Genomic DNA, 98,655 nt, shown 5'->3' with positions numbered 1-98,655 from the left:
CTGGTCGCCGCCGCGCTGCTGCGGTGGGGCGAGGCGACCATGGTGGTGTTGACGCTGTCGTATGCGGTCTTCGCGATCGGCTACAGCCTGTCCCGCTTGTTCGGCGGTCGTGGTGGCATCGACCTCGAGCAGTTGTGGCGCGAGGTGCTCAATGCGGTCCTTGGGCTGTGCTGATGGGGTTCGTAGCGGCGTGGGCTGCCCGGCGCGACGGCTGTGTCATGCGGCGTGTCGCACCCTCACCCCAACCTCTCTCCCGGGGAGAGCGGCGAGCGCTTCCCTTCTCCCTGCGGGAGAAGGTGCACCGAAGGGGCGGATGAGGGTACGGGCGAAGCCTCGAAAATGCTTGCTACTGCCAGGCGTTCCATGGCGGCCGTACCCTCACCCCAACCCCTCTCCCGGGGGGAGAGGGGCTCATGGAGGCGTCTGGCTGGAGCCTCTTTCGGCTTACTCGTCCAGCCGCAGCGTCAGGCACTTGGCCGCGCCGCCGGCCTTGAGGAATTCGTCCAGCGGGGTCTGCACCACGCGGTAGCCGATCGCGGCCAGTGCGGCGCACAGTTCGGACGAGGCGCGGTTGAGCAGCAGGGTGTCGTCCAGGTCCACCGCGTTGCAGGCGAAGGCGAGGGCGTCGGCCTCGCCAACGGCGATGCGTCGCGAGGCCGGGATGTGCTGGGCGATCGCCTGCTGCGCGGCGGCGTCGAACGCGGCCGGGTAGTACAGCAGGTAGCCGTCGCGCAGCGGGCAGAAGCAGGTGTCCAGGTGGTAGAAGCGCGCGTCGACCAGGCGCAACGGCACCACCTCGATGTCCAGCAGGTCGGTCAGCTCGTGCGCGGCGGCCAGGTCGCTGCGGTGGCCGTGGCCCATCCACAGCCGGCGTGCGCCGCGGTCCAGCAGCGCATCGCCGGCGCCTTCGAAATACACCTGCTCGGGCAGTTCGCAGATGCGCAGGCCGGCCTGGCGGCACCAGGCGGCGAACAAGGCTTCCTCGCCACGGCGTTCGGCGTGGCGGAAGCGGCTGGGCACGAAACGGTCGCCGAGCACCAGGCCGGCGTTGGCGCTGAACACCATGTCCGGCAGGCCCGGCGCGGCAGCGATGCAGTCGACGCGGGCGCCTGCCGCCTCGGCCGCGGACACCAGCGCGTTCCATTGCGCCTGCGCGCGCTCGCGGCTGGCGGCGTGGACGTTGCCTTCCATCCACGGATTGATCACGTAGTCCACCGCGAAGTGCTGCGGCGCGCACATCAGCAGGCGATGGCGGTAGCGGGCGCCGGCGCGGGACTGCGGTTCGGGGGAGGCGAGGGCCAGGTCGGTCTCGTCGACCAGGCCGACAGCAAGGGCGTTCTCGATCATGCGCGCGCTCCACGTCTGGGATGCGCGCCACGCTAGCGGCGGCGTGTTGCGGGGACATGTCGGTGGACTGGTGGCGTACGCCAGCGGGATGATCAGCCATTCGGCTGCTGAAAAGCCGGGGATTCGGGATTGGGGATTCGTGCAAGCAGAGCCGCGCGCGCTGGGTTTGCCTGGTGTTGGCATGCGTGGTCATGCGTCCAGCGGTGAGCATTCGGGAGTTTTGAAATGCTACGCATCCTTGCCGACGACGCGATCCTGCCTCCGAATCCCCAATCCCCAATCCCCAATCCCGGCGCGAAGCGCCCTTACGGCAGCGCCGGCTGCAGTCCCACGCCCAACCGGTTCCACGCGTTGATCACGGCCACGGCCATGGTCAGCGCACTGATCCCGGCCGGATCGAACTGCGCCGCCAATGCGTCGTAGGCGGCCTGCGGCGGCGCGCCGGCAGGCAGCGTGGTCAGCGCTTCGGCCCAGTCCAGCGCGGCGCGCTCGCGGGCGTCGAAGAAGCGGCTGTCGCGCCAGGCGGCGAGGGTGTCGAGCTTGCGCGGTTCGGTGCCCGCCCTGCGCAGGGCGGTGGCATGCATGTCGATGCAGTAGGCGCAGCCGTTGAGCTGGGAGACGCGCAGGAACACCAGTTCGGTGAGGGCACTGCCGAGCGTGCCGTCGTGGACCTGCTGGCTGGCGCTGAGCAGGGCGCGGAATGCGTCGGGTTCGTGGCGGGTGTAGTCGATGCGATGGAAGTGCATGGTGGGTCGCGCATGGCGGCCAGCATGGCCGCCTTCCCCTCCAGGACGCGGCTGTGCGTCGCGGCGTGACAGCGCCGGCGCAGGTCAGTCACGACTGGCTGCAGGTCGCGCCGTCGGCGCCGGCAACTTGTCCGGGTTCATCAGCGTCAGCACTTCGGCGATGCGTTCGCCGTCGATCACCAGCAGCGTCGCCGACTGCAGCCGCGGCCCCAGGAAGCGCAGGATCGCCTGTTCGCCGTTGACCGTGCCGATCCGCGCCTGCAGGCCCAGGCCGCGCCGCGCCACGGCCCAGTACAGCCGGCCGATGCGCTCGGCGCCGTGCAGGGGGCGCAGGCTGGCGGTGACCTTGCCACCGCCGTCGGAGCGCAACTGCGCGTCGGCGTGCAGCAAGGCGACGATGGCGGCGCGGTCGCCGCGCTGCGAGGCGTGCAGGAAGCGCTCCAGCAGCTGGCGGTGGCGTTCGGGCGTGACCGCGAAGCGGGCCTGGCCCTGGCCGAGCCGTTCGCGCGCCCGGTGCACCAGTTGCCGGCAGCCGGCCTCGCTGCGCTCCAGGGTGCGGCCGATCTGCGCGTAGTCGTAGTCGAACGCTTCCTTCAACAGGAACGCCGCGCGCTCGTGCGGATTCAGCCGCTCCAGCAACGCCAGGAAGGCCAGCGACACCTGCTCGGCGCGGTCGTGGCGCTCGGCCGGGTCGGCGTCGTCGGCGATCTCCAGCGGCTCGGGCAGCCACGGGCCGACGTAGTGGACGCGGGCGCTGCGCGCCGCACGCAGGCGGTCCAGGCCGAGCCGGGTGGTGGCGGTCACCAGCCAGGCCTCGGGGTCGCGGATCGTGCCGCGGTCGCTGGCCTGCCAGCGCAGCCAGGCGTCCTGCACGGTGTCCTCGGCGTCGGCGCGGCTGCCGAGCAGGCGGTAGGCCAGGCCGAACAGCCGGGCGCGGTGGGATTCGAAGGTCGGATCGTGGGTCATGACGACCAGGACGGAACAGGGCGTGCCGGCGTGACAGCGGGCGGGGCCGCCACTTTGCCCTAAAATGGGCGGGTTTCCCCCCGCCAGCCGCAGAGCCAGCCGTGACCTCGATCAAGCAGGAAGACCTCATCCAGTCCGTCGCCGACGCGCTGCAGTACATCAGCTACTACCACCCGGTCGACTACATCAAGAATCTGTCCGCGGCCTACGAGCGCGAGCAGTCGCCGGCGGCCAAGGACGCCATCGCACAGATCCTGATCAATTCGCGCATGTGCGCCGAGGGCCACCGGCCGATCTGCCAGGACACCGGCATCGTCACCGTGTTCCTCGAGATCGGCATGAACGTGCGCTGGGACGACGCCACCATGGGCGTGGAAGACATGGTCAACGAGGGCGTGCGCCGCGCCTACAACCATCCGGACAACAAGCTGCGCGCCTCGGTGCTGGCCGACCCGGCCGGCAAGCGCCAGAACACCAAGGACAACACCCCGGCGGTGGTCAACGTGAAGGTCGTCCCCGGCGACACCGTCGACGTCATCGTCGCGGCCAAGGGCGGCGGCTCGGAGGCCAAGAGCAAGTTCGCCATGCTCAATCCCTCCGACTCCATCGTCGACTGGGTGCTCAAGACCGTGCCGACCATGGGCGCCGGTTGGTGCCCGCCGGGCATGCTCGGCATCGGCATCGGCGGCACCGCCGAGAAGGCGATGCTGCTGGCCAAGGAAGCGCTGATGGAGCCGATCGACATCGTCGACCTGCAGGCCCGCGGCGCGTCCAATCGTGCCGAGGAACTGCGCCTGGAGCTGTACGAGAAGGTCAACGCGCTGGGCATCGGCGCGCAGGGCCTGGGCGGCCTGACCACGGTGCTGGACATCAAGGTCAAGGACTACCCGACCCACGCCGCCAACCTGCCGGTGGCGCTGATCCCCAATTGCGCGGCGACCCGCCATGCGCACTTCACCCTGGACGGCAGCGGCGCGGTGATGCTGGATCCGCCATCGCTGGAAGACTGGCCCACGCTGACCTACAACCCGACCAATGCGCGCCGGGTGAACCTGGACACCATCACCCGCGAGGAAGTGGCCAGTTTCAAGCCGGGCGAGACGATTCTTCTCAACGGCAAGCTGCTCACCGGCCGCGACGCCGCGCACAAGCGCATGATCGACATGCTCAACCGCGGCGAGACGCTGCCGGTGGACTTCACCAACCGCTTCATCTACTACGTCGGCCCGGTCGATCCGGTGCGCGACGAAGTGGTCGGCCCGGCCGGCCCCACCACCGCCACGCGCATGGACAAGTTCACCCGGCAGATGCTGGAGCAGACCGGCCTGCTGGGCATGGTCGGCAAGTCCGAGCGCGGCGATGCGGCGATCGCCGCGATCCGCGACAACAAGGCGGTGTACCTGATGGCGGTCGGCGGCTCGGCCTACCTGGTGTCCAAGGCGATCAAGGCCAGCAAGGTGCTGGCGTTCGAAGATCTGGGCATGGAGGCGATCTACGAGTTCGAGGTCAAGGACATGCCGGTGACCGTGGCGGTCGATGCCAGCGGTGAGTCGGTGCACAAGACCGGCCCGCGCGAGTGGCAGGCGCGCATCGGCAAGATCCCGGTGGTGGTCGAGGCCTGATCGGCCGCAGCGCGAACGCCGGCTTGAGTGCCGGCGTTCTGCACCGCGCTGGCGGTGCGCCGGCGCCGCGGCAATAATCGGGGCTGGTTCCGCCTCCGGGGAAAGCGTCGTGTCCATCGTGCTTTACGGTTCGCCCAGTACCGCCTCGTTCGTCGTGCACTGGTTGCTGATCGAACTGCAGGTCGATTTCGAACTGCGCATGCTCGATTTCGAGCGCCAGGAGCAGAAGAGCCCCGAGTACCTGGCGCTCAACCCGCAGGGGCGGGTACCGACGCTGGTGCTGGACGGGCAGGTGCTGACCGAATCGGTCGCCATCGCCATGCACCTGGCCGACCTCTATCCGCACGCCGGCCTGGCGCCGCCGCCCGGCACCCATGAACGCGCGGCCTATTACCGCTGGATGCTGTTCGGCGCCTACACTCTGATGCCGGCCTACCGCGACTGGTTCTATTCCGACGAACCGGCCGGTGCCGACAATGCCGAGCGCGTGCGCGCCAGTGCCCGCGCGTTCCTGGAAAAGGCCTGGGACGAGGTGGCGACCCACCTGGAGCAGGGCGGCCCGTATCTGCTGGGAGAGCACTGCAGCGCAGCCGACTTCGTGCTGGTCATGCTGATGCGCTGGTCGCGCAACATGCCGCGGCCCACCGACAGCTGGCCGGCGCTGAAGGCGCTGGCCGACAGGATGAAGGCGCGCCCGGCGTTCCACGAAACCTATCGGCGGGAAGGCATTGCCGATTGGGCGTGAGGTATGGCGCGGAAGCGTGGTTCCGGAAGCAACGGCGGCTACGTCGTGGGGCGTCGGCTGTCGGGGCGCGGCAGCTTCCCCGGACAACGAAGATAGGTTCGTTGAGACTTCGCTCGTCCGTTTTTTCTGCTCTTCGACATGAGAGCCGAATCAGCAAAGCGCTGATTCACAAGCACGTGCGCTGACCGCTCACGTGATTCACCGCGCGCAAGAGGCGTCGCGCGTCGTCGAGCAGCACGCGGCGCCCCCTCCTGCGTCACGTTGTCGCACCCGCGACTGCGGCCGACCCGCTGCCGACGCGGCCGCCTAGAATGATGCGGTGTCCGTCCTCCGTGCTCCCGCCCGACTGCGCCGCCTGATGCGCTGGCCCGCCTTGCTGGCCGCGCTGTTGCTGGTGGTCGCGCCGGTGGCCAGCCGGCTGCTCGAGGCGGCGACGCTGCCGGTGCCGTTGTGCACCGCGGCTGGATTGCAGCAGGCCGACGCGGACCTGCCGCCGCAGCACGGCGCCGTCCATGCCGGCCACGAAGACGCGTCGGGCATGCAGCGCGACCATGGCCCGGCGCATGCCGCCTGCGATTACTGCCTGCTCGCCGCACGGCTGCTGCCGTGGCTGGCGATCGTCCTGCTGCTGGCCACGGCCTTGCCGGCGCCGAGGGCCGCGACGCCGCTGCGTCATCGCGTCCATGCCGCCGTGCGCTGGCGTGCGCACGGCGCACGCGGGCCGCCACTGAATCTCCAGAGCGCTCTCCTGTTTCCGGTGCGCTAGGCGCGCCGGCGCCGTTCTTTTCTGGAGTTCACCTCATGCCTCAGTTCCTGCCGTCGCCCACGCGGGCGGCGTTGTCGTGCTGCATTCTTGTCAGTCTGTTTCCCGCTTCCGGCCATGCCGAGGCGCCCGATGCCACCACCCTCGACCGGATGCTGGTGACCGCCACCGCGCCGGTCGCGCCGCTGACCTGGACGGTCGATCCGAAGCTGCCGCGGCAGCCGGTGCCGGCCAGCGACGGCGCCGACTATCTGAAGACCGTGCCGGGCTTCGCCGCGATCCGCAACGGCGGCACCAACGGCGATCCGGTGCTGCGCGGCATGTTCGGCTCGCGGCTCAACGTGCTCAGCAACGACGGCACCCTGGTCGGCGCGTGCCCGGCGCGGATGGACAACGCCTTGTCCTACATCGCGCCGGAGACTTTCGACCGGCTCACCATCGTCAAGGGCCCGCAGACCGTGCGCTGGGGGCCGGGTGCCTCCGCCGGCACCGTGCGCTTCGAACGCGACACGCCGCACTACGCGGCGCCGACGCTGGAGGGCGAGGCCAGCGCGCTGGTCGGGTCCTGGAACCGCAACGACCAGAACCTGGACCTGCGCGGCGGCAACCGCAGCGGCTACGCCCGCGTGGACGCCAACCGCTCCGAGTCCGGCGACTACCGCGATGGCGACGGCGCAGTGGTGCCGTCGCGCTGGCGCAAGTGGAATGCCGACGCCGCGGTCGGCTGGACGCCGGACCCGGACACCGTGCTGGAACTCTCCGCCGGCAGCGGCGACGGCCTGGCCCGCTACGCCGGGCGCAGCATGGACGGCACCCAGTTCCGTCGCACCAGCTACGCCGCGCGCTTCGAGCGCACCGACCTGCCCGGCGCCTGGGAAGCGCTGCGCGCCAACGCCTACGTCAACGACGCCGACCACGTCATGGACAACTACACGTTGCGCCGGCCCAACCCGCAGTCGGCGATGCCGATGCCGATGGCCGCCAACGTGGACCGGCGCACCAGCGGCGGGCGCGTGGAATCGGAGTGGCGCTGGGAGCAGGTCGTGGTCCAGGCCGGCGTCGACACGCAGCAAAGCCGCCACCGCGACCGCAGCGCCAGCGGCGAGGGCGCATACCGGACCGTGCCGTGGCGCACCGACGCGCGGTTCGACAATCTTGGCGCCTTCGCCGAGGCGACCTTCGGCGCCGGCACGGCGCAGCGCTGGATTGCCGGCTTGCGCCTGGACCGCGCGCAGGTCGAGGACACCCGGCGCAGCATCGGCATGATGGGTATGCCCAATCCCACTGTCGGACAGACGCGCAGAGAAGACCTGGGCAGCGGTTTCCTGCGCGTGGAGCGCAACCTCTCGGCCGACACCGTCTGGTATGCCGGCCTCGGCCGCAGCGCACGCATGCCGGACTACTGGGAGCTGTTCTCTGCCGACATGGGCCCGATGGGCGCGGCCAACGCCTTCGCCGGGCTGCGCCCGGAACGCACCACCCAGCTCGATCTCGGCCTGCAGTACCGCGGCGCGACCGTGCAGGGTTGGGTCTCCGCCTACGCCGGGCGGGTGCAGGACTTCATCCTCTTCACCTATGCCGACGGCGGCATGATGGGCACCACCACCCGCGTCGACAATGTCGATGCGCGCATCGCCGGCGCCGAGGCGGGAATGGATTGGCAGCCGTTGCACGGCCTGACCCTCCGCGGCACGCTGGCCTACGCCTGGGGCGAGAACCGCAGCGACGGCACGCCCTTGCCGCAGATGCCGCCGCTGGAATCGCGGCTGCGACTGGAGTGGGAAGGGCAGCGCTGGTCGGCCGGGGCGCTGCTGCGCGCGGTGGCGCGGCAGGGGCGGGTGGCGTTGGACCAAGGCAACGTGGTCGGCCGCGACCTCGGCCGCAGCGCCGGTTTCGCCACGCTGGGGGTGAGCGGCGGCTACCGGGTCAGTGAGGGGCTGCGGCTGAGCGCCGGCATCGACAACGTGTTCGACCGCCGCTACAGCGAACATCTCAACCTGGCCGGTAGCGCCGATTTCGGCTTCCCGGCCGACCCGGTGCGTATCGCCGAACCGGGCCGCAATCTCTGGTTGAAGGGCAACTACCGGTTCTGAGCGATCGGTGCACGCGACGCCCAGGCGGGCGTCGCGTGCGCCGCTCAGCCGTGGCCGATCAGAACCATTCCAGCAGCGAGATGCCGACGCCGACGTAGGTGGCGCGGTGGTTGTAGTCGATCATGCTCTCGCCATAGCCGTCGAACACCTGCACATGGCCGCGCAGCAGGTTGCTGATCGGGAAGCCCCAGTCCAGCTGCACCGCGCCGTGCGAGCGGTCGCCGCCGCGCAGCGAATGCCGTGCCATCAGCGCCACCTCGTGGCCGTTGCGGTTGTAGATCAGGGTCGCGTCGCCGCGGCCCATGTAGTCCTCGATGTCCGGATTGTTGTCCTGCTTGCGGCTCTCCGGGATGCGGTACCAGGGGCGCAGCACCAGCGCCCAGTTGTCGCGGTCCAGGCCGATGTTGAGCATCGCCCGGTTCCAGCTGCGCGACAGCGGATCGCTGCGGCCGTTGGACTGGTGGGTCAGCTGGATGCCGGTCATCCGTCCCTTCCAGCCGAACAGGCTGTAGTTGTTGCGGAACACCAGCATCAGTTCCGGCTCGTAGTTGGTCTCGCGGAACGGCCGCGACTGCTCCGCGTTGTAGACCTGCCAGCGCGAGCTCTGGGTATAGGCGCCCCACAGGTCGCCGTTGTCGCCGAAGATGTTCTCCACGATCTTGGTCTTGAAGCTCAGCTGGAACTTCGCCTCCACGCTGTCCAGCGGCTCGGCGGTGGTCACCGTGTTGACCGGGTTCGGCGAGGACGGCAGCTCGTTCTTCTTGCTGGTCCAGAACGCCGGCAGCAGGTACACCGGCTTGTAGGCGCGCAGCTGGAAGGTGCCCAGCTTGGAGTCCTTGGCCAGTTCCCAGCGGCTGTCCAGCAGCGAGCCCTTGCCGGCATTGGCGATGGTGCTGTCGTAGCGGTCCTGCTTGAAGATCGCGGCGGCGCGCTGGCGGGTGCGCTCGGCGACGCCGGCGTCTTCCGGCACGCTGGCGTCCAGCTGTTGCTTCTGGCGTTCGCTGGCAGCCTTTGCCGCGGCATCGGCGGCCTGCGGATCGGCGGTGCGGCGCGACAACGCCTGGTCGTAGCAGGCCAGGCGGGCGGCGTCGCTGGAAATCGCCACGCAGGCTTCCGGCGAGGCGGGGGTGGGCAGGACTTCCTGCGCGTGCGCAAGCGGCACGGCCGCGATCGACAGCAGCAACAGGGGACGGACCTGACGATGGGACATGCGGTTCTCGCTGCAACGGGCGGCGCGGGCGGGTGGTGCGCTGCCGGGGTGAATGGCCGGCAGGGAAAATACAGGAAGTGACGACAACAGGGTCATCACACGTTCATGCTGCCGCCGCGACGCTGGCCTCAGGCGTGCTGCGTCAGAGCAGCCAGGCCACCGCGAACACCGCGAGCATCGCCAGCGCCAGGCCGAGCTTGGCGGCGGTGCCCAGGACGATGCCCAGCCAGGTGCCGACGCCGACGCGGGTCGCCTGACGCAGTTCGCGGCCGTGCCAGTACTCCCCGACCAGGGCGCCGACGAAGGGGCCGACGAACAGCCCGATCGGCATGAAGAACATGCCGGCGATCCCGCCCAGCACCGATCCCCACAGCGCCTTGCGGCTAGCGCCGACGCGTTGCGCACCGAACGCGGTGGCCAGCAGGTCGACCAGCAGCGACAGCGCGGTGAGCACGCCCAGCACGGTCAGCGTCGGCCAGCCGAGCCGCTGGAAGCCGTCGGCCCAGGCCGCCAGCAGCATTCCGGCGAACATCAGCGGCGTGCCGGGCAGGGCCGGCAGCAGCACCCCTGCCAGCCCGACCAGCACCAGGAGACCGGCACAGATGTAATAGATGAACGCAGGGTCCACGTGGCTCACCGCGGGGGAGGTTTGGGGGTTGACAGATGGGGTCTTTTTGCTGATTGCATTTTCATTTTGACCGGGGTAAGTTGCAGCCGCTGCGTTTGCAAAGGTCACCGTGAATCGTGGCCTGATGCGGTAGATCCACCGATCCGCTACATCGTTATACCTCGCTTCCTCCTTGCAACCAGCCGCCGCACCCCACGGCGTACCCACCCCTGAGACGTGTTCCAAGGAGTAAGTCGATCATGAACGGCACTGGCAATCGCGAAAACGGCACCGTGAAGTGGTTCAACGATGCCAAGGGTTTCGGTTTCATCAGCCGCGAGAACGGCGAGGACGTGTTCGTGCACTTCCGGGCGATTCAGACCCAGGGCTTCAAGAGCCTGAAGGAAGGCCAGAAGGTCAGCTTCACCGTGGTGCAGGGCCAGAAGGGCCTGCAGGCCGACGCGGTGCAGCCGCTCTGAGGCGTTGTCGCGCGCCGCGTCGCGCGCAGCAAAAAGGCCCGCACTGCGGGCCTTTTTGCGTTTCGGGGCAGGTCGCCGAGGCCGATCAGCGCGGCACGACGCGACCGTTGACCACGCGCACGTAGGTGTTCTCGCGCACACCGGCCAGGTCGCGCTGGTTGACCACGATCACCCGGCCGTCGTCCATCTGCACATGCACGTCGTAGGTGTCGCTGGTGACGTTCTTCTGGATCTGGTTGCCGGCGAGTGCGCCAGCCGCCGCGCCGGCCACCGCCGACACGTTCTGGTTGCCCTTGCTGCCGCCGGTATGGTCGGAAATCTCGTGGCCGGCGACCGCGCCGACGATGCCGCCCAGGATCGCGCCCGTGGCCGACGGCGCGGTGCGGCCGGACGGTACGGTGTCGATGCGGGTGACGATGCCGCAGTCGGCGCAGCGGGTCTGGGTGTAACCGCCGCGCGCCGGCTGGCTGTAGCCGCCGCCGTAACCGCCGCCATAGCCCGGGGACGTGGCGCAGCCTGCCAGCGCCAGGGTCGCCACGGCAGCGGTGGCCATCAGTTGAATCTTCATGGGTGCTCTCCTCGACAGTGATGGAGCGCGGCGGCAGCGCCGCGTTCGCACGCATCCTGTCCACCCCTGCGTGAATGCAACGCCAACCCTGGCAGGTGCCGTTCAGCCACGCGCCGGCTTGCGTCAGCGGCAATTCATCGACACGCGTCTTGGCACATGTGCGCTGAAGCCACGCTGCCAGCGCAGCGAGGCCTGCGTCGGTCCGTCAGCGAACCCCCTGCAGCAAGCTCGGCAGCGCTCTCGCCGAACGCTCAGCGGAAATCGCGGTGGCAGGCGTCGCAGCGTTCGTCGATCTGCTGGCGCGCCTGCGCCAGCGCGGCGCAGTCCGCCGGCGGCTGTGCCAGCGCCGCGTCCACACCGGCGCGCAGGGCATCGGCGTGCTCGCGGAAGCGGCTGTCGTCGGCCAGGTCGGGAAACGCCGTGCCCAGCTCGTCGCCGAGCAGGCGCAGCGTGCGCAGCCGCGCCTGCGGACCCGCGCCGCTGCATTGCCGGTGCGCGGCGTCGCGTTCGAGCAGCGCCAGTTGCTTGCCCATCACCTGCATCAGGCTGCGCGGGAACGGATCCTGCCGCGCCTGCACCGCGCGCAGCGCCATCACCGTCAGCACCAGGCCGAGCAACAGGCCGGCCAGCAGCACGAACAGATAGCGTGAGGTTGAGGCGGGCGGGGATGAGGGCGGCTTGGCCATGGCAGGCATGCGCAGCGGGATGGAGTGCCGATGGTACGCCTGCGGCGACGCGTCGCGCGCGGGCCGCCAAGCCACGCCGCGAATCCCCAGTCCCCAATCCCGGCTCCCCAGGCAATCCCCTAAAATGCGCGGATGAACGAACAATGGCGCGAGCGCTTCGCCGGCATCGACCGGCTCTACGGGCAAGGCACGATCGCGCGGCTGGCGCAGTGCCGGGTGGCGGTGGTTGGCATGGGCGGGGTCGGCTCGTGGGTGGTCGAGGCGCTGGCGCGCTCGGCCGTCGGGCATCTGACCCTGATCGACGCCGACGACATCTGCGTGTCCAACACTAACCGGCAACTGCCGGCACTGGCCGGTCAGTACGGGCGCAACAAGGCGGTGGCGATGGCCGAGCGCTGCGTGGCGATCAATCCGCAGATCGAGGCGGTGGCGGTCGAGGCCTTCCTCACCCCGACCAACATCGCCGACTTGCTCGATGCCGGCTTCGACCTGGTGATCGATGCCTGCGACAGCTTTCGGGTCAAGGTCGAGACCATCGCCTGGTGCCGGCGGCGCAAGCTGCCGCTGCTGACCGTGGGCTCGGCTGGCGGGCGCACCGATCCGACCCTGGTGCGGATCCGCGACGTGTCGCGCACCGAGCACGACGCCATGCTGGCGCTGATCCGCAAGAAGCTGCGCAGCGAGTTCAATTTCCCCAAGAACCCGCAGCGCTATTTCGGCGTGCCGGCGGTGTACTCGCTGGAGAACGTGCGCTATCCGCAGGCCGATGGCAGCGTCTGCGGACTGAGGCCGGTGCTGGGGCCGGATGCGGCCTTGAATCTGGACTGCGGTGCCGGGCTGGGCGCGGCCACCCACATCACCGGTGCGTTCGCCTTCGCCGCGGTCGGCAAGGCGCTGGAGATGCTGTTGAAGCGCGCGGTGGCGCGCGAGGCGGCGGCCGCCTAGCGCGCGCTGGACGGCGGCGGCGCGTCCGGGGCGCGCGTGGCCGCGCCGCTCATCAGGTTGCGCTCGGTGCCGGCCTGCAGGAAGGCCAGCCGTTCCAGGTCGTGCGCGGGCTGCGGCCGGCCGAACAGGAAGCCCTGGAAGTGCCGGCAACCCATGGCCGAGAGCATCTCGCACTGCTGCGCATCTTCGATGCCTTCGGCCAGCGCGACCATGCCCATCACCTCCGAGATCTCCACGATCTTGGCCAGTAGGCGCCTCGAGGACTCGTCGGCCTTGGCGTCGTTGACGAACTGCCGGTCGATCTTGAGCTTGGTGACCGGCAGCGTCCTGAGCATGGCCAGCGACGAGAAGCCGGTGCCGAAATCGTCCAGCGCCCAGCCGATGCCGAACGCCTTGAGTTCGTGCATCTTGGCGCGCACCCCGGCGGTGTCCACGTACAGCGCCGATTCGGTCAGTTCGAATTCCAGCGACGCCGGCGCCACGCCCTCGCTGGTGATCACCTGCTTCACCGACGCCACGAAGTTGGGATCGAGCAACTGCACCGGGCTGACGTTCACCGCGACCACCAGCGCACGCAGATCCTGCTCGTGCGACCAGCGCCGCAGCGTGCTGCAGGCCTGACGCAGCACTTCCAGTCCCACGTCCCGGATCAGCTGGCTCTCTTCGGCCAGCGGGATGAATTTGTCCGGGGTCAGCAGCTTGCCGCTGGGATGGCGCCAGCGCACCAGCGCCTCGGCGCCGAGCATGCTGCCGTTCGCGCTCACCTGCGGCTGGTACAGCACCTCGATCTCGCCGTTGCCGACTGCGCGCGCCAGTTCCCGCTCCAGCGAAATGCGCGCGTTCACGTCGTTGCGGTAGATGTGCAGGATCGCCGCGAGCAGGCCGGCCGCGCAGGCCATGTTGGAGATCGCGCCGAGCCGGCGCATCCCCAGCGGTGGCGAGGACGCCGGCGCCAGCCAGTCCAGTTCGCCCGAACCGAACGCGACGAAGGCGCCCAGGCACGCCAGCGGGAACACCAGCGCGCGGTAGCGGCGGCTGCGGTCGAACACGAACAGCGCGCCGGCCGCCAGCGGCAAGAAGAAGGTGTGCACCGAGCGCGGCACCGTGCCGATCGGCGCATCGATGAACGAGATCACCAGCACCACCACGAACACGCCATGCGCCACCAGCGACAACGAGGCCTCGTCGCAATGGCGGCGGCGGCACAGCGCGAGCAGGCCGACCGCCGTGAGCCCGACGAAGGCGAGCGCCAGTTCCGGCCGGCCGTAGTACAGGTAGCACACGGTCCACAAGGCGCCGAGCGTGGTGCACGAGACCCCGGCCAGGGTCAGGGTGCTGCGCATCTTGCGGCTGCGATTGCTGTCGCGGAATTTCAGGGAGACCCAGCTTTCGCCGTTGGAGACGTGTTTCTCCGAACTCGCGGCGTTTTTCATCGTCGTGGCGCTCGCATGCGCGATGGCTCCGCTCGCGCCGGGGCGGCCGCGGAGGAGGCGATCGCACGCGTGCGCCGCGCGCTGTGGAGAAGCGGGTAGGGGATACGGCTTGCCGGTTGTTTCACGCCAGGATGATCCGATCTGCCAGAACGCGTGCCATCGAGCCGGCCGCCGAGCCTTTTGCTGAGAGCGAACGGGTTCACACTCCGGTGCCTGGCGGACAAAAGATCCGCTCGCCGTTCAGCGCGGTGCACAGTAGCAGAAGCCAGCAGGCGGAAACCCTGTCGAAAGACCGTGATCCGGTAGCCCAGTTCACAGTTTCGTACGAAAGATGCGCGGCAAGCGACGTTCGCGCGGATCGCTGCAGCGTGGAGCTGCGCGTTGGCCAGCGTGCCTGTGTGCCGAGCGGCGCTTGCGTAGGGCGCCGCCACGCCGGCGAGCGGTGTGCGCTGTGTCTGCGGGAAAGCCCTGCGTCAGCCCGGCGCGGCTGTGTCGGGAAGCACGTCGGGCAGGCCGAACAAGCGCTGCGCGTTGGCCGTGGTCTGCGCGGCGATGGAGGCGGCAGGTGCGTCGCGCAGCGCGGCAATGGTGTCCAGTACCGTGCGCAGCCGCGCCGGTTCGTTGCGCTGGCCGCGGATTGCGGCATCGGGCTGGTCCGGCGCATCGGTTTCCAGCAGCAGCTGTTGCAACGGCACCGTGGCGGCGAGCCGGCGCAGGCGCTGCGCCCGTGCGTAGGTGACCGGCCCGCCCAGGCCGATCAGGAAATCCAGCGACTGCAACTGTGCCGCCTGCTCGGCGCTGCCGGCGAAACTGTGCACCACGCCACGCAGGCGCCCGACCTTGCGGATCGCCAGGATCACCGCGTCCACCGCGCGCCGCGCATGCACGATCACCGGCAGGTCGAACTCGCGTGCCAGTTGCAGCTGGCCGGCGAAATAGCGCTGCTGCTCGGCTTCGTCCAAGCCTTCGACGAAGAAGTCCAGGCCGCATTCGCCGATCGCGCAGGGACGCTCGCGTTCGATCCACTCGCCGAGCAAGGGCAGGTGCTCGGGCCGGTGCTGTTTCAGGAACAGCGGATGCAGGCCATACGCCGGATACAGGCCGGGCGCGGCCGCGCAGACCGCACGCAGCTTCGCCCAGGACGCCGCGGTCACCGCCGGCACCACCTGCGCCTGCACGCCCGCCGCCTGCGCGCGCGCGATCACCGCGTCGCGGTCCGGATCGAACTCCTCCGCGTCCAGGTGGCAGTGGCTGTCGATCAACGGCATCGGCGCTCAGCGGCGCACGCGCTGCGCGGTCGAGTTCAGCGGCGCGGTGGCCGGCGCCGGGGTGCGGGTCTTCCAGTTGGCCAGCAGCAGGGTGCCCAGGCCGAACACGATCTCGTCGATGAAGGGCACCGGATCGGGCAGCAGCACGCTCAGCACGAACAGCCCGGCGGTGATCTTGAACAGCGTCGGGTAGCGCAATTTGCCCGCCCAGCGCAGCAGCGGATAGATGATCGGGTTGGGCATGTCAGGTGCTCCGGGGCAGCGGTGGAAACGCTAACACCTTTGATATGGCGACGTTCCGGGGGCGTTACCAGTTGCGTGTACGCCGCGTTACTGAATAGGGAGCGGATCGGTTCAGCTTCGGCATGGTAATCACAGCACCGTAGACAACGCGGTCAGCCCGCAGGAGAGCACACATGAAAAGCACTACGACAACCGTTCTGGTCGCGGCTGGCGCCTTGCTGGTCGGCGGCGTCGCCACCGCGGCCTTCATGAACAATCGCGACAAACCCGTGGACGTCGCCAGCGGCGACGTGCGCCCGGCCCTGGACAATACCCGCGGCGACAGCGCGATGGACAACAGCGTCGGCGGCAAGCTCGAGTACGCCGACGTGGTCCGGGTCGACCCGATCACCCAGAAGCAGCAGCGCTACGCCGAGGTGATCGGCACCGAGCCGCTGCGCCAGACCTCCACCACCACCACGCCACGCCAGGTGTGCAACGACGTGGTGGTGCAGGAGCGCCTGCCCGAGCGCGACGGCAATGTCGGCGGCACCGTGGTCGGCGCGGTGGTCGGCGGCCTGCTCGGCAACCAGATCGGCCATGGCAACGGCCGCAAGGCCGCGACCGCGGCCGGTGCGGTGGCCGGTGGCTTCATCGGCAACCGCATCGACCAGAACCATGTCGGCGGCCGCGTGGTCGACCGTACCGAGCGCCAGTGCCACACCGAGAACAGCACCGCGCAGTCCTCGACCATCACCGGCTACAACGTGACCTACCGCAACGACGACGGCACCACCGGCACCATGCGCATGGACAGCAAGCCGGGCAGCCGCATCGCCATGGGTACGCAGGACGTGGTCAAGGGCTATGACGTGACCTACCGCTACGACGGCCAGGAAAAGACCGTGCGCATGGACGACCGCCCGAACAGCGACCGCCTGCCGGTGCTGGACGGCCGCCTGGTCACCCAGACCGCCTCGGCCGGCGACGTCGCCGTTAGCCAGCGCTGAGTCGCAGCGCGGTTGCACCTCCGAAGGCCGGCGCGTGCGCCGGCCTTCGTCTATCTCCGGGCGGCGGCGCGGGCGGGGCCGATACAATGCGGTTTTCGCCGTGGACACCGCCATGCCCCTGCCTTGCGACGACCTGTTCAACGTAGCCGCGCTGCTCAGCGAGGAGGAGCGCGCGATCCAGCAGGCGGTGGCGCGCTTCGTCGATGCCAAGGTGTTGCCGGTGATCGGCGACGCCTTCGACCAGGCGCGGTTCCCGCGCGAACTGGTGCCGAAACTGGCGCAACTGGGGCTGCTCGGCGCCAGCCTGCCGGCCGGGCAAGGCGGTGGCGGCCTCAACGCGGTCTGCTACGGCCTGATCTGCCAGGAACTGGAGCGCGGCGACAGCGGCCTGCGCAGTTTTGTCAGTGTGCAGTCCTCGCTGTGCATGTACCCGGTCCACGCCTACGGCAGCGACGCGCAACGCCAGCGCTGGCTGCCGGCGATGGCCGCCGGCACGGCGATCGGCTGCTTCGGCCTGACCGAGTCCCAGGGCGGCTCCGACCCGGCGGCGATGCAGACCCGTGCGGTGCGCGACGGCGACGGTTGGCGCCTGAGCGGCAGCAAGATGTGGATCACCAACGGCAGCATCGCCGACGTGGCGATCGTGTGGGCGCAGACCGACGACGGCATCCAGGGTTTCCTGGTCGAGGCCGGCACCCCGGGCTTCGGCACCCAGGACATCGCGCACAAGATGAGCCTGCGCGCCTCGGTGACCTCGGCGCTGTTCTTCGACGACGTGCGCCTGCCCGACAGCCAGCGCCTGCCCGGCGTGCGCGGCTTGAAGGGGCCGCTGGGCTGCCTGACACAGGCCCGCTACGGCATCAGCTGGGGCGCGATCGGCGCGGCCATCGCCTGCCTGCGCGAGGCGCTGGCCTATGCCGGCGAGCGCATGCTGTTCGGGCGGCCGCTGGCGGCGACGCAGAGCGCGCAGATCAAGCTGGCCGACATGGCACGGCGCATCGCCAGCGCGCAGTTGCTGGCGCTGCAACTGGGCCGGCTCAAGGACGCCGGCACGCTGCAGCCGGCGCAGGTGTCGCTGGCCAAGTGGAACAACGTGCGCATGGCCCTGGACATCGCCCGCGAATGCCGCGACCTGCTCGGCGGCGCCGGCATCACCACCGACTACGGTGCGATCCGGCATGCGCTGAATCTGGAGTCGGTGATCACCTACGAGGGCACCGAGACCGTGCACCAACTGGTGGTTGGCCGCGAACTGACCGGCATCAATGCGTTTTGAAGCCATCGCCCGCGGCCGGCTGCGGGCCTGTTCAAAGGAGAACCGACGATGAGCGTCTTCGATGTGCGCGTGGAAACCGAGCGCCTGGTGCTGCGCCCGCCCACTGCCGAGGATTTCGCGGCGTTCTGCGCCTTTTCCGCCGACGCCGAGACCATGCATCACCTTGGCGGCGTGCAGGCGCCATCGGTGGTCTGGCGCAGCCTGACCTCGCTGGTCGGCAGCTGGCAGCTGCAGGGATTTGCGATGTTCTCGGTGATCGAGAAGCGCAGCGGGCAGTGGATCGGCCGTGTCGGCCCCTGGCAGCCGCACGGCTGGCCGGGTCCGGAGGTCGGCTGGGGCATCGCCCGCGCGTTCTGGGGCCAGGGCTATGCGCCGGAGGCGGCCGCGGCGTCGATCGACTGGGCGTTCGCGCAATTGGGCTGGACCGAGGTGATCCACACCATCGTGCCGGACAACGCCAACTCCAAGGCGGTGGCGGCCAAGCTGGGCTCGCGCTACCTGCGCCAGGACCGCCTGCCCGAGCCGCTGCAGGCGTTCGAGGTGGAGGTGTGGGCCCAGTCGCGCGCGCAGTGGCAGGCGCGGGGCTGAGCCACGACGACGGCAGCATTCGACACAGGAGCAGCACATGGCATCCGAACGTTTTCCCCTGACCGTGTACGGCATGGCGCTGTCCGGCAATTGCTACAAGGTGCGGCTGTTGCTGGACCAGCTCGGCTGCGGCTACCGCTGGGTCGAGGTCGACAGCGCCAACGGCCAGACCCGCACCCCGGCGTTCCTGGCCAAGAATCCCAACGGCAAGGTGCCGCTGCTGGAACGCGAAGATGGGCGCGTGCTGGCCGAATCCAACGCCATCCTGTGCTGGCTGGCCGAGGGCACCGGGTATCTGCCCGCCGATCCCTGGCAGCGCGCGCAGGCGTTGAGCTGGCTGTTCTTCGAGCAGTACAGCCACGAACCCTATGTGGCAGTTGCGCGCTTCGTCTGCGGCTGGACGCCGCCCGACTCGCCGCGGCGCGCCGAACTCCCACGCCTGCGCGAGGGCGCGACGCGGGCGCTGGCGGTGATGGAGCAGCACCTGCAGGCGCAGGCCTGGTTCACCGGCCCGGCCTACGGCATCGCCGATATCGCATTGTTCGCCTATACGCATTGCGCCGGCGATGCCGGCATCGCGCTGACCCAGTATCCGGCGCTGTGCGACTGGCTGCAGCGGGTGCGCGCGACGCCGGGTTTCGTGGCGCTGCCGCCGCTGCCGGAGGACGTGCAGGCACGTTTGGCGCAGACCGGGACGTCAACGGCGTTCACCTGACTGCCGCGCGCCGGCGGCTAGCCTGCAGGTCCATTCGGTCAGGAGTAACGCCATGAGCCAGTACCGCATCGCCGTGTTCGTCGGCAGCCTGCGCAAGGAATCGTTCAACCGGCGCCTGGCGCACGCGCTGGAGCGACTTGCGGGCGACCGCGCCAGTTTCGAGTACGTCGAGATCGGCGACCTGCCGCTGTACAACCAGGACCACGACCACGACTATCCGGCGCAGGGCCGGCGCCTGAAGACGCAGGTCAGCGGCGCCGACGCGGTGCTGTTCGTCACCCCCGAATACAACCGTTCCATCCCCGGCGTGCTCAAGAACGCCATCGACCTGGGCTCGCGGCCGTACGGCGAGAGCGCCTTCGCCGGCAAGCCGGCCGCGGTGTGCGGGACCTCGCCGGGGGCGATCGGCACCGCCATGGCGCAGCAGCACCTGCGCAACGTGCTGGCCTACCTGGACATGCCGGTGCTGGGACAGCCGGAGATCTTTCTGCAGTTCAAGGAGGGGCTGATCGCCGAGGACGGCGCGATCGACGACGAGCGCACGCGCAAGTTCCTCGCCGGCTTCGTCGACAAGTTCATCGCCTGGATCGACGAACTGCAGGCCTGAAGCGCTACCGCGGCGCGTGCCGTGGTGCGCGGATGGGGCAGGGCGGGCCTTGTGCGACGCGGTCTCGGTGAGGTTCTCAACCACTTGTCCCCAGACTTGTCCCCAGCCTCTGGCGAGGCGGGACGACGCAGGTGCCGCCGCTCAGGCAGGCGCCCTGTGTTGAGCGTCGCCCTAGCCCCGGCCGGGCGCGGCGACTAAAATCGGCGCCCGGGCCGCGGTGAGGCCGCGCCCGGCGCCCGCGCCCCACAGAGAAGACCCAGCCTATGTCCGCCCGTCCTGGCTACCGCGGCGATCGCAAAAGCGAGCGCAGCGAACGCAGCGAGCCGCGTCTCGACCAGTTGCGCGTGCCGCCGCACTCGATCGAGGCCGAACAGGCCGTGCTCGGCGGCCTGATGCTGGCGCCGGACGCCTACGACCGGGTCAACGACCAGCTCACCGAGAACGACTTCTACCGGCGCGATCACCAGTTGATCTACCGCGCGATCCGCGAGCTGGCCGAAAAGGGGCGCCCGTTCGACGCGGTGACCCTGGGCGAGTGGTTCGAATCGCAGGGCAAGCTGGAGATGGTCGGCGACGGCGCCTACTTGATCGAACTGGCCAGCACCACGCCCTCGGCCGCCAACATCGTCGCCTACGCCGAGATCGTCCGCGACAAGGCGGTGCTGCGGCAGTTGATCGAGGTCGGCACCACCATCGTCAACGACGGCTTCCAGCCGGAAGGGCGCGAGAGTTCGGAACTGCTGGCGTCGGCGGAAAAGGCGGTGTTCCAGATCGCCGAGGCCGGTGCGCGCGGGCGCAGCGACTTCGTGGCGATGCCCGGCGCGTTGAAGGACGCGTTCGAGGAACTGCGCAACCGCTTCGAGAACGGCGGCAACATCACCGGCCTGCCGACCGGCTACAACGACTTCGACGCGATGACCGCCGGCCTGCAGCCGACCGACCTGATCATCCTCGCCGCGCGTCCGGCGATGGGCAAGACCACCTTCGCGCTGAACATCGCCGAGTACGCGGCGATCAAGTCGAAGAAGGCGGTGGCCGTGTTCTCGATGGAAATGTCCGCCTCGCAGCTGGCGATGCGCCTGATCTCCTCCAACGGCCGCATCAACGCGCAGCGCCTGCGCACCGGCCAGCTCGAGGACGAGGACTGGGCGCGGGTCACCGGTGCGATCAAGATGCTCAAGGAGACCAAGATCTTCATCGACGACACGCCGGGCGTGTCGCCGGAAGTGCTGCGCTCCAAGGCGCGCCGGCTCAAGCGCGAGCACGACCTGGGCCTGATCGTGATCGACTACCTGCAGCTGATGTCGGTGCCCGGCAACAGCGAGAACCGCGCCACCGAGATCTCGGAGATCTCGCGCTCGCTCAAGGGCCTGGCCAAGGAACTCGGCGTGCCGGTGATCGCGCTGTCGCAGCTCAACCGCTCGCTGGAAACCCGTACCGACAAGCGCCCGGTGATGGCCGACCTGCGCGAATCGGGCGCGATCGAGCAGGACGCGGACATGATCGTGTTCATCTACCGCGACGACTACTACAACAAGGAAAATTCGCCGGACAAGGGCCTGGCCGAAATCATCATCGGCAAGCACCGCGGCGGCCCGACCGGGTCGTGCAAGCTCAAGTTCTTCGGCGAATACACCCGTTTCGACAATCTCGCCCACGATTCGGTGGGCGCGTTCGAGTAAGCCTGCGCGCTACACGCACATCATCTGGCGAGTGCGGCGCCCGGTACGTTCCGGGCGCCGGCTTGAGAGCGCGACGCAGCGATCAGTAGGGAATCTCGATCTCGGCGTTGCTGGTGGCGTCGTAGGTGTTGGCGCCGTACTCGGCGTGGTGGGTGCAGACCACGGTGATCTTGCGATAGATGCCGTAGACGAAGTTCGACTTGAAGTGCACGTCGACCAGCGCGCCGTTGCCTTCCTCGTCGTAGTCGGTGGTGTAGCCGTTGCCGATCTGGTCGTAGGCGTTGCAGCGCACGTTGATGTAGTTGGCGTCGACGCGGTCGTTGTTGGCGTTGGCGAAGCGCGAGTACGCGCGGATCTTCAGGCGCTTGCCGCCGGCCGGACGTCCGTCGGACTCGTAACCCTGGTTCTGGATCACGCCCTGCAGCGTGTAGACCGGCGTGCTGCCGCCGCCGCCACCGCCGCCGCCGCACTCGATACCGTTGTCGAGGCTGACCTCGTTCTGTAGCTGGATGGGTTCGGCGGTGCAGGCCATCGCCAGCGGGGCGGCGAGGCTCAGTGCGAGGGTGAGGGCGACTTTTGCGATGCGCTTGTCCATGGATCTTGCTCTCCTGAGAGTCTTGCGGATGTCTGCGATGGGCATGACCGTGCTGCGCCGTTGGCTGCCCGCAGCGCGTCGCGGCCCTGTCGATGCAGGTCCGGGCGCGGGCGGTTCGGGGCGCACGCAGCCGCGCTCGCCGGCCGTGGTGGTCGTGAGGTCGCAGAAGCGATGGCGGATGTTCCCCGTGCGCGCGAGACGGCCGTGGCCGTGTCGCGCGCGGTGCAGCGAAAGCACGGATGACGTCCTTCCCCGGAACGTCATCCATCAGCAGCGGTCGCGGCGCCGTTTCGACCTGACGGCGCCCGCCACGGCGTTATAGCAGGGCGGACGAGGCGCGCGTGCGCGGCGCGCGGCGATGTCTACGAAATCCGGCCAGCGCGACACTTGCTGCGCCAGGATCGGCGGTGTCGAAGCATGTGCGACTCGCGCCGCATGCTCACCTGGCCGCTGCACCCGATCCGTATCATGGCGCGTCCTTCGCTGCGTCCCTTCGCATGAGCTACGCCATCGTCTGGTTCCGGCGCGACCTGCGCCTGCACGATCAACCTGCCTTGCAGGCCGCTTTGGATGCCGGGCATACGCCGGTGCCGGTGTATCTGCACAGCCCGGAAGACGAGGGCGCATGGGCCGCCGGCGCGGCTTCGCGTAGTTGGCTGCAGCGATCGCTGGCCGCGCTGGACGCGCAACTGCGTGCGCGCGGTTCGCGCCTGTTCCTGCGCCAGGGCCCGGCCGAGACCGCCCTGCGCCAGGTGATCGCCGACTGCGGCGCGGTTGCGGTGTACTGGAACCGCCGCTACGAGCCGGCCACGCAACCGCGCGATGCGCGGCTCAAGCGCGAACTGCGCGAGCAGGGCCTGGAGGTGCGCAGCCACAACAGCGCGCTGCTGTTCGAACCCTGGCAACTGGCGACGCAGCAGGGCGGCCCGTACAAGGTGTTCACCCCGTTCTGGCGCAGCGCCTTGAGCCATTGGCAGGTGCCCGCGTTGCAGGCCGCGCCGAAGACGCTGCCAGCGCCGCCCAGGGATCTGGACAGCCTGCCGCTGCAACGACTCGGCCTGGCGCCGGCGCTGGACTGGGATCGCGGCTTCTGGGAGGTCTGGCAGCCGGGCGAGGCGGGCGCACACGAGGCGCTGGACGTGTTCGTCGACGGCGCGCTGCGCGACTATCTCGATGGCCGCGACCGCCCGGACCAGGTCGGCACCTCGCGGCTGTCGCCGCACCTGCATTTCGGCGAGATCGCGCCATGGCGCATCGTCGCGACGCTGGAACGGCAGCGCCGCGCCGCCACCGCCGCGGCGATCGACGGCTACATCCGCCAGCTCGGCTGGCGCGATTTCGCCCATCACCTGCTGCACCATTTCCCCGACACGCCCGAGCGCAACCTCAACCCGCGGTTCGAGCGCTTCCGCTGGGCCACGCCCGATCCCGCGCAGTTGCATGCCTGGCAGCGCGGCCGCACTGGGGTGCCGATCGTCGATGCCGGCCTGCGCGAGCTGTGGCACACCGGCTGGATGCACAACCGCGTGCGCATGATCGTCGCCAGCTACCTGTGCAAGCATCTGCGCGTGCATTGGTCCGAAGGCGCGCGCTGGTTCTGGGACACCCTGGTCGATGCCGACCTGGCCAACAACACACTGGGCTGGCAGTGGGTGGCCGGCACCGGCGCCGATGCCGCGCCGTATTTCCGCGTGTTCAACCCGGTGACGCAGGCGCAGAAGTTCGATCCGAAGGGCGAGTACATCGCGCGTTGGGTGCCGGAACTGGCGGCGCTGCCGGTGGCCGACCGCTTTGCGCCCTGGCAGGCGCCGCAGCGGCTGGCGCACGCCGCCCCGCAGTATCCGCGGCAGCCGATCGTGGACCTGGCCGCAGGCCGCGATGCGGCGCTGGCCGCCTATCGCGAGACCGCCGCCGGCTGAGCACTGCGCCGTGTTGCGCGGCGCAGCACGGTCGCAGGCGCGATTGACGCCCTTCGCGGGGCCATGATTCACTCCGGGCTCGGACAGGAGCCCGCATGGCCACCAGCTCAGCTCGCCGCAAGCCGCAGCGCGAACCGATGTCGCGCGTGGACACCGCCTGGTTGCGGATGGACCGGCCGACCAATCCGATGATGATCACCGGCGTGCTGATGTTCGACGAGCCGCTGACCCTGCCCGCGCTCAAGCAACTGGTGCGCAAGCGCTTCCTGGCCTTCCCGCGGTTCCTGCAGAAGCCGGTGGAGACCGCCACCGGCGCCTACTGGCAGCGCGACGACGATTTCGATCTGGACTGGCACGTGCGCCTATCGGCCTTGCCCGGGCGCGGGCAGAAGAAGGCGCTGGAGCGCTTCGCCGGGCAGATGGCCTCCACGCCCTTGGACAAGACCAAGCCTCTGTGGCAGTTCCACCTGATCGAACGCTACGAAGGCGGCTCGGCGCTGGTGGCGCGCATCCACCACAGCTATGCCGACGGCATCGCGCTGGTGCAGGTGCTGCTGTCGCTGACCGATACCCAGCGCACCCCGGAGCCGTCGGCGCAGCTCGGGCGCGCCTGGCTCAAGGACGACGGCAAGGAGGTGGTGCGCCGGGTCGGCGCGGTGGACCGCTACCTCAAGCTCGGCGGGCGCATGCTCGACAAGGGCCGGGCGATGGCGCAGGACCCGAACCTGCCGCAGATGCTGGCGCGCGAAGGCGGGCTGATCGGCCGCGAACTGGTCAATGCGCTGCTGCTGGCCGACGATCCGCCGACGCTGCTGCGCGGCCGCCTCGGCGTCAGCAAGCGCGTGGCCTGGGCCGAGCCGCTGGACCTGGACGAGGTCAAGGCGGTGGGCCGCGCCTGCGACTGCACGGTCAACGACGTGCTGATGGCGACCATGGCCGGCGCCTTGCGCGACTACATGCTCGAACGCGGCGAACGCCTGGACGGGGTGACCCTGCGCGCCACCGTGCCGGTCAACCTGCGCCCGCTGGAGCACGCGCGCAAGCTCGGCAACCACTTCGGCCTGGTGTTCCTGGACCTGCCGGTGGGCGAGGCCAACCCGGTGCGGCGCCTGCAGTGCGTGGCCGAGTCGATGCAGCAGCTCAAGCAGTCGCGGCAGGCGATGGTGGTGTTCGGCCTGCTGGCGGCGGTGGGCATGGCGCCGGCGGCGCTGCAGTCGGCGGCGCTGGACCTGTTCAGCCGCAAGGCCACCACCGTGGCGACCAACGTGCCGGGTCCGCAGCAGCCGCTGTACCTGGCCGGCAGCCGCGTGCGCGAGATGATGTTTTGGGTGCCGCAGACCGGCTCCATCGGCGTCGGCGTGTCGATCATGAGCTACAACCACCGCGTGCATTTCGGCCTGATCGGCGATGCGCGGCTGATTCCCGATCCGGACGCGGTGATGCGCCGGGTCGGCGCCGAATTCGAAAAGCTGCTGTACCTGGCGCTGATGGGCGATTGGGAGCAGCCGCTGCGCGCGGCCGACGCCGAAGACCTGCTGCCGTCTTCCTGAACCGGGCGCATCGCGCGCTGGGCTGCGTTCATCCGCGCCTCGCGTGGCCGTGTTTATGCTGCGGCCACGTCAAACCAGGTTCGGAGAGAACATGATGAAAACGACCACCCTTCGCGGCGTGTCCGTGGCCCTGGCCAGTGCGCTGGTGCTGTCCGCCTGCGCCACCGGCGGCTCCTACGTGCAGCGCGATCAGTACGGCAATCCCACCGAGCAGCAGAACCGCACCGGCCGCGGCGCGCTGATCGGCACCGCGGTCGGCGTCGCCGCCGGCCTGCTCAGCGGCAGCAGCGCCACCGAGCGCCGCCAGCACGCGATGATCGGCGCCGGCATCGGCGCGCTCAGCGGCGCGGCGATCGGCAACTACCAGGATCGGCAGGAGCGCGCGCTGCGCGAGCGCACCGCCAACACCGGCATCGACGTGCGCCGCGACGGCGACAACATCACCCTCAACCTGCCCGACGGCATCACCTTCGACTTCAACCAGTCCACGCTCAAGCCGCAGTTCTATTCGGCGCTCAACGGCGTGGCCCAGACCCTGGGCGAATACAACCAGACCATGATCGAGGTGGTCGGGCACACCGACAGCATCGGCAGCGATGCGGTCAACCAGCGCCTGTCCGAACAGCGCGCGTCCTCGGTGGCCGCCTACCTGACCGCGCAGGGCGTGCAGCCCGAGCGCATCCAGACCCTGGGCGCGGGCAAGAAGTACCCGATCGCCGACAACAGCACCGAGGCCGGTCGTGCGCAGAACCGCCGCGTGGAGATCCGCGTGGTGCCGCTGCGCGCCTCGGCCGGCTGACCGATCCGCCGACCGCAACGACGAACGGGCCGCACTGCGGCCCGTTCGCGTTTCTGCGCTGCTGCTGGGACGCGTTGTGCGCGGCGCGGCTCAGACCAGCGCCGCGTCCTCTTCGTCCTCGGCTTCCGTCTCCAGCGCCGCGTCCGCCGGCACCGGCGCGGCGGCCACGCGCGGCAAGCTGGCCAGCGACTGCGTGTTCATCGCCACGCCGCTGCACAGGGTGAACTCGGCGCCGTCCTCGGCCTGCTGTGTGGCCAGCTTGGCCGGGCACTGCGCCATCATGTAGCTGACGTCGAAGTTGAGCTTGTCGACCAGGAAGTCGACGAAGGCGCGCACCTTCGGCGAGAGCATGCGCCCACCCGGGAACACCGCGTTGAAATCCAGGTCCGGCCCGACCCAGCCGCCGAGCACGCGCCGCGCCTTGCCGGCCTCGATCAGCGGCTTGATCGTCGCATCGCTGGCCAACACCAGGCCTTCGCCGCAGACCAGGCCGCCGATCAGCGCCGCCGAATCGTTGGCCAGCAGGATCGGCTGGACCAGGAATTCGCCGCTCTGCTTGCCGTTGCGCAGCGGCCAGCACAGCCGGGTGCCGCCGCCGCGGCCGTTGCTCAGCGCCAGCGTGCGGTGGTGCTGCAGGTCGTCCGGATGCAGCGGTTCGCCATGCCGCTCGATGTAGTAGGGACTGGCGAAGACCTGGGTGCGGAAGGTGGCGAGCTTGCGCGCGACCATGGTCGAATCCGGCAGCGTGCCCATGTGCAGGGCCACGTCCACGCCTTCGGCGATCGGGTCGACCTTGTCGCTGGTCATGATCATCTCCAGGCGCACTTCCGGGTGCTGGCGGTGGAATTCGCCCAGGATCGGCGCCACCCACGAGATGCCGGCCGAATAGGGCACGCTGAAGCGCAGCCAGCCGCGCGGGCCGGCCTGCAGCTGGCCCACCGCGCTCTCGGCTTCCTCCAGTTCGCGGGCGATGCGCTGGCAATGCTCGTGGTAGACCGCGCCGGCCTCGGTCAGCCCGAGCCGGCGCGTGGTCCGGTGCAGCAGGCGCGCGCCCAGCCGCGCCTCCAGGTCCTGCACCTTGCGGCTGACGGTGGTCTTGGGCAGGCCGAGGGCATTGGCCGCGGCGATGAAGCTGCCTTGCTCGACCACCTTGACGAAGATCAGGGTGTCGTTCAGATCGTGGCTCATGGCGGTTCCTTGAGGTGGAGACGATTGGACCGATAGCGGGACGATTATTCCCCTTAATTCGGACTAATCAAGTGCGGCTTTGGCGCCTAATTTGTCCGCATTCGCCATCACCGACGGTCTTTGCCCATGTCGATGCGCACGCTGTTCCAGTTTTTCGCCTGCCCCGATCGCCAGCCGCGGCGCCGTTCCGCGCCGGTGGCGACGGCGCAATCCCTTTACCCGAGGGCGTTTCGCGAGTTCACGCCGCCGCCGCGGCGGCAGGGCGGCAGCAGCCTGCGCCTGGGCGCGTCCGGCACCGACCGGCTTGGGCGAATCGCGATTGTCCCGTCCGTGGGAGGAAAAGTCCCGTGAGCGGGATGTTGGCCCCCGAAGTCCTGGTCCTCGGCGGCAGCGGCACGGTCGGGCAGGGGGTGGTCCAGGCGTTGCTGGAGGCGGGCAGCCCGGTGCTGGCGGTGGCGCGCGACCGCGCCCGCCTGACCGCGCTGCGCGATCGCCACCGCGACGAACCCGGGCTGGACGTGCTGAGCGGTTCGGTCGGCACCGACGCGGCCGCCGCGGCCCTGGTCGCCGAGATCGCGCAGCGGCCGCGGCCGCTGGCCGCGGTGGTCGCCGCCCTGGGCAGCCCGCTGCGCCCCGGGCGCCTGCTGGAGCGACCGCTGGGGGCGCTGCGCCGGCGCCTGGATGCGGACCTGCTGCCGCACCTGGCTGCCGCCCGGCATCTGCTGCCGCTGCTGGCGCAGCACGAGCGCGGCGCCCGTTACGTGCTGCTGGGCAGTCCCTGCGCGCTGCGTGCCTGGTCCGGGCATGGCGACAGTTCGGTGGCGGCCTCCGCGATCCGCATGCTCGCCCAGGTGCTGCACGAGGAAGCCAAGCCGCTCGGCGTGCACGTGCATCTGCTGTCGCTGTCCGCCCCGGTGTGCCGCAGCGACGACGCCATCGGCGACTGCCCGGAGTGGTTCACCACCCTCGGCGTCGGCCGCGCCGTGGTTCAGCTGCTTGCCGATGCGCAGCGGCCGGACCGCGCCCTGGTCGAGATCGACCGCCGCCACTTTGCCCAGCCGCGCAGCGCCTTGCTCACCCCCTTGCCGTTTTCCTTCTCCACCCACGAGGTCTCTCCATGAATCCGATTCCGATGCCGTCGCGCCTGCTGCCGGGCGCCTTGCGCCCGCTGGCGGTGGCGCTGCTGGTCGCCACGCTCGCCGCCTGCGGCGGCAAGGCCAACGAACAGGGCGCGCCGCCGCCGCCGAGCGTGGGCGTGGCGCCCGCGCTGCAGAAGCAGATCAGTCAGTGGGACGAGTTCAGCGGCCGCGTCGAGGCCGTGGAGCACGTCGACCTGCGCCCGCGCGTGTCCGGCTACATCGACAAGGTCAACTACGTCGAAGGGCAGGAGGTGAAGAAGGGCGATGTGCTGTTCACCATCGACGCGCGCAGCTACCGCGCCGACCTGGCCCGCGCCGAGGCCGATCTGGCGCGCGCACGCACCCAGGCCAAGCTCAGCGCCAGCGAGGCCGCGCGCGCCAAGACCCTGTCCGAACAGCAGGCCATCTCCACCGAAAGCTGGGAACAGCGGCGCGCCGCGGCCGAGCAGGCACAGGCCGACGTGCTGGCCGCGCAGGCGGCGGTGGACAGCGCACGCTTGAACCTGGAATGGACCCAGGTGCGCGCGCCGATCGCCGGCCGCGCCGGCCGCGCGATGGTCACCGCCGGCAACCTGGTCAGCGCCGGCGACAGCGCCAGCGTGCTGACCACGCTGGTGTCGCTGGACAAGGTGCATGTGTACTTCGACGCCGACGAAGGCACCTTCCTGCGCTATGCGCAGATGGCGCGCGACGGCCAGCGCCCGAGCGAGCGCGACGGCAGCCTGCCGGTGCAGGTCGGCCTGGTCGGCGAGGACGGCTATCCGCATGCCGGCAAGGTCGATTTCCTCGACAACCAGCTGGTGCGCAGCACCGGCACCATCCACGTGCGCGCGTTGTTGGACAACGCCGATCGCCGCTTCACCCCCGGCCTGTTCGCGCGGGTGCGGCTGCTCGGCAGCGGTCGCTTCGACGCGGTGCTGATCGACGACCGCGCGGTGCTCACCGACCAGGACCGCAAGTACGTCTACGTGGTCGACAAGGACGGCAAGGCGCAGCGGCGCGACGTGCAGCTCGGCCGCAGCGCCGACGGCCTGCGCATCGTGCAAAGCGGCTTGTCCGCCGGCGACAAGGTCATCGTCGACGGCGTGCAGAAGGTGTTCATGCCCGGCATGCCGGTGCAGGCCAAGCCGATCGCGCAGACCGCGTCTCCTGCCGCACCGCGCCAGGCCGTCGCCCTCGACTGAGTCGCGGGCGCCGACGCAGCACCGGCCGGGTCATCACCTGCCGGCCGCGCCCCGCCGGGCCCGCGATGGCCCGGCGTCGCCACCGGCATGCCTGCGTCCGCGCCTGGCCCCCCGTTTCATCCGTTTCCAGGACCACCACCCATGGACTTTTCCAGATTCTTCATCGACCGGCCGATCTTCGCCGCCGTGCTGTCGATCGTCATCTTCGCCGCGGGCCTGATCGCCATCCCGCTGCTGCCCATCGGCGAATACCCGGACGTGGTGCCGCCTTCGGTGGTGGTGCGCACGGTGTATCCCGGCGCCAACCCCAAGGTCATCGCCGAGACCGTCGCCACACCGCTGGAAGAGGCGATCAACGGCGTCGAGAACATGATGTACATCAAGTCGGTCGCCGGCTCCGACGGCGTGCTGCAGATGACCGTGACCTTCCGCCCGGGCACCGATCCGGACGATGCCGCGGTCAAGGTGCAGAACCGCGTGGCGCAGGCGCAGGCGCGCCTGCCCGAGGACGTGCGCCGGCAGGGCGTGACCACGCAGAAGCAGTCGCCGACCTTCCTGATGGTGGTGCACCTGACCTCGCCCAAGGGCAAGTACGACACCCTGTATCTGCGCAACTACGCGCGCCTGCACGTCAAGGACGCGCTGGCACGGATCCAGGGCGTGGGCGACGCGCAGGTGTTCGGCGGCGGCGACTACGCGATGCGCGCGTGGCTGGACCCGGAGCGGGTGGCCGCACGCGGGCTCACCGCCAGCGACGTGGTCGCGGCGATGCGCGAGCAGAACGTGCAGGTCTCCGCCGGCCAGCTCGGCGCCGAGCCGATGCCGGAGAGCAAGTTCCTGACCCTGATCAACGCGCAGGGCCGCCTGCGCACCGAACAGGAGTTCGGCGACATCGTGCTCAAGGTCGGCGCCGACGGCCAGCCCGTGCGCCTGTCCGACGTCGCCCGCCTGCAACTGGGCGCCGGCGACTACACCCTGCGCGCGCAGCTGGACGGCAAGAACGCGGTCGGCATCGGCATCTTCCAGGCGCCGGGCGCCAATGCGCTGCAGATCCGCGACCAGGTCATCGCCAAGATGGACGAACTGACCAAGCAGTTCCCGGACGACGTGAAGTACGAGGCGGTGTACGACACCACCATCTTCGTGCGCGACTCGATCAGCGCGGTGGTCCACACCCTGCTGGAGGCGGTGCTGCTGGTGGTGCTGGTGGTGATCCTGTTCCTGCAGACCTGGCGCGCCTCGATCATTCCGCTGATCGCGGTGCCGGTGTCGGTGGTCGGCACCTTCGCCGCGCTGTACCTGCTGGGCTTCTCGATCAACACGCTGACCCTGTTCGGGCTGGTGCTGGCGATCGGCATCGTGGTCGACGATGCGATCGTGGTGGTGGAGAACGTGGAGCGCAACATCGAAGAGGGGCTGACCCCGCTGGCGGCCGCCCACCAGGCGATGCGCGAGGTGTCCGGCCCGATCATCGCGATCGCGCTGGTGCTGTGCGCGGTGTTCGTGCCGATGGCGTTCCTGTCCGGGGTCACCGGGCAGTTCTACAAGCAGTTCGCGGTGACCATCGCCATCTCCACGGTGATCTCGGCGATCAACTCGCTGACCCTGTCGCCGGCGCTGGCCGCGCGCCTGCTGCAAGGCCACGACGCGCCCAAGGACCGCCTGTCGCGCGGCATGGAGCGGCTGTTCGGCGGCTGGCTGTTCCGCCCGTTCAACCGCTTCTTCCACCGCAGCTCCGACCGCTACCAGGGCGCGGTGTCGCGCATCCTCGGCCGCCGCGGCGCGGTGTTCGCGGTGTACGTGGCGCTGCTGCTGGTCACCGGGCTGATGTTCAAGGCGGTACCGGGCGGCTTCATCCCGACCCAGGACAAGATGTACCTGATCGCCGGCGTCAAGCTGCCGGAGGGCGCCTCGATCGAGCGCACCGACGCGATGCTGCGCAAGGTCGCCACCATCGCCATGCAGACCGACGGCGTGGCCCATGCGATCTCGTTCCCGGGCCTCAACGCGCTGCAGTTCACCAACACGCCCAACACCGGCGTGGTGTTCCTGCCGCTGAAGCCGTTCGCCGAGCGCCACCGCAGCGCATTGGAGATCAATGCCGAGATCAACCAGCGCATCTCGCAGCTGGGCGAGGGCATGTCGTTCGCCTTCATGCCGCCGCCGATCCTCGGCCTGGGCAACGGCAACGGCTACCAGTTGTTCATCGAGGACCGTGCCAACCTCGGCTACGGCGCGCTGCAGAACGCGGTCAGCACCATGCAGGGCGCGGTGGCGCAGACCCCGGGCATGAGCTTCCCGATCGGCACCTACCAGGCCAACGTGCCGCAGCTCGATGCCGAGGTCGACCGGGTCAAGGCCAAGGCCCAGGGCGTGGCCCTGACCGATCTGTTCGACACCTTGCAGACCTACCTAGGCTCGACCTACGTCAACGACTTCAACCAGTTCGGCCGCACCTGGCAGGTGATCGCCCAGGCCGATGCGCCGTTCCGCGAGAGCGTGGAGGACATCGCCCGGCTGCGCACCCGCAACGCCAACGGCGAGATGGTGCCGATCGGCTCGATGGTGACGATCAAGCAGACCTACGGCCCGGACCCGGTGCTGCGCTACAACGGCTATCCGGCCGCCGACCTGGCCGGCGAAGCGGATGCGCGCTCGCTGTCCTCGGCCGAGGCGATGGCCAAGATCACCCAGATCGCCAAGCAGGTGCTGCCCAACGGCATGGAGATCGAGTGGACCGACCTGAGCTACCAGCAGGCCACCCAGGGCAATGCGGCGCTGGTGGTGTTCCCGCTGGCGGTGCTGCTGGCGTTCCTGGTGCTGGCGGCGCTGTACGAGAGCTGGACGCTGCCGCTGGCGGTGATCCTGATCGTGCCGATGACCCTGCTGTCGGCGCTGTTCGGGGTGTGGCTGAGCGGCGGCGACAACAACGTGTTCGTGCAGGTGGGTCTGGTGGTGCTGATGGGCCTGGCGTGCAAGAACGCGATCCTGATCGTCGAGTTCGCCCGCGAACTGGAACTGCAGGGCAAGGGCATCGTCGAATCTGCGCTGCAGGCCTGCCGCCTGCGCCTGCGCCCGATCGTGATGACCTCCATCGCCTTCATCGCCGGCACGGTGCCGCTGGTGTTCTCGCATGGCGCGGGCGCGGAAGTGCGCTCTGCCACCGGCATCACCGTGTTCGCCGGCATGCTGGGCGTGACCCTGTTCGGTCTGTTCCTCACCCCCGTGTTCTATGTCGCCCTGCGCAAGCTGGCCGGGCGGCCGCTGGTCTCGCATGCGCCGGCCCACGCCGACGCGCCGGCGCACGGCTGATCCTTTTCCCATCCTTCTCAGGAGTTTCGCAATGAGCGCAGCACACAAGATCGCCCTGGTCACCGGCGCCACCCGCGGCATCGGCCTGCACACCGTGCGGCAGCTGGCCGAAGCCGGCGTGCACACCCTGCTGGCCGGGCGCGACGCCACCCGCGCCAGCGCCGCGGCCCTGGAACTGCAGGGCGAGGGCCTGCCGGTGGAGCCGCTGACCCTGGACGTCACCGACGCCGCCAGCATCGCCGCCGCGGTGGAGACGGTGCGCGCACGCCATGGGCGGCTGGACATCCTGGTCAACAACGCCGGCATCCTGCGCGACGACCCGCGCCTGAGCGTGTCGCAGCAGAGCCTGGAGACCTGGCGCGAGACCTTCGACACCAACCTGTTCGGCCTGATCGCGGTCACCCAGGGGTTCCTGCCGCTGCTGCGCGAGGCGCCGGCCGCGCGCATCGTCAACGTCTCCAGCGTGCTCGGTTCGCTCGCCCTGCACAGCCAGCCCGGGTCGCCGATCTACGACTTCAAGGTGCCGGCCTACAACGTGTCCAAGAGCGCGGTGAATGCCTGGACCATCCAGTTGGCCTACGAACTGCGCGAGACCCCGATCAAGGTCAACACCATCCACCCCGGCTACGTGAAGACCGACATGAACGCGGGCGAGGGCGAGCTGGAAGTGGCCGACGGCGCGCGCAGCAGCGTGATGATGGCGTTGCTCGACGCCGACGGCCCCACCGGCAGCTACACCCATGTCGGACAGGTGCTGCCATGGTGATCCGTCCCGTCTTCGGCGCACTGGCGCTGGCGCTGCTCAGCGCCTGCGCCAGCGTCGGCCCCGACTACCGCGCACCGGCGCAGCCGCCGGTGACCCTGCAGGGCGCCGCGTCGCCGGTGTTCGCGACCGACTCGCCGGTCGCATCCTGGTGGGCGCAGTTCGACGACCCGGTGCTGGAACAGCTGGTGCACGACGGCCTGGTCGCCAACCTGGACCTGCGCCTCGCCCTGGCGCGCGTGCACGAGGCGCGCGCGGTCTTCGCCGAGCAGCGCCTGGACCAGGTGCCGCATGTCACCGCCGGCGGCGACTATACCCGCGGCAAGGCCCCGGACGCGGACGCCGGCGGCGCGCGCGTGCTCACCGAAAGCTACCGGCTCGGCTTCGATGCCGGCTGGGAGCTAGACCTGTTCGGGCGCCAGCGCCGCGCCAGCGAAGCGGCGCGTGCGAATCTGGAAGCCGAACAGGCCGGCCTGGCCGACGCCCAAGTCACTGTGGCCGCGGAGGTGGCACGCAACTACTTCGCCCTGCGCGGCACGCAGAAGCGCATCGCGCTGGCGCGGACCACGCTGGACAACCTGCGCGACACCCAGCGGCTGACCGAGACCCGTTGGCGACTGGGCGCCGGCAGCGAACTGGACCTGCAGAGCAGCCGCGCGCGGCTGAAGGCGATCGAGGCCGACATCCCGCTGCTGGAAGTCGATGCCGCACAGGCGCGGCACCGGCTGGCGGTGCTGCTGGGCAAGCCGCCGGGCGCGCTCGACGCGCTGCTGGCGCCGCAGCCGACCCCTGCCTATGCACGGGCCTTGCCGCTGGGCGATACCACGCAGTTGCTGCGCCGGCGTCCGGACGTGCGCATCGCCGAACGCCGTCTAGCGGCGGCGACCGCGCGCGTCGGCGTGGCCACCGCCGACCTGTTCCCGCGGATCAGCCTGTCCGGTTTCGTCGGCTTCCTGTCCGGCGATGCCGGCGCCTTGCTGCACGGCCGCAGCAAGGCCTGGTCGCTGACCCCGTCGATCCAGTGGGCGGCGTTCGACCTGGGCAGTGTGCGGGCACGCCTGCGCGCGAGCGAAGCGCAGGCCGACGGCGCCGCAGCCGACTACGAGAAAGCCGTGCTCGGCGCACTGGAGGACACCGAGAACGCCTTGACCGCCTATGCCCACGAACAGGCGCGGCTGGCGATCGTGGCCGAGCAGACGCAGGCCGCGCAGCGGGCCGAAGCGTTGGCGCAGATCCGCTATCGAGAAGGCTCGGAGGATTTCCTGACCCTGCTCGATGCGCAGCGCACGCAACTGACCGCCGAGGCGGCCCTGGCCGACGCCGAAGCGGCGGTGAACATCGGCGTGGTGCGGGTGTACAAGGCGCTTGGTGGTTGGGGGCAGGACGCGGGCACAGAGGCCGGCAGCCGGGACGTCGCGACCACCGCGGTGGCGGCGTCCGCGGTGCAGGCGCGCTGAGCAGAGCGCTGCACCTGCCGCGGTGCGGGCCGACCGTTCGCACCGCGGCGCCTGGTCGGCACCGCTCGTCATGTGCTCTCGCCGCCATCCGGCCGCATCCCTGGTTTGTCTGCAGGAGCGGCGTCAGCCGCGCCGGGCGTTCCCTCTGAAGCCCGACGCGGCTGCATGGCAGGCGACTCCCGCAATGGCTTGCGGCGAGCCCTCCGTGTGCACTGTGGGAGGGACTTCAGTCCCGACGCATTGCGCCATCGGAACGCACTCCACTTCCGCGCGGCATGACAGTCGATGCCCACAGAATGCTTCCCGTCATCAGCGCCGCCCTGGTGACGGCGACCGGACCGAAGACCAGCCGGGCATGCGGCAGATCGCTGCGGGTGCTGGTCGCTCAGTCCTGCGCCACGTCCTCGGCGATCACATAACGGTCGCGGCCGTTGTTCTTGGCCTGGTACAGCGCGGTGTCTGCGCGCGAGAACCAGTCGTGCCACTGCACCTCGTCGCACAGCATCGCCGCACCCAGCGACACGGTGATGGTGCCGTTGGGGCCGCGCAGCGCAGAGCGGGTGGCATCGTGCAGGCGCCTGGCGAAGGCGGAGAGTTCGGTCGCGGACTGCAGCCGTGCCACCACCACGAACTCCTCGCCACCGAACCGGAATACCTCGTCCGGCGCACGTACCTGCGCGCGCAACAGCGCGGCCAACTCGGCCAGCACCCGGTCGCCCTCGGCATGGCCGTAGAGGTCGTTGACCTCCTTGAAGTGATCGATGTCGAGCACGATCAGCCCATGCCGGCGAGTCGCACGACGCGGATCGGCCACCCGTTGCGACAGGCTGCGCTCGAGCATGCGGCGGTTCGGCAGCCCGGTCAGCGAATCGTGCGACGCCAGTTGTTCCAGCTGCACGCGATCGCCTTCCACCCGCAACGCCAGCATGTAGCCCAGCCCGGTGATCAGCAACGACACCGATATCATCGAGAAGAAGTGCTCGGCACCCAGGGCGCTCGGGGTCACCACCAGCAGCACCGCGATCAGCGTGGCATTGCAGGCCAGCGCGACATGGCGCGTCACCACGAAGAAATTGCTCATCATCACCAGGTACAGCCACGGCACCGCGGCGTGGCGCAGTGCATGGCAGGCCAGGGCGCTGCCCAGCAACCAACTCAGCGACAGCAGCGGATCCATGCGGCCGTCGCCGCGGTGCAGCGCCAGCCAGGTGGCCAGCGCGGCCAGGCCGGCCAGCGCGGCGCCGGCCAGCGCGGTCCATGGCGCGCCGATCGCCATCTGATAGACCGCGAACAGCAGCAGCACCCCGGCCGTGGATGGACCGAGTGTCTTGATGATGCCGAGCCGGAAGTGCCGACGCAGGGTCAAACCGGCGCTCACGGGGCTGGGCTCCGGAGCGGCGCGCGGTCATTGCAGGCGGGCTGGCGAGGGCGGGCAACGAGCATGGCGACATCAGGCTGGCGAAGAGGCGTTGCGGTGGCAGAGGCAAGTTCCATGCCTGAGATTCTTTTGTGGTCGATATCCCGAAGCTGACCGCGACGCAGCGGGATTGCCGACACGCACGGCATCACGACGACGTCGCATTGGCGGAGGGATCGGCGTCGCGCCGATCAACCTGCGTCACGCGGCAAACGTTGTTTGGCGGCATGTAGGGCGGCGCTGATGCAAGGGCGCTCGCGCCTGATCCTCTCCCTGTGGGAGGTGGTGGCGCGCAGCGCCAGATGAGGGGACGGGCGACGCGGGGGCGCTAGCCGGCGACCGTACTGTGGTCGCGTGGGGGCGGCGCAGTGTGCAGATGAACGCAGCGCCGACCGAACGAGCTATCTCTGCAGCGCGACCGTCACCGGCATGATGGGATCCGCAAGACGTGCCGACCAGGAGGCGGGTTACGCTTCGCTGCCGTCGATGGCCTTCAACCCCTTCTGGCTGAGCGCCAGATCGCCGTCCTCGCCCTGCGCCGCGTAGTCCTCGCGCACCGCCCAGGTCGCCTCGGCTTCGCTGACCGGGGTGGTGGCATGGATGTCCTGCAGGATGCGCAGTTGTTCCTGGGTCAATGGCATGGCGATGTCCGAAGCGTGGAGGGCTCATCACCGTACAGGCTGGTGGTGACGGGCATGTCTGTTCGTTACCGCAATGCGCAATCGCCCTCATCGCCGTAACGCGATCGTGGCGATCGCTGGATGGGTGTGGGGGTCTCGTCGCACGCCGTCGACGCCGCCGACATCATTTCGCAACGCCTCAAGGACGCCGGCGTAACGGGCGCCCACGCATGATGCGCCTACCAGCTGTGCGGCCGGGGCGATGCCTGGGGCTGCTTCAAGGATGCAGGCATCCGCGGCTGGACCACTTTCTTACGCACCGGCAGGCCCAATGGCCTGCCGGTGCTTTTTTGATTGCGAAACAATGCGTGAGTGCCGTCTGCGATGCGGCTAGCGCGACAGCAGCTTGGTCTTCTGCGCCTGGAACTCGGCCTCGGTGAGCAGGCCTTTCTTCCGCAGGTCGTCCAGCTTCAGCAGCTCGGCGTACAGATCGGGCGGTGCGCTAGGTGCGGGCGTAGGCGTACCGGTCGTGGCGAGCGAGGGAACGCGCTCGTTCACCTCGATCTGCATGTCGGCCCGCGGCTGCAGTCCGACGGTTTCGTTCGATCCGTGCGGAACCAGGCGGAACTGATACTCGACATACGGCCACTGGCCTGGTCCGCCGGCATCCATCGATTCCATCGCCACTGGCACCGCCTGCATGTCCTTGGCGGCGGCAAAGGCGTTGGCGGCCAGGAGTGCCTTGCGCTTGGTGGTGGCTGCGCTGGCGAAGACGCCTGCGTGATTCTTGATCGTCACCATCCACACGCCTGGCGACACCTGCACGAACTCGGGTTCGCCAGCGTGCGCGGTACCGGCCAGCACCATCCACAGCATGGGCGCGAACAGCATGCGTTTCATGATCATCCCCGGTGAAGTGGTCGCGGTGCCTGTCTGCAAGGCAGGTCGGTGGGCCTTTGCGACCAAGACTTCCGATCATGGCACGCGGCTGCGCGATGTGGCTGGCCAGCGTGGGCAGGCGCGGCGACATCCTGTTGGTTGCGACACGTGGTTGTGGCCACCATCAGGCACAAAAAAAGCCGGAAGCCTCGATGCGATCGGGATTCCAGCTTCGTTTGCACGTCCGTGGACGCTTGGATGGTGGAGGTGGGCGGAATCGAACCGCCGTCCGAAGGCACTCCATCCCCGGCACTACATGCTTAGCTCATCGTTGGATCTCGCCCCGGAACAGCACGATGTGCGAAGCGCATCCCGGGACCAGCCTGCTTGATTTAGCCAATGGCTGACAGGCAGCCACCACCGGCGATTCCGTGATAATGACCCTACGTCGCGAGCACGGACACAAGCGATTTCGGGGCTAGGCCTTAAGCGGCCAGTGCGTAGTTGTCGTCGTTGGCAACTATAAGTTTGCGGCTGGATTTACGAGGAAAGCTGCCCCCTCGGCATGCGCCAAGCGATTTTGCAACCCCCGTCGAAACCAGTGCACCCCCGGGGACAACGTCAAACGCTGACCTGCACAGTGTAGGGATCGGGGAGGCCAGTCACAAGCCTTGAGACAGGCCGCGCTTAAGCTGGCTTCACTGCGACGCCGGCCCTGTCACGCCGCCGTCCCCAGGCATTCCCCCAGGCATGGAGCAGCGCAATGGCAAGCAGACAGCCGCGTGGCCGCAGCAGCGGGCGTACGCCCAAGGCATCCGTCACGTCCTCGACGTCCACCCCCGGCAAGGCGCCGGCGAGATCTGCCGCCAAGCCGATGGCGGCAGCGCGCAAGACGCCAGCGGGTGGTACGCGGGCTGCCAAGGCGGCGAAGACGACGCCGCCGGCATCGGCAGCTCCATCCACGAAGGCACCTGCATCGGCAAGGCTGGCAGCACCGTCCAGATCCAACGCCGCGGCTCCCGGCGCCAGCAGGCCTGCCTCGGCGACGCCCGCCGCCGCGCCACCGCCGGGCACCGCGCTGCGGCCCAAGGCCACCGGCGAAGGTTCGCTGGCGCAGGGTCGGGCACGCACGGTCGTCTACATCCATGGCATCGGCAACAAACCGCCGGCCGAGGTGTTGCGTTGCCAATGGGATCGCGCGCTGTTCGGCCGCGCGATGGGCGAGCGCACGCGCATGGCCTATTGGGTCAATCGCGAACGCTACCCGTCGCCGGAGCCGGGCGATTGCCAGGATCAGGACCGCGGCCCGGTGTTGAACCAGGCCGAGCAACGCATGCTGAGCGCGCTCGGCGTGGCCCCGCAACTGGCCGATCTGCGCCAGCTCGCCGACACGCTGGCCGCCAGCGAGGCCGAGCGCGCACGGCTGCACCAAGTGCTGGACGAGGTGGAGGCGGCGGTGCCGGCACCGGCGGCTGCAGCCGCCGACGTGCACGCGCAGGGCGTGATCGACGTGCTCAACCGCGCACTGCTGAAGCTGATCTCCGCGGCGCTGCTGCAGGACGTGCACGACTTCTTCTTCGTGTCGGCGCGGCGCACCCAGATGCGCGAGAGCCTGCTGCAGCGCATCCGCGCCGGTGGCGGCCCATTCGTGATCGTCGCGCACAGCCAGGGGTCGCTGATCGCCTACGACGTGCTGCGCGAGTTGCAGCCGCAGGACTGCGAGGTCTCGCTGCTGTTCACGCTCGGCTCGCCGCTGGGGCTGCCTGTGGTGCGCAGCATGTTCAAGGAGTGGACCGGTACCCCGAAGCTGCCGTTCCCGCCCTGCGTGGCGCGCTGGGTCAACGTCGCCGAGCGGCGCGACCCGGTGGCCCTGGACGCCGATCTCAGCGACGACATCGCCGATGCTGACGGGCGCTTCCACAATATCACCGGGTCGAAGATCAATCCGGATTGGCAACACAACCCGCACTCGGCCGCCGGCTACCTGTCCATCCCCGACGTGCGGGCCGAGGTGCGGCGCGCGGTGGGCGTTGGCTTCGATCAGCCGATCGCACACCCGGTGTTGATCAAGGATTTGTCCGACCAGTTGGAAGCGCGTGCGCCGGACTATCGCCACGAGGTGCTGATCGAACTCGAGCGGTTGTCCGAGGCCGGCGATCCGGCGCAGCGCAAGCATGAGCTGATCGCCGCGTTGCGCGCGCTCACCGAGGCCTCCACCGGCCTGCACGGCGAGGCGCTGGATGCGCAGATCGAACTGGAGGACACGCTGCAGCGCTACGTCTCGGCGCGCTTGACCCGGTTCGAGATCGAGAGCCTGCGCGAGCGCTATCGCGACCTCAACCTCAAGCGTTTGTGGCGCGATGCGGGCAAGCGCGCGCTGATCTACCAGTCGCGCAGCACGATCCAGGTGGACGCGGCGCAGGTGGCCTACCGCGCGTTGGGCAGCGGCATCGGCTGGGCGGTGCTGGACAGCGGCATCGCCGCTGCGCATCCGCACTTCCATGCCGCCGGGCAACCGGCGACCGTGCTTGCCCAATGGGACTGCACCCAGCGCGGACGCCCGCGCGCGTTGCGCCCGGGCGAGGCCGGCTTCGACACGCTCGACGGCAATGGTCACGGTACCCACGTGGCCGGCATCATCGCCGGGCAGTGCGAAGCGCCGCTGCCGGGCGTGCCGGCCACAGCGCCGCTGCAGTTCGCCGGCATGGCGCCGCTGGCGCGGCTGTACGGGCTGAAGGTGCTGGACGACGACGGCAACGGCCGCGACTCGTGGATCATCAAGGGCGTGCAGCAGGTGGCCGAGCTCAACGAGCGCGCCGGCGAGCTGGTGGTGCACGGGGTCAACCTGAGCCTGGGTGGCTACTTCGACGCCGAGAGCTACGGCTGCGGCTTCACCCCGCTATGCAACGAATTGCGCCGGCTGTGGCGGCAGGGCGTGGTGGTGGTGATCGCGGCCGGCAACGACGGCCTGGCCTGGCTGATGCAGGGCGATGGCGAGGCCTACCCGCTGAACCTGGACCTGAGCATCGGCGACCCGGCCAACCTGGAGGAATCGGTGGCGGTGGGTTCGGTGCACAAGAGCAGCCCGCACAGCTACGGCATTTCGTATTTCTCCTCGCGCGGCCCGACCGCCGATGGCCGCTACAAGCCGGATCTGGTCGCGCCGGGCGAAAAGATCCTGTCGGCGCACCACGGCTATGCGCTCGAGGATCCCGGCACCTGGATGGTGGAGATGAGCGGCACCAGCATGGCCGCGGCGCATGTGTCCGGGCTGATCGCCGCGTTCCTGTCGGTGCGCCGCGAGTTCATCGGTGCGCCGGATCGGGTCAAGCAACTGCTGCTGGCGCAGTGCCTGGACCTGCAGCGCGATCGCTACATGCAGGGCAGTGGGCTGCCGAGCCTGATGCGGATGCTTGGGGGGACGTGAGTGGGCCGGGGATGATCAGCCATTCGGCTGCTGAAAAGCCGGGGATTCGGGAGTGGGGATTCGCAACAGTGGCTCCCCGCGTCACGTAGGCGTTTCGTTAGTGCGGTCTCAGCCGCGAGGCGCTTGGGCTGGGATGATCAGCCATTCGGCTGCTGAAAAGCCGTGGATTCGGGATTTGGGATTCGCAAACGGCGGTTCCCTGGGGCAGCGTGGTCTCCCGTGTGGGAGCGGCTTCAGCCGCGACGCGGTGAGGCCGTGATTGGGGGCGGGGATCGAGGGGCGAAACAGGTTCGGAGGCCGCATCGCCTTTCATGTCGGAATCTGCTTTCGCCGCAACGGATGACTGCCGATGTTTCCGGATGAGGGCATGAAACGGGCTGCGCGTCTTCTGCGGCCGGTGCGACCGAATCACGTCGAGATTCCGACTTCACCGCGTCGCGGCTGAAGCCGCTCCCACAAGGGCATCCATGCACCGCGGTGCGCTCTTGCGGCTGCTGTGCCACAGCGTTACGGCGCCGCACTTACGGCTGAGCTTGCGGGAATGGGAGCTGCGGTTGCGACTCCCCAATCACCAATCCCGTCACCGCGTCGCGGCTGAAGTCGCTTCTACGGGAAAGGCGAGGTGGGTAGGAACGCTGCGGCGGGCAGGGAACCCGCCCTTGCGAATCCCCAATCCCGAATCCCCACTCCCAGCCTCTCAGGCATTCTTGTTGTGCCGGCGCATGATGCGCTGCTTGTCGCGGGCCCAGTCGCGGTCCTTGGCCGCGTTGCGCTTGTCGTGGTCCTGCTTGCCCTTGGCCAGCGCGATCTCAAGCTTGATCTTGTTCTTGCTCCAGTACATCGCGGTGGGCACGAGGGTGTAGCCGTCGCGTTCGACGCGGCCGATCAGTTTGTCGATCTCGTTCCGGTGCAGCAGCAGTTTGCGTGTGCGGCGGTCGTCGGCCACCACGTGGGTGGAGGCCTGGATCAACGGGGTGATCTGCGCGCCGAACAGGAACAGCTCGCCCTGGCGCACGAACGCATAGCTCTCGCCGATGTTGGCGCGGCCGGCGCGGATCGACTTCACCTCCCAGCCCTGCAGGGCCAGGCCGGCCTCGTAGCGGTCCTCCAGGTGGTATTCGTGGCGCGCGCGTTTGTTCAGGGCGATGGTCTTGTTGGCCGTCGCGCCGTTTGCTTTATCCTTGACGGGTTTCTTGCTCATCTTGCTATTGTCTCCGATTCGGGGCCTCCCGAACGTCTTGGTCCCACTTCCCGTCCCGAATGCCTATCATCCGCCGCAGCGCTCTGGTCGAACACGCCGCAACGCGCATGTTCGATCTGGTCAACGACGTCGCCTCCTATCCGCGCCGGTTCGCCTGGTGCGACGCGGCCCATATCCTCGAGCAGAACGACCGCGTCCTGGTGGCGCGGCTGGACCTGGGGCTGGGCTCGTTCCGCACCTGGTTCACCACCGAGAACAGCCTGCAGCGCCCGGATCGCATCGATATGCAGCTGCGCGACGGTCCGTTCAAGCGCCTGCAGGGGCAGTGGACCTTCCAGGGCTTCAACGAGCACGCCAGCAAGGTCAGCCTGATGCTCGACTTCGAACCCGCCTCGCGCCTGCTGGGGCCGGCGCTGGCGCTGGGCTTCCAGAGCCTGGCCGACCGCATGGTCAACGACTTCGTGCGCGTGGCCGACCGGGAACAGGCCTAGCCGCCATGCAGGTCGAGGTGGTGCTGGCCTGGCCGGAGCGCTTCGTGTCGCAGCGGCTGGAGCTGCCGGAAGGCGCGACCGTGGCCGATGCGCTGGCCGCCGCTGCGTTGCCCGGGGCGACGCCTGGGATGCCGTGCGCGGTCTACGGCGAAGTCGCCGCGCCGACGCGGCTGTTGCAGGACGGCGACCGGGTGGAACTGCTCAGGCCGTTGCTGATCGACCCGAAGGACGCCAGGCGACGCCGCGCCAAGCCGCGCTGAGCGGCGGGGCGCGACGCGGCCGCCGGCTCATTCGCCGCGGCGCTGCTTCTTCTTGTCCTTGGCCAGGTTGCGGCCGAACTGACGCACGCTGTTCTTGGCCAGCTCTTCGTCCTGGTCCGGGAAATAATCGCCTTCCCAGCGGGTAACCATGTCGTTGTCGAAGAACACGACGAAGTTCTTGATCTCGGTACGGCCAACGCGATCGACACGCTCGGTGGAGGTGTAGTCCCAGCGCTGCGCATGGAACGGATCCGGGATCGAGGGGCTGCCCAGCAGCGCGCTGACCTGCTGCTTGCTCTGTCCGACCTTCAGCTGTTCGACGGCCGACGGCTTGATCAGATTGCCCTGGTAGATGGGCTGCTTGTAAATGATGCCGCAGCCAGCGGTGGACAGGGCAACAGCGGCGACCAGCAGGAGATTGCGCATCGGGGACAGGGCTGAATGAAATCACGTCGATGATACACTCCCGGCGACCGCCGCGACCCATTCCCAGGCAGCTGGCGATAAACCAGCTATGAACGGAGACGCCATGGAATCCCACGATCTGCGCAAAGTCGGCCTGAAGGTCACGCACCCCCGGATGCGCATCCTCGAGCTACTGGAGCAGAAGTCGGCGCGGCACCACATGACCGCCGAGGAGATCTACCGGCAGCTGCTGGACCACGGCGACGAGATCGGCCTGGCCACCGTGTACCGGGTGCTGACCCAGTTCGAGGCGGCCGGGCTGGTGCTCAAGCACAACTTCGAGGGCGGCCAGGCGGTGTACGAACTGGACCGCGGCGGCCACCACGACCACATGGTGGACGTGGACACCGGCAAGATCATCGAGTTCGAAAGCGCGGAGATCGAGGAATTGCAGCGCAAGATCGCCGCCGATCACGGCTACGAGCTGGAAGAGCACTCGCTGGTGCTGTACGTGCGCAGCAAGCGGCCGAGCGGCAAGAAGGGGTGAGGCTTCTCCCTTCTCCCACCGGGAGAAGGTGCCCCGCAGGGGCGGATGAGGGTACGGGTGTCGCCGCGTGGATCACGTCAGCGGGTGGCTCCGCGCCGAACCCTCACCCCAACCCCTCTCCCGGTGGGAGAGGGGCTAAGGCTTCTCCCTTCTCCCGTCGGGACAAGATGCCCCGCAGGGGCGGATGAGGGTGCGGGTGCCGTCTCGTGGATCACGTCAGCGGGTCGCTCTGCGCCGAACCCTCACCCCAACCCCTCTCCCGGTGGGAGAGGGGCTAGGGCTTCTCCCTTCTCCCGTCGGGAGAAGGTGCCCCGCAGGGGCGGATGAGGGTACGGGGGGCGCCGCGTGGATCACGTCAGCGGGTGGCTCTGCGCCGAACCCTCACCCCAATCCCTCTCCCGGTGGGAGAGGGGCCTTTGATGCTTTCAGTGACCTGTGGCGCCTGGGCAGGGCTGCACTGCCAGGCGCTGCCCGATCGTCGGCCGCTCAGCCCGCGCTGAGCAGCAGGCGCTTGGCCGCGGCGCGGGCTTCCTTGCTGACCTCGACCCCGCCCAGCATCCGCGCCAGTTCTTCCTCGCGCTGGCGTGGGGCCAGCAGTTCCACCGAGCTCTGGGTCATGCCCTCGACCGGCGCCTTGCTGACCCGGTAGTGGGCGTGGCCCTGCGCGGCGACCTGCGGCAGGTGGGTCACGCACAGCACCTGGCGCTGCTCGCCGAGCGCGCGCAGCTTCTTGCCGACGATGTCGGCGACGGCGCCGCCGATGCCCGAGTCCACTTCGTCGAAGACCATGGTCGGCACCGCGTCCAGGCCCAGCGCGGCGACCTCGATCGCCAGCGAGATGCGCGACAGTTCGCCGCCGGAAGCGACCTTGCGCAGGGCGCGCGGCGGCTGCCCTGCGTTGGCCGCGACCAGGAACTCGACCCGCTCGGCGCCGGCCGGGTCCGGCCGTTCGGTGTCGTGCGGCTCGAGCTGGATCAGGAAGCGCCCGCCGCCCATGCCCAGTTCGCCGATCAGCGCGGTGGTGTCGTGCGAGAGCGCCTGCGCGCCGCGGTCGCGGGTGGCGGTCAGGGCGGCCGCGGCGTCGCGCCAGGCTTGGGTGGCCTGGGCGATCTCGGCGTCGAGCACGTCCAGCCGCTCGCCGGCGCCGCGCAGGCTCTCCACTTCGGCGAGCAGGGCGTCGCGGTGGCCGGCCAGCGCGTCCACGCCGATCCGGTGCTTGCGCGCCAGGTCGTGCAGGCGGCCGAGTTTGCGTTCCATCTCGTCGAACTGCGCCGGGTCGGCATCCAGGTCGTCGCGGACCCGGTCGATCAGCGCCAGCGCTTCTTCCAGCTGGATGCCGGCGCTGTCGATCAGTGCCTGCACCTCGGCCAGGCGCGGGTCGTACTCGCCGACCTTGCCGAGTTCGTGGCGGGTCTGCTGCAACAGGTCCAGCACCGCCGGCGCCTCGTCGCCGTTGAGCCGCTGCGCCGCGCCCTCGCAGGCACCGATCAGTGCGGCGGCGTGGGCCTGGCGGCGATGGTTGGCGTCCAGGGCGGCGATCGCCGCCGGGTCCAGGTCCTCGCGCTGCAGCTCGGCCAGCTGGTGCTGCAGGAAACCGATGCGGTCGCTGACGTCGCCCTGCGCCAGCAGGGTCTCGCGCTCGCTGAGCAGGCCCTGCCAGCGGGCGGCGGCGGCGCGCACCGCGGCGCGCTCGGCCTCGTTGCGGGCGTAGGCGTCGAGCAGGCCGAGCTGGCTACCGCGCGAGAGCAGGGCCTGGTGTTCGTGCTGGCCATGGATCTCGACCAGGTGGCCGGCTAGCTCCGCCAGTTGCGACAGGGTCACCGGGCGGCCGTTGATCCAGGCGCGGGAGCCGCCGTCGGCGCGGATCACCCGCCGCAGCTGGCAGTGTTCGTCGTCGTCGAGTTCGTTCTCGCGCAGCCAGGCGCGCGCCTGGGCGGGGGGCACGAACTCGGCCGACAGTTCGGCGCGGTCGGCGCCGTGGCGGACCACGCCGCTGTCGGCGCGCAGCCCGGACAGGAAGCCGAGCGCGTCCACCATCAGCGACTTGCCGGCGCCGGTTTCGCCGGACACCACGGTCATGCCGGGGCCGAATTCCAGTTCGGTGCCGCGTACGACGGCGAAATCCTTGATCGAGAGATGTCTGAGCATGGGGTCTGCATCCGGAGCCGCGCAACGCTAGCATGCGCGGGTAGGTGGGCCAATGACTTGCCAAGCCGGCGTGCAGACATTATCTAAGGACCAGTCTCACGGGTTGATTCCATGCGCGCTTCCCCGGTCCATTCCAGCCTCGATCCGCGTGCCCGGCAGCTGCTGCGCACGTTGATCTCGCGCTATATCCGCGACGGCGAGCCGGTCGGCTCTCAGACCCTGGCCCGCCATGCCGGGCTGGACGTGAGCCCGGCGACGATCCGCAACATCCTCGCCGACCTGGAGGACGCCGGGCTGCTCAGCTCGCCGCACACCTCGGCCGGGCGCGTGCCCACCGCCACCGGCTACCGGGTGTTCGTCGACAGCCTGGTGCAGATGCGCCCGCCGGCCGAAGGCGAGGTGGCACGGCTGCGCGCGGAGATGGCCAACGCCGCCGGCACCCAGGCGCTGCTCGGCAGCGCCTCGGAACTGCTGTCGGCCATGACCCACTTCGTCGGCGTGGTCAGCGCGCCCAAGCGCGAGCAGTTCGCGTTCCGGCACATCGACTTCGTGCCGCTGGACGCGCGGCGGGTGCTGGCGATCCTGGTGTTCGCCGACAACGAGGTGCAGAACCGGGTCATCGAGCCGCGCAAGGCCTACGAGCCGGCCGAACTGGAGCGGGTGGCCAACTATCTGAACCGGCATTTCGCCGGGCGCGCCCTGGCTGACATCCGTGCCAGCCTGCTGCGCGACCTGCGCCATGCGCGCGACGAGATGGAGCAGTTGCTGGCGCACAGCGTCGAGCTGGCCGAGCAGGCGCTGGCCCCGGCCGGCGACGACATGGTGCTGGCCGGGCAGACCAAGTTGATGGGCGTGCAGGACCTGTCGGACCTGGAGCGGCTGCGTGAGCTGTTCGAGGTCTTCGCCAGCAAGCGCGAACTCCTGCAACTGCTCGAACGCACCATCCGCGCGCCCGGCGTGCGCATCTTCATCGGCGAAGAGACCGGCATGGTGCCGCTGGAGAGCGTGTCGCTGGTGACCGCCCCGTACATGGTCGGCGGCCAGGTGCTGGGCGTGCTGGGCGTGATCGGCCCCAAGCGCATGGACTACGACCGGGTCATCCCCCTGGTCCAGACCGCCGCCGACGTCCTCGGCGCCCGCCTGGACCCGTCCCCGCCCGGCGATCGCTGAGCGCAGCGCTGGTCGAAGCGCCGCCGCCTCATCCGCCAGCAGGCCATCCAGCCGCGCCCGGGCGAATCTCCAATCCCCAATACCCAATCCCCAATCCCCGCTTTTCAGCAGCCGAATGGCTGATCATCCCGGCCTCACTTGAATCCGCCCGCACCGCCCACATAGGTGGTCCGGTAAGGCGGGACGTACCCCGCCAGGGACCCGGACATGACGCAAGAGCACCCCGAATTCGATTCCGAACACCTGACCGAGGCGCAGCAGCCCTCGACCGATCCGCTGCAGGCGGAGATCGAGACGCTGCGCAGCGAACTGGCCCTGGTCAAGGCCGACGCCCTGCGCGAGCGGGCCGACCTGGAGAACCAGCGCAAGCGCATCGCCCGCGACGTGGAGCAGGCGCGCAAGTTCGCCAACGAGCGCCTGCTGGGCGACCTGCTGCCGGTGTTCGACAGTCTGGACGCGGGGCTGAGCGCTGCCGGCAGCGAGCCCAGCCCGCTGCGCGATGGCCTGGAACTGACCTACAAGCAGTTGCTCAAGGTCGCCGCCGACAACGGCCTGACCCTGCTCGACCCGACCGGCGAGCCGTTCAACCCCGAGCATCACCAGGCGATCAGCCAGGCCGAGGCCGAGGGCGTGGCCCCGGGTCATGTGATCCAGGTGTTCCAGAAGGGCTACCTGCTCAACGACCGCCTGCTGCGGCCCGCTCTGGTGGTGGTGGCCAAGCACGACTGAGCGCGCCGGCCGCCCGCGCCTGAACCCGGCGCGGCGGCGGTGGAACGCTAATTTGCGGCGATGGCTTGAATGACCTGCAGCCATCCCTATATCCGAATCAGATCCCGGCACTGGCCGGCTACACGACCTTTCAGGAGTCATTGCAATGGGCAAGATCATCGGCATCGACCTGGGCACGACCAACTCGTGCGTGGCGATCATGGACGGCGGCAAGGCCCGCGTCATCGAGAATTCCGAGGGTGACCGCACCACGCCTTCGATCGTCGCCTACACCAAGGACGGCGAAGTGCTGGTGGGCGCCTCGGCCAAGCGCCAGGCCGTCACCAACCCCAAGAACACCTTCTACGCGGTCAAGCGCCTGATCGGCCGCAAGTTCACCGACGCCGAAGTCCAGAAGGACATCGGCCTGGTGCCGTACAGCATCGTCCAGCACGACAACGGCGACGCCTGGGTGGCCACCGCCGACGGGCGCAAGCTGGCCTCGCAGGAAATCTCCGCGCAGGTGCTGGAGAAGATGAAGAAGACCGCCGAGGCGTTCCTGGGCGAGACCGTCACCGAGGCGGTCATCACCGTGCCGGCGTACTTCAACGACAGCCAGCGCCAGGCGACCAAGGACGCCGGCCGTATCGCCGGCCTGGACGTCAAGCGCATCATCAACGAGCCGACTGCGGCCGCACTGGCCTACGGCCTGGACAAGGGCCAGGGCGGCGATCGCAAGATCGCGGTGTACGACCTGGGCGGCGGCACCTTCGACGTGTCGATCATCGAGATCGCCAACGTCGACGGCGAGAAGCAGTTCGAAGTGCTGGCCACCAACGGCGATACCTTCCTGGGCGGCGAAGACTTCGACAAGCGCGTCATCGACTACCTGGTGGAAGAGTTCAACAAGGACCAGGGCATCGACCTGCGCAAGGATCCGCTGGCGCTGCAGCGCCTGAAGGACGCCGCCGAGCGCGCCAAGATCGAGCTGTCGTCCTCGCAGCAGACCGAAGTCAACCTGCCGTACGTCACCGCCGACGCGTCGGGCCCGAAGCACCTCAACATCAAGCTGACCCGGGCCAAGCTCGAGGCACTGGTGGAGGACCTGGTCAAGCGCACCATCGATCCGTGCCGCACCGCGCTGAACGACGCCGGCCTGCGCGCCAGCGACATCACCGAGGTGATCCTGGTCGGTGGCCAGACCCGCATGCCGAAGGTGCAGCAGGCGGTGGCCGAGTTCTTCGGCAAGGAGCCGCGCAAGGACGTCAACCCCGACGAGGCCGTGGCGCTGGGCGCGGCGATCCAGGGCGGCGTGCTGGCCGGCGACGTCAAGGACGTGCTGCTGCTCGACGTGACCCCGCTGAGCCTGGGCATCGAGACCCTGGGCGGCGTGTTCACCAAGATCATCGAGAAGAACACCACCATCCCGACCAAGGCCTCGCAGGTGTTCTCCACCGCCGAGGACAACCAGTCGGCGGTGACCGTGCACGTGCTGCAGGGCGAGCGCGAGCAGGCCCGCTACAACAAGTCGCTGGCCAAGTTCGACCTGTCCGGCATCGAGCCGGCACCGCGCGGCCTGCCGCAGGTGGAGGTGTCCTTCGACATCGACGCCAACGGCATCCTGCACGTGTCGGCCAAGGACAAGAAGACCAACAAGGAACAGAAGGTCGAGATCAAGGCCGGCTCCGGTCTGTCGGACGACGAGATCCAGCGGATGGTCGCCGACGCGGAAGCCAACCGCGAGGAAGACAAGAAGTTCCACGAGCTGGTGCAGGCGCGCAACCAGGCCGACGGCCTGATCCACGCCACCCGCAGCGCGATCACCGAGCACGGCAGCAAGGTCGGCGGCGACGTGATCGGCAAGGTCGAGTCGGCGCTGGCGGACCTGGAAACCGCGATGAAGGGCGACGACAAGGGTCAGATCGAGGCCAAGACCAAGGCGCTGGAAGAGGCCGGTCAGTCGCTGTACGCGGCCGCGGCGGCCGGCGAGCAGCAGCCGGGCGGCAACGCCGGCGGCGCGCATGCGTCCTCGGCCCACGCCGACGACGTGGTCGACGCCGAGTTCACCGAGGTCAAGGACGACAAGAAGGCGTGATCCAGCCTTAAGGAATCGGTTTTCGAAGGAGCGGTGCTCAGGCTCCGCTCCTTCGCCGTTTTAAGGTTCCCGGTTTCATCGCCGCTATGACCGATCGCTACAGGATGCCCGTTTTGAACCATTCCCCATTCCCCATCGCCGATTCCCAGCCATGAGCAAACGCGACTATTACGAAGTGCTGGGTGTGGCCCGCACCGCCAGCGACGACGAGCTGAAGAAGGCCTATCGCCGTTGCGCGATGAAGTACCACCCGGACCGCAATCCCGGCGACCACGCCGCCGAGGCCGCGTTCAAGGAATGCAAGGAAGCCTATGAGGTGCTGTCCGACGGCAATCGCCGGCGCATGTACGACGCGCATGGCCACGCCGCATTCGAGCACGGCATGGGCGGGATGGGCGGCGGCCCTGGCGGCCCGGACATGGGCGATATCTTCGGCGACATTTTCGGCAACATCTTCGGTGGCGCCGGCGGTGGCGGGCGTGCGCCACGGCGTGGCGCCGACATCGGCTACGTGCTGGAGTTGGACCTGGAAGAAGCGGTGGCCGGCATCGAGCGCCGCATCGAGATTCCGACCCTGAGCGAATGCGAGCACTGCCACGGCAGCGGCTCGGAGGACGGCAAGGTCGAGACCTGCGGCACCTGCCACGGACGCGGCCAGGTGCGCATCCAGCGTGGCATCTTCGCCATGCAGCAGACCTGCCCGCAGTGCGCCGGCCGCGGCCAGATCGTGCAGAACCCGTGCGGCGTGTGCCATGGCGCCGGGCGCGTGGAAGAGACCAAGGTGCTGTCGGTGAAGATTCCCGCCGGCGTCGACAACGGCGACCGCATCCGCCTGTCGGGCGAGGGCGAGGCCGGTCCGGCCGGCACTCCGCCGGGCGATCTGTACGTGGAAGTGCGCGTGCGCGAGCACCCGATCTTCCAGCGCGACGGCGACGACCTGCACTGCGAGGTGCCGATCCGCATCTCGCAGGCGGCGCTGGGCGACACCGTGCGCGTGGCGACCCTGGGCGGCGAGGCGGAGATCCGCATCCCGGCCGAGACCCAGACCGGCAAGCTGTTCCGCTTGCGCGGCAAGGGCGTGCGCTCGGTGCGCAGCCGCAGCGAAGGCGACCTGTACTGCCGCGTGGTGGTGGAGACCCCGATCAACCTCACCGCCGACCAGCGCAAGCTGCTGGAGCAGTTCGAATCCACCTTCACCGGCGAGGACGCGCGCAAGCATTCGCCCAAGTCGGCGACCTTCATCGACGGGGTGAAGGGGTTCTGGGACCGGATGACGTCGTAAGGCCGGGATGATCAGCCATTCGGCTGCTTGAAAAGCTGGGGATTCGGGATTCGGGATTCGGGATGACAGCCTGCGGCTGTTGAAAAGCCGGGATTCGCGATTTTCCAAACGTTCCTGGCCGCTGCCAGGCTTTTTGTGGGAGGGGCTTCAGCCCCGACGCTTTACCGCCAACGCGTCGGGGCTGAAGCCCCTCCCACATTGGAATGTTTCGCGCGCTGAGCGCAGCGGAGAACTGGGAGTTTCGATGCTGGCTGTGCGTGGGCGTCCCCCCGCACCATGCCCCCGTTGCAGGAGCGGCTTCAGCCGCGACGCGTTCTCGTCGGAGCGTCGCAGCTGAGGCCGTTGTTGCTGAAAGCCCCCGCAACACCGCGCATGCACGCGCCTCTTGGCGATCTTGCGCCGGCGCTACACTACGGCGATGAACGCTTCCGCCGACAGCTCCGCTGCACGTCATCTCATCCATGGCCGCCGCCAGCGCCCCGACGGGCCGGTGCCGGTCGACGTCATTTCCGTGCAGTCGCAACTGGTCTACGGCCACGCCGGCAATAGCGCGGCGGTGCCGCCGTTGCGTGCGCTGGGCCTGCGCGTGGCCGAGATCCCGACCACGCTGCTGAGCAATGCGCCGTTCTATGCGACCTTGCGCGGCAAGGTGCTGCCGTCGGACTGGTTCGCCGATCTGCTGCTCGGCGCCAGCGAACGCGGCCTGCCGCAACGCGCGCGCATGCTGGTGTCCGGCTACTTCGGCAGCGTCGGCAATGGTGCCGCCTTCGCCGACTGGCTCGACGCCACCCTGCCGCAGTGCCCGACGCTGCGCTACTGCCTGGATCCGGTGATCGGCGATACGCACACCGGCCCCTACGTCGAACCGGGCCTGGAAGCGATCTTCGCCGAGCGCCTGTTGCCGCACGCATGGCTGGTGACGCCGAATGCGTTCGAGCTCGGCCGCCTGACCGGCATGCCGGCACTGGCGCAGAACGACGCGATCGCCGCAGCACGCGTGTTGCTGGGGCGCGGTCCGGAATGGGTGCTTGCGCACAGCGTCGGCGGCGATGCCGGGCAATTGGTCACGCTGGCGGTGAGCCGCGAAGCGGTCTACCGCTGGTGCTCGCCATTGCTGCCGGTGGATGTCGCCGGCACCGGCGATGTGTTGATGGCGCTGCTGGTGGCGTTCCTGTTGCGCGGCGACAGCTTCGAGGCGGCGATCGGCCGCGCCATCGCTGGCGTGCATGCGGCGCTGGAGGCGACCCTGGCCGCGGACGTGGAAGAACTGGACGTGCTGGCGGCGGCGCCGGCTGCGCTGGCCACGCCGCTGCGCTTCGTCGCCGAGCGCCTGGCGTGAGCCTGCGCCCGGTCGTCGGCATCGTCGGCAGCGCCGGCGCCTATGGCCGCTGGCTGAGCCGCTTCTTCCGCGAGCGCATGCAGTTGCAGGTGATCGGCCACGATCCGGCCGACCCGCAGTCGCTGGCGCCGGAGGCGCTGCTGCAGCAGGCGCAGGTGCTGATCTTCTCCGCGCCGATCCGGCACACGCCGGCGTTGATCGGCGAGTACGTGCAGCGCGCCGGCGGCCGCGAACGCGACCAGCTGTGGCTGGACGTCACCTCGGTCAAGGCCGCGCCGGTGGCGGCGATGCTGGCCTCGCAGGCGGAAGTGGCCGGCCTGCATCCGATGACCGCGCCGCCGAAGTCGCCCACGCTCAAGGGCCGCGTGCTGGTGGTGTGCGAGGCGCGGGTGGCGCAGTGGCAGCCCTGGCTGCAGCAGCTGTACACGGCGCTGGAAGGCGAGTGCGTGCGCACCACGCCCGAGCACCACGACCGGGTGATGGCGCTGGTGCAGGCGATGGTCCACGCCACGCATCTGGCCCAGGCCGGCGTGCTGCGCGAGCATGCGCCGGCGCTGGGGCCGTTGCAGGCGCTGCTGCCGTACCGCTCGGCCTCGTTCGAACTGGATACCGCGATCATCGCGCGCATCCTGGCCTTGAATCCGGCCATCTACGAAGACATCCAGTTCGGCAATCCGCATGTCGGCGATGTGCTGGACGGGCTGATCGCGCAGCTGTCGCGGCTGCGCGACCAGGTCGGCCGTGGCGATGATGCGGCGCGCGCGCAGTTTCGTGCCGAGTTTCTCGACGCCAACCGGCAGGCGCTGGGCGAGGCGGCGATCGCGCAGGGCAACTACAGCTACGAACGGGTGGGGTACTTGCTCGCCGATCTGACCGAGCAGGCCACGCTCAGCGTGTACTTGCCGGAAGACCGCGCCGGCTCGTTGCGCGCGCTGCTGCACGTGTTCGAGCGCCATGGGGTGAATCTCGCTTCGATCCATTCCTCGCGCACGCAGGCGGGCGAATTGCATTTCCGGCTCGGCTTCGATCCGGCCAGCGATGCGGGGGCGGTGCGTGGCGCGGCGGCGGAGATCGATGCCAGTGGGATCGGGCGGGTGCTGGCGGGGTGAATTGCATCGAACGCCGTCGCGGCTGAAGCCGCTCCTGCAGGAACTTGCGGCGAGTGGGCTGGGGCACTGTGGGAGGGACTTCAGTCCCGACGCGGTGCGCGATCGGAACACGCACCGCTTCGCTCGTCGCGGCTTCAGCTGCGCTCCAGAACACATGGACGCACGACGCCCACCTCTGGATTCATCCACAGCGCATGTGGATGGCCACTGCGCAAACATGTGGATAACCCTCGGCGCGCCTTGCGGGACAAGCCTGTCAAGCCGTGTGGCGAAAAATTCACCAGCTTGCCGCCAGCACCCCGAACGCCAGTGGCGATGACGGGGCATGACGGCACAGCGTGGTGACGACGCTAGACCGCGGTCAGGGTCAACTCGCCGCCGGTGGTGACGAACTGCTGGCCGCGGCGGATCAGCTTGCGGCCATCGGCCAGTTCGTAGCGCAGTCCGCTGTCGGCGTGCGGGTCGTGCTGCGCCTGCTGCTGGCGCGGCGCATCGTCCTGGAACTCGGTGATCAGATAGGCCTCGCCGTCGGGACCGAGGGCGGGCAATTGGCGAAAGGACATCGGAAGCCTCCTGTCGAACGCTGCATCGAATGCGGGACGCCGGAGCGGCGGCCGCGGGCGCGCGGCCGCAGCGCAGACGCGGTCCGACCGTAGTCCCGCCGTCGTTAGCGCGGCGTGCTCAGTCGATGAACTGCAGGCGAGCGAGTTCGGCGTACAGCCCGTCCTGCGCCAGCAACTCGGCGTGGGTGCCCTGGGCGACGATGCGGCCATGGTCCATCACCACGATGCGGTCGGCCTTCAGCACGGTGGCCAGGCGGTGCGCGATCACCAGGGTGGTGCGTCCGGCCATCAGCCGCTCCAGCGCGTGCTGCACGGCGTGTTCGCTCTGCGCGTCCAGGGCGCTGGTGGCCTCGTCCAGCAACAGGATCGGCGCGTCCTTGAGCAGGGCGCGGGCGATGGCGATGCGCTGCTGCTGGCCGCCGGACAGGCGCGCACCGCGTTCGCCCAGTTCGCTGGCATAGCCCTCCGGCAATTGCCGCAGGAACGCGTCGGCTTCGGCCGCGCGCGCGGCGGCCTCGACCTCGGCCTCGCTGGCCTCGAGCCGGCCGTAGCGGATGTTGTCGGCGGCGCTGGCGGCGAACAGGGTGGGGTGCTGCGGCACCAGGCCGATGGCCTCGCGCAGCTTCGATGGGTCCAGCGTGCGCAGGTCCAGGCCGTCCACCTGCACGCTGCCCGATTGCGGGTCGTGGAAGCGCATCAGCAGCGCCAGCACCGTGCTCTTGCCGGCGCCGGAGGGGCCGACCAGGGCCACGCTCTCGCCGGGCCGCACGTGCAGATCGAAGCCGTCCAGCGCCGGGTGATCGGGGCGCTGCGGGTAGCGGAAGCTGACGTTGTCGAAGCGCACCTCGCCGCGAAGCGGCTGCGGCAGCGCGCGTGGCTGCGCCGGCGCGACGATGTCGGGGCGTTCCTGGAACAGTTCGGCGATGCGGCCCATGCCGCCGGCCGCGCGCTGCAGGTCGTTCCAGACCTCGGCCAGCGAAGCCACCGAGCCGCCACCGAACATCGCATACAGCACGAACTGGCCGAGCGCACCGGCGCTCAATTCGCCGGCGGCGACCTCGTGTGCGCCCGACCACAGCACCAGTACGATGGCGCCGAAGATCAGCACGATGGCCGCGGCGGTGATCAGTGCCTGTGCGCCGACCCGGCGCCGCGCCACCGCCACGGTCTGCGCCAGCGCCTCGCCGAAGCGGCCGCGTTCGTAGCCTTCGCGCGCGTAGGCCTGCACCGTGCGCACCGCGCCCAGGGTCTCGGCGGCCAGGGTGTTGGCGTCGGCGACGCGGTCCTGGCTGGCGCGCGAGATCTTCTGCAGGCGCCGCGCGCCGAGCACGATCGGCAGCACCGCCAGCGGGATGCCGAGCAGGGTGTAGGCGGCCAGGTGCGGGCTGGTCACGCACAGCATCACCACGCTGCCGACCGCGGTGACCGTGCTGCGCAGCGCCACCGACATGGTGCTGCCGATGACCCCGCGCAGCAGTTCGCTGTCGGCCGACAGGCGCGAGACCAGTTCGCCGCTGCGGTTGCGGTCGTGGAAGCCGGCGTGCAGGCCGATCAGGTGCGTGTACAGGCGCTCGCGCAGGTCGGCGACGACTTTCTCGCCGAGCAGCGACACGAAGTAGAAGCGCGTGGCGGTCGCCACCGCCAGCACCAGCGCGACTGCGAACAGCAGGGCGAACGACTGATTGATGCGGCTGCTGTCGCTGAAGCCGTGGTCGATCATCTGCCGTACCGCGACCGGAAGGCTCAGCGTGGCGCTGGAGGAGATCGCTAGCGCCACCAGCCAGGCGATCAGCAGGCCGCGCCGGCGACGCACGAACGGCCACAGGGTGCGCAGGCTGCCGAGTCTGCGCAGCGACTTGGCCTGGTCGGCCGACGGGGTATTCATGCGGGGGCGGGTTCCGAACAGCGGACCCGATTGCGAGTGGCGTCGCGCAGGCGGGTTTTCAAGGCGTCGACGCGATCGCGGGGCAGGCGCAGGCGCAGTTCGGCGCCGCCGGCGTCGAAGCGTTCATCGAGTTTTTCCGCGGCGCAGGCGCTCAGCGCGGCATGCACCGCGCCCAGGTCGTCGAAGCCGCAGTGCAGGGTCAGCAGGCTCAAGGCCAGCAACGGTTGCCGCGGCGCCAGGCGCAGGCATTCGGCCGCGCTGCCGCCATAGGCGCGGACCAGGCCCCCGGCGCCGAGCTTGATGCCGCCGTACCAGCGCGTGACCACTACCACCACGCGGTCGAAGCCCTGGCCGTCGATCGCCGCCAGGATCGGCCGGCCGGCGGTGCCGGCGGGCTCGCCGTCGTCGCTGGAACGGTATTCGTCGCCGTGGCGGTAGGCCCAGCAATTGTGGGTGGCGTCGGCCACCATCACCTGCTGCACGAATGCCAGCGCTGCGCCGGCGTCGGCGATCGGCGCGGCGTGGGCAACGAAGCGGCTGTGCTTGATCTCCACGCTGTGGCTGACGGGGTGCGGGAGCGTATCGGGCATCGGCGGCATTGTAGACGAGGTGCGCTGCCGGCCTGCGGCGCAGGCGCCGGCAGCGCGCGGCTCAGTCCTGCAGCAGCGTGCGCAGGTCCGCGGGCACCGTACGGTGCGGGTGGGTACGCTGGAAGCGCAGCAGGCTGGCGCGGGCGACGTCCAGTTCGCCGCCGTCGCGGCGCTCGCGGATCCGTTGCAGCCAGCGCCGCGGGGGCAATTGTGCGTCGGCCTCCACGGCCACTTCCACTGCGGCCGCCAAGACGCCAGCGGAGGACCGTGGCTGCGCCGATGCGGCGGCGGGCGCTGCAGACGACGTCGAAGGTTGCAGCGACAGCGCCTCCGAGGACCCGGTCGCTGCCGCCTGCGCGCGCGCGGCGGCCGCCAGCTTGGCCTGGCGGGCGTCGTCGGTGGGCGCGCTGCGTGCCCAGGTGTCCTGCGTCGTTGCCGCGCGCGCCGGTGCGCGCAAGGCCATGGCGGCGGGGGCGGCTTGCTGTTCGGCGGCCGGTGCGGCAGCCGGCTCGCTGTTATCCGCTGCGATCGCCGGTGGCGGTGGTGCCGGGACCGGCGGTGCAACTGGCGCCACCATCGCCGGTGACGCGGGAGGGGGCATGGGCATGCGGCTCGCGGGCACCGGCTTGCGCGCCTGCGCCTCCGGCAGTGGCGCGGCAGGTGCTTCCGCTTCCCTGCGCGCCGAGGCCACAGGGGCGGGCGCTGTGGCCTTGGGGGCCGCCGGCGCGGTGGCATCCGGCGCCGGCTCCGCGGAGGGCGGTGCCGGCGATGCGGCTGGCGCAGAAGCGGCGTCGGTGGCGGGCGTCGCTGCCGGAGCAGGCGCTGCCGACGGCATCGGCGCCGAGGGCACCGGCGGGCGTGCGCGCCAGGCGATGCCGGCTACCAGCACCAGCGAGGCCGCCAGGCCGAGCCAGGTCGGCCAGCGTGGCCGCGACGCCGGCGGGGCGGCACGCGATGCGGGCGCCGGGCCTGGCCCGGCCGGATCGGCGGTCGCGATGGAGGCGGGTGCGGACGCGGGCATCGCCGCGGTGGCTTGCGCCCACGCGCGCTCCGCGGCGCTGCTGGGATACTCCGGGACCTCGGCGGCTCCCGGTGCGACCGCCGCGCGCGCGGCAGCCAGGATCGCCGCATCCAGCGCCGGCGGCGGCAATGCCTGCCGGCCCAGGCGCAGGCGTTCGGCGAGCGCGCGCTCTTCCGGGGTCAGCGGTTCGTCGGCGCTCATCCGCCCAACCTCGCACGCAGTTTGTCCATCGCATAGCGCAGCCGCGACTTGACCGTCTCGCGGCCGACGCCGGTGATCTGCCCGATCTCGTCCAGGCTCAATTCCTGCTCCAGGCGCAGCAGCAGCACGTCGCGTTGCTCCTCGGGAAGCGCATCCAGCGCCAGTTGCAACTGGCGCCGTTGTTCGAAGGCGGACAACTGCCGCTCCGGGGTGTCGGGGTCCTGCACGCGCGCGGTGCGCAGGTCGGCGTCGGCCGGCGCCGGCGGGCGGTGCTTGGCCGCGCGCCAATGGTCGCCAAGCCGATTGTGGGCGATGCGCAGCAGCCAGGTGGTGAACGCGGCCTGCGGCTGCCAGTCCAGGCGTGCGGCGATCACCCGCTGCCACACGTCCTGGAACAGTTCTTCGGCCAGCGCCCGGTCGCGCAGCTGCCGCAGCAGGTATTGGTACAGGCGGCCGCGATGGCGCAGGTACAGAGTCTCGAACGCGCGTGCGTCGCCGGCGGCATAGGCCAGCATCAGGGCTTCGTCGCTCGCGTCGACCGGGGCGTCCACGGCGGCAAGCCTAAGCGTTCGCCGGTCCGCCGCATAGTCGGGAGGCGGGGGCCCGGGAGAGGGCGTCGGTGGCGGACATTCGGACAACATGGGTAGACAAACGCGTATCGCGACACTTCGGGGTCGATCGGGCGTCGATCGGTGCATGCAACGGGTATGCTGGGGGTGAAAGGGCGAGCGTGGAGCAGTTCCGGGGGCCCTGCAGGAGAATCGTTGTCGATGCTGTTCAATTCGTCCGCCACCGCCCGCGAAGACGCTTCCGGCGGCCCTGCGCCCGCCCGCACGGCGCAGGCCTTGTGCGGGCTGCTGCCGCCCGGCAGCGCCGTGGTGGTCGGCTGCGGCGACGGCGTGGTCGGGCGCCTCCACGGCGCCAGCGCGGAGGCGCCGGAGTGGCTGCAGGCGCTGGTCGCGCAGACGCTGGCCGCCACCGAGTTGCCGCCGTCGACGACACCGACGGTGCTGCACGTGCATCGCACCGCCGAGGGGGCCTGCGTGGTCATCGGTGCGCAGGTGAGACAGCCGCTGGACGAAGCGTACCGCGCCGCCTGGTGCGAGGCCGCGGTCGCCTTCGGCCTCAACCTGCTCGACACCGAGCGCATGCGCGCGCGCATCGAGGGCCTGGAGAAATCCAAGCAACTGCAGCAGGCGCTGTACGAGATCGCCGATCTGGCCGGCGCCGATCTGGAAATGAGCCAGATGCTGCAGCGCGTGCATGCGGTGCTGGAATCGCTGATGTATGCGGAGAACTGCTACATCGTCGAATACGACGAAGATCAGCAGAGCATGCGCTTTCTGTACTTCTCCGACCGCCACGACGACTTCGTCGCCGATCCGGAGCAGACCTACTTCCTGCGCGACATGCCGCACAGCCTCACCGTGGGACTGCTGCGCCACGGCCGCGCGGTGCGTGGGCCCTCGGAGCAGGTGCGCGAACGCCTGCAGGTCGGCTACAACGCCGAACACGGCCCGGAGAGCCGCGACTGGCTGGGCGTGCCGATGCTGCGCGAGGGCCGGGTGTGCGGCGCGATCGTGGTGCAGAACTACGACTACGCGCTGCGCTACACCGACGCCGACCGCGCGCTGCTGGCCTACGTGGCGCAACACGTGCAAACCGCGATGGACCGGCGCCATGCGCAGGTGCAACTGGAGCGGCGGGTGCACCTGCGGACCCAGGAACTGCAGCGCGCCAACCGCGACCTGCAGGACGAGATCCAGGAGCGCAAGCGCGCCGAGACGCTGCAACTGGCGCTGTTCCGCATCGCCGAGCTGGCGATCCGCTCGGAGAGCCTGCAGCAGTTCTACACCGAGGTGCACGCCATCGTCGGCGGGCTGATCGACGCGCGCAATCTGTACATCGCGCTGCTGTCCGACGACGACACGATGCTGGAGTTCGTCTACTCGGTGGATGAGTTCACCCCCTACCGGCCGCAACGGCGCCGCGGTCGCGGACTGACCGAGTACGTGATGCGGGTGCGGCGTCCGCAACTGCTCGAACTTCCCGACATCGACGCCTTGCTGGCGCAGGGCGAGGTACAGGAGTACGGCCAGCGCCCCTACAGCTGGCTGGGCGTGCCGCTGTTCGACGAAGGCGAGGTGATCGGCGCGATCGTGGTGCAGAGCTACATCGCCAAGGTGCGGTTCACCGAGCACGACCAGCGCCTGCTGACCTTCGTCGCGCACAACGTCGGCAGCGGTCTGGCGCGGCAGCGCGCGCAGGAACGGCTGCGGTTGGCGCACGCGGAGCTGGAGCAGCGCGTGGAGGAGCGCACCCGCGAGCTGGCCGAGGTCAACGAGCAACTGCTGGCGCAGATCGCCGAACGCTGGCGTGCCGAGCAGCGCCTGACCCACCAGGCGCTGCACGATGCGCTGACCGGATTGCCGAACCGATCGCATCTGCTGGACCGGCTCAGCGAGGCGATCTCCCGTGCCCGCGGCGGCGGCAGGACCTTCGCCGTGCTGTTCCTGGATCTGGACCGGTTCAAGCTGGTCAACGACAGCATCGGCCACGCCGCCGGCGACGAGATGCTGGTGCAGGTGGCCAAGCGCATCGTCTCCACGATCCGCGGCCAGGACGTGGTGGCGCGCCTGGGCGGCGACGAATTCGCGGTGCTGACGCCGTGCGAGCACGGCCTGGACGGCGCGCGCGAACTGGCGCGGCGCCTGCTGCACGTGCTTGGCCAGCCGATGTGGGTGGCCGGCCGCGAATTGTTCCCGTCCGGCAGCCTGGGCATCGCCGCCTGGCATCCGCGCTACCACAACGGCGAGGAGATGTTGCGCGACGCCGACGCGGCGATGTACCGGGCCAAGGCGCAGACGCAGGACCGCTGCGTGGTGTTCGACGAGGCCATGCGCGAGGCGGCGCTGCGCAGCCTCGACCTGGAGGCGGACCTGCGTCGGGCGATCAACAACCGCGACTTCGAGCCGTTCTACCAGCCGATCGTGCGCCTGCGCGACGGCGAGGTGATCGGCCACGAAGCCCTGCTGCGCTGGCGCCACGAAAGCCGCGGGCTGCTGGTGCCGAGCCAGTTCATCGACCTGGGCGAGGAGAGCGGCCTGATCGAGCAGGTGGACTGGCTGCTGTACGCGCAGGTGATCCGGCGCCTGGCGCAGAGCGAGGGCGGCTACGTCTCGGTTAACGTCTCGCCGCGGCACTTCCGCTCGCCGGATTTCACCGAACGGCTGTTCGGGCTGATCGACACCGCCGGCGCCGATCCGCGTCGCCTGCGCGTGGAGATCACCGAGGTGGCGCTGCTCGACGACGCACCGCGCACCCTGACCATCCTGCAGGCGCTGCGCGAGCGCGGCGTGCTGGCGCAACTGGACGACTTCGGTACCGGCTTCTCGGCGCTGTCCTACCTGCACCGCTTCCCGATCTCGGTGCTGAAGATCGACCAGAGCTTCGTCGCCGGCCTGCAGGACGAGGGCAGCACCGGCAGCCACGCGCTGGTACGCGGCATTCTCGCCCTGGCCAGCACCCTGGGCATCGAAACGGTGGGCGAAGGCATCGAGACCGAGCAGCAACTGGCGACCCTGCGCGAACTGGGTTGCGACTACGGGCAGGGCTATCTGCTCGGGCGCCCGGCCGCCGCGCCGCAGCTGCTTTGAGGCGATCGAGTGCGGAGCGCGGCGCCATGCGCCCGTTGCTCGCAGCGCGACGCGTTGCGGCGCGTTTGTTCGATCCGCGCCTCCGATGCTGGAGCGACTGAAGATGCCGCCATGGCAGGTTGCCGCGTAGGAGCGGCTTCAGCCGCGATGGGTTTTATCGAGCACGCCCGTCGCAGCTGAAGCCGCTCCTGCAGGACACGTCCTGTCGGTATGGGCGGCGGCCTGAACGGTTCGCCACGCGCCAAGCGCTTGCCGTGGATCGGATGCGCCTGGCGCAACGCGTTGCGGCGCTTTTTGTCGATCCGCGCCGCAGGAACAATCGTGCGCCGGAATTCATGGCGCGTCGCCACGCGTCATGACGTTGCCGCTTTTCGGCGTCTCAGCGCAACGCGTTGCGGCGCTTTTCATCAATCCGCGCCATGCAAGCAGTGAGGCGCCGGAATTTGTAACGCGTCGCCACGCGCGAGGCGCTAACCGCCGATCGGATGCTCTCAACGCAGTGCGTTTCGACGCTTCTCGTCGATCCGCGCCGCAGTGGCGGTGAGGCGCCGGAGTCGGTAGCGCGTCGCCACGCGCATTGATCCCGCCGCCCCTCAGACGCTCCTAGCGCAGCGCGTTGCGTCGCTTTTCATCAATCCGCGCCATGGAAGCAGTGAGGCGCCGGAATCTGTAACGCGTCGCCACGCGCCAGATGCTTACCGCCGATCAGAGATGCTCTCAGCGCAGCGCGTTACGGCGCTTCTCGTCAATCCACTTAGAAGCCTGCGCCGGCGTGTAGTCCCGCATCCAGCCCAGCATCGTGTCGATGTCGCTGCCGTACCACAGGTCGGCGCGCTGGTCCGGGTGCAGGAAGCGCTCTTCGACCATGCGATCGATCATGCCGATCAGCGGCGCGTAGAACCCTTCCACGTCGAGGAAAGCGCAGGGCTTGTTGCCGATGCCGAGCTGGCGCCAGGTCAGCATCTCGAAGATTTCTTCCATGGTGCCGAAGCCGCCGGGCAGGGCGACGAAGGCATCGGACAGGTCGAACATGCGCGACTTGCGCTCGTGCATCGAGCCGACGATCTCCAGCTCGGTGAGGCCGCGGTGCGCCACTTCCCAGTCCGCCAGTTGCTTGGGAATCACGCCGGTGACCTCGCCGCCGGCGGCGAGCACCGCATTGGCCACGGTGCCCATCAGACCGACATTGCCGCCGCCATAGACCAGGCGCAGCCCCTGCTCGGCGATGCGCGTGCCCAGCGCGGTGGCGCGCTCGACGTAGGCGGGCTTGTTGCCGGCGTTGGAGCCGCAGTAGACGCAGATGCTTTTCATCGGGAATGGGGAGTCGGGAATGGGGAATAGGGAAAATCAAAAGCCGAAACGCATAACGCCGGACTCGGGCCCGGCGTTATGCAGTGGGAATGCAGTGCCGGGAATGCGCTTGCCATTCCCGATTCTCCATTCCCGTTTCCCGGCTTCAATTGGCCTTATGAATCGCCCGCTTGCTCACCGCCATGGCCGCATCGTGGATCGCTTCGGACAGGGTGGGGTGGGCGTGGCAGATGCGCGCCAGGTCGTCGGCCGAGCCGTTGAACTCCATGGTCAGCACGCCTTCGTGGACCAGTTCGGAGACGCCGACGCCGACCAGGTGCATGCCCAGGACGCGGTCGGTCTCGGCGTGGGCGATGACCTTGACGAAGCCCGCGGGCTCGCCCATCGCCACCGCACGGCCGATCGCCGCGAACGGGAAGCTGCCGGCCTTGTACGGCACGCCTTCGGCCTTGAGCTGCTGCTCGGTTTTGCCGACCCAGGCGATTTCCGGCTCGGTGTAGATGACCCACGGAATGGTGTCGAAGTTGACGTGGCCGGGCAGGCCGGCGATCAGTTCGGCGACCGCGATGCCTTCCTCGAAACCCTTGTGCGCGAGCATCGGCCCACGCACGCAGTCGCCGATCGCCCACACGCCGTCCACGCCGGTGTGGCAATGCGCATCGACCTCGATCTGGCCGCGCTCGTTGACCTTGACGCCGGTACCGTCGGCCAGCAGGCCCTTGGTGGCGGCGCGGCGGCCGACGGCCACCAGCAGCTTGTCCACGTTGAGGGTCTTCTCGCCTTCGCTGTCGCTATAGGTGACGACCACTTCCTGCTTCTTGCCCTTGCCGGTGACTTCGGTCTTGGAGACCTTGGCGCCGAGCTTGATGTCCAGGCCCTGCTTCTTGAATTCCTTCAGCGCGGTCTTGGCCACTTCGGCATCGGCCAGGGCCAGGAAGTCCGGCAGCGCCTCGAGGATGGTGACCTCGGCGCCCAGGCGCTTCCATACGCTGCCCAGTTCCAGGCCGATCACGCCGGCGCCGATCACCGCCAGGCGCTTGGGCACTTCGGTGAAGTCCAGCGCGCCGACGTTGTCGACGATGGTCTCGCCGTCGAACTTGGCGAACGGCAGTTCGATCGAATCCGAGCCGGCGGCCAGGATCACGTTGGTGCCCTTCAGCTCGACTTCGCTGCCGTCGTGCTGCTTGACCTTGACCACGTTGCCCGGCTGCAGTTCGCCGAAGCCGTAGTACGGGGTGATCTTGTTCGCCTTGAACAGCATCGCGATGCCGCCGGTGAACTGCTTGACGATCTTGTCCTTGCGCCCGACCATCGCCGCGACGTCGATCTTGGCATCCTTGAAGCTGATGCCGTGCTCGCCGAACAGGTGGCCCATGTTCCAGAACTGGCGCGAGGAATCCAGCAGCGCCTTGGACGGAATGCAGCCCACGCGCAGGCAGGTGCCGCCGAGCGCCGGCTTGCCGTCCTTGCCCAGCGCCGCGTCGATGCACGCGGTCTTCAGGCCCAACTGGGCGGCACGGATGGCCGCGTGATAGCCGGCGGGACCGGCACCGATGACGACGACGTCGTATTGTTCGCTCATTTCATTCGCTCACACGGGAATGGGGAATAGGGAATGGGGAATCGCAAAAGCGCAGGCGCCTGCCGCCTCCCATCCAGGTCCAGGCGGGAACAGGGCAGGGAAATGGGCGCTTGTCCCATTCCCCACTCTCCATTCCCGATTCCCGGCTCTTACAGACCGAACAGCATCCGGCCCGGGTTTTCCAGCTGGTTCTTGATGTCGACCAGGAACTGCACCGAGTCCTTGCCGTCGATGATGCGGTGGTCGTAGGACAGCGCCAGGTACATCATCGGCGCGATCACGACCTGGCCGTTCTCGGCGATCGGACGCTCCTTGATCGCGTGCATGCCCAGGATCGCGCTCTGCGGCGGGTTGATGATCGGGGTCGACAGCAGCGAGCCGAAGGTGCCGCCGTTGGTCACGGTGAAGGTGCCGCCCTGCAGTTCTTCCAGGCTCAGCTTGCCGTCGCGCGCCTTCTTGGCGTAGTCGGCGATGCCCTGTTCGATGTCGGCGAAGGACTGCCGCTCGACGTTGCGCAGCACCGGCGTGACCAGGCCCTTGTCGGTGGACACGGCGATGGAGATGTCGCTGTAGCCGTGATAGATGATGTCGTCGCCGTCGATCGAGGCGTTGACCAGCGGGAAGCGCTGCAGCGCGTTGGCCGCGGCCTTGACGAAGAAGCTCATGAAGCCGAGCTTGATGCCATGGGCCTTCTGGAACTCGTCCTGCAGTTCCTTGCGCGCGGCCGAAACCTTGGCCAGGTTGACCTCGTTGAAGGTGGTCAGCATCGCGGTCGAGTTCTTCGACTGCATCAGACGCTCGGCGATGCGCTTGCGCACGCGGGTCATCGGCACGCGCTCTTCCGGACGCGCACCGGCGGCCTTGCCGGCGCCGCCGTTCTTGGCGTAGTTGAGGATGTCTTCCTTGGTCACCGCGCCGCGGCGGCCGGTGCCTTCGACCTGCGACGGATCCACGCCTTCGGTGATGGCGCTGAAGCGCGCGCCCGGCGGCAGGCTGGACACATCGCCGGCGGCCTTCGGCGCGTCGGCCTTGGCGGCCTTCGGCGCTTCCGCGGCGGCGGCCTTGGGCGCTTCGGCCTTCGGGGCCTCGGCGACCTTGGCCTCGGCCGGCGCCGCAGCGGCGGCCGCGCCTTCCTCGATGATCGCCAGGATCTGCGAGCTGGTCACGGTGGCGCCGGTCTCGAACTTGATCTCCTTCAGCACGCCATCGACGGGCGAGGGCACTTCCAGCACGACCTTGTCGGTCTCCAGGTCCACCAGGTTCTCGTCGCGCTTGACTGCCTCGCCGGCCTTCTTGTGCCAGCTGGCGATGGTGGCATCGGATACGGATTCGGGCAGTACCGGAACTTTGACTTCGGTGGCCATTGCAGGGGGCGTCCTAGTGGTGTCTTTTTTGAAATGTGAAAGGGGGTTTATTCAGCGACTTGGTCGTTGAACGGATTCAACAGCGCATCGGCGACCAGCTTCAGCTGCTCTTCCACGTGCTCGGCGAAGTGGCCGGCGGCGGGAGACGGCGAGCGGGCGCGGCCGGCGTAGTGCAGGCTCTGTCCGTCGGCCAGGCAGGCCTGCAGGTGGTGCTTGATCTGGTACCAGGCGCCCTGGTTCTGCGGCTCTTCCTGGCACCAGACCAGGTCGGTGGCGTTGCCGTAGCGCTTCAGCTCGGCCGCCAGCAGCTCGCGCGGGAACGGATACAGCTGCTCCACGCGCAGGATGGCGACGTCGTCCTGGCCGCGCTTGGTCTGGTCCTCGAGCAGGTCGTAGTAGACCTTGCCCGAGCAGGCGACCACGCGCTTGACCTTCTTCGGGTCGGCCTTGGCGTCCGGGATCAGGTGCTGGAACTCGCCGTCGGCCAGTTCCTCCAGGGTGGACACCGCCAGCTTGTGGCGCAGCAGCGACTTGGGCGTCATCACCACCAGCGGCTTGCGCGTGGACATGCGCATCTGCCGGCGGATCATGTGGAAGGCCTGCGCCGGGGTGGTGGGCACGCAGACCAGCATGTTCTCCAGCGCGCACAGCTGCAGGAAGCGCTCCAGGCGTGCGGAGCTGTGCTCCGGGCCCTGGCCTTCGTAGCCATGCGGCAGGAACAGCGACAGGCCCGAGATGCGGCCCCACTTGGCTTCGCCGGCGGCGATGAACTGGTCGATCACCACCTGCGCGCCGTTGGCGAAGTCGCCGAACTGCGCTTCCCAGATGCACAGCGCGTTGGGATCGGTGGTGGAGTAGCCGTATTCGAAGCCCATCACCGCCTCCTCGCTGAGCAGCGAGTCGATCACGGTGGCGTCTTCCGGGTTCTCCACCAGCTGCCGCAGCGGCAGGTAGTAGCTGTCGGTCTTCTGGTCGTGCAGGATCGCGTGGCGGTGGAAGAACGTGCCGCGGCCCGCGTCCTGGCCGACCAGGCGCAGCTTGTGGCCTTCGCCCAGCAGGGTGGCGTAGGCCAGGTTCTCGGCGAAGCCCCAGTCGCCCGGCAGTTCGCCGGCGGCCATCTTCACGCGGTCCTCGTAGATCTTGGCCACGCGCGGGTGCAGCTCGACGCCGCCCGGGATGGTGGTGATGATCTTGGCCAACTGATCCAGGGTCTTGCGCTTGACCGTGGTGTCGACCTTGTCCGACAGCTTGCCCGACAGGTACTTGGACCAGTCGATGGCGAACTCGTCGGGCTTGCGGGTCGCCAGCTCGGTGGTGTATTCGCCCGAGTCGAGCTTGTTGCGGTAGCCGTCGACCAGCGCCTGTGCCTCGCCGGCCTGCAGCACGCCTTCGCTTTCCAGCTGGGCGGCGTACAGCTCGCGGGTGGTCTTGTGCTTGCGGATGGTCTGGTACATCACCGGCTGGGTCGCCGCCGGCTCGTCGGCCTCGTTGTGGCCCCAACGACGGTAGCAGACCAGGTCGATGACCACGTCCTTGTTGAACTGCTGGCGGAAGTCGTAGGCCAGGTTGGCCACGAACGCCACCGCGTCCGGATCGTCGCCGTTCACATGGAACACCGGCGCGCCGATCATCTTGGCCACGTCGGTGCAGTACAGCGTGGACCGGGCGTCGTCGCGGGCGCTGGTGGTGAAGCCGATCTGGTTGTTGACCACGATGTGCACGGTGCCGCCGACCGCGAAGCCGCGCGCCTGCGACATCTGGAACAGCTCCATGACCACGCCCTGGCCGGCGAACGCGGCGTCGCCGTGGATGATCACCGGCAGCACCGACTTGCGCGCGGCGTCGCCGTAGCGCTCCTGGCGCGAACGCACGCTGCCGACCACCACCGGATCGACGATCTCCAGGTGCGAGGGGTTGAACGCCAGCGCCAGGTGCACCGACTTGCCGTCGGCCACCGCCACGTCGGCGGAGAAGCCCATGTGGTACTTCACGTCGCCGGTGTGGGCGCGGTCGTCGTGGGCGTGCTCGAACTTGCCTTCGAACTCGTCGAACAGCTTGCGCGGGTTCTTGCCCAGGGTGTTGACCAGCACGTTGAGGCGGCCGCGGTGGGCCATGCCGACCACGATGTCCTTGACCGTGTCGCTGCCGGCGCGCTGCACCAGCACGTCCATCATCGGGATCAGCGAGTCGCCGCCTTCCAGCGAGAATCGCTTCTGGCCGACGTACTTGGTGTGCAGGTAGCGCTCCAGGCCCTCGGCGGCGGTGATCCGCTCCAGGGTGCGGCGGCGGCTGGCGGTGTCGCCGGCGATGTTGCCGCCCGCGTTCTCCAGGCGCTGGTAGATCCACTGGCGCTGTTCGAACTCGGAGATGTGCATGAACTCGCTGCCGATCGACCCGGTGTAGGTCGCCTTCAGCCGCGCCAGCAGGTCGCGCAGTTTCATCCGCGGCTGGCCGCCGAGGCCGCCGGTGCTGAACTCGCTGCCCAGATCGCTTTCCGACAGGCTGTGGAACGGCAGGCCCAGGTCCGGCGGGTTCACCGGCGGGGTCAGGCCCAGCGGATCCAGCCGCGCGCCGAGGTGGCCGCGCGAACGGTAGGCGGTGATCAGGCGGCCGACATGGCGCTCGCGCTCGTCGCCGCTCGGGCCGGTGCCGCTGTTGGCGGCCTGGCGCGCGGCGCTGGCGATGTGGGCGATGACCGCCGAGTGGGGGACGTCACCGGCATCGCGGCCCTGGAAGCCGTCGAAGTAGGTTTTCCACTTGGGATCGATGCTGTCGGGAGAGACCAAATACTGTTCGTACAGGTCTTCGATATAGGCGGCATTGCCGCCGGCGAGTTGCGATGACTGCGCAAACTGCTTGAGTAGATTGTCCACGATGGTGGGGTGCGGTCGCTTTGTTTGGGGTGGCTTGCGGCAGGAACCGGCGGACGCGAGGGCCGCGCGGGCGTAATCAAGCGCAAAAATTATACCCCCATGAACCAGCCGGGGTGTGCATTCGGCGTGGTCAAGGCCGATCCCGGTTCATCCGTGGCGGTTGCGCGGCGCGGCCGCGGCTGCCTCACCAGCCCAGGGCGCGCAGTTCGCTGCAGGGCCGGGCGCGCTCCCAGACCCGCTCGAAGGTGGCGCGCAACTGGCGTGCGCGGCCGCCACCGAGCAGGTCGGTCTCGCCGTCGTAACGGTGACCGAGTCCACGGAAGTAGTAGCCGCCGCCGTCGTTGACCAGGTAGGCAGTGGCGTCGCTGCGGTCCACCGGATCGCTGACTTCGCGGAACTCGAACACGCTGGGCAGGCGCTTTGCCAGCGCCAGCAAGGGGGCGCCGACGCGCTGCGGCGCGGCCGCGTCGTGCAGCAGCACGCGCACCTGCTTGGCATGCGCGGCGACCGCGAAGCGCCGCATCTGTTCCACCACGCGGGCATCGTCGAGCAGGCCGGGATCCAGCATGCGGCTGTGGATCAGCACCTGGCGGCGGGCCTGCGCCAGCACCGCGATGCTGGCGGCGAGTGCCATCGCCGCGTCCTCCACCGCCACCGCGCCGTCGAAGCGGCGGCGCAGCGGCACGGCCTCCGCGGTGGCGGCCACGCCGCCCGGGGGCGGCAGGAAGCCGTGGCGGGCGCAGAACGCCAGTGCCGCGGCCGGCGCCTGCAGTTCCAACTGCGGCCAGTGCCGGCGCTGCGCTTGCTCGATCAGGCCGCGCAGCAGCGCGCTGCCGACGCCGCGTCCCCGCCAGTCCGGCAGCACCGCCAGCGCGGCGATCCGCCGGTCCGCGCCGAACCGGGCCGCGCCCACTGCCTGGCCGTCGTCGCTGCGCGCGACCAGATGGTCGCCCAGCGCGTCCAGCGCGGCCGCGGCGTCGGCCAGGTCCACGGCGGTGCCGGCCGCGGCACGCAGCGCGCGCAGTTCGGCGCCGTCGCGGACGGGATCCAGCGCAGCGATGCGGAAACCGGGGCCGGGCATGGTCGGATCAGGCCGCGTCGGCGTCCTCGTCGGTGGCGTCCTCGGCCTCCAGCGGCTGGTAGAAGCCACCTTCGATCAGCTCCAGCAGGGTCTGCCTGCCGGCCGCCGACAGCGCGGCGTAGTCGGTGCCGTCGATGTGCTCGGCCGCGGCCAGGCGCTTGGCGTCCTTGACCGGCAGCGCGAACTCCTGGCCGCTGCAGAACAGCATGGCGCCGCGGCTGGCACGCCGCCACGCCGGCCGCGCCCACGGGTGCCGCTGCAGGACCAGGCCCTGTTCCAGCGCGGCGGCGATCTCTTCCGCCGGCGGCAGGCCGGCCGGCGGCAGGATGTCGCCGGCGGCACGGTAGGTGGTGATGAAGCGGCCGAACCAGGCGCCCAGCTTGTCCGGGTCGTTCATGCGCAGGGCGTTCAGCGCCTCGACCACGCGGCCCATCGCCGCCGCGTCGATCTCGTACGGATCGGCCGGCGCCTGCAGGTCTTCGTCGTGGTAGCGCAATGCCTCGTCGGCGCCGTCGATCAGGGTGTCCAGGTAGTCGGCGATCAGCTCGGCCGAGGACGGTGCGCGCATGCCCACCGAGAAGGTCAGGCAGGCGTCCTCGGCGACGCCGTGGTGCGGCACCAAGGGCGGCAGGTACAGCATGTCGCCCGGCCCCAGCACCCAGTCGTGGGTCGGGTCGAACTGGCGCAGCAGTTTCAGCTCCACGTCGTCGCGGAAGTCGGTCGGCGGCGCCGGGCGGCCCAGTGCGACGCTGGCGTCGATCTGCCAGCGGCGATGGCCGTGGGCCTGCAGCAGGAACACGTCGTAGTGGTCCACGTGCGCGCCGACCGAGCCGCCGCGCGCGGCGAAGCTGACCATCACGTCGTCCACCCGCCAGCGCGGCAGGAAGCGGAACTGCTCGAGCAGGGCGCGGATGTCCGGGTCCCACTTGTCCACGTCCTGCACCAGCAGGGTCCAGTCGTGATCGGGCATGCCGGGGAACTCATGCTCCTGGAACGGACCGCTGCGCACCCGCCAGCGGTCGTTGGCGCGGTCGTGCTCGACCAGCCGCGACAGCGCCGCCTCTTCGCAGGCCAGGCCGGCCAGGTCGCCGGGCTCGATCGGCGAGACGAAGTTGGGGAAGGCGTTGCGGATCAGCAGCGGGCGCTTGTGCCAATAATCGCGCAGGAAGGTCGCCGCGGGCATGCCCAGCGGTTGCCCGGGGCGGGCGTGGAGTTCGAAGGCGGGAGCGGCGGTCTTGCGGGCAGCCATGTGCGGTGGGTCCTTGCGACGCGGAATGTAAAGAGCGGGCGCGCAGCGGCGCCGGCCGACCCCGCCATTGTCCGCCGGTTTGGCGCGTGGGGCCATCGCGCTGGTCTTCGTGTGCGCCGCCGTGCGCGGATGGGCGGCCGTGCGGAGGCCCTGGCGGTGTGTCGCGACCGCGCATCGTGGGTGACCCCGTGCGCGCAGGCCAGGGGCGGCGCCAGGCGCATCCGGACTGGGCGATGACGGCGACGCCCCGGGTAGGTCAGGGCAGTGGGGGCGCAGCGCCGCTCGCGCTACTGGACGAGGATGCGGTTGTCGCGGCCGCCGTCGTCGACCTGGGCGCTGCCGCTGCGCTGGACGATGGCATTGCCGTTGCCCTGCAGGGCGATGGTGTCGATCTCGCTGGCCTGCAACTGGTTCTGGTCGCCCGACACCTCCAGCGTGGCGATGCGCGACATCTGCAAGCGGCCGTGGCGGCCGAACAGCGCGACCTGGCCGGCGTCGCCGCGCATCGCGATCTGGGCGTTGTCGCCGAGCACGCGCAGGGTGTCGGCCCGCTCGATCTGCAGGTTGCCGTTGCGGCCGAACAGACTGACGGTGGCGCAATGCCCGTGCAGCACCAGGGTGGCGTCGCGGCCGACGATGTTCAGGTCGCGACCGTCGCAATCGATGTCGCCGCTGGCCGAGGCGGCCATGCGGATCGGCGCCTCGGCGTCGCGCTCGTCGCCATCGGCGATGTCGCCGGCCGACGGCGCCGCCGCGATCGGCGGCGCGGCCTGCATGACCACGGTGCGCGGGGCGGCAGTGTGTGCGCCATCGCCGGCCGGCGGGCGTGGCGCCTGCGCGCAGCCGGCCAGGACCAGCATCGGCAACACAAACAACGGGGTGGGTCTCATCGCGGGGCTCTGCTGTGAGCCACCAGCATGCCCCCGGCCGATTAACCCAGCATGGACGGGACTAGCTCAGATGTTGCGCGCCAGCCGCTCGGCGAGGCCGACGTAGCCGCCCGGGGTCAGGTCGCGCAGGCGCTGCTTGGCGTCCTCGGGCAGGTCCAGGGTCTCGACGAAGGCGCGCATCGAGTCGGCGGTGATGCCCTGGCCGCGGGTCAGCGCCTTGAGCTGCTCGTAGGGGTTGGGCAGGCCGTGGCGGCGCATCACCGTCTGCACGGCTTCGGCCAGCACTTCCCAGGCCGCGTCCAGGTCGGCGTCCAGGCGCTCCGGGTTCACGGTCAGCTTGCCCAGGCCCTTGGCCAGCGAGTCCAGCGCCACCTGGGTATGGCCGAAGGCGGTGCCGAGCGCGCGCAGCACGGTGGAGTCGGTGAGGTCGCGCTGCCAGCGGCTGATCGGCAGCTTGGCCGAGAAGTGCTCGAACAGGGCGTTGGCGATGCCGAAGTTGCCTTCGGCGTTCTCGAAGTCGATCGGGTTGACCTTGTGCGGCATGGTCGAGGAGCCGACTTCGCCTTCCTTGAGCTTCTGCTTGAAGTAGCCCAGCGAGATGTAGCCCCAGATGTCGCGCGCCAGGTCGATCAGCACGGTGTTGGCGCGGCGGGTGGCGTCGCCCAGCTCGGCGACGTTGTCGTGCGGCTCGATCTGGGTGGTGTAGGGGTTGAACACCAGGCCCAGGCTTTCCACGAAGCGCTGCGCGAAGCCCGGCCAGTCGACGTCGGGGTAGCTGACGACGTGGGCGTTGTAGTTGCCGACCGCGCCGTTGATCTTGCCGGTCAGCTCGACCGCGGCGATCTGCCGGCGCTGGCGCTCGAGGCGGGCGACCACGTTGGCGATCTCCTTGCCCAGGGTGGTCGGCGAGGCGGTCTGGCCGTGGGTGCGCGACAGCATCGGCTGCGCGGCCTGCGCATGGGCCAGCGCGCGCAACGTGGCGATCACCGCGTCCAGGGTCGGCAGCAGCACCTCGCGCCGGGCCTGCTCCAGCATCAGCCCGTAGCTGAGGTTGTTGATGTCCTCGCTGGTGCAGGCGAAATGCACGAACTCCAGGGCCGGGCCGAGTTCGGCGTCGTCCTTGAGCTGCTCCTTGATGAAGTACTCCACCGCCTTGACGTCGTGGTTGGTGGTGCGCTCGATCTGCTTGACCCGCGCCGCGCGCTCCACGCCGAAGCCCTCGGCCAGCGCGCGCAGGCGCTGCGCCGCCGCCGGCGAGAACGCGGCCAGCTCGCCGATGCCCGGCTCGGCGCCCAGCGCCAGCAGCCATTCGATCTCCACCTTCACCCGCGCCTTGATCAGGCCGTATTCGGAGAAGATCGGCCGCAGGGCGTCGACCTTGCCGGCATAGCGGCCATCGAGCGGGGACAGGGCGAGCAGGGCGGAATCGGACATGGCGTGGCGTGGGGTGGTGTCGGCGGGGGCGCCATTCTACGTCGGCGCGGCCTCGGCCGGCGCCAGGCGCACCGTCACCGCCTGGATGCGGTGCCCGGCCATGCGCTTGACCGTGAACAGGTGGCCGTCGATCTCCAACTGCTCGCCTTCCTCGGGCAGGCGCTGCAACTGATGCACGATCAACCCGCCGACCGAGTTGAGGTGCTCCGGCGCGCGCAGGTCGTGGCCGAGCAGGCGTTCGAGGCGGAAGATCGAGGTCGAGCCGGCCACCAGCACGCTGCCGTCGGCGCCGCGGGTCGGCGCGTCCTTGACCACGTGCGGGTGCTCGTCCTCGATGTCGCCGACCACCACTTCCAGCAGGTCTTCCAGGGTGAAGTAGCCGAGGATGCGGCCGTGCTCGTCCACGCACAGCGCCATGTGCGTGGTACCGGTGCGGAAGCGCTCCAGCACCAGCGGCACTGGCGTCTCCAGGGCGATCAGGTTGGCCGGGCGCAGCAGCGGGCGCAGGTCGTCGCTGCGGCGGCCGCGGGCGATCTCCACCAGCAGGTCCTTCATGTGCAGGATACCCAGCACCTGCTCGCCGTCGCGGTCGAACCACGGATAGCGGCTGTAGCGGCTGTCGGCGAACTCGGCCATCACCGCCTCCAGCGGCAGGCCCTCGCGCAGCGCACGCAGGTGGTCGCGTGCGCGCATCAGATCGCCCGCCACCAGTTCCGGCAGCTCCAGCGCGTGGCTCATCAGGGTCAGTTCGTGGTCGGGCGCGCCGCCGGCGGGGTGCTGGCGGCCGACGATCAGCTTCAGTTCCTCGCGCGAATAGCGGTGCGAGGTGTGCTCCACATCGCCCCAGCCCGCGGCCTTCAGCAGCGCGTTGGCGCTGGTGTTGAGCAGCCAGATCGCCGGATACATCGCCCAGTAGAACAGGTACAGCGGTGCGGCGGTCCACAGCGACATGCGCTCCGGGCGGCGGATCGCCATCGACTTCGGGGCCAGTTCGCCCAGCACGATGTGCAGGAACGAGATGACGCTGAAGGCGATGACGAAGGCGCTCAGGCGTGCCGCCTCTTCGCTCAGCCCCAGCAGGTCGAACAGCGGCTGCAGCAGGTGCGCGAAGGCCGGCTCGCCGACCCAGCCCAGGCCCAGCGATGACAGGGTGATGCCGAGTTGGCAGGCCGACAGGTAGGCGTCGAGGTGGCCGTGCACGTTGAGCAGCAGGCGGCCGCGCCAGCCGTGGTGCTCGGCCAGGCCCACGGCCTGCGTGTGGCGCAACTTGACCAGGGCGAACTCGGCGGCGACGAAGAAGCCGTTGAGCAGCACCAGCAGCATCGCCAGTGCCAGCAGCAGGAGGTTGCCGATCATGTGCGTTCCCCGGCGCGCGCGGCTGGCGCGTCATGGCGCCGGGCAGGAGGGGTGGAAACGGCGGGGTGCGTGGTCCGGCGCGGCGTGCGCCGGCATCTACAGTCTGAATCGTCGCCCATGGCGGCGTGAGAGTTCCATCGGTGATACGTCGCCGCAGTCTAGCCGATGCACTGCGTCGCCGCCGCAGGCGCGCGCCATCTCGCGCAGTCCGTCACAGGCAAAGCGTCGCCAACGAATACCGTGGAAGGACGCGCAACCGCTGTTGCGAATCCCCAATCCCGACTCCCCGGCCTTTCAGCAGCCGAATGGCTGATCATCCCAGCCCTTCAACCATCACGCCGCGACGATCTTTTCATTTGCTAGACTTTCTGTAACCGTTTTCAATCTCGATATTCCCCCATGAAATCTCCCTTGCGTCTGGCGGCGCTGGCCGCCGCTGTGTCCGTTTTTCTCACCGCCTGCGGTGGCAAGTCTGCGGCGACACCGGCCGGTTCCGATGCCAGTGCCGATGCCAACCATGCATCCGCCGATGCCGGCGCCAGCGACGCGGACCAGGCGCTGACCGGCAAGCTCAACGCCTACATCGAATGCTTCAACAAGGTCGATGGGCGCATCCACGAAGGCGCGCAGCAGTACGTGCGCTGGATGGCCGACCCCAAGGCCGGCCCTACCGGCAAGGAAACCAGCGTGTACGGGCCCGCCCCGATCGACGAGTACGCGATGAAGCTGTGCGATGCGCCGATGACCCAGGCGATCGCGGCCAAGCCGTCGCTGCCTGCGCTGGATGCCGCGGCGAAGCGCTATCTGGCCGCCTTGAAGACGCTGCAGCCGCTGGCCAACCAGGCGCGCGACTACTACGACCGCGAGGACTACCAGGACGACCAGTTCGCCAATGGCAAGCAACTGCATGCGCCGCTGATGGCCGCGCTGTCCGAATTCCACGAGGCCAGCGAGGCCTTCAGCCACGAACTGGAGGCGCAGAACGACGCCGCGCAGCGCGAGCAACTGAAGGCGATGGAAAAGGCCGAGGGCCGCACCCGCGACTTCTATCGGTTGTCGATGATGCTCGAGGCCAAGGACATCGTCGGCCTGATGCAGGACGACGACTTCGACACCGCCAAGGCCACGGCCTTGGTGGCCGGCTTCAACAGCCTGTCCGACGAGGCGCACGCCAAGGTCGCCAACCAGGAGCCGGGCAAGTCCGACTGGAGCGATTTCGAGACCGCGGCGGAGAACTTCCGCAAGGAATCCAAGGCGCGCATCAAGCGGGTGGCGGAGAAGATTCCGTACAGCGCATTCGAGCAGCGCTCGCTGGACAATCCGATCGTCGCGCCGGAGGGTTCGCCGGCACGCTTGCTCAAGAGCTACAACGACCTGGTGTTCCAGAGCAACCGCCAGCAGTAAGCGTCCTGGCCGGCGGCGCAATGCCGCCGGTCCTGCCGCGGCGGTCGCCACGGCAGCCCGCGTGCTGCCGCGTCTTGTCGGCGCTACGGCCGGTCATTGCGTACCGTCGACGGTCACCGCGTTGGCTGCCTGCATCCGCCGATCACCGCGCGCGCCTGGCACGCCTCCAGACATTCCTAACATCCGCCGGCGCACACTGCTGACGCCGGGCGCTGCGCCGCGGATAATGCGTGCGCCAGCCGCAATCCCGCCAGCCTGCCTCCCCGGACGTCCGACGACGGCGCCGATGGATTCCCTTTTGCAGATGCGGAGATTGTGCGATGAGTGACACATTCAGGGTCGAACACGACAGCATGGGCGAACTGCAGGTGCCTGCAGAGGCCTTGTGGGGGGCGCAGACCCAGCGTGCGGTGCAGAACTTTCCGGTGTCCGGGCAGCCGATGCCACGCGGCTTCATCCGCGCGCTGGGCCTGATCAAGGCCGCCGCGGCCGGGGTCAACGCCGACCTGGAGCTGTTGCCCAAGGCCGTCGCCAAGGCGATCCAGGCCGCGGCGCTGGAGGTGGCCGACGGTCGCCACGACGCGCACTTCCCGATCGACATCTACCAGACCGGGTCCGGCACCTCGTCGAACATGAACGCCAACGAGGTCATTGCCACGCTGGCCAACCGCGCCGCCAAGGGCGAGGGCAAGAACGGCAGCAAGACACGGCCGGCGGTGCATCCCAACGACCACGTCAACCTGGGCCAGAGTTCCAACGACGTGGTCCCCACCGCGATCCGCGTCGCTGCGTTGCTCGCTGCGCGCGAGCATCTGCTGCCGTCGCTCAAGCACCTGCGCAAGACGATCGACAAGCGCGCCAAGCAGTTGCAGGGTGTGGTCAAGACCGGGCGCACCCATCTGATGGACGCGATGCCGCTGACCTTCGGTCAGGAGTTCGGTGCCTGGTCGGCGCAGCTGGTGTCGGCGCAGGCGCGCATCGACGACAGCCTCAAGCGCCTGCGCCGGCTGCCGCTGGGCGGCACCGCCATCGGCACCGGCATCAACGCCGATCCGCGCTTCGGCGGCAAGGTCGCCAAGGCGCTGTCGGCGCTGACCGACCATACCTTCGAGAGCGCCGAGAACAAGTTCGAGGGCCTGGCCGCGCAGGACGATGCGGTGGAACTGTCCGGCCAGCTCAACGCGCTGGCGGTGGCGCTGATCAAGATCGCCAACGACCTGCGCTGGATGAACGCCGGGCCGCTGGCCGGCCTCGGCGAGATCGAGTTGCCGGCGCTGCAGCCGGGCAGCTCGATCATGCCGGGCAAGGTCAATCCGGTGATTCCCGAAGCCACGGTGATGGCCTGCGCGCAGGTCATCGGCCACCACACCGCGATCACCGTGGCCGGGCAGACCGGCAACTTCCAGTTGAACGTGACCCTGCCGCTGATCGCGGCGAACCTGCTGGACTCGATTCAGTTGCTGGGCAACGTGTCGGTGCTGCTGGCCGATTCGGCGATCGCCGGCCTCAAGGTGCGCGAGGAGCGGGTACGCGAGGCGCTGGACCGCAATCCGATCCTGGTGACCGCGCTGAATCCGATCATCGGCTACGAGAAGGCCGCGGCGATCGCCAAGCGTGCCTACAAGGAGAACCGGCCGGTGCTGGAGGTGGCCAAGGAGGACAGCGGCCTCGGCGAGGACGAACTGCGCCGGCTGCTGGACCCTGCCGCACTGACCGAGGGCGGCATCCATGCCGGCGCGGGGGGCGGCGGCTGAGTTGCGCCAGCGCTGCACGCAGGCCTGGCACGGCCGTGTGGTCGTGCCAGGCGCAACAGAAGATCGCACGGTGAAAGCAGTCGGGACTGAAGTCCCTCCCACATCGCGCCCAGACACCTTATCGCAAGCTGCGTAGGAGCAGCTTCAGCCGCGACGGGCGTTCCCGATAAAGCCTATCGCGGCTGAAGCCGCTCCCAAAGGAAGGGACCAACTCTTACTGAAGGCTCTCATGCCGGCGCACGCGCGCCGGCACGCCTCAGCGGCGCTCGGCCTGCAGGTTGCCGAAACTGTCGCGGTACGGCTGCAACGAGGGAATGTCGCGCAGCACGGCCGCCTGCGCTTCGGTGATCTCCGGGGTCGGCGCGAAGCCCACCGAGCGCATGTTCGGGTCCGGCGCCGCGGTCTCCAGGGTGCGCTGGCGCTGCATCTGCAGGTGCATGAACAACTGCTGCAGTTCGGTGCGCTGCGCGGCGGGCAGCGGCAGTTCGATGTCGTCGATGCGCAGGCTGCCGTCGGGCCCGATGGTGGCATTGGCGGCCGGGGCGCGGCGCAGCATCACGTTCATGCTGTCCACCGCCACCCGCGGCTTGCTGCGCTCGGCGCGCGAGGAGGTGGTCTCGCCGCCGCGTCCGCCACAGGCGGCGAGCAGCAGGCACAACGACAGCAGCGAGAACCAGGCGAACAGCGTCTTCTTCATGGAGGCGATGCAGTGGGGGAGTGCGGGCATTCTAGAACGTGCGGCGGCTGCGGTCGTGGCGAGGCGCGCTGGCCGCGCATCAACTGCGTGAGGTCGAAGCGGACTGCATGGCGCGCGCGAGCACGCTGAACATCCGTTCGTCGGTGGATTGCGCGACGTTGAAACGCAGGAAATCGCCTGCGCTCAACGACTGGCTGAAGGCATTGCCCGGCGCCAGCACCACGCCTTCCTGCAGGCAGGCGTGCGCGATCGCTGCGGCCTCCATGCCCGCGGGCAGCCTGCACCAAAGGAACAGGCCGGCCCGTGGAATCAGCCAGGGTCGGACGCCGAGACCCTGGAGCCGCTCTACCGTCCTGGCCATCTGCTCCGCCAGGCGCCGCCGCAAGGTCTCCAGATGCCGGCGGTAGCCGCTGTCGGTCAGGGCGATCAGCACGGCCTCGGCCGCCAGCCGGCCGCCGCCGAAGCTGGTGGCGATCTTCAGGTCGGCGAGGCTTTCGATCCAGTCGCCACGTGCGGCGATGTAGCCGCAACGCAGCGACGCCGACACCGTCTTGGAAAAGCTGCCGATCTGGATGACCCGCGCCAGGCCGTCGAAGGCCGCCAGCCGCGGGGCGGGGCTGGTCTCGAAGTCGGCGAAGATGTCGTCCTCGACGATCACCAGGTCCGAGCCCTCGGCCAGGAGCAGCAGCCGGTGCGCCGTCGCCGCGGACAGGGTCGCGCCGGTGGGGTTGTGGATCCCCGAATTGGTGATGTACAGCCGCGGCGCATGCGCCCGCAGCGCCGCTTCGAAGTGCGCCACGTCCGGTCCGTTCGGCGTATAGGGCACGCCCACGACCTGCACGCGATGCGCCTTGAGCAAGGCATGGAAATTGAAGTAGCACGGGTCGTCGACCAGCACCGTGTCGCCGGGCGAGAGCAGGAAACGGCCGATCAGGTCGATCGCATGCGTGCCCGATTCGGCGAGCAGGATCTGCTCGGGCGGCGCCTGCACGCCATTGCCCGCCAGCCGTCGCGACAGGAACTGGCGCAAGCCGGGGTGGCCCAGGGGCGTGGCGTACTCGGTCAGTTCCTGCGTGTCGGCGCGCGCCAGCGTGCGCAGTGCGCGGCGCATGCCCGCGCCGTACAGCCATTCGGGTGGCAGCCAGCCGCAGCCGGGCTTGAGCACGCGCGCATCCGCTTCCAGCGACTGCCGCGATACCCACAGCGGATCGATCTGCCGGTCGAGCTTCGGACCGAGTTGCGCCAGCGCCAGTGGGGCCACCGACCCGGCCACATAGAAGCCCGACCCTGGGCGCGCCGCGATCGCGCCCTCGGCCGCCAGCCGCTCGTAGGCTTCCACCACCGTCGACACCGACACCCGCAGCGCGTGCGCCTGCGCGCGCACGGAGGGCAGGCGCGCTCCCGGCAGGCTGGTGCGGTTGGCGATGCGGGCGCGGATGTCGGCCATCACCGCATCGATGCGCGTGCCGGGTGCTGCGGGTCTGTCCACTGTCGTCAGCTGTACTGGGTCTTGAGCCATAACAGTACTGCGAAACCGTATTGGATCGTATCTGGCCGGATCGGTCCCGCGAGGCGTCTACTGCAACGGCGATGCAGAAGGAGACGCGCATGGAAAGAACCACCGGTGGCTGGATCAATGGATGTATCGGCGTGATGATTTTTGCGGGGTCGTTGCCCGCAACGCGCGTCGCGGTCGCCGATTTCTCCCCCGTGTTCCTGACCTGCGCCCGCGCCAGCATTGCCGCCGCGCTGGGGCTGGCGCTCCTGCTCGGGTTTCGGCAACCGCGTCCGCGCCGCGCCGAACTCCCCGCCTTGGCGATGACGGCGCTGGGGGTCGTGGCCGGATTTCCCCTGCTGACCGCACTGGCGCTGCAGCATGTGACCTCGGCGCATTCCATCGTGTTCGTGGGCCTGCTGCCGTTGTGCACCGCCGTCTTCGCCGTGCTGCGCGCCGGCGAACGCCCGCGTCCACCGTTCTGGGTGTTCTCGCTGGCCGGTGCCTGCAGCGTCGTCGGCTATGCGGCGATCGGCGGAATCGACGCCTCGTGGCAGGGCGATCTGCTGATGCTGGCCGCGGTGGTGCTGTGTGGGCTGGGCTATGCGGAAGGCGCGCGCCTGTCGCGCACGCTGGGCGGATGGCAGGTCATCTGTTGGGCGCTGGTGCTGTCGCTGCCGCTGATGGTGTCCCTGGCCTTGCTGACGCAGCCTGCGTCGTTCGGCACCGTGCGCATGCCGGCATGGCTTGGCCTGGGCTATGTCTCGCTGTTCAGCATGTTGATCGGCTTCGTGTTCTGGTACCGCGGCCTGGCGCAAGGCGGGATCGCGGCGGTCGGGCAACTGCAGTTGTTCCAGCCCTTCATCGGCTTGGGCCTGGCCGCGCTGCTGCTGCACGAAACCGTGAGCTGGACGATGCTGGCGGTGACCCTGGTCGCGATGGTCTGCGTGGCCGGCGCGAAACACTACGCCCGCTGAGACCGCGACCCGCCCGGCAGGCGTTTGCACGACTGCCGGGTGGAGCGCGGACTCAGCGGGCGCTCGTGGACGATGGTCGCGGCAGCGTGGCTGCCGCCGATTACGCGGCCGAGTGCTTGCAGTCGCTGACGTCGCTGTCGTCGAGGGTGGAGTAGGGGCGGAACGCCGGCACCTTCTGCATCAGCGCATCCTGCGCGGCGCGCAGCGCGGCGACCTGGTCGCAGATCTTCAGCGCCGCCTGCTTGATCTTGTCGGCCTGCGCTTCGACCTGCGCGCCGATGTGCTCGGTGTCGCCGCTGAGCACGCCGCTGATGGCATCGCCGGCCGCCTTCACGCCGAGCGCCGCGCCGGCCTTGCCGACTTCCACGCCCTGCTTGCCGACCGCCTCGATCTGGCTGCGGTAGGCCAGCAGCAGGCGCTGCTGCTCGGCGTCCAGTGCGACCGGCTTGCCGTCGATCAGCAGCTTGCCGTCGCGGGTGATGGTGGCCGGCGGCTGGCCATCGGCCTTCAGGGTGAGGTCGCCGTTGAGGAAGGTCAGGCTTTGCGCGCCACCGTGATCGACGACGACGCGGTCGTTCGACGAGGCCGAGCGCTGGCAGGCGCTGAGCGAGAACAGCACGGCCAGGGCGACGCCGGCCAGGGACAGGGAACGGTACTGCATGGGCGCGTCCTCGTGTGGATGTGGAAGGAGAATCGGGTGACAGGATCAGCGCGGCTTGGGCAGGTTGACGCTGCCACGCACGCCGCGGTGGGTGACGTCGCCGCTGCCGACCTTCTGCACGCTCAGATTGCCGCCGACGGTGCCGACATCCAGGTCGCCGGAGCCGACCGTCTGCACCGCGACATTGCCGGTGACGTCGCGCAGTTGCACGTCGCCGGAGCCGACGCTGTCGACCTGCACGCTGCCGCGCACGCCGTGCACTGTCAGGTCGCCGGAGCCGACGGTGCCGACCTTGACCTCGCCGCCGACCTGATCGGCCTTGACGTCGCCCGAGCCCAGCGTCGGCAGGGCCACGCTGCCGACATTGCGCAGTTCGATGTCGCCGGAGCCGACCGTGGCGCTGACCGCGCCGCGAATGTTCTGCGCGTGCAGGTCGCCGGAGCCGACCTTGGCGTCGAGCGAGGCCACGCCGCTGATCTCGGCGTCGCCGGAGCCCAGTTGCAGCTGCACTGGCAGGTTGGCGGGGATGCTGCCGGCCACGTTGAGGTAGGCGTAGCGGTTGCCGACGCTGATGCCGTGGATCTTGCCCTCGTGCTTCAGCGTCACCACCAGGGTGTCGCCGTCGTGGCGCTGGCGCAGGGTCAGCTCCTTGAGCATGTCCGCGTCGGAGGCGCAGGCACGGCCGCGCAGAGTGGAGTCGCTGCTGGCGCCGCTGAGCTTGAGGTCGTTCTGCTGCACGTCCAGCAGCACCGACTTGACGCCGGTCAGATCCAGCTTCAGTTCGCGCGGTTCGGAATACTTGCAGTCGTCGGCCATGGCGACGGCCGGCAGCGACAGCAGGGCACACAGGGCGAGGGTCTTGCGCATCGGAAAACTCCTTGCGGAAAAGGGAAGAGAGACGGAGGTGCGATCAGGCTTCGTCGCGCCAGCGGCGCACGTAGATCGCGGCGACGATGAAGGCCACGCCGACCGCGGCGCCGATCCAGATGTCGGGGTCGCGGAACAGCACCCAGCTGTCGCCGAGATGGATCGCATTGACCAGATCCTGCGGACCGCTGATGTGGGTCTCGGCCACCTGCTCGTTCAGTACCGGACCCCAGCTGCCGGGCAGCACGCTGAGCAGGCCGCGGTAGACCACGGTGTACCAGATCAGATTGTGGTTGACATCGAGCATCGGCAGGATGCCCATCATGCTGGCCATCACGCAGCCCAGGATCGGGATCAGCACCGCCCACAGGAACGGCTTGCTGCGCGCCCAGGCCGAGCACAGCATCAGCCAGCCGATCGCCGGCAGCGACCACATCACCTGCACCGGCAGTGCGGCCAGGACCATGCCGATGATGCGCAGCGGGTGCGATTCGGTGAAGACCGCGGTGCTCTGCGGGATACCGTTGACCGACAGGGTCAGGGCGGTGACCACCCACAGTGCCAGGCCGATCAGCAGGCCGATGCCGATCGCCAGCAGCGGCGCCAGCAACAGCGCCCAGGCGGCCTTGGATAGCACGGTGCCGGTGTCCGACAGCGGCAGCGACTTCCAGAACAGCACGCTGCGGTCGCGGCGGTCGTCGTACAGCGCGCCCAGCGCGTAGAAGAACACCACGAAGCCGACCACGATGCAGGCCAGGATCACCCCGGCGAGCATGGTGCCGTCGCCGACCGCGCCGATGATCTGGTGGGCGTTGTTGGCCTGGCCTTCCCATTGCACATCGTTCAGACGCACGCCGCCGCCGTGGTTGCGGCCGGCGATGCTGCCGATGATCGACAGCACCGTGTACAGGGTGGCGACGATGCCGCCGGTGATGACCGGGGCCCACAGGAAACCGCCGCGGTGTTCCCAGAACTCGCGCTTGAGCAGCCACGTGAAGGTGGACACGGGAGAGATCGATTTGGCGGGAGCGTTCATGCGTAGGTGCCCTTCATGATGGCGACGAACAGGTCGGCCAGGCCGGGGGTGCGGGTTTCGCCGAGCGCGGCCAGCTGCGCCTGCGGCACGCCGTCATACAGGAATACCGACTTGCCGAACGGCAGGCCGCGTTCGTCGATCGGCTGCAGCGCGCGCGCCGCCTCGATGCGCTCGGCCGGCACCAGCAGTTCGGTGTAGCGGGTGGCCATGTGCTCCATGTCGGCGCTGAGCACGATGCGGCCGTCGCGGATGAACAGCACGTCGGTGAGGATGTGCTCGATCTCCTCCACCTGGTGGGTGGTGATGACGATGGTCTTCTGTTCGTCGAAGTAGTCTTCCAGCAGGCGCTGGTAGAACTCCTTGCGGTACAGGATGTCCAGGCCCAGGGTCGGCTCGTCCAGCACCAGCAGGCGCGCGTCGATCGCCATCACCAGCGCCAGGTGCAGCTGCACGATCATGCCCTTGGACATCTCGCGCACCCGCAGCTTGGGCGAGAGCTTGGTGTTGGCCAGAAAGCGCTCGCACTTGGCGCGATCGAAACGCGGATGCACGCCGGCGACGAAGTCGATCGCCTCGCTGACCCGCATCCAGCGCGGCAGCACCGCCACGTCGGCGATGAAGCACACTTCGTTCATCAGCGCGTCGCGCTGCTTGCGCGGGTCCATGCCCAGCACGCGCAGTTCGCCTTCCACGGCGGTCAGGCCCAGCACCGCCTTCAGCGCGGTGGTCTTGCCGGCGCCGTTGGGGCCGATCAGGCCGACGATGCGGCCCGGCGCGATGGCGAAGGACGCATCGGCCAGCGCCGGCTTGTTGTTGTAGGTCTTGCGCAACCCCTGCGCGTAGACGACGGATTCGGATGCGGCGACAGCGGCAGTCATGGCGTTTTCCCCGGTGGCAACAAGTCTTGCAGTGTCAGGCCCAGGCGCTGGATGCGTTCCAGCACCAGAGGCCACTCTTCGTTGAGGAAGCGCTCGCGCTCGCTGCCGCGCAGCTTCTGCGCCGCTTCCTCGGTCATGAACATGCCCAGCCCGCGACGCTTCTCGACCAGGGCCTCGTCGGCCAGTTCCTGGTAGGCGCGCGAGACGGTGATCGGATTGAGCTGGTACTCGGCAGCCACCTGGCGCACCGAGGGCAGGGCGTCGCCGGGCTTGAGGATGCCGTCGAGCATCATCGCGATGACGCGCTCCTTCAGCTGGCGGTAGATCGGAGCGCCGTCGCTCCATTGGATATCGCTCATGGTCAGCTCCGTGGGCGCAGGGTGCGCGCGAAGGAGAAATAAGGCACGGACAGCGAAGCCCGCAGACGCCGCACCGCCGGGACGGTAGAAGGTGCGGCGCCGGCGGCGCTGTCGTCGTGCGGCGTGCTGGCGCCATAATCCAGCGGCCGTCCCTGGTGGCGTTGGGCGCCGATCCAGCTCGCGCAGAGCAGGATGCCGACGATGACCAGGGCCGGAAGACTGCGCTGGAGGCGTTTGAGATTCATCGTGGGACCTGCTCTGGGTGAGTGGTGTTGTATTTAACTATAACACCGTTACACGGCATGTCAACACGCTGCTGACCCAACTTCCGACCTGGTCGCGTGCCACTTCCTTACTTCTTCTCGACGGTGCCCCATGAAACTTCCCAAGCGTCTGTTTTTCCTCGCGATCCTGGCTGCTGCCGGCACCGTCGGCAGTGCCTGGGCCGGCTCCCTGCTGGACCGGGACTACCGTCCGCTGGCCGGCAAGGAGAAGGTGAACCTGAACAAGACCTACGGCGGCAAGGTGCTGCTGGTGGTCAACACCGCCAGCAAGTGCGGCTACACCCCGCAGTACGACGGCCTGGAGAAGCTGCAGCAGCAGTACGCGGCGCAGGGCTTCAGCGTGCTCGGCTTCCCGTCCAACGACTTCAAGGGCCAGGAGCCCGGATCGGAGAAGCAGATCCAGGAATTTTGCACGCTCACCTACGGGGTGAAGTTTCCGATGTTCGAGAAGGTGCACGTGATCGGCGACGAGGCGACGCCGCTGTACAAGCAACTGACCCAGGCCACCGGCGTGGCGCCGGGCTGGAATTTCCACAAGTATCTGATCGCGCGCGATGGGCGCGTGGTCGCGCAATTCCCGAGCAAGGTCACGCCGGACGATCCGGCCTTGCGCAGTGCCATCGAACGCGAACTGAAAGCGCAGCCGGCGTCGCACTGAAAGCGGGTCAACATCTCGGCCGCACATGCGACAATGCCGGCCTCTGTCTGCGCCAGTTCGGCGCGTCCAGTTCACAGTTCACTTCCAGGGAAAGTAGCGAATGAAGATGGGAATGCGCGGCGCCGTGGCGTCGCTGGTGGTGGGGATGGCGATGGTCGCCGGTCACGCGTCCGCGCAGGCGCCGGCGGCCGGCGGCACGGCGACGACGCTGAGCACCGAGAAGCAGAAGGTCAGCTACGCGATCGGCATGGATGTGGCGCGTTCGTTCGAGCCGATCGCCCAGGACATCGACGTGGACGCGATGCAGCGCGCGATCGAGAACGCCTTCAAGCAGGGCAAGCCGCTGCTGTCCGATGAGCAGACCCAGGCCACCGACACCGCGCTGCGCACGCAGCTGGCCGCGCGCAACGGCCAGCCGGTGCCGGGCATGGCGCCGGGCACGCAGCCGCCGCCGGTGTCCAAGGAGAACGTGGGCCTGATGCTGGGCGACCGTGCGGTCGGTCCGTCGCTGGCGCGGATCCAGAACGACATCGATCTGCCGACGCTGATGGGCGCGGTGCGCACGGTGTTCGCCAAGGGCCAGACCGCGATGACCCAGGAGCAGGCGATGGCCACGCTGCAGGCCTTCGGTGCGTCCAAGCAGGCCGCGGTGGCGACCAAGAACAAGCAGGAAGGCAATGCCTTCCTGGCGCAGAACAAGAACCAGAAGGGTGTGATCACCACCCCGTCCGGCCTGCAGTACATGGTGCTGCGCGAAGGCAGCGGCGCGCGGCCCACGTCCAGCAGCAAGGTGCGGGTGAACTACGAGGGCAAGTTGCTCGACGGCACCGTCTTCGACAGCTCCTACAAGAACGGCCAGCCGGCCGAGTTCGCGCTCAACCAGGTCGTACCGGGCTGGAGCGAGGGCGTGGCGCTGATGCCGGTGGGGTCCAAGTACCGCTTCTGGATTCCGTCCAATCTGGGCTACGGCCCGCAGGGAATGCCGGGCAGCCCGATCGGCCCGGATGCGATGTTGACCTTCGACGTGGAACTTTTGAACATCCTTCAATAACCGAAAGGAGATTACATGCGCGTAGCGATATTCGGCACCGGCTATGTCGGGCTCGTCACCGGAACCTGTCTGGCCGAAGTCGGCCACCATGTGGTGTGCGTAGACATCGACCAGGCCAAGGTGGATGGGCTCAACAAGGGCGTGGTCCCGATTTACGAGCCTGGCCTCTCGCCGATGGTCAAGGCCAATCACGCCGCACGGAGGCTGTTCTTCACCACCGATGCGGCCAGCGCCATCGCGCATGGGGATATCGTGTTCATCGCCGTCGGCACGCCGCCGGACGAGGACGGTAGCGCAGATCTGCAGTACGTGCTGGCGGTGGCTCGCACCATCGGCCAGCACATCCAGGGGCCGACCATCGTGGTCAACAAGTCGACGGTGCCGGTCGGCACCGCCGACAAGGTGCGTGCGGCGATCGCCGCGGAGCTGGAAGCGCGCGGCGAGGCGATCGAGTTCGACGTGGTCTCCAACCCGGAGTTCCTGAAGGAGGGCGATGCCGTCGCCGATTGCATGCGCCCGGACCGCATCGTCATCGGTAGCAGCAAGCCCGGCTCGGCCGCGCGCCTGCGTCGCCTGTACGCGCCGTTCAACCGCAACCACGACCGCATCGTGGAGATGGACGTGCGCTCGGCCGAACTGACCAAGTACGCGGCCAACGCGATGCTGGCGACCAAGATCAGTTTCATGAACGAGATCGCCAACATCGCCGAGCGCGTCGGTGCCGACGTGGAGAAGGTGCGCCAGGGCATCGGCTCTGATCCTCGCATCGGCTGGCACTTCATCTACCCGGGTGCCGGCTACGGCGGCTCGTGCTTCCCCAAGGACGTGCAGGCGCTGGCGCGCACCGCGCAGCAGGTCGGGCATGCGCCCCGGCTGCTGGATGCGGTGGAAGCGGTCAACGAGGCGCAGAAGGGCCATCTGTACGAGCTGATCCAGCGCCACTACGGTGCGGCGCACTCGCTGAAGGGCAAGACCTTCGCGGTGTGGGGCCTGGCCTTCAAGCCTAACACCGACGACATGCGTGCCGCCTCCAGCCGCCGCCTGCTGGCGCAACTGTGGGAGGCGGGCGCGACGGTCCGTGCCTACGATCCGGAGGCGACCGACGAGGCCAAGCGCATCTTCGGCGAACGCGCCGATCTGCATTTCTGCGACGATGCCTTCGACGCGCTGGAAGGCGCCGATGCGCTGGCGGTGGTCACCGAGTGGAAGCAGTTCCGCAGCCCCGACTTCACCCGCATGAAGGAGCTGATCGGCGATGCGGTGGTGTTCGACGGCCGCAATCTCTACGATCCGCAGGAAATCGAGAGCTTCGGCCTGGCGTATTACGGCATCGGCCGCGGACGTTCGATCCATGCAGCATGATTTTTCCACCCAGGATCGGTTGCTGGAAAACCGCCTGATCGAGCTGGAAACGCGCCTCTCCTTCCAGGAGCAGGCGCTTTCGGAAATGAGCGATGCCCTGGCCGAAGCGCGTATCGAAAGCCAGCGCAACGCCGAGTTGCTGCGTCACCTGCTCGAAGATCTGGGCAAGGTGCGCAGCACGCTCTACGCCGATCCGGCCGACGAACCGCCGCCGCCGCATTACTGATCCCCCGAACCGACCGATGCCGTCCCGATGAGCGATACCCTCCGCGAGCAATTGCTGGGCCTGGGCTTCAAGCCCGCGCCGAAACCCGAACGCAAAGCCCCGCCTGCCGCGCCGCGGCCGCAGGGACGGCCGGGCCAGCGCCCGGCACCGGCCGGGGCGCGCGGCGAGCGCGCTCCCGGCGGCGCGCCCAACGCCGGCAAGCCCGGCGGCGGGCGCGGCCGTCCGCACGGGAACGGCCCTGGTCAGGGCAAGCCGCAGGGCGCGGGCGGCCAGCCGGGGCGGCCGCCGCGCAGCCGCGAGGACATCGATCTGGCCAAGGCCTATGCGATCCGTGCCCAGCGCGAGAAGGACGAGCGCATCGAGGCCGAGCGGCAGAAGCAGGAAGAAGCGCGCCTGCGCCGCGAGGCGCGGGCCAAGCTCGACGAACTGCTCAAGGGCCAGGCGCTGAACCACGCCGAGGCCGACATCGCCCGCCATTTCCCCTATGGCGGCAAGATCAAGCGCATCTACGTCACCGCCGACCAGCTCAAGGCGCTCAACGCCGGCGAGTTGGGCGTGCTGCAGCAGAACGGTCGCTACCTGCTGGTGACCGCGGCGTTGCTGGACCAGGCCGAAGCGATCTTCCCGGCGGCGGTGGCGCTGCGGGTCGATCCGAACGCGACGGCAGAAGAAGACCCCTACGCCGATCCCAAGTACCAGATCCCCGACGATCTGGTCTGGTAAACGTGGCGCTGCCAGGGACGGGCACGCTGGCCGCCGGGCGCGGCCGCACGCCGCCGCACGCGCAGGCCGGCGGCGGCTATCTGCCGTACGTGGACGGGCTGCGCGCGATCGCGGTGCTGGCGGTGATCGCCTACCACCTCGATCCGGCATGGCTGCCGGGCGGGTTCACCGGCGTGGACATGTTCTTCGTGATCTCCGGCTTCGTGGTCAGCGCGTCGTTGCAGCGCCTGCCGGCGGCCGGACAGCTGGGCGTGTTCGCGCAGTTCTACGCGCGGCGCCTGCGCCGCATCGCGCCGGCCCTGGTGGTGTGCCTGCTGGTCACGGCGTTGGCCAGCGGCCTGTTCATTCCCGAGTCCTGGCTCAGCGAGACCAGCGCCAGGACCGGGCGCATGGCCTTCGTCGGCCTCAGCAACTGGGTGCTGGCCGCGACCGGCAACGACTACTTCTCGCCCAAGGCCGAATTCAATCCGTACACCCACACCTGGTCGCTGGGCGTGGAGGAGCAGTTCTATCTGCTGTTCCCGCTGCTGTTCCTGGCCTGGAACCGTGGCGGCCGCGGTCGGGTGTGGTCGACGCTGCTGGTGGCGCTGGCCTCGGCCGCCTCGCTGGCGTTCGCCTGGCGGCATAGCCGCGATGCCGGCGATGCGGCGGCCGCGTTCTACCTGACCACCGCACGCTTCTGGCAACTGGGCAGCGGCGTGTTGCTGTACCTGGTGCTGGCGCTGCGCGGACGCTTCGAGGCCGGGACGCAGGCGCCGCCGCCGGGCGCCTGGAGCTGGCGTTCGCCGTTGCTGGCGATGGCGCTGGCGGCGGTAGTGGTCGGCCTGTGGTGCGCGCGTCCCGGCCACTCGCCGTGGCCGGATGGACTGTGGCCGGTGTTGGGCACACTCGCCTTGCTGGCGCTGCTGCATGGCGCCCCGGCCGGCTGGACCCGGCGCGCGCTGGCGCACCGCGTACCGGTGGCGATCGGCCGCGTGTCGTACTCGCTGTATCTGTGGCACTGGCCGGTGTTCGTGCTGTTCCGCTGGACCGTCGGTCTGGAATCGGCGCCGACCAGAGCCGCGGCGCTGCTGCTGGTCGCCTTGCTGGCGCTGGCCTCGTACCGCTGGGTGGAGCTGCCGTGGCGGCATGGCCGCATTGGCCGCGCACGCACGCCGGCGCGGACCATCGTCGCCGGGCTGGGCCTGGTGCTGCTCGCCGGCGGCACCCATGCGCTGCTGCAGAACGCCCAGCGCTATTACGGGTTGAGCACGGTCAGCCGGCATCCGCTGGACTGGTACGCCTATGCCAAGGGCCTGCGCCGGGAGTTTCCGCAGTGCGCGCTGCAGACCCGCCAGGTGCCGGTGCAGGTGGGCAGCGCCAAGCTGTTCGAGCGCGGCGCCTGCACGCTGCCCAACCGCGATGGCGGCGGCCAGGTGTTCGTGGCCGGCGACTCGCATGCGCTGGCTTACAACGAACTGCTGCGGCGCTTCGCGCTGCAGAGCGGGGTACCGGTGCGGCTGTATGGCGTCGGCGGTTGCCCGATCGTCGGCCTGCAGGCCTGGCAGGCCAGCAATCCCGGCTGCCAGGCCTATGAGCGCAGCACCCTGGCCGACGTCGCCGCGCAAGCGCGCGACGGCGATGTGCTGTTTCTGCCAGCCCTGCGCGTGCTGCGCCTGGCCGATCAGGACCGCCTGTTCGACGAGACCGCGGCGATGGCCGAGCAGGAGGGTGCCGAGGCGCAGGCCGCGCGCAGCGCTGGCGAAGCGGCTGCGGTCGCGCTGCTGCAGCCCTTGGCGCAGCGCGGCGTGCGCATCGTCTTCGAAGCGCCCAAGCCGGTGCTGCGCGCGCCGCCGTATCGCTGTTCGGACTGGTTCAACCGCGGCAATCCGATCTGCGCGCGCGGCATCCCGATCGCACGCGCGACGATGGAGCGCTACCGTGCGCCGGTGCTGCAGAGCCTGCAGCGCATCGCCGCGCAGCTGCCGCATGCCTCGGTGTGGGATCCGTTGCCGCTGCTGTGCGACGCGCAGCGCTGCAGCGGCAGCCGCGACGGGCGCCCGCTGTTCTTCGATGCCGATCACCTCAGCGGCTACGGCAACCGGGTGCTGCTGCCGGGCTTCACATCGCACATTGCGGCGATCCAGGCACACTCGCCGCCGGCGCCTTGAGGCGCAGCCCTCCGCTCCCGCATCGCAAGGAGTTCGCGCATGCCTGTTCTGCCTTTTCTCGCGCCGCAGCGATCGCGGGCGGTGCCGTCGTTCGTCGCCACCCACCGTGGCCGCCGGCCGCAGTTGCGCCGCCGCGGCGATGTGCTGCTGCGCGGGGCGCTGCTGCTGGCGGCCACTACCGGCACTGCCGGCGTGGCCTGCGCCGAGGACGCGCCGGCGTTCGACCGGCCCGGTATCGGCTTCGCCTCGACCACCCTGCAGCGTGGACAGTTGGCCTGGGAGCAGGCGTTCTTCGATGGCAGCTACGACCGCGACGGCGACGTGCGCAGCACCGAATACGTCGCCAACAGCCGGCTGCGGTTCGGCCTGAGCGCACGCACCGAGTTGCAGCTGGCGATCGACAGCCAGGTGTGGCAGCGCGTGCGCGGCGGCGGGCAGGACCAGCGCGGGCACAGTGGCGGCGACGCCAGCATCGGCTTGAAGCAGGCATTGCCCAGCGCCAGCGACCGCGTCAGTTGGGCCTTGCTCGGCAGCGCCAGCCTGCCGGTCGGTCGCGCGCCGTACGGCGATGCCGGCCACCGCTACGACCTGGGCGTAAGCGCCAGCTGGGACCTGCCGGAGGGGCGCAGCCTGGCGCTGTACGGCAATGTCAGCGACAGCGAGGACGGCTCCGGCTGGAGCGTCTCGCCGAGCTACACCTTCTACGCGGGCGACTCGCTGAGCGCCTACGTCGAGGCCGGCATCGGCGGCGGCGAGGACGAGATGCGCGCGCTCGGCAGCGGCGTCACCTGGCTGTTCGCCAACCGCGCGCAACTGGATCTGTCGGTGTTGCGCGGCCTGTCGTCGCAGACCCCGGACTGGCAGGGCGGCCTCGGCATTTCGGTGCTGCTGCGCTGAGGTCCATGGTGCGGTGATGGCGTGAATCGCGCCTCCGCGCGACCAAGGGCCTGGCACGGTCCCACCCAGGCGCCTTGGATGGCGGGACAGGCATGCATGAGCGAGTCCCTGCCGGCAAGGAGTTTCAATCCACGCGCCCGTGAGGGCGCGACAACCCGATGAACAATGACGAAGCGCTTTTGATGGTTTCAATCCACGCGCCCGTGAGGGCGCGACGATAGTTCTTTTCATTGTGTAGTCCTCAGTGAACGTTTCAATCCACGCGCCCGTGAGGGCGCGACGGTTGGCCTGATTGCCGGGCACGCCAGGGACACCGGGTTTCAATCCACGCGCCCGTGAGGGCGCGACGGCAAAGCGCCCATGATGGACGTCAGCCTGATCGATGTTTCAATCCACGCGCCCGTGAGGGCGCGACAGCCCTCAGCATAACTGCCGGCCGGGACTAAGGAAAAAGTGCCGATTTCGCGAAACGGGCGTGCGGCGACGTGCAGGGGGCGGGGCTGCCTTGCCAGGTTTCACGCTGCCCAGGCATTTCGCTTTTTCGATCAAGTGCTTATCGGGATTCACGAACCGGCCGGTAAAACCCTGGGCGCTTCCGGTTCGCGCCGACGGCGCACGTCCTTGCTCCGCCATCCGAACCCGGTGTGCCGATCAGAGCCAGGCGCTCAGTCGCTGACGGCGCGCCCGTCGTTGGGCGGCAGCACCTCGGGCACGTGCGTGTCGTATTGGTGCAGCACTTCCGCGAAACCATGGCGCGGTTGCCAGCCCAGTGCGTCCAGCGCCCGTTGCGGCGAATAGATGCGATCGATCCGTTCCGGCAGTGCCCAGCCGCGTTGCGCGAACGCCGCCACCAGCGTCGGCGCGCGGCGGTGCAGGATCGCCGGTGCTGCGGTGTGCAGTTCGGCGCAATCTTCGCGCAGGAACGGGGTGGCGCCGGAAATCACGAACGTCGCGCTTGCCGGCCCGGCATGCCGCAATGCCGCCGCATGGGCCTCGGCGACGTCGCGCGCGTCGATGCCGCGATGCAGGCGGAATGCCGCCATCACGTTGACCGGTTCCGGGAAGCAGCGCGACATGCGCAGGATGCGCACGCTCGGCCCGCCTTGGTCGGCCGCTTCGCGCAGCAGCGTCTCGGCCTCCAGCTTGGTGTGGTGGTAGATGGTCTGCGGCTGCGGCGCCAGCGTCTCGTCGACCCAGCCGGCGCTGCCGTCGGGAGTGGCTGCGTCGCCATACAGCGCGGTGGTGCTGGTGAACACGATGCGGCGCACGCCGGCCGCCGCCGCGGCGTCCAGGACGCGGCGCGTGCCGTCGACATTGACCTGGCGGAAGCGCGCCGCCGGCACATGCGCGACGTGCGGGGCGTGCAGCGCGGCCGTGTGGATCACGGCGTCCACGCCCTGCAGTGCGCGCGCCAGCAGTGCGGCATCGTCGAGGCCGCCGACCCAGTCGGCGGTGGAGCAGGGCGTCCGGTCGAAGCCGCTGACGTGGTGCTCGCGCGCGAGCCGGATATGGATCGCGCGGCCGACCCGGCCGGCACTGCCGGTGACCACGATCTTCAATGGGGTCGGAGTGGACATGGGCATCGGCGATGCACTCGACGGCGCGTGGGGCGCCTGCGGTCGGCGTGGGCTCACTCCGGATCGTAGTCCAGGTTGGAGGCCAGCCAGCGTTCGGCCTGTTGCAGCGAGACACCCTTGCGCCGGGCGTAGTCGGCGAGCTGGTCCTTGCCCAGCCGGCCGACCACGAAGTACTGGCTCTGCGGGTGGCTGAAGTAGTAGCCGGACACCGCGGCGGTCGGCAGCATCGCGAAGCTCTCGGTCAGCGACATGCCGGCATTGCGACCGGCATCGAGCAGGGCGAACAGGGTCTGCTTCTCGCTGTGGTCGGGGCAGGCCGGATAGCCGGGCGCGGGACGGATGCCGCGATAGCGCTCGGCGATCAGCGCCTCGTTGTCCAGCGCCTCGTCGTCGGCGTAACCCCAGAACTCGGTGCGCACGCGCTGGTGCAGGCGCTCGGCCATTGCCTCGGCCAGGCGGTCCGCCAGGGCCTTGAGCAGGATCGCGTTGTAGTCGTCGTGCGCCGCCTCGAAGCGCGCCACGTGCGGTTCGATGCCGATGCCGGCGGTCACCGCGAACGCACCGATCCAGTCCTGCTTGCCGCTGTCGCGCGGGGCGATGAAGTCGGCCAGGCAGAAGTCCGGGCGCTCGGCGGGCTTGTCGACCTGTTGTCGCAAAAAGTGCAGGGAATGGGGAATGGAGAATCGGGAATGGTCGAGCGGCGCGGTCGCGCCTGACGATTCCCCATTCCCGTCTCCCGATTCCCGATCCGTCAGGACGACAACGTCATCCCCCACCGACTGCGCCGGCCACAGCCCGAACACGGCCTTGGCGGTCAGCCATTTCTCCTCCACGATCCGCTGCAGCATCGCGCGCGCGTCCTGGTACAGCTCGCTGGCCTGCTGGCCGACGATCTCGTCGGTGAGGATCGCCGGGAACTTGCCGGCCAGTTCCCAGGCCTGGAAGAACGGGGTCCAGTCGATCAGCGGGACCAGGTCGTCCAGCGGGTAGTCGTCGAACACGTGCAGGCCGGGCTGCCTGGGCGCCGGCGGGGTGTAGGCGTCCCAGCCGCCGTCGAAGCGCTGCCCGCGCGCGTGCGCGAGCGAGACCAGGCGCTTGGCGTCGCCGCGGTTCTTGTGGCGCTGGCGGATCTCGGCGTAGTCGGCGTCGTTGGCGGCCACGAAGGCCGCGCGCAGTTCGCGCGAGATCAGCGACTGCGCCACGCCCACCGCGCGCGAGGCGTCCTTCACCCACACCGTCGGCGCCGCGTAATGCGGGTCGATCTTCAGCGCGGTGTGCGCGCGCGAGGTGGTGGCGCCGCCGATCAGCAGCGGCATCGAGAAGCCCTGCCGCTGCATCTCGCGGGCGACGTGGGTCATCTCCTCCAGCGACGGGGTGATCAGCCCCGACAGGCCGATGATGTCGGCGTTCTCGGCACGGGCGCGGTCGAGGATGGTCTGGGTCGGCACCATCACACCCAGGTCGATCACGTCGAAGTTGTTGCAGGCCAGGACCACGCCGACGATGTTCTTGCCGATGTCGTGCACGTCGCCCTTGACCGTGGCCATGACGATCTTGCCGTTGGACTTGCCGGTGTCGCCGCTGCGCAGCTTTTCCGCCTCGATGTAGGGCAGCAGGTAGGCGACCGCCTTCTTCATCACCCGCGCCGACTTCACCACCTGCGGCAGGAACATCTTGCCGGCGCCGAACAGGTCGCCGACCACGTTCATGCCGTCCATCAGCGGGCCTTCGATCACGTCCAGCGGCCGCGCGGCCTGCTGCCGCGCCTCTTCGGTATCGACCTCGACGAACTCGTCGATGCCATGCACCAGCGCATGGCTCAAGCGCTCGCGCACCGTCTTCTCGCGCCACGCCAGCTTTTCCCGATTCCCGATTCCCGCATCCCGATTCCCCGCTTTCTTGTAGCGCTCGGCGATCTCCAGCAGGCGTTCGGTGGCGTCGCGGCGGCGGTTGAGGATCACGTCCTCCACGCGCTCGCGCAGCTCCGGGTCCAGTTCGTCGTAGATCGGCATGCCGCCGGCGTTGACGATGCCCATGTCCATGCCCGCGGCGATGGCGTGATACAGGAACACCGAATGGATCGCCTGGCGCACGGTCTCGTTGCCGCGGAACGAGAACGACACGTTGGACACACCACCGGAGACGTGGCAATGCGGCAGGGTGCGCTTGATCTCGCGGGTGGCCTCGATGAAGTCGACCGCGTAGTTGTCGTGCTCCTCGATGCCGGTGGCCACGGCGAAGATGTTCGGATCGAAGATGATGTCTTCCGGCGGGAACCCGACCTGCTCGGTGAGGATGCGGTAGGCGCGGGTGCAGATCTCCACCTTGCGCGCGCAGGTGTCGGCCTGGCCGACCTCGTCGAAGGCCATCACCACCGCCGCGGCGCCGTAGCGCAGCACCTTGCGCGCGTGCTCGACGAAAGGCGCCTCGCCTTCCTTGAGCGAGATCGAGTTGACCACGCTCTTGCCCTGCAGGCACTTCAGCCCGGCCTCGATCACGCTCCACTTGGAGGAGTCGACCATCACCGGGATGCGTGCGATGTCCGGCTCGGACATGATCAGGTTGAGAAAGCGCACCATCGCCTTCTCCGAGTCGATCAGGCCCTCGTCCATGTTGACGTCGAGGATCTGCGCGCCATTGGCGACCTGCTGGCGCGCCACCTCCACCGCTTCCTCGTAGCGCTCTTCCTTGATCAGCTTGCGGAACTGCGCGCTGCCGGTGACGTTGGTGCGCTCGCCGACATTGACGAACAGCAGGTCCGGGGTCAGCAGCAGCGGCTCCAGGCCGGACAGGCGGGTGTGACGGGCGGAGGACATGATCAGCGTTCCGGAAACAGGGAGGTGCAGGCGCGCATGCGGGTGGCGACGGCGAGGGTGCGCGCGGCGTTCATCAGGCGGCCTGCGCCGGCGCCGCCAGCGGCACGCGCGGCGGCAGCCCGCGCACGGCCTCGGCGATGGCGCGGATGTGCGCCGGGGTGGTGCCGCAGCAGCCGCCGACCAGGTTCAGCAGCCCGGACTCGGCGAACTCGCGCAGCGTCGCCGCCATTTCCTCGGGGGTCTCGTCGTACTCGCCGAAGGCGTTGGGCAGGCCGGCGTTGGGATGCGCGCTGACGTAGCCATCGGCGATCCGCGCCAGGGTCTCCACGTGCGGGCGCAGGTCCTTGGCGCCGAGCGCGCAGTTCAGTCCGACCGAGAGCGGCCGCCCGTGCGCGACCGAGGCATAGAACGCTTCGGCGGTCTGCCCGGACAGGGTGCGGCCGGAGGCGTCGGTGATGGTGCCGGAGATCATCACCGGCAGGCGCCCGCCGCGCGTGTCGAACACTTCCTCGATCGCGTACAGCGCGGCCTTGGCGTTGAGCGTGTCGAAGATGGTCTCCACCATCAGCGTGTCGGCGCCGCCGTCGATCAGGCCGTCGATCGCCTCGCGGTAGGTGGCGCGCAGCTCGTCGAAGCTGGTGTTGCGGAAGCCGGGGTCGTTGACGTCCGGGCTGATCGAGGCGGTGCGGCTGGTCGGGCCGAGCACGCCGATCACGAACCGCGGCTTGTCCGGCGTCAGTGCCTCGACCGCGTCGCAGCAGGCGCGCGCGACCTGCGCGCCGGCCTTGTTGAGTTCGTAGACCAGGTGTTCCAGGTGGTAGTCGGCCTGGCTGATCGACGTCGCGTTGAAGGTATTGGTCTCGAGCAGGTCGGCGCCGGCATCGAGGTAGGCGCGGTGGATCTCGGCGATGACCTCCGGCCGGGTCAGCAGCAGCAGGTCGTTGTTGCCCTTCAGGTCGTGGCCCTGCGGCGCATGATCGCAGCCGGGGCCGTGCACGTGCCCGGCCTGCGCGTCGTAGCCCTCGGCGAAGCGCTCGCCGCGATAGTCGGCCTCCTGCAGCCCATGGCGCTGGATCATCGTGCCCATCGCTCCATCGATGATCAGGATGCGCTGGGACAAGGCCTGCAGCAGCGCTTCGGCGCGC

At 69.3% G+C, this 98,655-nt stretch carries 86 protein-coding genes, 1 other RNA gene and 1 CRISPR repeat array; of the genes, 42 read left to right on the top strand and 45 right to left on the bottom strand.

What is annotated here, in order from left to right:
• Positions 1-444 precede the first annotated feature (444 nt).
• The 3 genes from CEK69_RS01440 to CEK69_RS01430 form a co-directional block, all read right to left on the bottom strand.
• Positions 445-1,347, bottom strand: a complete 903-nt coding sequence (locus tag CEK69_RS01440; protein ID WP_152243351.1) for an arginine deiminase-related protein — start codon at positions 1,345-1,347, stop codon at positions 445-447.
• 305 nt (positions 1,348-1,652) lie between these two features.
• Positions 1,653-2,093, bottom strand: coding sequence for a carboxymuconolactone decarboxylase family protein (locus tag CEK69_RS01435; protein ID WP_152243349.1), 441 nt, complete (start codon positions 2,091-2,093; stop codon positions 1,653-1,655).
• An 84-nt stretch (positions 2,094-2,177) separates the two neighbouring features.
• A complete protein-coding gene (locus CEK69_RS01430; protein ID WP_152243347.1) occupies positions 2,178-3,059 on the bottom strand; it encodes an RNA polymerase sigma-70 factor in 882 nt (293 codons plus the stop codon).
• Positions 3,060-3,160: 101 nt separating this feature from the next.
• Here CEK69_RS01430 and CEK69_RS01425 point away from each other — a divergent pair, with 101 nt between their 5' ends.
• The 4 genes from CEK69_RS01425 to CEK69_RS01410 all read left to right on the top strand — a co-directional run bounded on the left by CEK69_RS01425 (position 3,161) and on the right by CEK69_RS01410 (position 8,282).
• On the top strand, positions 3,161-4,681 hold the full coding sequence (locus tag CEK69_RS01425) for a fumarate hydratase (RefSeq protein WP_019799126.1): 1,521 nt from the start codon (positions 3,161-3,163) through the stop codon (positions 4,679-4,681).
• Positions 4,682-4,790: 109 nt separating this feature from the next.
• A complete protein-coding gene (locus CEK69_RS01420) occupies positions 4,791-5,426 on the top strand; it encodes a glutathione S-transferase family protein (protein ID WP_152243345.1) in 636 nt (211 codons plus the stop codon).
• Between the two features lie 358 nt (positions 5,427-5,784).
• Positions 5,785-6,192, top strand: coding sequence for a DUF2946 family protein (locus tag CEK69_RS01415; RefSeq protein ID WP_152243365.1), 408 nt, complete (start codon positions 5,785-5,787; stop codon positions 6,190-6,192).
• Between the two features lie 35 nt (positions 6,193-6,227).
• Positions 6,228-8,282 carry a TonB-dependent copper receptor gene (locus CEK69_RS01410; protein ID WP_152243343.1) on the top strand — a complete coding sequence of 685 codons (2,055 nt, stop codon included), beginning with the start codon at positions 6,228-6,230 and terminating at the stop codon, positions 8,280-8,282.
• Positions 8,283-8,340: 58 nt separating this feature from the next.
• On the opposite strand, the gene CEK69_RS01405 is transcribed toward CEK69_RS01410, so the two are convergent.
• Positions 8,341-9,492 (bottom strand): phospholipase A, encoded by a 1,152-nt coding sequence (locus tag CEK69_RS01405; protein WP_026143478.1) that lies wholly within the window; start codon positions 9,490-9,492, stop codon positions 8,341-8,343.
• A gap of 142 nt (positions 9,493-9,634) precedes the next feature.
• Positions 9,635-10,120 (bottom strand): DUF456 domain-containing protein, encoded by a 486-nt coding sequence (locus tag CEK69_RS01400; RefSeq protein WP_026143477.1) that lies wholly within the window; start codon positions 10,118-10,120, stop codon positions 9,635-9,637.
• A 239-nt stretch (positions 10,121-10,359) separates the two neighbouring features.
• On the opposite strand from CEK69_RS01400, the gene CEK69_RS01395 reads away from it, so the two are divergent.
• A complete protein-coding gene (locus CEK69_RS01395) occupies positions 10,360-10,578 on the top strand; it encodes a cold-shock protein (RefSeq protein WP_017909030.1) in 219 nt (72 codons plus the stop codon).
• An 85-nt stretch (positions 10,579-10,663) separates the two neighbouring features.
• Here CEK69_RS01395 and CEK69_RS01390 read toward each other — a convergent pair whose 3' ends face one another.
• Together CEK69_RS01390 and CEK69_RS01385 are read right to left on the bottom strand one after the other, a co-directional pair.
• A complete protein-coding gene (locus tag CEK69_RS01390; RefSeq protein WP_017912805.1) occupies positions 10,664-11,146 on the bottom strand; it encodes a glycine zipper 2TM domain-containing protein in 483 nt (160 codons plus the stop codon).
• A gap of 251 nt (positions 11,147-11,397) precedes the next feature.
• The gene (locus CEK69_RS01385) at positions 11,398-11,832 is read right to left on the bottom strand and encodes a hypothetical protein (RefSeq protein WP_017909028.1); all 435 of its coding nucleotides are present in this window, start codon (positions 11,830-11,832) and stop codon (positions 11,398-11,400) included.
• 132 nt (positions 11,833-11,964) lie between these two features.
• On the opposite strand from CEK69_RS01385, the gene CEK69_RS01380 reads away from it, so the two are divergent.
• The gene (locus tag CEK69_RS01380) at positions 11,965-12,777 is read left to right on the top strand and encodes a tRNA threonylcarbamoyladenosine dehydratase (protein WP_017912803.1); all 813 of its coding nucleotides are present in this window, start codon (positions 11,965-11,967) and stop codon (positions 12,775-12,777) included.
• Here CEK69_RS01380 and CEK69_RS01375 read toward each other — a convergent pair.
• The 3 genes from CEK69_RS01375 to CEK69_RS01365 form a co-directional block, all read right to left on the bottom strand.
• Positions 12,774-14,210 (bottom strand): EAL domain-containing protein, encoded by a 1,437-nt coding sequence (locus tag CEK69_RS01375; protein WP_152243341.1) that lies wholly within the window; start codon positions 14,208-14,210, stop codon positions 12,774-12,776. The genes CEK69_RS01380 and CEK69_RS01375 overlap by 4 nt on opposite strands.
• 473 nt (positions 14,211-14,683) lie before the next feature.
• On the bottom strand, positions 14,684-15,478 hold the full coding sequence (locus CEK69_RS01370; protein WP_152243339.1) for a TatD family hydrolase: 795 nt from the start codon (positions 15,476-15,478) through the stop codon (positions 14,684-14,686).
• Positions 15,479-15,484: 6 nt separating this feature from the next.
• Positions 15,485-15,721 carry a DUF6116 family protein gene (locus CEK69_RS01365; RefSeq protein WP_152243337.1) on the bottom strand — a complete coding sequence of 79 codons (237 nt, stop codon included), beginning with the start codon at positions 15,719-15,721 and terminating at the stop codon, positions 15,485-15,487.
• Between the two features lie 173 nt (positions 15,722-15,894).
• On the opposite strand from CEK69_RS01365, the gene CEK69_RS01360 reads away from it, so the two are divergent.
• From CEK69_RS01360 to CEK69_RS01335, 6 genes are all read left to right on the top strand, one after another.
• Positions 15,895-16,710, top strand: a complete 816-nt coding sequence (locus CEK69_RS01360) for a glycine zipper 2TM domain-containing protein (RefSeq protein WP_026143201.1) — start codon at positions 15,895-15,897, stop codon at positions 16,708-16,710.
• A 100-nt stretch (positions 16,711-16,810) separates the two neighbouring features.
• Positions 16,811-17,986: an acyl-CoA dehydrogenase family protein gene (locus CEK69_RS01355; RefSeq protein ID WP_193313851.1), complete on the top strand. Its 1,176-nt coding sequence runs from the start codon at positions 16,811-16,813 to the stop codon at positions 17,984-17,986.
• 48 nt (positions 17,987-18,034) lie between these two features.
• Positions 18,035-18,574, top strand: a complete 540-nt coding sequence (locus CEK69_RS01350; protein ID WP_152243333.1) for a GNAT family N-acetyltransferase — start codon at positions 18,035-18,037, stop codon at positions 18,572-18,574.
• Between the two features lie 37 nt (positions 18,575-18,611).
• Positions 18,612-19,289, top strand: a complete 678-nt coding sequence (locus tag CEK69_RS01345) for a glutathione S-transferase family protein (RefSeq protein WP_152239865.1) — start codon at positions 18,612-18,614, stop codon at positions 19,287-19,289.
• 52 nt (positions 19,290-19,341) lie between these two features.
• The gene (locus tag CEK69_RS01340) at positions 19,342-19,896 is read left to right on the top strand and encodes an NADPH-dependent FMN reductase (RefSeq protein WP_152243331.1); all 555 of its coding nucleotides are present in this window, start codon (positions 19,342-19,344) and stop codon (positions 19,894-19,896) included.
• Between the two features lie 263 nt (positions 19,897-20,159).
• A complete protein-coding gene (locus CEK69_RS01335) occupies positions 20,160-21,578 on the top strand; it encodes a replicative DNA helicase (RefSeq protein WP_017909018.1) in 1,419 nt (472 codons plus the stop codon).
• Between the two features lie 82 nt (positions 21,579-21,660).
• Here CEK69_RS01335 and CEK69_RS01330 read toward each other — a convergent pair whose 3' ends face one another.
• Positions 21,661-22,173, bottom strand: a complete 513-nt coding sequence (locus tag CEK69_RS01330; RefSeq protein ID WP_152243329.1) for a hypothetical protein — start codon at positions 22,171-22,173, stop codon at positions 21,661-21,663.
• 497 nt (positions 22,174-22,670) lie between these two features.
• Here CEK69_RS01330 and CEK69_RS01325 point away from each other — a divergent pair, with 497 nt between their 5' ends.
• The 3 genes from CEK69_RS01325 to CEK69_RS01315 all read left to right on the top strand — a co-directional run bounded on the left by CEK69_RS01325 (position 22,671) and on the right by CEK69_RS01315 (position 26,441).
• Positions 22,671-24,092, top strand: coding sequence for a deoxyribodipyrimidine photo-lyase (locus CEK69_RS01325; protein ID WP_152243327.1), 1,422 nt, complete (start codon positions 22,671-22,673; stop codon positions 24,090-24,092).
• Between the two features lie 95 nt (positions 24,093-24,187).
• Complete coding sequence (locus CEK69_RS01320; protein WP_017909015.1) at positions 24,188-25,642, top strand: wax ester/triacylglycerol synthase family O-acyltransferase; 1,455 nt, start codon at positions 24,188-24,190, stop codon at positions 25,640-25,642.
• A gap of 91 nt (positions 25,643-25,733) precedes the next feature.
• Entirely contained in the window at positions 25,734-26,441 is a 708-nt protein-coding gene (locus CEK69_RS01315) for an OmpA family protein (protein WP_198526544.1), read from the top strand.
• A gap of 90 nt (positions 26,442-26,531) precedes the next feature.
• Here the strand turns inward: CEK69_RS01315 and CEK69_RS01310 are convergent, their stop codons facing one another.
• On the bottom strand, positions 26,532-27,629 hold the full coding sequence (locus tag CEK69_RS01310) for a LysR family transcriptional regulator (RefSeq protein WP_152243325.1): 1,098 nt from the start codon (positions 27,627-27,629) through the stop codon (positions 26,532-26,534).
• Positions 27,630-27,755: 126 nt separating this feature from the next.
• Between CEK69_RS01310 and CEK69_RS01305 the strand changes: the two genes are divergently transcribed.
• The 6 genes from CEK69_RS01305 to CEK69_RS01280 all read left to right on the top strand — a co-directional run bounded on the left by CEK69_RS01305 (position 27,756) and on the right by CEK69_RS01280 (position 35,484).
• Positions 27,756-27,980, top strand: a complete 225-nt coding sequence (locus CEK69_RS01305; RefSeq protein ID WP_152243323.1) for a hypothetical protein — start codon at positions 27,756-27,758, stop codon at positions 27,978-27,980.
• Positions 27,977-28,750 (top strand): SDR family oxidoreductase, encoded by a 774-nt coding sequence (locus tag CEK69_RS01300; RefSeq protein ID WP_193313850.1) that lies wholly within the window; start codon positions 27,977-27,979, stop codon positions 28,748-28,750. The genes CEK69_RS01305 and CEK69_RS01300 overlap by 4 nt, the downstream gene beginning before the upstream one ends.
• Entirely contained in the window at positions 28,747-29,952 is a 1,206-nt protein-coding gene (locus CEK69_RS01295) for an efflux RND transporter periplasmic adaptor subunit (RefSeq protein WP_152239617.1), read from the top strand. The genes CEK69_RS01300 and CEK69_RS01295 overlap by 4 nt, the downstream gene beginning before the upstream one ends.
• Positions 29,953-30,093: 141 nt before the next feature.
• Positions 30,094-33,264, top strand: coding sequence for a multidrug efflux RND transporter permease subunit (locus CEK69_RS01290; RefSeq protein WP_152243321.1), 3,171 nt, complete (start codon positions 30,094-30,096; stop codon positions 33,262-33,264).
• 31 nt (positions 33,265-33,295) lie between these two features.
• A complete protein-coding gene (locus CEK69_RS01285; protein ID WP_152243319.1) occupies positions 33,296-34,030 on the top strand; it encodes an SDR family oxidoreductase in 735 nt (244 codons plus the stop codon).
• Entirely contained in the window at positions 34,024-35,484 is a 1,461-nt protein-coding gene (locus tag CEK69_RS01280; protein WP_152243317.1) for an efflux transporter outer membrane subunit, read from the top strand. Before CEK69_RS01285 ends, CEK69_RS01280 begins: the two co-directional genes overlap by 7 nt.
• Positions 35,485-35,869: 385 nt before the next feature.
• Here the strand turns inward: CEK69_RS01280 and CEK69_RS01275 are convergent, their stop codons facing one another.
• The 5 genes from CEK69_RS01275 to CEK69_RS01260 form a co-directional block, all read right to left on the bottom strand.
• Complete coding sequence (locus CEK69_RS01275; RefSeq protein ID WP_148828118.1) at positions 35,870-36,862, bottom strand: GGDEF domain-containing protein; 993 nt, start codon at positions 36,860-36,862, stop codon at positions 35,870-35,872.
• Positions 36,863-37,368: 506 nt separating this feature from the next.
• Positions 37,369-37,542: a hypothetical protein gene (locus CEK69_RS20960; RefSeq protein ID WP_167336246.1), complete on the bottom strand. Its 174-nt coding sequence runs from the start codon at positions 37,540-37,542 to the stop codon at positions 37,369-37,371.
• A 369-nt stretch (positions 37,543-37,911) separates the two neighbouring features.
• Positions 37,912-38,460, bottom strand: coding sequence for an SHOCT domain-containing protein (locus CEK69_RS21165; protein WP_226974994.1), 549 nt, complete (start codon positions 38,458-38,460; stop codon positions 37,912-37,914).
• A gap of 199 nt (positions 38,461-38,659) precedes the next feature.
• Positions 38,660-39,011, bottom strand: a transfer-messenger RNA (tmRNA) gene (ssrA, locus tag CEK69_RS01265).
• A gap of 76 nt (positions 39,012-39,087) precedes the next feature.
• Positions 39,088-39,495, bottom strand: coding sequence for a hypothetical protein (locus CEK69_RS01260; protein WP_152243315.1), 408 nt, complete (start codon positions 39,493-39,495; stop codon positions 39,088-39,090).
• Positions 39,496-39,577: 82 nt separating this feature from the next.
• Between CEK69_RS01260 and CEK69_RS01255 the strand changes: the two genes are divergently transcribed.
• Complete coding sequence (locus CEK69_RS01255) at positions 39,578-41,827, top strand: S8 family peptidase (protein WP_152243313.1); 2,250 nt, start codon at positions 39,578-39,580, stop codon at positions 41,825-41,827.
• A 697-nt stretch (positions 41,828-42,524) separates the two neighbouring features.
• Here CEK69_RS01255 and smpB read toward each other — a convergent pair.
• Positions 42,525-43,028: an SsrA-binding protein SmpB gene (gene smpB, locus CEK69_RS01250; protein WP_017908548.1), complete on the bottom strand. Its 504-nt coding sequence runs from the start codon at positions 43,026-43,028 to the stop codon at positions 42,525-42,527.
• A 59-nt stretch (positions 43,029-43,087) separates the two neighbouring features.
• On the opposite strand from smpB, the gene CEK69_RS01245 reads away from it, so the two are divergent.
• Both CEK69_RS01245 and CEK69_RS01240 read left to right on the top strand, forming a co-directional pair.
• The gene (locus CEK69_RS01245; RefSeq protein ID WP_152243311.1) at positions 43,088-43,519 is read left to right on the top strand and encodes an SRPBCC family protein; all 432 of its coding nucleotides are present in this window, start codon (positions 43,088-43,090) and stop codon (positions 43,517-43,519) included.
• Between the two features lie 5 nt (positions 43,520-43,524).
• The gene (locus CEK69_RS01240) at positions 43,525-43,779 is read left to right on the top strand and encodes an RnfH family protein (RefSeq protein WP_150411383.1); all 255 of its coding nucleotides are present in this window, start codon (positions 43,525-43,527) and stop codon (positions 43,777-43,779) included.
• Between the two features lie 27 nt (positions 43,780-43,806).
• Here the strand turns inward: CEK69_RS01240 and bamE are convergent, their stop codons facing one another.
• A complete protein-coding gene (gene bamE / locus CEK69_RS01235) occupies positions 43,807-44,205 on the bottom strand; it encodes an outer membrane protein assembly factor BamE (RefSeq protein WP_017908545.1) in 399 nt (132 codons plus the stop codon).
• Between the two features lie 103 nt (positions 44,206-44,308).
• On the opposite strand from bamE, the gene fur reads away from it, so the two are divergent.
• A complete protein-coding gene (gene fur, locus CEK69_RS01230) occupies positions 44,309-44,731 on the top strand; it encodes a ferric iron uptake transcriptional regulator (protein WP_026143876.1) in 423 nt (140 codons plus the stop codon).
• A gap of 486 nt (positions 44,732-45,217) precedes the next feature.
• On the opposite strand, the gene recN is transcribed toward fur, so the two are convergent.
• Positions 45,218-46,879 carry a DNA repair protein RecN gene (recN, locus tag CEK69_RS01225; RefSeq protein ID WP_152243309.1) on the bottom strand — a complete coding sequence of 554 codons (1,662 nt, stop codon included), beginning with the start codon at positions 46,877-46,879 and terminating at the stop codon, positions 45,218-45,220.
• Positions 46,880-46,990: 111 nt separating this feature from the next.
• On the opposite strand from recN, the gene hrcA reads away from it, so the two are divergent.
• The 6 genes from hrcA to CEK69_RS01195 all read left to right on the top strand — a co-directional run bounded on the left by hrcA (position 46,991) and on the right by CEK69_RS01195 (position 54,582).
• Positions 46,991-48,049: a heat-inducible transcriptional repressor HrcA gene (gene hrcA / locus CEK69_RS01220; RefSeq protein ID WP_152243307.1), complete on the top strand. Its 1,059-nt coding sequence runs from the start codon at positions 46,991-46,993 to the stop codon at positions 48,047-48,049.
• A 207-nt stretch (positions 48,050-48,256) separates the two neighbouring features.
• Positions 48,257-48,778, top strand: a complete 522-nt coding sequence (gene grpE, locus CEK69_RS01215; protein ID WP_010344263.1) for a nucleotide exchange factor GrpE — start codon at positions 48,257-48,259, stop codon at positions 48,776-48,778.
• 145 nt (positions 48,779-48,923) lie between these two features.
• Entirely contained in the window at positions 48,924-50,852 is a 1,929-nt protein-coding gene (gene dnaK, locus CEK69_RS01210) for a molecular chaperone DnaK (protein WP_150411254.1), read from the top strand.
• 151 nt (positions 50,853-51,003) lie between these two features.
• Entirely contained in the window at positions 51,004-52,134 is a 1,131-nt protein-coding gene (dnaJ, locus tag CEK69_RS01205; protein ID WP_152243305.1) for a molecular chaperone DnaJ, read from the top strand.
• A 418-nt stretch (positions 52,135-52,552) separates the two neighbouring features.
• Complete coding sequence (pdxY, locus tag CEK69_RS01200; RefSeq protein ID WP_152243303.1) at positions 52,553-53,473, top strand: pyridoxal kinase; 921 nt, start codon at positions 52,553-52,555, stop codon at positions 53,471-53,473.
• Positions 53,470-54,582, top strand: a complete 1,113-nt coding sequence (locus CEK69_RS01195; RefSeq protein WP_152243301.1) for a prephenate dehydrogenase — start codon at positions 53,470-53,472, stop codon at positions 54,580-54,582. The genes pdxY and CEK69_RS01195 overlap by 4 nt, the downstream gene beginning before the upstream one ends.
• A gap of 350 nt (positions 54,583-54,932) precedes the next feature.
• Here CEK69_RS01195 and CEK69_RS01190 read toward each other — a convergent pair whose 3' ends face one another.
• The 5 genes from CEK69_RS01190 to CEK69_RS01170 form a co-directional block, all read right to left on the bottom strand.
• Positions 54,933-55,145: a hypothetical protein gene (locus CEK69_RS01190; protein WP_010344257.1), complete on the bottom strand. Its 213-nt coding sequence runs from the start codon at positions 55,143-55,145 to the stop codon at positions 54,933-54,935.
• Positions 55,146-55,263: 118 nt separating this feature from the next.
• Complete coding sequence (locus CEK69_RS01185; RefSeq protein WP_152243299.1) at positions 55,264-57,030, bottom strand: ABC transporter transmembrane domain-containing protein; 1,767 nt, start codon at positions 57,028-57,030, stop codon at positions 55,264-55,266.
• On the bottom strand, positions 57,027-57,620 hold the full coding sequence (locus CEK69_RS01180; RefSeq protein WP_017913577.1) for a YigZ family protein: 594 nt from the start codon (positions 57,618-57,620) through the stop codon (positions 57,027-57,029). The genes CEK69_RS01185 and CEK69_RS01180 overlap by 4 nt, the downstream gene beginning before the upstream one ends.
• Before the next feature lie 61 nt (positions 57,621-57,681).
• The gene (locus tag CEK69_RS01175) at positions 57,682-58,842 is read right to left on the bottom strand and encodes a hypothetical protein (RefSeq protein WP_152243297.1); all 1,161 of its coding nucleotides are present in this window, start codon (positions 58,840-58,842) and stop codon (positions 57,682-57,684) included.
• Positions 58,839-59,393: an RNA polymerase sigma factor gene (locus tag CEK69_RS01170; protein ID WP_017915811.1), complete on the bottom strand. Its 555-nt coding sequence runs from the start codon at positions 59,391-59,393 to the stop codon at positions 58,839-58,841. Before CEK69_RS01170 ends, CEK69_RS01175 begins: the two co-directional genes overlap by 4 nt.
• Before the next feature lie 219 nt (positions 59,394-59,612).
• Between CEK69_RS01170 and CEK69_RS01165 the strand changes: the two genes are divergently transcribed.
• Complete coding sequence (locus CEK69_RS01165) at positions 59,613-62,498, top strand: EAL domain-containing protein (RefSeq protein WP_152243295.1); 2,886 nt, start codon at positions 59,613-59,615, stop codon at positions 62,496-62,498.
• Between the two features lie 717 nt (positions 62,499-63,215).
• Here the strand turns inward: CEK69_RS01165 and CEK69_RS01160 are convergent.
• From CEK69_RS01160 to CEK69_RS01120, 9 genes are all read right to left on the bottom strand, one after another.
• Complete coding sequence (locus CEK69_RS01160; protein ID WP_152235794.1) at positions 63,216-63,809, bottom strand: TIGR00730 family Rossman fold protein; 594 nt, start codon at positions 63,807-63,809, stop codon at positions 63,216-63,218.
• A 145-nt stretch (positions 63,810-63,954) separates the two neighbouring features.
• The gene (lpdA, locus tag CEK69_RS01155) at positions 63,955-65,391 is read right to left on the bottom strand and encodes a dihydrolipoyl dehydrogenase (protein WP_017915813.1); all 1,437 of its coding nucleotides are present in this window, start codon (positions 65,389-65,391) and stop codon (positions 63,955-63,957) included.
• 149 nt (positions 65,392-65,540) lie between these two features.
• Positions 65,541-66,755, bottom strand: a complete 1,215-nt coding sequence (gene sucB / locus CEK69_RS01150; RefSeq protein ID WP_152243293.1) for a dihydrolipoyllysine-residue succinyltransferase — start codon at positions 66,753-66,755, stop codon at positions 65,541-65,543.
• A gap of 47 nt (positions 66,756-66,802) precedes the next feature.
• The gene (locus CEK69_RS01145; protein WP_152243291.1) at positions 66,803-69,628 is read right to left on the bottom strand and encodes a 2-oxoglutarate dehydrogenase E1 component; all 2,826 of its coding nucleotides are present in this window, start codon (positions 69,626-69,628) and stop codon (positions 66,803-66,805) included.
• Positions 69,629-69,812: 184 nt separating this feature from the next.
• Positions 69,813-70,709 carry a GNAT family N-acetyltransferase gene (locus CEK69_RS01140; RefSeq protein WP_152243289.1) on the bottom strand — a complete coding sequence of 299 codons (897 nt, stop codon included), beginning with the start codon at positions 70,707-70,709 and terminating at the stop codon, positions 69,813-69,815.
• Between the two features lie 7 nt (positions 70,710-70,716).
• Complete coding sequence (locus CEK69_RS01135) at positions 70,717-71,958, bottom strand: cupin domain-containing protein (RefSeq protein WP_150410498.1); 1,242 nt, start codon at positions 71,956-71,958, stop codon at positions 70,717-70,719.
• Positions 71,959-72,245: 287 nt separating this feature from the next.
• Positions 72,246-72,848, bottom strand: a complete 603-nt coding sequence (locus tag CEK69_RS01130) for a DUF3060 domain-containing protein (protein ID WP_152243287.1) — start codon at positions 72,846-72,848, stop codon at positions 72,246-72,248.
• 66 nt (positions 72,849-72,914) lie between these two features.
• Positions 72,915-74,282: an adenylosuccinate lyase gene (gene purB, locus CEK69_RS01125; protein WP_152243285.1), complete on the bottom strand. Its 1,368-nt coding sequence runs from the start codon at positions 74,280-74,282 to the stop codon at positions 72,915-72,917.
• Between the two features lie 36 nt (positions 74,283-74,318).
• Positions 74,319-75,638: a hemolysin family protein gene (locus CEK69_RS01120; RefSeq protein ID WP_152243283.1), complete on the bottom strand. Its 1,320-nt coding sequence runs from the start codon at positions 75,636-75,638 to the stop codon at positions 74,319-74,321.
• Between the two features lie 399 nt (positions 75,639-76,037).
• On the opposite strand from CEK69_RS01120, the gene CEK69_RS01115 reads away from it, so the two are divergent.
• Both CEK69_RS01115 and CEK69_RS01110 read left to right on the top strand, forming a co-directional pair.
• The gene (locus CEK69_RS01115; RefSeq protein ID WP_152243281.1) at positions 76,038-77,042 is read left to right on the top strand and encodes a YiiG family protein; all 1,005 of its coding nucleotides are present in this window, start codon (positions 76,038-76,040) and stop codon (positions 77,040-77,042) included.
• Positions 77,043-77,362: 320 nt separating this feature from the next.
• On the top strand, positions 77,363-78,796 hold the full coding sequence (locus CEK69_RS01110; RefSeq protein ID WP_043092177.1) for a class II fumarate hydratase: 1,434 nt from the start codon (positions 77,363-77,365) through the stop codon (positions 78,794-78,796).
• A gap of 256 nt (positions 78,797-79,052) precedes the next feature.
• Here the strand turns inward: CEK69_RS01110 and CEK69_RS01105 are convergent, their stop codons facing one another.
• Together CEK69_RS01105 and CEK69_RS01100 are read right to left on the bottom strand one after the other, a co-directional pair.
• A complete protein-coding gene (locus CEK69_RS01105; protein WP_017915026.1) occupies positions 79,053-79,493 on the bottom strand; it encodes a hypothetical protein in 441 nt (146 codons plus the stop codon).
• A gap of 79 nt (positions 79,494-79,572) precedes the next feature.
• On the bottom strand, positions 79,573-80,940 hold the full coding sequence (locus CEK69_RS01100; RefSeq protein WP_152243359.1) for a PLP-dependent aminotransferase family protein: 1,368 nt from the start codon (positions 80,938-80,940) through the stop codon (positions 79,573-79,575).
• A 161-nt stretch (positions 80,941-81,101) separates the two neighbouring features.
• On the opposite strand from CEK69_RS01100, the gene CEK69_RS01095 reads away from it, so the two are divergent.
• Positions 81,102-81,965: a DMT family transporter gene (locus CEK69_RS01095; protein ID WP_152243279.1), complete on the top strand. Its 864-nt coding sequence runs from the start codon at positions 81,102-81,104 to the stop codon at positions 81,963-81,965.
• Between the two features lie 100 nt (positions 81,966-82,065).
• Here CEK69_RS01095 and CEK69_RS01090 read toward each other — a convergent pair whose 3' ends face one another.
• The 6 genes from CEK69_RS01090 to CEK69_RS01065 are packed head-to-tail and all read right to left on the bottom strand — an operon-like array spanning position 82,066 to position 86,011.
• Complete coding sequence (locus CEK69_RS01090) at positions 82,066-82,626, bottom strand: DUF2884 family protein (protein ID WP_017908110.1); 561 nt, start codon at positions 82,624-82,626, stop codon at positions 82,066-82,068.
• A 45-nt stretch (positions 82,627-82,671) separates the two neighbouring features.
• Positions 82,672-83,493: a DUF2807 domain-containing protein gene (locus tag CEK69_RS01085; protein WP_152243277.1), complete on the bottom strand. Its 822-nt coding sequence runs from the start codon at positions 83,491-83,493 to the stop codon at positions 82,672-82,674.
• 43 nt (positions 83,494-83,536) lie between these two features.
• Positions 83,537-84,529 carry an ABC transporter permease gene (locus CEK69_RS01080; protein ID WP_193312654.1) on the bottom strand — a complete coding sequence of 331 codons (993 nt, stop codon included), beginning with the start codon at positions 84,527-84,529 and terminating at the stop codon, positions 83,537-83,539.
• Entirely contained in the window at positions 84,526-85,407 is an 882-nt protein-coding gene (locus tag CEK69_RS01075; protein WP_017911485.1) for an ABC transporter ATP-binding protein, read from the bottom strand. The genes CEK69_RS01080 and CEK69_RS01075 overlap by 4 nt, the downstream gene beginning before the upstream one ends.
• Complete coding sequence (locus CEK69_RS01070; RefSeq protein ID WP_017908106.1) at positions 85,404-85,766, bottom strand: GntR family transcriptional regulator; 363 nt, start codon at positions 85,764-85,766, stop codon at positions 85,404-85,406. Before CEK69_RS01070 ends, CEK69_RS01075 begins: the two co-directional genes overlap by 4 nt.
• A gap of 2 nt (positions 85,767-85,768) precedes the next feature.
• Positions 85,769-86,011 carry a hypothetical protein gene (locus tag CEK69_RS01065; protein WP_152243275.1) on the bottom strand — a complete coding sequence of 81 codons (243 nt, stop codon included), beginning with the start codon at positions 86,009-86,011 and terminating at the stop codon, positions 85,769-85,771.
• A 130-nt stretch (positions 86,012-86,141) separates the two neighbouring features.
• On the opposite strand from CEK69_RS01065, the gene CEK69_RS01060 reads away from it, so the two are divergent.
• From CEK69_RS01060 to CEK69_RS01030, 7 genes are all read left to right on the top strand, one after another.
• A complete protein-coding gene (locus tag CEK69_RS01060; protein WP_152237279.1) occupies positions 86,142-86,708 on the top strand; it encodes a glutathione peroxidase in 567 nt (188 codons plus the stop codon).
• A 100-nt stretch (positions 86,709-86,808) separates the two neighbouring features.
• Positions 86,809-87,759, top strand: a complete 951-nt coding sequence (locus CEK69_RS01055) for an FKBP-type peptidyl-prolyl cis-trans isomerase (RefSeq protein ID WP_148827766.1) — start codon at positions 86,809-86,811, stop codon at positions 87,757-87,759.
• 15 nt (positions 87,760-87,774) lie between these two features.
• Positions 87,775-89,121 carry a UDP-glucose/GDP-mannose dehydrogenase family protein gene (locus CEK69_RS01050; RefSeq protein WP_152243273.1) on the top strand — a complete coding sequence of 449 codons (1,347 nt, stop codon included), beginning with the start codon at positions 87,775-87,777 and terminating at the stop codon, positions 89,119-89,121.
• Positions 89,111-89,347 (top strand): SlyX family protein, encoded by a 237-nt coding sequence (locus CEK69_RS01045; protein ID WP_017908102.1) that lies wholly within the window; start codon positions 89,111-89,113, stop codon positions 89,345-89,347. Before CEK69_RS01050 ends, CEK69_RS01045 begins: the two co-directional genes overlap by 11 nt.
• Before the next feature lie 27 nt (positions 89,348-89,374).
• Positions 89,375-90,070 carry a DUF2058 family protein gene (locus tag CEK69_RS01040; protein WP_043092168.1) on the top strand — a complete coding sequence of 232 codons (696 nt, stop codon included), beginning with the start codon at positions 89,375-89,377 and terminating at the stop codon, positions 90,068-90,070.
• 2 nt (positions 90,071-90,072) lie between these two features.
• Positions 90,073-92,220: an acyltransferase family protein gene (locus tag CEK69_RS01035; RefSeq protein WP_152243271.1), complete on the top strand. Its 2,148-nt coding sequence runs from the start codon at positions 90,073-90,075 to the stop codon at positions 92,218-92,220.
• Between the two features lie 39 nt (positions 92,221-92,259).
• The gene (locus CEK69_RS01030) at positions 92,260-93,117 is read left to right on the top strand and encodes a transporter (protein ID WP_226974993.1); all 858 of its coding nucleotides are present in this window, start codon (positions 92,260-92,262) and stop codon (positions 93,115-93,117) included.
• Between the two features lie 121 nt (positions 93,118-93,238).
• Positions 93,239-93,532: direct repeats of the CRISPR family, unit length 31 nt; unit sequence GTTTCAATCCACGCGCCCGTGAGGGCGCGAC.
• A gap of 250 nt (positions 93,533-93,782) precedes the next feature.
• Here the strand turns inward: CEK69_RS01030 and CEK69_RS01025 are convergent.
• From CEK69_RS01025 to CEK69_RS01015, 3 genes are all read right to left on the bottom strand, one after another.
• The gene (locus tag CEK69_RS01025) at positions 93,783-94,694 is read right to left on the bottom strand and encodes an NAD(P)-dependent oxidoreductase (protein ID WP_226974992.1); all 912 of its coding nucleotides are present in this window, start codon (positions 94,692-94,694) and stop codon (positions 93,783-93,785) included.
• A 53-nt stretch (positions 94,695-94,747) separates the two neighbouring features.
• On the bottom strand, positions 94,748-97,510 hold the full coding sequence (gene metH, locus CEK69_RS01020) for a methionine synthase (protein WP_152243269.1): 2,763 nt from the start codon (positions 97,508-97,510) through the stop codon (positions 94,748-94,750).
• A 73-nt stretch (positions 97,511-97,583) separates the two neighbouring features.
• On the bottom strand, positions 97,584-98,642 hold the full coding sequence (locus CEK69_RS01015; protein ID WP_152243353.1) for a homocysteine S-methyltransferase family protein: 1,059 nt from the start codon (positions 98,640-98,642) through the stop codon (positions 97,584-97,586).
• Between the last annotated feature and the right edge of the window lie 13 nt (positions 98,643-98,655).

This window comes from Xanthomonas sp. LMG 12462, assembly GCF_009192885.1.
GTDB classification, from domain to species: Bacteria; Pseudomonadota; Gammaproteobacteria; order Xanthomonadales; family Xanthomonadaceae; genus Xanthomonas_A; species Xanthomonas_A sontii.
This window is presented reverse-complemented; position numbering and strand designations above follow the sequence as displayed.

Bases quoted from the DNA above. Each gene is read 5' to 3' on its own strand.
- CEK69_RS01115 (WP_152243281.1), top strand. From the start codon at position 76,038: ATGAAATCTCCCTTGCGTCTGGCGGCGCTGGCCGCCGCTGTGTCCGTT.
- CEK69_RS01320 (WP_017909015.1), top strand. From the start codon at position 24,188: ATGGCCACCAGCTCAGCTCGCCGCAAGCCGCAGCGCGAACCGATGTCG.
- CEK69_RS01390 (WP_017912805.1), bottom strand. From the start codon at position 11,146: ATGAAGATTCAACTGATGGCCACCGCTGCCGTGGCGACCCTGGCGCTG.
- CEK69_RS01135 (WP_150410498.1), bottom strand. From the start codon at position 71,958: ATGGCTGCCCGCAAGACCGCCGCTCCCGCCTTCGAACTCCACGCCCGC.
- CEK69_RS01185 (WP_152243299.1), bottom strand. From the start codon at position 57,030: ATGAATACCCCGTCGGCCGACCAGGCCAAGTCGCTGCGCAGACTCGGC.
- CEK69_RS01190 (WP_010344257.1), bottom strand. From the start codon at position 55,145: ATGTCCTTTCGCCAATTGCCCGCCCTCGGTCCCGACGGCGAGGCCTAT.
- CEK69_RS01325 (WP_152243327.1), top strand. From the start codon at position 22,671: ATGAGCTACGCCATCGTCTGGTTCCGGCGCGACCTGCGCCTGCACGAT.
- CEK69_RS01335 (WP_017909018.1), top strand. From the start codon at position 20,160: ATGTCCGCCCGTCCTGGCTACCGCGGCGATCGCAAAAGCGAGCGCAGC.
- CEK69_RS01410 (WP_152243343.1), top strand. From the start codon at position 6,228: ATGCCTCAGTTCCTGCCGTCGCCCACGCGGGCGGCGTTGTCGTGCTGC.
- CEK69_RS01435 (WP_152243349.1), bottom strand. From the start codon at position 2,093: ATGCACTTCCATCGCATCGACTACACCCGCCACGAACCCGACGCATTC.
- CEK69_RS01030 (WP_226974993.1), top strand. From the start codon at position 92,260: ATGCCTGTTCTGCCTTTTCTCGCGCCGCAGCGATCGCGGGCGGTGCCG.
- CEK69_RS20960 (WP_167336246.1), bottom strand. From the start codon at position 37,542: ATGCCATTGACCCAGGAACAACTGCGCATCCTGCAGGACATCCATGCC.
- CEK69_RS01175 (WP_152243297.1), bottom strand. From the start codon at position 58,842: ATGAGCGCCGACGAACCGCTGACCCCGGAAGAGCGCGCGCTCGCCGAA.
- CEK69_RS01310 (WP_152243325.1), bottom strand. From the start codon at position 27,629: ATGAGCCACGATCTGAACGACACCCTGATCTTCGTCAAGGTGGTCGAG.
- CEK69_RS01385 (WP_017909028.1), bottom strand. From the start codon at position 11,832: ATGGCCAAGCCGCCCTCATCCCCGCCCGCCTCAACCTCACGCTATCTG.
- CEK69_RS01285 (WP_152243319.1), top strand. From the start codon at position 33,296: ATGAGCGCAGCACACAAGATCGCCCTGGTCACCGGCGCCACCCGCGGC.
- CEK69_RS01040 (WP_043092168.1), top strand. From the start codon at position 89,375: ATGAGCGATACCCTCCGCGAGCAATTGCTGGGCCTGGGCTTCAAGCCC.
- CEK69_RS01055 (WP_148827766.1), top strand. From the start codon at position 86,809: ATGAAGATGGGAATGCGCGGCGCCGTGGCGTCGCTGGTGGTGGGGATG.
- dnaK (WP_150411254.1), top strand. From the start codon at position 48,924: ATGGGCAAGATCATCGGCATCGACCTGGGCACGACCAACTCGTGCGTG.
- smpB (WP_017908548.1), bottom strand. From the start codon at position 43,028: ATGAGCAAGAAACCCGTCAAGGATAAAGCAAACGGCGCGACGGCCAAC.
- CEK69_RS01025 (WP_226974992.1), bottom strand. From the start codon at position 94,694: ATGTCCACTCCGACCCCATTGAAGATCGTGGTCACCGGCAGTGCCGGC.
- CEK69_RS01350 (WP_152243333.1), top strand. From the start codon at position 18,035: ATGAGCGTCTTCGATGTGCGCGTGGAAACCGAGCGCCTGGTGCTGCGC.
- bamE (WP_017908545.1), bottom strand. From the start codon at position 44,205: ATGCGCAATCTCCTGCTGGTCGCCGCTGTTGCCCTGTCCACCGCTGGC.
- pdxY (WP_152243303.1), top strand. From the start codon at position 52,553: ATGAACGCTTCCGCCGACAGCTCCGCTGCACGTCATCTCATCCATGGC.
- CEK69_RS01380 (WP_017912803.1), top strand. From the start codon at position 11,965: ATGAACGAACAATGGCGCGAGCGCTTCGCCGGCATCGACCGGCTCTAC.
- CEK69_RS01365 (WP_152243337.1), bottom strand. From the start codon at position 15,721: ATGCCCAACCCGATCATCTATCCGCTGCTGCGCTGGGCGGGCAAATTG.
- CEK69_RS01415 (WP_152243365.1), top strand. From the start codon at position 5,785: ATGCGCTGGCCCGCCTTGCTGGCCGCGCTGTTGCTGGTGGTCGCGCCG.
- CEK69_RS01395 (WP_017909030.1), top strand. From the start codon at position 10,360: ATGAACGGCACTGGCAATCGCGAAAACGGCACCGTGAAGTGGTTCAAC.
- CEK69_RS01080 (WP_193312654.1), bottom strand. From the start codon at position 84,529: ATGAACGCTCCCGCCAAATCGATCTCTCCCGTGTCCACCTTCACGTGG.
- CEK69_RS01070 (WP_017908106.1), bottom strand. From the start codon at position 85,766: ATGAGCGATATCCAATGGAGCGACGGCGCTCCGATCTACCGCCAGCTG.
- CEK69_RS01090 (WP_017908110.1), bottom strand. From the start codon at position 82,626: ATGCAGTACCGTTCCCTGTCCCTGGCCGGCGTCGCCCTGGCCGTGCTG.
- CEK69_RS01130 (WP_152243287.1), bottom strand. From the start codon at position 72,848: ATGAGACCCACCCCGTTGTTTGTGTTGCCGATGCTGGTCCTGGCCGGC.
- CEK69_RS01100 (WP_152243359.1), bottom strand. From the start codon at position 80,940: ATGGCCGACATCCGCGCCCGCATCGCCAACCGCACCAGCCTGCCGGGA.
- CEK69_RS01245 (WP_152243311.1), top strand. From the start codon at position 43,088: ATGCCTATCATCCGCCGCAGCGCTCTGGTCGAACACGCCGCAACGCGC.
- CEK69_RS01440 (WP_152243351.1), bottom strand. From the start codon at position 1,347: ATGATCGAGAACGCCCTTGCTGTCGGCCTGGTCGACGAGACCGACCTG.
- CEK69_RS01095 (WP_152243279.1), top strand. From the start codon at position 81,102: ATGGAAAGAACCACCGGTGGCTGGATCAATGGATGTATCGGCGTGATG.
- dnaJ (WP_152243305.1), top strand. From the start codon at position 51,004: ATGAGCAAACGCGACTATTACGAAGTGCTGGGTGTGGCCCGCACCGCC.
- CEK69_RS01180 (WP_017913577.1), bottom strand. From the start codon at position 57,620: ATGCCCGATACGCTCCCGCACCCCGTCAGCCACAGCGTGGAGATCAAG.
- CEK69_RS01140 (WP_152243289.1), bottom strand. From the start codon at position 70,709: ATGCCCGGCCCCGGTTTCCGCATCGCTGCGCTGGATCCCGTCCGCGAC.
- CEK69_RS01160 (WP_152235794.1), bottom strand. From the start codon at position 63,809: ATGAAAAGCATCTGCGTCTACTGCGGCTCCAACGCCGGCAACAAGCCC.
- lpdA (WP_017915813.1), bottom strand. From the start codon at position 65,391: ATGAGCGAACAATACGACGTCGTCGTCATCGGTGCCGGTCCCGCCGGC.
- CEK69_RS01375 (WP_152243341.1), bottom strand. From the start codon at position 14,210: ATGAAAAACGCCGCGAGTTCGGAGAAACACGTCTCCAACGGCGAAAGC.
- grpE (WP_010344263.1), top strand. From the start codon at position 48,257: ATGACGCAAGAGCACCCCGAATTCGATTCCGAACACCTGACCGAGGCG.
- CEK69_RS01105 (WP_017915026.1), bottom strand. From the start codon at position 79,493: ATGAAGAAGACGCTGTTCGCCTGGTTCTCGCTGCTGTCGTTGTGCCTG.
- CEK69_RS01360 (WP_026143201.1), top strand. From the start codon at position 15,895: ATGAAAAGCACTACGACAACCGTTCTGGTCGCGGCTGGCGCCTTGCTG.
- CEK69_RS01045 (WP_017908102.1), top strand. From the start codon at position 89,111: ATGCAGCATGATTTTTCCACCCAGGATCGGTTGCTGGAAAACCGCCTG.
- CEK69_RS01290 (WP_152243321.1), top strand. From the start codon at position 30,094: ATGGACTTTTCCAGATTCTTCATCGACCGGCCGATCTTCGCCGCCGTG.
- CEK69_RS01240 (WP_150411383.1), top strand. From the start codon at position 43,525: ATGCAGGTCGAGGTGGTGCTGGCCTGGCCGGAGCGCTTCGTGTCGCAG.
- CEK69_RS01085 (WP_152243277.1), bottom strand. From the start codon at position 83,493: ATGCGCAAGACCCTCGCCCTGTGTGCCCTGCTGTCGCTGCCGGCCGTC.
- CEK69_RS01295 (WP_152239617.1), top strand. From the start codon at position 28,747: ATGAATCCGATTCCGATGCCGTCGCGCCTGCTGCCGGGCGCCTTGCGC.
- CEK69_RS01050 (WP_152243273.1), top strand. From the start codon at position 87,775: ATGCGCGTAGCGATATTCGGCACCGGCTATGTCGGGCTCGTCACCGGA.
- recN (WP_152243309.1), bottom strand. From the start codon at position 46,879: ATGCTCAGACATCTCTCGATCAAGGATTTCGCCGTCGTACGCGGCACC.
- purB (WP_152243285.1), bottom strand. From the start codon at position 74,282: ATGTCCGATTCCGCCCTGCTCGCCCTGTCCCCGCTCGATGGCCGCTAT.
- sucB (WP_152243293.1), bottom strand. From the start codon at position 66,755: ATGGCCACCGAAGTCAAAGTTCCGGTACTGCCCGAATCCGTATCCGAT.
- CEK69_RS01120 (WP_152243283.1), bottom strand. From the start codon at position 75,638: ATGATCGGCAACCTCCTGCTGCTGGCACTGGCGATGCTGCTGGTGCTG.
- CEK69_RS01280 (WP_152243317.1), top strand. From the start codon at position 34,024: ATGGTGATCCGTCCCGTCTTCGGCGCACTGGCGCTGGCGCTGCTCAGC.
- CEK69_RS01165 (WP_152243295.1), top strand. From the start codon at position 59,613: ATGCTGTTCAATTCGTCCGCCACCGCCCGCGAAGACGCTTCCGGCGGC.
- metH (WP_152243269.1), bottom strand. From the start codon at position 97,510: ATGTCCTCCGCCCGTCACACCCGCCTGTCCGGCCTGGAGCCGCTGCTG.
- CEK69_RS01315 (WP_198526544.1), top strand. From the start codon at position 25,734: ATGATGAAAACGACCACCCTTCGCGGCGTGTCCGTGGCCCTGGCCAGT.
- CEK69_RS01345 (WP_152239865.1), top strand. From the start codon at position 18,612: ATGGCATCCGAACGTTTTCCCCTGACCGTGTACGGCATGGCGCTGTCC.
- CEK69_RS01110 (WP_043092177.1), top strand. From the start codon at position 77,363: ATGAGTGACACATTCAGGGTCGAACACGACAGCATGGGCGAACTGCAG.
- CEK69_RS01065 (WP_152243275.1), bottom strand. From the start codon at position 86,011: ATGAATCTCAAACGCCTCCAGCGCAGTCTTCCGGCCCTGGTCATCGTC.
- CEK69_RS01340 (WP_152243331.1), top strand. From the start codon at position 19,342: ATGAGCCAGTACCGCATCGCCGTGTTCGTCGGCAGCCTGCGCAAGGAA.
- CEK69_RS01430 (WP_152243347.1), bottom strand. From the start codon at position 3,059: ATGACCCACGATCCGACCTTCGAATCCCACCGCGCCCGGCTGTTCGGC.
- fur (WP_026143876.1), top strand. From the start codon at position 44,309: ATGGAATCCCACGATCTGCGCAAAGTCGGCCTGAAGGTCACGCACCCC.
- CEK69_RS01370 (WP_152243339.1), bottom strand. From the start codon at position 15,478: ATGCCGTTGATCGACAGCCACTGCCACCTGGACGCGGAGGAGTTCGAT.
- CEK69_RS01305 (WP_152243323.1), top strand. From the start codon at position 27,756: ATGTCGATGCGCACGCTGTTCCAGTTTTTCGCCTGCCCCGATCGCCAG.
- hrcA (WP_152243307.1), top strand. From the start codon at position 46,991: ATGCGCGCTTCCCCGGTCCATTCCAGCCTCGATCCGCGTGCCCGGCAG.
- CEK69_RS01405 (WP_026143478.1), bottom strand. From the start codon at position 9,492: ATGTCCCATCGTCAGGTCCGTCCCCTGTTGCTGCTGTCGATCGCGGCC.
- CEK69_RS01330 (WP_152243329.1), bottom strand. From the start codon at position 22,173: ATGGACAAGCGCATCGCAAAAGTCGCCCTCACCCTCGCACTGAGCCTC.
- CEK69_RS01075 (WP_017911485.1), bottom strand. From the start codon at position 85,407: ATGACTGCCGCTGTCGCCGCATCCGAATCCGTCGTCTACGCGCAGGGG.
- CEK69_RS01060 (WP_152237279.1), top strand. From the start codon at position 86,142: ATGAAACTTCCCAAGCGTCTGTTTTTCCTCGCGATCCTGGCTGCTGCC.